Raw genomic sequence first — 115,343 nt, 5'->3', positions numbered from 1 at the left:
GCCAACAAGTCGTTCAAGCAGCCGTGGGATCGCGGCGCGCCGATCCCCGGCCCGCAGCCCGGCAGCGCCGAGGCGCGACAGATCTTCATGGCCGCCTCGGCGATGCTGCGCAAGAAGACCGCCGGCGTGTTCCCGGCGCCCGAGCTGGCGATCTCGGCGGTGCAAGAGGGCCTGCCGCTGAGCTTCGATCGCGCGATCGAGATCGAGAGCCGCTACTTCACCAAGCTGGCGATCTCGGACCAGGCCAAGGACATGATCCGCACGCTGTGGTTCCACCGCACCGCGGCGGAGAAGCACGACGGCCTGCCCAAGGTCGAGGACGCCCACATCCGCAAGCTCGGCATCCTCGGCGCCGGCATGATGGGCGCGGGCCTGGCGTTCGTGTCGGCGCAGGCAAAGCTGGCGGTCGTGCTCAAGGACGTCAAGCAAGAGCAGCTCGAGCGCGCCAAGGCCCACTGCGAGCAGCAGGCCGCCGAGCTCAAGCACCTCGATGCCGCCGCCCGGCAGGCGATCCTCGATCGCATCACCTACACGCTGGCGGTCGACGACCTCGACGGCTGCGATCTCATCATCGAGGCGGTGTTCGAGAACCTCGAGCTCAAGCACACGGTGACCCGCGAGGCCGAGCCCAAGCTGGCCAAGGGCGGCGTGTGGGCCAGCAACACCAGCGCGATCCCGATCGGTGATCTGGCCAAGGTCTCGAGCGCGCCGCAGAACTTCATCGGGCTGCACTTCTTCTCGCCGGTCGAGAAGATGCAGCTGGTCGAGATCATCACCACCGCGCAGACCTCCGACGAGACGCTCGCGCGCAGCCTCGCGTACACCCGCATGATCAAGAAGCTGCCGATCGTGGTCGGCGACGGCTACGGCTTCTACACCACCCGCGTGTTCTCGGCGTACATCCTCGAGGGCGCGCAGCTGGTCGCCGAGGGCCACGACCCGGTGGTGATCGAGTGGGCCGCCCGCAAGGCCGGCATGGTGGTGCCGCCGCTGCAGGTGTTCGACGAGGTCACGCTCAGCCTCGGCGTGAAGGGCTTCAAGCAGGGTCGCGCGTACGGCAAGACGCTCGACCTGCCGGCGGTCGCGATGATCGAGCGCATGGTCGAGGACGGCCGCGCGGGCAAGGCCGCGGGCAAGGGCTTCTACGACTACGGCGGCGAGGGCCGCTCGCTGTGGCCGGGGCTCTCGCAGCTCGCGGTCGGCAAGCCCGCCGCCGACAAGACCGGCGTCGAGTACATCGCACGGCGATTGCTGACGCTGCAGGCACTCGAGGCGGCGCGCTGCGTCGCCGAGGGCATCGTGAAGAACCCGCGCGACGCGGAGGTCGGCGCCATCTTCGGGGTCGGCTTTGCGCCCAACACCGGCGGCCCGCTGGGCTACATCGACCGCCGTGGCGTCGCGCAGTTCGTCGCCGACTGCGATGGCTTCGCCGGCGAGTGTGGCAAGCGCTACGAGGTGCCGCAGCTGCTGCGTGACATGGCGAAGGACGGCAAGACGTTCTTCGAGCGCGTCTAGCGGCCCCTGGTGGCGGACGAAGACGCGATCGGCCGGGGATGGTATCTACCTCCCCGGCCGATGCCATTCCACGCCGCGCCCCCCCTGCCCCAACGACTCGCCGAGCTCATGCCCCTGCCGCGCGGCGACTTCGAGCTCGAGCGCGGCCGTCATGCCGGGCGCGAGATCCACTACGTCGACGCCGGCCCCCGCGACGCCGATGCGATCGTGATGATCCACGGCAACCCCACGTGGTCGTTCCTGTGGCGCAAGGTGATCGCCGCGCTGCCGCAGCGGCGCTGCGTCGCGCCCGACCTGCTCGGCTTCGGGCTGTCGTCGCGGCTGCCCCACCTCGCCGATCACACCGTCGACGGCCACGCCGACGCGATCGCGCAGGTGCTCGAGGCGCTCCAGCTGCGCAGCTTCGTGCTGGTCGGGCAGGACTGGGGCGGACCGATCGCGGCCTGTGTCGGCGCGCGCCTGCCCGATCGCGTGCGCGGCCTCGTGTTCGCGAACACCTCGGTGGTGGTACCCGAGCGGCCCAAGGGCACGTGGTTCCATCGCTTCGCGCGCATGCGCGGCATCTCGGAGGTCGCGTTCATCGGCCTCGGCATGCCGCAGCGGGTGCTGTGGAGCGTGCAGGGTGATCGCAGCAGCATGCGCGGCGCGACCGGCTCGGCGTACACGTGGCCGCTGCGACGGTTCCGCGATCGCGTGGGACCACTGGCGCTGGCGCGCATGGTGCCGGACTCGATCGCGCACCCCAGCGTCGACGCGCTGCGCCGCGGCCAGGCCTTCGTGGCCGGCTTCGGCGGACCGGCCGCGCTGGTGTGGGGCACGAAGGATCCGATCCTCGGCCGCGCGCTCGAACGCCACCGGCGCCTGCTGCCCCAGGCCGAGGTCACCGTCACGCAGGCGGGCCACTTCCTGCAGGAAGAGGTGCCCGAGGCCCTGGTCACCGCGATCGAAGGGGTGTGGCGCCGTGCCGACGCGGCACGATCGGCGACCGGGAACTGACATGTTGTCACGCGCACGACGGCCGCCGTCCGCCGGGCCCACGGCTATGCAGCGCGCGTGCGCGTGGCATCATGGTTGCACCGTCCGCGAGGCCCCATCGGCCACCTGCGAGCGGTCACCGTCGACGGTGCACGCCCCGCGAGCCCCCGCACGAGCCCCCATGGACCCGCTCCGCTCCCCGCGTTCCCTCCTCGTCCGCATGGCCGGCCCGTCGACGATCGCGTTGGCGCTCGCCACCGGCCTCGCCCGCGAGGCCGCGGCCGCCGAGCCGCCCACCGGGTCGAGCTTCGACATCTGGTACTACGCCACCGACGCCAACGGCGACCGCGCACGCCTGTTCTCGGACACCGACCTCGCCGGCTTCGTGAACCGGGCCCGCTGCGAGTGCGGTCAGGACATCTCGACCAAGGTCCTCCTGCAGCGCGCGATGACCTCGTACGACAACAACGTGCGGGTGCAGACGTTCATCGGCAGCCGCTGCGACGTCGCGGTCGGCTCGCCGCAGGTGCAGGCGAAGCCGTGCGTGCGTGTGATCAGCACCTCGCCCAACGCGTACACCAAGGCACTCAACTTCTCGTTCGACCCGGTGTGGCTCGCCGGCGGCGTCGAGCTGAGCAGCTCGGTCGACATCGCCGACGCCGTGCCCTCGGGCAGCTGCACCGCCGGCCAGGGCGATGCGGGCATCTGGGTCTGCATCGAGAACGGCATGCAGCCCGAGTGTCAGGCCGACGAGTTCGAGGTCCAGGGCACGCAGAACAAGAACGCCAGCGCGTCGTCGATGGCGCAGGGCATCCACTACGACTTCGAGCCGCCGCAGACGCTGCCGCAGTCGTTCAGCATCTCCGCCGGTGACGGCGCAATCGAAGTCACGTGGGAGCAGATCGCGACCGGTGACGTGTCGGGCTTCCGCGTGCTGTGTGCCGACGAGAACGGCGACCCGCTGCCGGGCAAGGGCATCAAGGCGCCGTCGCTCACGGGCATCAACCGCGGCACGATCTACTTCACGAAGGAGAACCTCTGCCCGGGCGGCGTGTTCGCGGCTCCGGGGAGCGAAGACACCACCGGCGGCAGCGACGGTGGCAGCGATGGCGGCTCGACGACGGGCGCGGGCGAGCTCTGGGAGGGCATGGAGCTGGTGGTGGATCCGGATCCGTTCGCGGCGACGGGGAGCAGCTCGGGCACCTCGGGCACCTCGGGCTCGTCGGGCACCTCGGGCTCGTCGGGCGGCTCGGGCTCGTCGGGCACCGGCACGGACACCGGCAGCACCACGCTGCCGAGCTCCGGCATCGAGTCGCTCGACTGGGCCTACGTGTGCACCGGCCACATCAGCGGCACCTCCCGCGAGGCCCGCATCAGTGGGCTCGAGAACGAGAAGCCGTTCCAGTTCCTGGTCGTCGCCTACGATCTCGCGGGCAACCCCATCGCGGCCTCCGACGTGCTCATCGGCACCCCCCGCGAGACCCTCGATCTGTGGGAGGAGTGCGAGGCCGCGGGCGACATCTGCGGCAACGGTGGTTTCTGCAAGTGCACCACCGACGGCGACCGCGACGACGACCGTGCCGCGTGGTCGCTGGGCCTACTCGCGCTCGGCGCGTGGGTGCGTCGGCGGAGGCGCGCGTGAGCGCGGGCGTGCAGCTGCTGGCGTGGGCCCTCGGGGTGACCGCGCCGCCCGAGGCCGTGGCCGACGACGCGCCGACGCCGGTCGTCGAGTCGCAGATTCCCGACGATGAAGGTGTCGATGCACCGGCGCCCAGCGACGACGGTGTCGACGCGCCGACGCCGACCGAGGTGCCCGCGCCGACCGCCAGCCAGGCCGCCGCACCGACGCCGGGGCCCGAGGGCGCCGACCGCTGGAAGAACCCACCGCGGCAGGGCAAGCGACCGCCGCCATCGGACGCCGCCATCGCCCGGCAGAGCACGGTGCCGCCCAAGAGCGACGGGCCGCGCCGTTTCGCCAAGGCGCGCCCCGGCAGCAAGCAGCGCTTCGAGGCCGAGCTCAAGCTCGGGCCGTACCTGCCCGAGGTCGACTCGCGCTACAGCGGGCCCGGCTTCGGACCGTACGCGACGATCTTCGGGCAGGTCGACTCGACCGGCAAGACCGTGAAGAAGCCCAAGCAGGGCGTGATGCCGCTGGTCGGCTTCGAGTGGCAGTTCGCCTACCTCGGCGGCCCGCTGGGCTTGGGCACGCAGATCGGCTTCTTCCTCGATCGCGCCGACGCGTTGCTGGCCAACCCCAAGGCCGGTGAGAACCTGCGCAGCAAGGCCGACCGCATCAAGTTCGGCATGGTGCCGATCTCGGCGCTCTTGGTGTACCGCTTCGAGCTGGCGGCGGATTTCTTCCGCGTGCCGCTCGTGCCCTACGCCAAGGCCGGACTCACCTACGCGTTCTGGTGGGTGAAGGACGGCAGCGGCCACATCGCGCGCAACAGCAGGGGCGAAAAGGGCTCGGGTGGCGTGGTCGGCTGGCAGATCAACCCCGGCGTCATGCTGCGCATGGACTTCCTCGAGCGCAGCGCCGCCAAGAAGCTCGATCAGTCGACCGGCATCAACCACACGTACTTGTTCGGCGAGTTCCAGCTGACGCGCCTGCGCAACTTCGGTGCCGGGAACTTCATCGACCTCGGCGACAAGACCTTCTTCGCCGGCCTCGCGATCGAGTTCTAGTACCTCGCCACAGGGATTGTGATGCAGTACTAGTCGCCGTCGCAGGCCACGCGGAAGCGATCGTCGAGCTCGAGCGGCATCAACAGCGTGGTGGTGCCCGCCGCCTGCGCCCGCGCGCACAGCTCGTCCTCGCGCGCGAGCGCCTTGGCCTCGCTGCCGGGATACTCGACGTTCAAGATCGGTTTGTCGGCGTCGAGGAACGGCTGCAGCTGCCCGCACTCGTCGTAGTGGTGACACTCTTCGTTGAGGCTGAAGTCGTAGTAGTCGACCAGCTCGCGCGCCTGATCGCCCTCGTTCTTGAGCGCGATCGCCAGCCCGCGCTCGTGGGCCTCGTTGGCGAGCCTGCGGTTGTAGCCGAGCTGGTTGTCGGCGCTCAGCCGAAAACCCGTGCGATTGAGGAAGCCGTCCATGTTGTCGGGCTCGACGCCGTCGCAACGCTTGTCGACCGCGAGGTCGAGCCGATCGAGCATGATGGCAAGCACATTGGGCGAGCGCACGTCGAGCCAGCGCTCACCGGCCCAGCCATCGAGCTTCCAGCCCTTGTCGCGCCCGGTGAAGCGATCGTAGTCGGGCCGATAGGTCTCCGACGAGCCGGCCGAGAAGTAGCAGATGACCGTGCGGCCCTGCTCGTGCAGGGCGTCGATGGTGGCCTGCGGCGTCTCGAAGAGATCGACGTCGTAGAGCTGGACGTCGTAGGCGGTGTCGATGGTGCCGTCGAGCTGCCACTGCCAGGTGGTGCTGCGATCGGGCCGCACCCACTCGCCCTCGGTCACCGGCTCGACGTTCGGATCGAGGCCGGGCCCGCCGCAGGCGAGCAGCAGCGACGCCAGTGCGACGGCGACGCGCGTCACGGTGGCGCCCCATCCTCGTCGGCCCGCGCGACGCCGTCGGGGGCGGCCGCCTGCGCCCCATCGCTCGCGGCCTGGGCGGCCTCGACCGCCTCGCGCAGGCGATAGGGCTCGAAGCGCAGGCTGCGACCGACGTTGAACCGCTCGAGCTCGGCGGCCGTGAACGCCTCGGCGCGGCCGCGCGGCAGCTCGCGGCGCACGAACGCCTCGATGACCCGCCGCGCCTTCGCACAGCCCTGCGCGCGGGCGCGCTCGTCGTCGCTGGCGTCGGCGTCGAGCTCGAGGCAATCGGCCCAGCGCGCCAAGATGGCGGCGCGTCGCTGCGCCGCGGAGCGGCTCCGATCGGCCCAGATCGCCCGCAGCACCTCGCCGAGGTCGGCGATGGCCTCGCGCTCGAGACCGCGGCGATGCTCGGCCGCGAGCTGTTCCCGCAGCGCGCGCGTGCGCTCGAGGAAGTCGCGCTTGGCCTTGGCGCCCTTGGAGTGCAGCAGCAGATCCGCGAGCCCACCGAAGCGACCACCGACGGTCGCGAGGATCGGTGGCGCACCGTAGGGTCCCCAGTTGACGATGGGATCGTGCTTGCTGTCCGCGCTCGAGCCCCGGTGCACGAGCGTGTTCGAGACCGCGTTGAAGCGCTCGTCGGGGTTGGGCGCCTTGCCGCCGCCGATCTCGTAGCCGAGGATCGTTGGGCGTCGGAACTCGAAGGGCACCAGCGGTCGGAACGTCACGCGGCCGTCGGGGTGGACCGTGGCCGCGAAGCCGGCATCGCGATCGCGATGCTCGTAGCTGCCGTCGACGCGGCGATGCAGGTCGCTCGGCTGGGCGCCGCCGAGCTCACCACGGGAGCCCGGCGACAGCCGCGGCGCCGGCGGAGCCGCGAGCACGAACGCGAAGGTGAGCAGCGTCGCCGACATCTCGAGCCAACCCAGCGTCGATCGTAGGCCCACGGCCGTGGCGATCGCAACACTACTGCCGCGCGATGTATCCCAGCAGCTCGATCGCGGGCTGCCGGGGCGAGTTCGCGGGATCGCGTCGGACATACCCGCCGCGCGCCAGCGTGCGCAGCGCCTGTCGCCGCGCCGCGACCCGCTCCGGGCGATCGATGTGCGAGCTGACCACGAACACGCGCGCGGGCGCGAGTCGGGCCAGCTCGTCGAGCAACGTCGGCGACGCGCCATCGAGCACGACGGTCGGCAGCGGATAGACCTCGAAGGGGAACCGCACCAGCGCGTGCGGCACCACCACGGTGACGTCGCCGGGCTGGGCCTCGGCGGCGATCGTCGCGGCCACGCCACGCCACGGCTCGTAGCCGGCGGTCGCATACTGCTTGCGCAGCGCCGGGATCGCCAGCCGCTCGATCGCCACCGCGGAGGGTGCGATCGCGATCGCGGCAACCAACGCGGCGGACCAACGCGGCAACCGTGGCAGCCATCGCGTGCGCGCGCGCTCGGCCAGCTCGAACGCCGCCGCGACGCCGGCACCGAGCAGCACCGCGATCGGCACCAGCGACATCATGAAGTAGCGCAGCGTCACGAAGTGCTCGGGGTTGCGCACGAGCACCACCGTCATGGGCAGCACCGCCAGCGCGGCCAGGCCGAGCGCGAGCCCGCGGCGAGACCACGGGCCCGGCAGGCACGCCAGCGCCGCCAGCAGCACGACGTGCGGCGTGTCGAGGCCGAAGCTCCACAGATCGATGAGCAGCTCGCGGGCGTTCTCCACCGGACCCGCGCGCGAGCTCAGCTGCCCGCCCCCGTCGGTCAGCCACACGCGCACGAGGCCCGGCAGCAGCGGCGCGCTGGCCAGCGCCGCCACGCCGAGGCACAGCAACCACGCGCGCGGTGATGGGGCGCGGCCGTGTCGACGCTGCACGAGGTGCCACGACGCGCACCACAGCGCGAGCGCACCGAGGAACGGCAGCGCGAAGAGATGCAGCCACAGCGCCCCCGCAGCCACCAACCCCAGCGCCACGAAGGTGCGGCGGCGAGGCGGCTGCGCGGGCGCGTGCCGCCCCAGCTGCAACGCCTGCGCCGCGAGCAGCAGCGCGAGCGCGGCCATCAGCGCCAGCAGCCCGTACTGGCGCGCCTGCTGGGCGTACTTGATCGCATACGGCATCGCTGCCCACGACAGTCCCGCCGCTGCGCCCGCGACCGTGCCGAAGCCGCGTGCGCCGAGCAGCACCAAGACCGCGGCGAGCACGGCGTTGCCGACGATCGACGGCGCACGCACGCACGGCTCCGCGACGCCGCACACCGCGATCGTGGCCTTGAGCAGCACGAAGTACCCGGGCGGATGGTGGGCGCCGCCGAAGGCCTCACCGCGCATCGCGAAGATGTCCGCGAGCGAGCGGCGGGCGTCGAACACCGAGAAGGTCTCGTCGAGCCACAGGCTCGCCTCGGCCACGCCGATGCTGCCGAGCACCAGCGCCAGCACGAACGCGACCAGCGCCAGCGCCAGCGCCGGCTCCCGCCGCACTCGCGCCCACGCTGTCGGAAGCCCCGCCACGCGTCCTTCGCCCGCTTCGGCCGTCTAGGTGGCGAGCTTGCGGATGAGCGCGAACTCCAGCTGCCGCCGCGCGATGCTGGCGTCGACCAGCTCGACGATTACGCGGTCGCCGATCGCGATGCTCATGCCGCTGCGGTCGCCGACCATGCGCGCGACCAATTCGTCGACCTCGAAGCTCTCGCGGGTCTCCCGCTCGAGCGCGGTGCGGCGGATCATGCCGTCGACCGGCGGCTCGTCGAGGTTGACGAAGGCGCCCGCGTTCGACATGCCGGTCACGCTGCCCTCGAAGCGATCGCCGATGCGGTCGCGCATGAACGCGGCGCACAGCAACGCCTTCGCGTCGCGCTCGGCCTGCGCGACCGCCCGCTCGCGCTCGCTGGCCCGGTGCGCGATCGCGTTGGCGACGTGGCGCTCGGGCATGCGCGGCACCGGCTCGGCGCCCGCGTGGCCGCCGACCCGCGCGAGGTGGGCCTTGAGCACGCGATGATCGACGAGATCGGCGTAGCGGCGGATCGGCGAGGTGAAGTGCAGGTACGCGCCCGACGCCAGCGCGAAGTGGCCGACGTTGGCGGTCGCGTACTCGGCCTGCGCCAGCGCGCGCAGCAACAGGCCGTGGATGGCCTGGCGACGCGGGTGCTTGGCGAGCTTGCGCAGGAAGGTCTGCATCGCCTTGGGCGAGCGCAGCGCCTCGGGATCGACCTCGACGCCCAGCAGCCCTGCGATCGCGCAGAAGCGCTCGACGCGTTCCTCGTCGGGGTTGGCGTGCACGCGGTACAGCACCGGCAAGCGCACGCGCGCGGCCACCCGCGCGACCGACTCGTTGGCCGCGAGCATGAGTTCTTCGATGAGGTTGTAGGCCCGCGCGATCTCGGGGCGCGCGCGCGAGTGCTCGACCGATCGCACGCGCTCGGGGTCGTCCTGGTCGAGCTTGACCTTGACCTCGGGCAGGTTGAGCTCGATGGCGCCGCGGCGCATGCGAGCCTTGCGGAGGCGGTCGGCGACCTCGCGCAGCTCGATCACGCGGGCACGGACCTCGGGCGCGCCGACCTCGTGCTCGAGCATCTCGGCGGCCTGCTCGTAACTGAGCCGCGCGCGACTGCGGATGACGGACGCTGCGATCGCGGCATCCTCGACGTGCCCGCGCTCGTCGACATCCATCGACACCACCATCGCGAGGCGGTCCTGGTCGGGCACCAACGAACAGATGTGGCTCGACAGCGACGGCGGCAACATGGGTACCGCGCGGTCGGGCAGGTAGCAGCTGAAACAGCGCAGCGCCGCCTCGGTGTCGAACACGTCGCCCTCGCGCACGTAGTACGAGACGTCGGCGACCGCGACGTGCAGCCGCACGCCGTCCTTGCCGATGCGCTCGATGCAGACCGCATCGTCGAAGTCGCGCGCGTCGGGCGGGTCGATGGTCATGAACGGCAGCGCGCGCAGATCGGCGCGGCCGACATGGTCGGCGGCGGTGACCTCGGTCGGCACCTGCTCGGCCGCGGCCAGCAGCGCCGGCGAGAACTCGGGATCGACACCATGCTCGAGCAGGATCTTGATGGTCTCGGTGGCCAAACGACCGGGCACGCCGAGCACCCGATCGATCGTCACGAGGATGCGCTCGCCGTGCGTGCTCGGATACTCGACGATGTCGGCCAACACCGTCATGTCGAGCGCGTCGGGGGGCAGCTCGCCGACCACCTCGACCGCATCGACCACGCGCGGGTCGTCGGGTTGCAGGGTCAGCCGGCCGCGTTGGCGCCGGAGCAGGCCGCTCAGGCGCGTGCGCTGGCGCGAGACCACCGAGCGCACCACGCCCTCGTCGCCGCGCTCGGCCGGCCAGTGCGACACCAGCACGGTGTCGCCATCCATCGCGCCGCGACGGTTGGCGGCGGGGATGAAGATCGTGCCGCTGCGATCCTCGCGCTCGGCGAAGCCGAACGCCTGCGGGTGCAGCGACAGACGACAACGGACCGTCTGCGGCGGCACATCGGCGCCATCGCTGCGAGCGGCGTCGACCACCACGTGCGCACGGCGGGGCTCGTCGCCGCGGCCACGACCGCGGCCGGCGTCCGCGGGCCCGCGCCCGGTCCCACCGCGTCCGCGCCCGGTCTCACCGCGCCCGCGCCCGGTCTCACCGCGCCCGCGCCCGGCCTCAGCGCGCCCGGCCTCGCTGGGCGCGGCCCCGTCGCGACCGCTGCGACGGCCCTGCCCTGCGGCCGCATCGCGGGTGCGGGCCGCGTCGCCGCGCCGCCCCGGGGTCACCGCCGGCGTGGTCGCGACGGCGTCGCGGGTGCCACCTGCGCGGCTGGTCGCGGCGCCTTCGCGGGTCGCAGGCGCTCCCTCGCTGCGGCCGGGCTGCGTCGCGCCGCCCTTGTGCCGGCGGTTGCGTGCGCCCTTGCTCGCCGCGGCCGCGATCGCGGCCGTGCTGGTCTTGGCCGCGCGCGTCTTGCTGCGCTTGGCCTTCTCTCGTCGTTGCTGTTTTCGTCGCGCCAATGTGCTCGTCGGTTTCCGAGGCGCACGCTACCGCATTTTCGCGGCCGCGATCGTCATGGCTCGGACAGGGCGCGCACGTAGCCGTCGTCGCCCACGACGATCAACCAGCCGGCGGGCGTGACCACCACCGGGGCGTCGAGGTCACCGGGGAATTCGAGCGACCACATCGGCTTGCCGGCCGGCGTCAGCGCGTAGAGGCGATCGTCGCGGCTGCCGACGTAGACGTGCCCTGCGCGATCGAGCGTGGGCGTGGCCGCGAGCGCACCGCCGGTCGTGAACGACCACGCCAGCGCGCCACCGGGCGTGAGTGCGTAGAGCGTGCCGTCGGTCGACGGCACCAGCACATGACCATCGGGTGCGATCGCGACGGCCGCGATGATCGGAGCCTTGGTCGCGAAGCTCCACCGCGCGGCGCCCTCGGGTGACACCGCCCATAGCTTGCCGTCGTCGGCACCGGCGTAGATGTCACCGGTCACGCCCGCGATCGGATCACCGTCGACGTCGGCGCCGATCGGCAACACCCACGCCGGCGTGCCGTCCTCGGCGAGCGCGGTCAGGTTGCCGTCGTAGCCGCCGAACACCACGCGACCGCCGGTCACCAGCGGCGCAGTGCCGACGTGGCGCGCGACGCCGTCGGCGGGCGAGTGCCAGCGCACCGCGCCCGCACGCGACAGCCGATAGACCCCGTCGGCCCCCACCAACAGATCGCCATCGGGCATCACGGTGGGCCCGCCGTCGACGTCGCAGCGCACGCCCTCGGGCCCGCGCGCGCGCGGGGGATCGCAGCTGCCCAGGCGCACGCGCTGGAGCACCGCGCCCGTGCGATCGAGGGCGTAGAGCACATCGTCGTCGGCCCCCACCCAGATGCGATCGTCGGGATCGAGCGCGGGCGACGACCACACGATGCCGTCGAGCCACGCCTCGAAGACGGTCGCGCCATCGTCGGTCGCGAGCGCCAGCACCCGCCCGGCGTGGCTGGCGACGACCACCTGCACGGGCGCGCCGGCGGCGGCCAGCAGCAGCGGGCGCGCGGTCACGACCGCGCCCACGTCGACCTGCCAGCGCAGTCGAGGCGTGGCCGTTGGGCCGGCCGCGGCTTCACTCACGCCGGCAGGGGATGCTCGACGTGACGCAGGCTCCACGTTCGCAACGCTGGCCGTCACCACAGTCGCGATCGCTGCGGCAGCCCGAATCGGTGTTTCCGGGGCCGCTCGGGCGGCACGCCAGCAATGCCGCGGCGACGGCCCCGACACGGAGCCGGCGGGTGCGCCGCCTCGGGGTGGATCGAGCTGCAACCAAAGGTGGGATATCCTGCACGCTGGGCGGTCCATTCTGAAGAAAACGGCCTTTGACTTCCAATTCTGTAGGTGGTAGTCGTACGGAACGGTCGAGGGCTCAATCAGGCATAAACCTATGTAGTTCCGAGGGTTTATGTGAGTCCGCCACGGTGGTCAGCCGCCGCGACCGCGCCGACCCGACTCTTCGCGAGCCGGGCGTTCCGAGCGGGGTTCGAAGCCGCGCTCCGAGGTACGAACATGGTTGCTGATCAGGCCGCAAGCGCACACGCCACGGAAGAACCCGTCGAAGAGATCTACTACCGCAAGGGGGACATCGACTTCTGCTTCCTGCTGAACCGGCGGCATCACAACCTGCGCGTGTTCGACTACCGCGTGGGCAACTACCAGCAGAAGCGCGACTTCTTCGATCGCATCGCGCGGACCGAGGGCCTGCGCAAGGTCTTCACGGTGGTCGAGAAGCAGGACAGCAAGAGCTGGCGCTCGGTCGGCTTCTCCCGCGAAGGCGCGATCCCAGGTTACTTCCGCACCGCCGACGCGTACATCATGAGCCGCGTCTACACCGACGACGGCGAGCCGATCCAGGGCGGCGCGCCGAAGCTGGTGGCCCCGAGCGCACACTCGAAGGAGAAGGTGCCGGCCAAGCCGCGCGGGATGACCTCGGAGGTCATCTCGGATGGTCGTCGACTGCAGTCGGTCGCTGGCTCGCTGGCGGAGTCGGCCATGTACGCGCCGTTTCGCCGCGGCACCTTCCACCCCGACATCGGGCTGGTCGCGAAGATGGGCAAGAAAGAGTACTGGGTCGGTGCGGAGACCGACAGCTCGTTCGGCCACGCGAAGGTCGACATGCTGACGCCGCCCGACAAGGACGTCGACGTGCCGGTGCTCGCGTTCTGCGTGCGCGCGCTGCTCGACGAGCTGCTCAAGGTCGAGACCGCCTCGGTGTTCTCGCTGTGCGCCGTCGACTCGCCGCTGTCCAACCAGGTCTACGCCGAGCTGGGCTTCAAGGTCACCGCGCGCCTCACCGACCACGTCACGCGCGACGAGGAGTTCATCGGCGCGCAGCTGTGGCACCGCCGACTGGCCAACACGCCGACCCCGCGGCTACCCTCGTTCATCTGAGCCCACCCGCCGTCGCACGCGACGGCCGAAGCGCCCTGACGCCCCCGCGAGCATGTCCGACGAACACCTCGCCACCGTGACCCGCTCGTCGTCGTCGGAGACCCGACGTGACGCGGGTACGGCGGCGCGCCTGAGCGTGGTTCACCCGCGCGGGGTCGAGTGGTCGTGCACGCTCGACGATGGTCCGCGGGTCATCGGACGCACGTCGACCGCGGCTCCGGGTCCGCTCGATCACCCGACGGTGTCGCGCAACCACTTCGAGATCCGCTACGACCCCTCGATCGGGCAGTTCGTCGGTCGCGACCTGGGCAGCCACAACGGCAGCCGTGTCGACGGCCACCCCCTGGGCGGCAGCGCCGTCGCACTCGGCGAAGAGTCGATCCTGCAGCTCGGCGACGTCACGCTGGTGCTCGAGCGCGGCCTGCCGGTGCCGGACGACGACGTCGAGCTCGCCGAGGTCCCGGGCAGCTCGCTTGCGATCGCGGCCCTGCGCGCCCAGCTGCGGCGCGCCGCCGACGACCCCTCGCCGGTGCTGCTGTTCGGCGAGACCGGCACGGGCAAGGAATTCGCGGCGCGGGCACTGCACGAGCAACGCGGACGCGGCCCGCTGCTCAGCATCAACTGCGCCGCACTGTCACCGCAGATCATCGACAGCCAGCTGTTCGGACACGTGCGCGGTGCCTTCACCGGGGCCAACGCCGACGCGCCGGGGTTGTTCCGCGCCGCCGACGGCGGCTCGCTGTTCCTCGACGAGATCGGCGAGCTCCCGCTCGAGCTGCAGCCCAAGCTGCTGCGTGCGCTGCAGGAGGGCGAGGTGCAACCGGTCGGTGGCACGCGCGTGGTCAAGGTCGACGTCCGCGTCATCGCGGCGACCAACCGCGACCTCGCCGGGGCCGTCGACGCGGGCCAATTCCGCCGCGACCTCTACGCGCGCCTGTCGCTGTGGGAACTGCACCTGCCGCCCCTGCGTCGACGGCGACGCGATCTGCTGACGTGGATCGATCGCCTCACGGGCGCGTGGTTCTCGCGGCGCGAGCAACACGACGCCGGCCTCCCGCGCTTCGACCCCGAGGCGGCCGAGGTGCTGCTGCTGCATCGCTGGCCCAACAACCTGCGCGAGGTCGACCGCCTCGTGCACGCGCTGGCGTCCTCGCACCCGCCCGGCGAGCGCATCGGGCGCTCCGACCTGCCGGGGTGGCTGGCGGCCGCGCCGAGCCCCGAGCCAGCCCGGGCTGCGGCCGAGGCCAAGCCCGCAATTCCAACCCGCGACGATTTCGTGGCGGCGTTCGAGCGCCTCTCCGGCAGCGTGCGGGGGCTGGCGAAGCACTTCGGCCGCGATCGTCGGCAGATCTACCGCTGGATCGAGAGCTACGGCCTACGCCGCGACGACAGCGACGACTGACCTGCAGGTTCGCCGCGTGAGCGCGCGTACAAGCGTTGCATCCCCGGTTGTCGCCGCGAAAAACTCCGCTTGGCGAAGCCCTGGGATTCGCGGTAGGAGAGAGGCCGGTTCGGGTCGAAATCTACGCGGCCCATTTCTGGAGAACACGACGATGAAGATCGCAACCAGCATGTTGTTCCTCGCGGCCCTGGCTGTCGCGGGCTGCGAGAAGAAGGACACCACCACCCCGGACGACGCGACCAACGCGGACACCCCGGCGGCGACCGAGACCCCGGCGGCCGATGCCGCCGCGGAGACCCCGGCGGCCGAGGAAGCTCCCGCCGAGGGCGAGGGCGACGCGGCGGCTGCCGAGGGCTGAACCCCAACCGTTGGCATGACGTCGCGCGGCTCGCCGTCGCGACCCGTGCCACCGCTCGAGCTGACGAGGGCTCCTTCCGCGCTGCGGGAGGGGCCCTTCGTCGTCGTGGCGCCCGCGTTCGCTGCGCAGCGCCGGGCGAGCGACGACCGCACGACGACGCGGGAACATCGGAGCGACACCGGTCAACTTGCCCATCGAGGCCGCGACGGCGTCGCCCCTCGACGACGGCGCTGGGCAACTCGCCCGCGCGCCCGTCGGCCCTTTGGCTTCGATCGCGACGACCGACCCGACGCGCCGCATGCTGGCTGCCGACCCATGCGTTCCCCCGATCGCCACCGCGCCCCCACCCTGCTGCTGCTACTCGTCGTCGCGTGCGTGCAGGCGACCGCGAGCGACGACCCCGACCCGCAGGCGAGCGGTGGCACGGCGCACGGCGACGAGGCCAGCGGGAGCGAAGCTGCGACGCCCGACGCAGGTGACCCGCTCGGTCCCGACGACGGCGCGGTGACGTTCTACCGCGACGTGTTGCCGGTGATGCAGGCGCGCTGCACCGCGTGCCACCACGACGGCAACATCGCGCCGTTCTCCCTCGAGCGCTACGAGGACGCGTGGCCGTGGCGTGAGGCGATCGCAGCCGCGGTCACGGCCGGCACGATGCCGCCGTGGCTGCCGGACTCGAGCTGCGCCGAGTACAGCCACGATCCCACGCTGCCACCCACCGAGATCGACACCCTGGTCGCGTGGGCCGCCGAGCAGGGCCCGCGCGGCAACCCGGACGATGCCCCGGCCGCGGTCGACCACGGCGACGACGGCCTGCCGCGGGTCGACGTCGAGCTGTCGTCGCCGCTCGCGTACACCCCCGTCGGCGCCGACGACTATCGCTGCTTCCTCCTCGATTGGCCGCTCGACACCCCGTCGTTCGTGACCGGCTTCCACGTGCGCCCCGGCAATCCCTCGCTGGTCCACCACGTGATCGCGTACCGCATCGCGCCCGATCGCGTGCCCGAGTACGAGGCCCTCGACGCTGCGGATCCCAGCGCGGGCTATCCCTGCTTCGGTGGGCCGGGCGGCGCGGTGACGGATCCCGGCGCGGGGCTGTGGCTCGGTGCGTGGGCGCCCGGCGGGCATGCGACGCCCTATCCCGAGGGCACCGGCCTGGCGATCGAACCCGACGCCAAGGTCGTGCTGCAGATCCACTACAACACCGCCGCCAGCGACGGCGACAGCGATCGCACGAGCATCGAGCTCATGACCGCCGACACCGTCGAGCGCGAGGCCTTCATGTTGCTGTGGGCCGACCTCGACTGGCTCGCCGGCAACATGCCGATCCCCGCGGGCGACGCCGACGTCGTGCACAGCTGGGCCCTCGATCCCACCGTGGTGATGGACTTCCTGACCGACGTGATTCCCCCGAACGCGCCGTTCCTCATCCACTCGAGCGCGCACCACATGCACCTGCTCGGTCGCTCGGCCCGGCACCGCATCCTCCACCCGGACGGCGGCGAGACCTGCCTGCTCGACATCCCGCGGTGGGACTTCGCCTGGCAGTCGGCCTACGGTTTCGCGACGCCACAGCGCTTCGAGCCCGGCGACACGCTCGAGCTGACCTGCCACTGGGACAACGGCGCCGGCGACGAGGAGGTCAACTGGGGCGAGGGCACCCGCGACGAGATGTGTCTCGGCATCTACTACGTCACCGGCGTGTGACGCCGCGCGGCCTCGGTCGCGACCGCGTCATGCACACGTGACGAGCCGAGGTTGCCGCGAAGTCACGCAAACGGATCCGCGCTGCGCGGGCTTCGTGACCGCGGGCGGCCAGACTGCCGCCACAGGTGAAGCCCATGCCCACGAACCATCGTGCATCCGTGATGGACCATGAACTGCTCCCGCTCGCGCTCGCGATCCCGCGTGCGCTGCTCTGGGAAGGCCCGGTGCGCATCGCCCACGACGACGGCGAGCGCCTCGCCGAGATCTACGTGAACCGTGGTTGCGTCATCCATGCCAGCGTCAATGGGCTCGACGGCCTGCCCGCCGTGGCCGCGATCCTGGGTGGCGACACACTGCGCTTCCGTCTCGAGCCCGGCCGCTGGCCGCGGCGGTGCTCGATGCTCGCGCCGTGGGAGTCGCTGCTGCGGGAGGTCGAGCGCATGCGTGCGAGCCGTCGCTTGCCGCCGCCCCGCAACGACGACGACGCGACCACGCCGCTGGTGTGACGAGCGCCAGTTCCGCGCCACGCTGCGACGCGTTGGTCCGCTTGCCGCGTTGGGCGAGCGGCTCGTGCGGCGGCGGTGGTGTCGGCGGCGAGGCCCCGCGCTTGTCACCTCGGCGTGACACGGTGCTGCCTATCCTCGGCCCGCCTTGCCGCCCACCGCGAGCTTCGGCGACGTCAACCAAGGCCCCTGACGACGGGCCGTCGCCGTCGCGCGTTGCGGCTACGGCAGCGCCTCGCCCGGCGAGGGCGCGAGGAACGGCTCGAGGGCCTCGGTCGCGTGCGCGTCGACCAGCCGCGAGCCGGGGCCGATGCGGAAGTCGTGCCCCCGCCAGTGGACGCCGCGGATCACCCATGCGGCCAGCCACAGCGCCAGCATCGCGAGGTCCTTGAGCGGGGTCGCGAGCAGGCGTCGCCACGACGGCCGCGCGTGGTGCAGCGCCCGCGCCTGCACGCCCTCGATGGCGCACGCGATCGCGAGCCCCAGCACCGCGAGCGCGCCGAGGCCCATCGGCGACACCGCGGCCTGCCCGGCCCATGCCGCGGGTGCGAACGCCAGCACCAGCAGCGCGAGCGCCCACGCCGACGGCATCAACAGCGGCTCGAACGCGTAGGCCGTCGGTGCGATCCATCGCCGCATCTGGCACCACCGCAGATGTCGCGCACCGAAACGTCGCAGCGACCACGCACCCCCCTCGGCGTGCACGACGTGCGACGAGATCTCGACCCCGAGGCCGGCACGCGCGAACGCCTGCCCCATCACGTAGTCCTCGCCGAGCACGTCACCGAAGGCCCGCAGGCCGCCGAGCGCCGACAGGTCGTCGCGGCGCAGCAGCATCGACTTGCCGATCACACAGGGGTGGCCGATGAGGTCGCCGGCGGCGACCCCCGCCGCGATGATGCCGCCCAGCTGCAGCTGCTCGAACACACTGCCCAGCCCGCGACCATCACCGGCGACCACGAGGTTCGCGACCAGCCCGACGTCGCGCAGCTGCAGGGTCGCGACCATGTCGCGCAGGTAGCCCGGCGCGACGCGGACGTTCGAGTCACTCACCAGCCACAGGCCGTGGCGGGCGTGGGGTGCCATGCCGAGCAGGTTCGCGACCTTCGGGTTCTTGGCCGCGTCGGGATCGCCGACGACGACCGCGATGTCGGCAGCCGGGAACGACGACGCCAGCCGCCGCGCGACCGCCAGCGCCGGGTCCGTCGGCGAGGTCACGCCGAAGATGACCTGCACCCCGCCGTCGCGCATGCCGGGGTAGTCCTGCAGCAACAGCGCACGCAGGTTGTCCTCGAGCCCGGGATCGAGGCCGCACAGCGGCTTGAACACGCTCAGGCCGGGGGCGCACACCAGCTCGGGCCGCCGACGCGCCGCGTGTCGGCAGGTGATCCACGCCAGCCCCGTCCGCACCACGAGCCCGAGCGTCGCGCCCGAGGCCACCACGATCACCAGGGTCCGCCACAGCCATGCTTCGTCGTTCATGGTTCGTCGCCGCTCCTCGATGTGCAGGAGATCAGGGCTGCGCGCCGATCCGAGGGCGCTGCGGTGACGCGAACGTGAACTGCGATCGCGTCTTCGGATCGTCACGGCGGCGACGCCCGATCGTGATCGACAGCCGTCAAGGTGGGCCGCGGAAGCGAGGTCCGATGCCGAGCAGCCTGGTCCATCTCTCCGATCTCCACTTCGGTGCCGGCCGCCGGCTCGAGCGCCGCACGAGCGCACTCGTGCAGCGATTGGTCGACGACGACGTCGATCACGTCGTCGTCACCGGCGACGTCACCGAGAACGGCACCTTCGCGCAGTTCGAGCGCTTCGCCCGGGTGTTCGAGCCGCTCGCGGCCCGCGGCCGCCTGACGGTCGTGCCCGGCAACCACGATCGACTGGGCGACGACATCGCCGAGCTGACCATGGCCGGCGAGCGCGTACGCGTGCGCAGGGCTCCGGGCCTGCACCTGGTGCTGTGCGACAGCACGCGCCGACGCCCGGGCCTCGCCATCGTCGCCCACGGCGAGCTGCCTGCGCCCGAGCTCGACGCGATCGAGGCCGCGCTCGCATCGGCCGAGCCCGGCGCGTTGGTGTGCGTGCTGCTTCACCACCACGTCACGCACATGCCCCATGAGTCGCTGTTCGAGGCGCTCGGCAGCGCGCTGGGGCTGCCCTTCGCCGATCCGCTGGCCAGCGGCCCCGAGCTGCTGCGACGCCTACGAGGCCGCTGCGACCTCGTGCTCCACGGCCATCGTCACCGGCCCTCCGAGCGCTGGCTGGGCGGCCCGCGACCGCTCGGCATCTTCAATGCGGGCTGCTCACCGGCGCTGCAGACGGCGCGCCGGTTCGTGCACGCGGCCGGTCGGCTGCTCGGCGCGCCGCAGTGGCTCGCGAGTCAGCAACCCTCGGCCTCGCACGCACAGCTGCTGACCTTGGCCGCGACGACCTGCTCGCCGCTCTGAGTCTCGCCGCAGATCAAGTGGCCGTCGTTGCTGCCGCAGTGCAGCGTGACGCCGTGGCAGACGTTGCCCGCGGGCGCGAGGCAATCGACACGACAGGTACCGTCGCCGCAGTGCACGTTGGTGTCGTGGCAGGCGTTGGTGTCGTCGCAGCTGACGTGGCAGTCGAGCCCGCCGGACGGACAGTGGATGTCGGAGCCGTGGCAGGCGTTGTCGCCGTCGCAGTCGACCTCGCAGTCGAACCCCGCCGGACAGTCGACCGCGATGCCCTCGCAGCCGTGGGCGCCGCAGCCGATCGTGCACGTGTTGCCCTGACAGCCGCCGCTGCACGCAGCCGGACACGCGCCGCCCGGCGCGGCCTCGTTCTCGCCGCAGGCCAGCACGCCGCCGCCGCTGCTGCCCCCGTCGCCGCTGCTTCCAGCACCGCTGCTGCCACCGGCGTCGCTGGTGCCGGCGCCGGTGGATCCCGAGGCGTCGCCCGCCGATGCGCCGCCGCTGCCGGTCGAGCCGCCGCCGGTCGAGCCACCGCCATCGGTGCCCGCGCTGGTGTCGAGCGTCAACCCCTGCGAGGCGCCGCCAGAGCCGTCGGCCGAGCCCGTGCCCTGGGTCGCCGTCGCGCTGCTCCCCTGCGAGGTCTCGCCGAGCGAGCCCCCACCCTCGCCGCCGTCGGCCTCCTTCGGGTTCCCGGTGCAGCCACCCACCACGACGGCGGCCGCGACAACGAACCAGTGCAATCCCATGCTCGCATCGTATCGCAACACGCCCGCCCGTGGGGCGCGCCAGTCGTCGCTCTCACGTGCCCAGGGCGTCGAGCATCGCCTGGGTCACCAGCGTCACACCGGCATCGGTGCGCTCGAACACACGGGCATCACGGGCGGCGTCTTCGCCCACCACCACGCCCTCGGGCACGCGCACGCCCGGCGCCACGATGCACTTGCGCAGCACCGCGCGACGACCGACCTCGACCCCCGGCAGCAGCAACGAGTCGCTCACGTCACAGTACGAGTTCACGCGGACGTCGGTGAACAGCAGCGAGCGTCGCACGGCGCCACCGGAGACGATGCAGCCCGCCGACACCAGCGAGTCGACCGCGAAGCCACGACGATCGGGATCGTCGAACACGAACTTCGCCGCCGGACGCTGGAACTGGTAGGTCCAGATGGGCCAGTTCTCCTCGTACAGATCGAGCGAGGGTGTCACGCGCAGCAGGTCGGTGTTGGCCTCCCAGTAGCTGTCCAGGGTGCCGACGTCGCGCCAGTAGGGCTCGGTCGCGCCCTCGGGCATCACGCAGCTGTCGCCGAACGCGTGCGCGGCCACGCAGCCGCGCCCGACCAGGCGCGGCAGCACGTCGTGGCCGAAGTCGTGGCTGGAGTCCGGGTCGCGATCGTCCTCGGCCAGCGCCTCCATCAGCAGCGCCGCGTCGAACACGTAGATGCCCATGCTCGCGTAGCTGATGCCGGGGCGGCCGGGGATCTCGGGTGGCTGTCGCGGCTTCTCCCAGAAGCGCTCGATGCGACCGCCGCCGTCGACCTGCACGATGCCGAACGCCGACCCGCGGGCGGTCGGCACCTCCACGCACGACACCGTCACCGACGCGCCCGAGGCGATGTGCGCCGCGAGCAGCCGCGAGTAGTCCTGGCGATACACGTGATCGCCGGCGAGGATGATCACCCACTTGGGCGCGTGCCCGCGGATGACTCCGAGGTTCTGGTAGACCGCGTCGGCGGTGCCGAGGTACCAGCTGGCCTGCTCGGTCTGCTGCTGCGCCGGCCACAGCTCGACGAACTCGCCCAGCTCGCCGCGCAGGAAGCTCCAGCCGCGCTGGATGTGCGAGATCAACGTGTGCGCGCGGTACTGCGTCACCACGGCGACGCGTCGTACGCCCGAGTTGAGGCAGTTCGACATCGGGAAGTCGACCACGCGGAACTTGCCGCCGAACGGCAGCGCGGGCTTGGCCTGATCGTCGGTGAGCGCACGCAGCCGCGTACCACGGCCGCCGGCCAGCACGATCGCGAGGGTGCTGCGCAGCGCAGCGTTGAGATCGACGCGTTGCGGTACCACGGCGGTGCGGTTGTGCCACGCCTTGCGGCCTCGTCCAAGTGCACCCGGTGCAGTTTCGTGGGCGCAGTGTGCGAACGTCATTCGCACTCGCGGTTGCGGCCGCCGACGCGTCGGCCGTACCCTTGGCCCCGCGCATGAAGATTCTGCAGGTCGCCTCCGAGGCGGTGCCGCTGTGCAAGACCGGCGGGCTCGCCGACGTCGTGACCGCGCTGTCGCAGACGCTCGCGTCGCAGGGCGACGACGTTCGCGTATTGATCCCCGCGTATGCCGGCGTGCTGGCGCGGGTCGCGGTGGAACGGCACATCGAGCTCGGTGATCCCCTGGGCGTGGGCCACCGCGCGCGTGTCTGCATCGCTCGCGTGCCCGACAGCCCGCTCGAGTGGTGGTTGCTGCAGTGTGACCCGTTGTTCGATCGGCCGGGCGGCCCCTACGGCGACCCCAGCGGCGTCGACTGGCCCGACAATCACCTGCGCTTCGGACTGCTGGCGCGCGCGGCTGCGATGCTCGCGATCGGTGGCGCGGCGCTCGGCCATCCGGTCGACGTCGTGCACACCCACGACTGGCAGGCCGCGCTGGCGGCCGGCTACCTGGCGTGGTGGGGCCGCGGGCGCCCGGCCTCCGTGCTGACGGTGCACAACCTGCAGTTCGCCGGTCGCTTTGCGCTGCAGCTCGCAGGCGCGCTCGCGCTGCCGCCGGCTGCGGTGACCCCCGCCGGGCTCGAGTTCTACGGCGAGCTGTCGCTGCTGAAGGCCGGCTTGGTGTGGGCCGACCGCGTGACCACCGTCAGCCCGACCTACGCCGACGAGATCCGCACGCCCGAGGGCGGCATCGGGTTCGACGGGCTGCTGCGTCACCGCGGCGACGCGGTGGTCGGCATCCTGAACGGCATCGACGAGGCGACCTGGGATCCGCGCACCGACGCGGCCCTGCCCGCGCGCTTCGACGCGAACCACCTCGAAGACAAGCAGCGCTGCCGCGCCGCGCTGCAGCGCGAGCTCGGCCTGGCGCCGCAGACCCACGCGCCCGTGCTCGGCCTGGTCGGTCGACTCACGTGGCAGAAGGGCATCGACCTCGTGCTCGAGGCCGTCGAGGTCTCGCTGGCCCAGGGCGCACAGCTGGTGGTGCTCGGCTCGGGCGAGCCCGCGCTCGAGCAGGCGCTCGACCAGCTCGTGGCCCTGCACCCGCTGGCGGTCGCACACCGGCGCGGCTACGACGAGGCGTTGTCGCACCGCATCTTCGCGGGCGCCGATCTCTTCTTGGTGCCGTCGCGCTTCGAGCCGTGTGGGCTCACGCAGATGTACGCCATGCGCTACGGGACTCCGCCGGTCGTGCGCCGCACCGGCGGGCTCGCCGACACCGTGATCGACGAGGACGAGCGACCGGGCGCGGGCTCGGGCTTCGTGTTCGATGCCCCGACCGCGCCGGCGCTGGCGGCCGCGCTGCAGCGGGCGACCAGCACCTGGCGTGACCGCGCCCACCACGAGGACGTGCAGCGCCGCGGCATGGCGCGCGCGTTCGGCTGGCGAGAGGGCGCGGGGGCGTACCGCAGGGTGTACCGCGAGGCGATCGCACACCGCGACGCGGAGCAACCGTGAGCGAGCGCGCGCTGCAGACCCGCGCGCGAGCGCAGCTGCTGCTCGCCGCGCTGTTGTTCTCGACCGGCGGCGCCGCAATCAAGGCCGCGTCGCTCACGGCACCGCAGATCGCCGGCTTCCGCTCGGGCGTCGCCGCGGTCGCGGTGTTGCTGCTGGCCCGCGCCGCGCGCTCGCGGCCGCGCCCCGCCGCCATGGCCGTGGGCCTGTTCTACGCCGCGACGGTGGTGTTGTTCGTGCTGGCCAACCGCCTCACGACCGCGGCCAACACCATCTTCTTGCAGTCGACGGCGCCGATCTACGTGCTGCTGGCGTCGCCGTGGCTGCTGGGCGAGCGCATCGGACGACGGCAGCTGGTGGTGGTCGCGGTCGCGGCCGCAGGCCTGTCGTTGTTCATGCTCGGCACCGAGCCGGCGCGCTCGACCGCGCCGGACCCCGCGCGCGGCAACCTGCTGGCGATCGTCTCGGGTGTGACATGGGCCGGCACCGTGGTCGGCCTGCGCCGCATGGCCCGCGGCGGCGCCGGGTCCGGCGGCGGTGCGCCCGTGCACGCGGTCGTGATCGGCAACCTGTTGGCGTTCGCGATCTGTGCACCGTGGGCGTTCCCGTTCACGCCGTCGCCGACCGACCTCGCGGTGTTGGCATACCTCGGGGTGTTCCAGATCGCGCTGCCCTACCTCGCGGTCGGGGCCGCGATGCGCCACGTCAGCGCGCTCGAGGCCTCGCTCATCCTGATGATCGAGCCGGTGCTCAACCCGCTGTGGGCGTTCTTGTTGCACGACGAGCGGCCCGGCCCCTTTGCGATCGTCGGCGGCGCGATCCTCATCGGTGCGACGTTGCTGCAGGCCTGGCTCGATCGTCGCGCCTCGCCGTGACCACCGCGGGGGCGCGCATGCACGAATGTGCGTCGGGCCCTGCAAGCTCGCCGCCGCAGCGGGCTCGACCCCGCGTGGTACCGTCGCGCCCGCCATGGCCAACGTGCTGACCGAGCTGCTCGACTTGCTGCGCCTCGAACGCATCGAACACAACCTCTTCCGCGGCCAGAGCCAGGATCTCGGCTGGGGGAACGTCTTCGGCGGACAGGTCTTGGGGCAGGCGCTGTCGGCGGCCGAGCAGACCGTCGAGCCCGATCGCTTCGCGCACTCGATGCACGGCTACTTCCTGCGCACCGGCAACGCCAAACGGCCGATCGTGTACGAGGTCGATCGCATCCGCGACGGCAAGAGCTTCACCACGCGTCGGGTGGTCGCGGTGCAGGACGGCCACGCCATATTCACCATGGCGGCGTCGTTCCAGCTGCACGAGCCCGGCTTCGAGCACCAGGCCACCAGCCCGGGCGCCAGCGCCCCCGAGACCCTGGCGTCGGAGCTCGAGCTGGCCCGCAAGTTCGCCCACCGCATCCCTGAGCCGCTGCGCGAGCAGGCCACCTGCGAGCGGCCGCTCGAGATCCGACCGATCGATCCCTACGATCCGATGCGCCCCGACGTGCGGCCGCCACAGCGCAGCGTCTGGTACCGCGCGATCGACAAGCTGCCCGATCGCAGCAGCGTGCACCAATACCTGCTGGCGTACGCCAGCGACTTCAACTTGCTGGGCGTCTCGATGCAGCCCCACGGCGTGTCGTGGATGACGCCGGGAATGCACGTCGCCAGCCTCGACCACGCGATCTGGTTCCATCGTCCGTTCCGCATGGACGAGTGGCTGCTGTACGTGATCGACTCGCCGTCGGCGAGCGGTGCGCGGGGCCTCGCGCGCGGACAGTTCTTCACGCAGGACGGCGTGCTGGTGGCCTCGACCGCGCAAGAAGGTCTCGTGCGGCTGCGCAAGCCCTGACGGGAGGGACCGCGCGAGCGGTCGCGCTCACCTGCGACGGGTCCGCGCGCCGCCACGGCGTGGCTCGGGCGACGACGCAGGTGAAGCCGCGCGGGTACGGCCATTGCACAGCAGGCCGGACACCCGCTCCGCGGGAGAAACGGAAAGCCTGTGCCATGAACGCTCGAAGCTACGCGCTCTCGCTCGCCATGTTCCTGCCCGTGACCCTCGTGGCCGGTGCGTGCGCCACCACGCGGCCGGTGACCGAGCAGACCGGCGACGCCGTGATCACCGGTCGCGTCGGCAACCGCCTGGTCGCAGACCCCGACGTCAAGCGGTTCGACATCGATGTCGACACCATCGCAGGCGTCGTCTACCTGCGCGGCAAGGTCGACTCCGAGACCGTGAAGACCTCCGCCGAGCGCATCGCGCTCGCCACCGACGGCGTGCAGCGGGTCGTCAACGAGCTGCAGATCGACGCCACCCTCGAGGGCGACGCCACCGACGGCGACCTCGGCATCAAGGCGCGCGTGGGCCGGGCACTCTCGGGCGACGATGACGTCCGCCGCGTGAACATCGATGTCGATGTGATCGACGGCGTCGTGACGCTGTCGGGTGTCGTGCACAACGAAGCGGAGCGCGAGCAGGCCGCCAGCATCGCCGCCGCCACCGAGGGCGTGGTGTCGGTCAACAACGAACTCAAGGTCGAGCAGTCGAACGCGGCCGACCCCGAGAAGCTCGGCAAGGTCGACGACGACGGCGACCGCAAGTAGCCCAGGCATGACGCCATCTGCGGCGGATGGACCCCGTCGGCCACCGCGTCCAGCGACGCGGGCCCCTCCGCCATTCCCAACTCGGCGGCTCGACCGACGCGTCGTCGACGCGTCGGTCGAGCCGCGAACGCGCGGACGCAAACAGGATCGAGACATGAACGCACCCGTGACGAATCCCCCCGAGACCCCGATCGACCACGCCCCCGGCGACGACGCCGAGACCCAGCGCGCGACCTTCCTCGCGCTGCTCGAACGCTTCGACGACGCCATGCTCGTCACCCACCAGGAGGACGGCAGCATCCACGCGCGGCCGATGCGGATCGCCCGCATCGGTGCTGGCGGCGACCTGTGGTTCGTCACCGCCTCCGACACACAGAAGGTGGAGGAGATCGAGAACACCATGCGCTGCGCGGTGACGATGCAGCGCGACCGCGCCTTCCTCGGCATGTCGGGCCTGGCGGAGATCGTCACCGACGCCGCGCTGGTGCGCGAGCTGTGGCAGCCGGCGTGGCGGGTGTGGTTCCCCGAGGGACCCACCAGCGCCAACCTCTGCCTGGTGCACGTCGTGCCCGATCGCGCCGAGTACTGGGACAACAGCGGCTGGAAGGGCCTGAAGTTCCTGCTCGCCTCGGCCATCGCGGCGCTGCGCGGGCGTGCACCGGACGATGCAGGCCCCGCGCTCCACGGCCGCGTCGAGCTCTGAACATTGGGCCCGCGTCGACGGCTCGTACCGTCGGCGATCGACGAATGTCAGGGTCCGCGACGCCACCATTGACGTCGCGGACCCATGACCCGGTTCGGTTCGAGGAAGACGCGTCGAGTTCGAGGGATCGAACGCTCAAGCGGAAGGGGCGCCCGCGGTCGTCGGCGACCAAGCTGGCGGATCGCTGGCGGGGAAAGAGGCATCTCCGGCGCGGTCGACATCGTCACCGCCGTCGTCTTCGACGTGGTGGAGCGACGCGGGGGTACGGGCGGGGCGCACGCGCATCGATCGCGCGGCGCTGGCCAGCAGCAGCCCGCCGGTCGCGGCAATGCCGAGCGACAACCAACCATCGAAGCGGCGGGCCAGACCCAGCGCTGCGAGCCCACCGACGCCGAGCGCGGCACGCTGCAGTCGGCTGCGACGGACCACGCACATCATCCGTGGGTTCTTGCGAGCCTTCTTGGATTCGTTCATCTCGACCTGCAGTCTTCTCCTCGGGCCGGGTTCGTCAAACTTCGGCGGCAGGCGACGTGGCCCGAGGAAGACGTCGCCCGCCGGCTCACGAGGCCTCACTGCACGAGGCCTCACTGGAAGATGCCGAAGTGACCGAGCACCCACCAAAGCAGCACGAAGATCAGCACCGTGCCGATCACACCGCCGCCGAGCTTCCACGCACCATATCCCGCTGCCACACCACGCAAGAGCTTGCTCATTGTCTGGAACTCCTCGGACTCGAGGATGAGCACCATCCGTGCCAGTGCGTTCGCGGGCAGCCGACGCGTGGAGCTGCGCGCAGACGGCCCTGGTCGCCATCGCGCATCCACCGGTGCCACCACAGCACTGCGGGCGCCTGCGCACGGGCGTCCGCGCCCGCATGGGGGCGCCGACGACGACACCACGACGCCCGGGCACGACCCGACGACGACCATGTTGGTGGTACGCCAAGTGCACTGCCGTGGCAGCGATGACACGCAGGTTCGGTTCACGCGGAGTGCTGGGCGCCTTGGCGCTGGTCTTGGGCGCAGGCATCGTCGCGACACCGGCCGAGGCCGGCGCCCGTCCGCTCTCCGAGAAGATGACCGAGCGGGTCGTGACCACCGCGGTGGACGAGTCGCTCGCGTCGCTGGAGCGCCCCGAGAACCAACGTCGCCTGGGCGCGATCATCGGCTCCCCGGAGCTGCGCGACGGCCTGCAGAAGCTCAGTGCGTCGATCGTCGAGGGCGTGGTCGACGGCATGGTCGCGTCGAGCAAGCGCAACGGCCTCGGCGTCGATGGCAAGCAGACCCGCAGCTTCATCGAGAAGCAGATCGCCCCCGCGACCGCCACGGTGGTGCACCGGGTGGTGGACGCGGCGCTCGACGCCGCGCTGTCGGAGGAGAATGCCCAGAAGGCCGCGCGCTTCGGTGAGGTCGCCACCCGCGGCGTCATCCGCGGGCTCGCGACCGGACTCGAAGAGGACCTCGGACCGGCGCTGACGCGCACGATGGGCCGCGATCTCGGCCCCGCGATCGGCAACATGCTCGGCGTGCACGTGCTGCCCGCGGTCGGCCGCGGCCTCGGCAGCGCGCCGATGCAGAGCGCGATCGGCCGCACGACCGGCGCGATCGCGTCCAACATCGTGCACGGCGCCGACGATGCCATCGCCGAGGTGCAGGCCGAGGACGGCCAGGCCGACAGCAAGGGCACGCTCAGCGTATTCGGCGACAACATCGCGCTCGGCTACGCGGTCGCGGTGTTCTTCGCGTTCGCGTTCGCGGCCCTGCTCATCGTCATGACGGTGTTCCTGGTGCGCAACAACCGGCGCCAGCGCGAGCTCGAGCGGCAGGGTCGTACCCGTGAGCAGGTGATGCTGGATCTGCTCGATCAGCTGGGCCGCGATCACCCCACCATGAAGACCGACCTCGAGGCGCTGATCCGCGATCAGCTGCGTCCCGAGGCCGAGCCGAAGTGACGCCTCACCAGGCCCACAACCACGCCAGCAACGACGCGAGCACCAGCACGCCGAGCCGCGTGGCCGCCGGCTGTTGCAGGCGACCCTTGGCATCCACGCCGCGGCGCAGGAACGCGACGGCGGCCAGCATCCACACCACGAAGGCGAGTGCAGCCGCACTCGCGCGCAGCGGCGAGGCCTCGCTCGCGACCCGCAGCCGGGCCAGCTGCTCGGCCTCGTCGGCGCGGGTGGGCACCGTCGCCGCCATCAGGGCCGCGATGCGGGCATCGACGGCGGCGAGCACGTCCGCGTGGGGCACCGACCAGTCGCGGCTGCCCAGCAGCCCTGAGCGGAGCTCGCGGCAGGCGACCAGCGCGGTGGTCGGATCGCCGTCGGCCTCGGCCGCGTCGGCGACCTCGAGCAGGCCCGCGATCGCGCGCTCGTCGGCGTCGCCCAGCGGCAGACGCCAGCGCAGCGCGCGACCGAGGTGGATGATTCGCGCGTCGGTGTCACCGGCGGCCGCGGCCTCGTCGGCGGCGCGCAGCTCGACGCGCCCTTCCCACGCGACCCGCAGCAGCGGCGGGCCCACGAACGCGAGCGCCCAGGCCCCGCGCACCAGCCACCGACGGGCGCGCAGGTTCACGTGAAGTCTCGCCGGGCGAACAGCAGTGCCGCCAGCGCCAGGCACACGCCACCGTAGCTGGCGCCGTACAGCGCGGCCTCGGCGACGTAGCCCCAGCCGATGAACCCGCCGTGGATCGACACCGGCGTGTCGTCGCCGAGCATCCCGCCCGACACGTAGAACACGTGGAAGTCCGGCAGCACCGCGGCGACCGTCTCGAGCAAGCTCGCCAGCGGAGTGCCGGCCAGCTTGCCGCCCGCGAACGCCCGCAGCTCGCCGCTGTTGCGCCCCACCACCCACAGCGACGCAGTGAACATCGCCGACAGGTACGGCGACGAGAACGACGAGAACAGCAGCGCGACCGCGACCACCAGCAGCAGCTCGCAGGCGACCAGCGTCTCGGCGCGGAGCAGCGCGATGTCGGCGCTGGCGCCCTCGATCGCCAACACCACCGCCAGCGTCGCCGACATCACCGCGACCAGCAGCAGCAGCGTCACCGCCAGCCCGAGGTACTTGCCCAGCAAGAACTCGTGGCGGTGCAGCGGCTTGGGGATCACGAAGAACACGGTCTTGCGATCGAGCTCCTTCGACAGCAGGTTCACGCCCAGGAACAACGCGATCACCAGGCCCACCAGGCTGATGCCCGCGAGTCCGATGTCGGCGATCACACGCTCCTCCTCGTGCAGCGAGAGCTCGCCGAGCACGATGGAGAACGCCATCAGCAGCGCGGCGAACAGCACCAGCACGTAGAGCACGCGGTTGCGCATGGCCTCGCGGAAGGTGTTGAGCGCGATGGCCCAGATCCGCTGCCACGCCTGCCCCACGCCCGCCCCGGTGGGCGCGCGCTCGTCGGTCGCAGCGCTCATGTGCGGTCCTCCGTCGGTGCCACCGCCCGCGCCTCTTGCAGGAACAGCTCTTCGAGGCTCTGGCGGTGTGGCGCGAGCGAGAGCACGCGACCGCCGCCCTCGAGCACGAGCCGCGCCGCACGGTTGGCCTGCTCGAGATCGGCGAGCTTCGCCAGGCGGCCTTCGCTGGTGCGGGTGTGCTCGCCGTCGATCGCGGCGACTCGCACCGCGAGGGCATCGTCGCCGTCGTAGAGCAGCTCGACCGCGTCGACGCGGGGATTGAGCAGCTCGCCGAGCGGGCCGGTGTCGCGCAGCGTACCGCCGGCGAGGATCGCCACGCGGTCGCACAGCAGCGTCGCGTCCGACAGGATGTGGGTCGAGAAGAACACGGTCTTGCCGGCGGCGCGCAGGCCGATGATGATGTCGCGCACCTCCTTGCGACCGATCGGATCGAGCCCGCTCATCGGCTCGTCGAGCACCACCACCTCGGGGTCGCCCATCAGCGCCTGCGCCAGCCCGGCGCGCTGCAGCATCCCCTTGGAGAAGCTGCGCAGGGGTCGACGTGCGGCGTGGGCCAGTCCGACCTGCTCGACCAGCGTCGCCGCACGGCGGCGTCGCGCGGGGGCCGTCATGCCGTGCAGTCGACCGACCATGTCGAGCAGCTCGTGGGCGGTGAGGTAGTCGTAGAAGTACGGGTTCTCGGGCAAGAAGCCGACCCGCTGCTTGGCGCGCCGATCACCGGCGGCGGCCCCGAGCACGCGCGCGTGGCCGCCGCTGGGGTGGATGAGTCCCATCAAGATCTTGATGGTGGTGGTCTTGCCGGCGCCGTTGGGCCCGAGGAAGCCGAAGATCTCGCCCTGCTCGACCGCGAACGAGACCCCGCGCAGGGCCTCGGTGCGCCGGCGCAGCAGCCCGCGGACGAAGGTCTTGCGCAGCGATTCGACCTCGAGGACGGGCACGACGGCGGCCCAGAGTGTAACGGCATGCGTGGCGCCGACCCAAGCCCATGGGCTACGCTCGGTCGACCGAGATGGAATCCGACCGACGACCGCGGGGTCGCGCGATGCCGCGACGGCAGTGGCTGCGCGCCGGCGCCAGCACACTCGCCGCGCTGCCGGCCCTGGGCCGCGCCGCGCCGCCGCCAGCCGCCAGCTGGCCGGAGGCCGAGGTCGACGACCCCATCACGGTCGATCTTCCCCAGCTGCGGTACGACGGCCACTGGCAGCCGCGGGGCTCCGCGATGCGGGTGCTCGCGCGCGAGCTGCGACTGCGCACGCGCCTCGAGCCGGTGACCGAGCCCAGCACCATCGAGGCCGAACGCACCGCGATGTTCGAGACCCCGTTCCTCTACATCGCCGGTGACGAGGCGCTGCCGAGCTTCTCGCGCGGCGCCGAGGCCAACCTGCGGCAGTTCCTCGACCTCGGCGGGCTCGCGCTGTTCGACGCCGCCGACGGCGGCACCGACAACGCGTTCGTGCGATCGGTCGAGGCCCTGTTGGGCCGCATCGCACCGGGCTCGTCGCTGTCCCCGGTGGCGCGCGACCACGTGTTGTTCCGCAGCTTCTACCTGGTCGACGCGCCGGTCGGCCGCACCGCCGCGTTCGACCACGTGCTCGCGATCCAGGAGGAGGGCCGCCTCAAGGCGGTGGTCATGCGCAACGATCTCGGCGGCGCGCTCGAGGAGCTGCCCGACGGGCGCTCCGCGCACCCTTGCTCGCCCGGCGGCGCCGAGCAGCGACAGTGGGCGATCCGCTTCGGCGTGAACGTCCTGCTGTACGCGACCTGCACCGACTACAAGGCCGACCGCGCCCACGTCGAGACGCTGCTGCGCGCGCGCAGGTGGCGATGAGCGAGACCTGGAGCTTCGCGCCTGGCCACGTGCCGTCGTGGCCGGCGTTGCTGCTGCTGGGGCTGTGCGCCGCGATCGCGCTGGTCGAGGCGACGCTGTCGTTCACGCGGCGTGGCCGCGCGATGCCGCGGCGCACCGCGATCGCGGTGCTGCTGCTGCGGTTGCTGGCGGTGCTGGCCCTGTTCGCGATCGCCTTCGAGCTGACGCTGCGCTTCGATCGCGTGGCGCCCACGAGTCGCCGTGTGGTCGTGCTGGTCGATCGCTCGGCCTCGATGGCAATCCCCGACGCGTCCGAGGGCGGCACCGCGACCGCCCGCATCGAGCGGCTGCGCGCGACCTGGGCGGCGGCCGCCGACGCGCGCGCGAGCTGGCGCGACGAGGGCCTGCGCCTCGACGTCCGCGCGTTCGCCCACGAGCTCGAGGTGCTTGGCGGCGAGGCGGCCGAGTCGCTGGCGGTGGCGCCCGACGGTGCCGCGTCCGATCTCGCGGCCGCGCTGGCCAGCCTCGGCGACGACCGAGCGCGGCCGGGCGAGCGCCTGGCGGCGGTGGTGGTGCTGAGCGACGGGCTGGTCGGCACCAACGACGACGCCGCCAGCGCGCAGCTGCAGGAGGTCGGCGCGCGCCTGGGCGTGCCCATCACCACGGTCAGCGTCGGCGCGCCGGCGCTGCGCGACGTCGCGGTCTCCGAGGTCCGCGCGGGCGAGTTCGCGTTCGTCGAGAACGTCGCCGCGTTCGAGGCCACCATCGTCGCGCACGGCCTGCGCGGTGAGCGGGCCACGGTGACGCTGCGTCGCAACGGCGAGACCGTCGGCGAGCGCCGCTTGGCGCTGTCCGGGGACGGCGTGCCGCAGCGGGTCGAATTCGAGGTCGCGCCCGATCGTGTGGGGCAGTTCGTCTACGAGATCCTCGTGACCGAGCTGCCCGGCGAGGCCACGGTCGCGAACAACCGCCGCGCGTTCGTGGTGAAGGTGCTGCGCGACAAGGTCCGTGTGCTGCACGTGGCCGGTCGCCCCGACTGGGACGTCCGCGCGCTGCGGACCCTGCTGCGCCGCGACCCCAACGTCGAGCTGCTGAGCTACTACATCTTGCGCGACTTCGACGACATCGCGCGCGAGGACAGCGAGGCGCTCTCGCTGATCCCCTTCCCCACCGAGGAGCTGTTCGAGCAGGAGCTGGGCTCGTTCGATCTGGTGGTGCTGCACAACTTCGACGCGGTCAAGCACTCGGTCGGGCAGTACGTCGACAACATGGCGCAGTTCGTCGAGGACGGCGGCGCGTTGGTGCTCATCGGTGGTGACCTGGGCTTCTCGGATCGCGGCTACGGCAGCCCCGAGATGGCGCAGCAGCTGCCGATCGATCTGCGCCGCCGCATCACCCACGAGCCCGATCGCGTGCGCCCCAAGCTCACCGACGCCGGGCGGCGCCATCCCATCACGGGGTGGTTGTTGGCCGGCGACGGCCTCGGCTGGAGCGAGCTGCCAGAGCTCGAGGGCTGGAATCCGGTCGAGCTGCGCGACGCCGACGACATCGGCGCGACCACGCTGCTGGCCCACCCGACCCAGCTCGATGGGCGCGGACAGCCCCGACCGATCCTCGCGGTGTCGGAGCCCGGCAAGGGCCGCGTGGTGGTGCTCGCGACCGGCTCGACCTGGCGCCTGGGCTTTGCGCCGGAGCTCGCGCTCGTCGACGGCGCGCGGCCCTACGATCTGCTGTGGCTGGGCGTGGTGCGGTGGTTGCTGCGCGACGACAGCTCGGGCCGCTTGCAGCTCGACACCGACGCCCCGCGCTACCGCGTCGATCAACCGGTCGAGCTGCGCGCGCGCACGCTCACCGCCGCCTATGCCCCCGAGGCCAAGGTGCCCCTGCGCTGGCAGGTCGAGGCCCTGCGCGACGTCGGCGAGGGCGCCTCGGACGAGGCCGCAGAGGCGATCGCCAGCGGCAGCTGGACCACCGACGATCTGGGCCGCGCGCAGGAGCAGGTCACAGGACTGCCGATCGGCGCCTACAAGGCGATCGCGCGGCGCGAGGGCGACGGCGAGGCGGGCCCGGACACCGCGACCGCGGTCGAGCGCGTGTTCATCGTCGAGGCCCCCGGCCGCGAGCTCGGTCGCATCGACGCCGACGCCGGCATCGCACGACTCGAAGGCCTCGCGACCGCGACCGGCGGGACCTTCGTCGACGCCGCCCAGGGCGCCGCGCTACCAGCGGAGCTGCCGACCGCGACCACCGACGACACCGGTGGCCGCGTGACCGCGCGGCGCGAACTCGCCCTGTGGGGCGGCCCCGGAGCACTGCTCCTGCTGCTCGTCGCGTTCGGCGGCGAGTGGTGGCTGCGACGACGCGCGGGCGCGAGCTGATCCGCCGAGCGCGAGGCATTCGAGCGCTGGCTCACCGTCGCGCCGGCGTCGCCTTGGCGCACCGCCGTAGTCGCCGACGCGACGGTGGTGCTACACACCGCGGCCATGTCCGAGCTGTTGCACCTCGACCCCGACGACTTCGCCCGCGAGCTCGCACGGCACGGCGGCCGCGCACTGCTCTACTGGGACCACGATCGCAACTGCATGGTCGCCGACGCGGCGTGGCTCGAGCCGTTGGCGGCGTGGTGCAACGCCGACACCCGCGACATGCTGCGCCACGAGGCGATCGCGTTCGGCGTCGGGCCCGAGACTGGCGCCCTGTTCGGCGCGTTCGTGCACCGCAGCGTGCGGGGCCAGGCCGCCGGCGGCCTGCGCTTCTGGCCCTACGCGACGCTCGAGTCGTTCGTGCGCGACGGCCTGCGACTGTCGCTCGGCATGTCGCGCAAGAATGCGCTGGCGGGGCTGTGGTGGGGCGGTGGCAAGGGCATCGTGCTGCGTCGTGACGGCGCGCCGTTTCGCGATCGCGACTACCGTCGCACGCTGTACCGCGAGTACGGTCGCTTCACGACCTCGCTGCGCGGCGTGTACATCACCGCCGAGGACGTCGGCACCGGCCCCGACGACATGGCCGCGGTGTTCGAGACCACGCGCTTCGTGACGTGCGTGCCGCCTTCGGTCGGTGGCAGCGGCAACCCCTCGCACGCCACCGCACGCGGGGTGGTGTGCGCGATGGAGGCCGCCCTCGATCACCTCGGCCGCGGTGACCTCGGCGGCAAGGTCGTGGCCATGCAGGGCGCGGGCAACGTCGCGAGCTTCATGATCGACGAGCTGCTCGCGCGCGGCATCGGGCGCGTGATCGCCTCGGACATCTCGCCGGCGCGCATCGAGGAGCTGCGACAGCACTACGCCGGCCGTGCGGTCGAGCTGCGGCTGGCCACGCCCGACGATCGCAGCATTTTCGCCGAGCCCTGCGACATCTTCGCGCCCAACGCCTTGGGCGGCGTGCTCGAGCCCGAGAGCATCGCGATGCTGCGCTGCGCGGTGGTCTGCGGCGCCGCCAACAACCAGCTGCTCGACGACCGCCGCGACGATCGCCTGCTGGCCGAGCGCGGCATCGTGTACGTGCCCGACTTCGTGGCCAACCGCATGGGCATCGTCAATTGCGCCAACGAGCAGTACGGCCAGCTCGATCACGACCCCGCGTTCGAGCGCCACCTCGGTCGCAGCTGGGACCAGTCGGTGTGGGCGGTGACCCATCGCATGCTGCAGCGCGCCGCGACCGAGGGCATCACCACCGCGCGCGCCGCCAACGCGCTGGCCGACGAGGCCTGTGGGCAGCCGCACCCGATCTGGGGGCACCGCGGCCGGGCGATCATCGACGCACTGCGGGCCCGCTGAACCCGCGAGCGCAGCCACGCGGGGCCCGAGCCGGACGAGGGTCCGTCGTCGTCACGCCGCTACAGCGCGCGGCGGACCGCGACCGGCAGCTCGGTCACGCTGCAACGCAGCTCGAGCCGCGAGTCGACCAGCTTCAGGCCCGGCGCGCACGGCAGCACCTCTTCGCCGGGCAGCGTGAACTGCATCGGGCGCAGGTAGTGCCGGGCCACCGCCTCGGGCACCTGCTTCGACGACAGGCTCAGGCTCACGCGACGACCATCGACGGTGAGCTTGGCGTCGATCTCGATCGAGTCGCCCATGCCGACCTGCGGCGGTAGCCCGCGCACCACCACCTTGGCGGTCTCGCCCTCGAGCTTCACGGTCTCGCCGATCACCTTCGAGATGGCCTCGCCGGTGACGCGCGCGACCACCTCGGCCCGTTCGATGCCGGTGACCTTCAGCTGCTGCGCATCGATGAGCTTGTCGCGATCGATGCGGATCTTGTCGACCACCAGCTCGACGTGCTCGACCTCCACGCCGTGATCGGCGACGCCATCGAGCTCGACGTGCAATCGATCGACGGTCGAAAACAACAGCACGTCGGCGAGGAACGGGAAGCCGTCGATCGTCACCACCGCGCGCTTGGTGTGGGGCAGCACCTCGAGCACGCGCGCGCTCGCGGTCTGCTCGGCGAGCCTGCGGGCGGTGCGATCGAGCCACCAACCCACCGCGAGCAGGATCGCCAGCAGCACGCCGACGACGATGAGCACGATGCCGAGCTTCTTCATGCGAGCGATGTGGACGCGCGCGCGCCCGCGTTCGATCAGTGCAGCTTCACGGGGCGCCCAGGCACCCACGCGAGCTCGAAGTGGCCGAGCATCACCGGCGAGTCCTCGGACAGCCGCACCACCGCGTGGCTGGGCCCCTCGGTCATGCCCGCCGGCCGCACGCCGTTGGTGCTCGCGAGGTCGTAGACCAGCAGCGAGCGCGGCGATTCCTCGGTCACCAGCGCGTGCACCCGCGAGAGGTTGCGACCGTGACCGGCGAGCGAGCAGCGGTCGCTGTAGCGGCCGATCAACAGCCCGCGCTGCAGCTGACGGCTGTCGAGCTCGAGCTCGCGAACCTCTTCGCCGCGGCCGGCCGGCTTGGTCGAGCGCAGCCGCAGGATGCCGCGCGGCTGCGGACGCGCGTCGACGTCGAGGCCGCGATAGCCCCCGAACTCGCGCAGCTCGTCGCCGCCCAGGTGCGCGACGCCGGGCTCACTGGTGGCGCTCACGGCCAGCCGCACACCGCTGCCTGCGGGATCGAGCCCGGTCAGGTTGCGGAACGACTCCTGGTCGCTGCCGTCGAGCAACGCCACGCCGGGCGTACCACCCGGCAGCACGAACACGATCGTGCGACCGAGGCTGACCAGCCCGTGGCCCATCAACGAGAAGCCCGGCACGCGCTTGCCATCGGCGAGCTGCACCCCTGCGCGCCCGCCGAGATCGTAGCCGCGGTAGCGAATCGGACCGTCACCGGCCCACGCCGTCAGAAGGACGTGACGCAGGCTCACGCGGTTGTCGTTCGGGATCGAGAGCGCGCAGCGGTTGTGGCGACCGATCACGACCGCACGCGGCAGGTCGCGAGGCCGACGGAGCACGCGCTGCGCAACCGGAAAGCCCTTGCGATCGGTCGCGACCACGAGTGCGTCACCGGCCTCGACGCCGGCCACCAGCGCCTTCAGCACCGGGCGCGCGCGACCGAAGCACTCGGCCAGCAACGCCGTGGGGTTGGGCTCGTCGAGCGCCTCGGGCGCCAGCTCGCCCCCCGCGACGACGCGATGCTCGTCTGCGCTGTCTTCGGGGTTGAGCGGCACCTTTGGTGGAGCGTAGACAAGCCCGCCGCCTTCCGCCAGTCGTGTTGCGCGAAGCATCGCGATGGGGATACTGGCACCGCTTCGCCGCTGAACGCTCGGCCAGGTATGCGGGGGCGGCCGATCCGGTTAAGGTCAGCGCCCGTCCCGGACTGCCCGCCACGCTCGGCCCGCCCGAGGATCGTGGGTGCCGAATCGGGCCGTGGAACCGCGGCGATCTCCACCGCGCCTGCGGTCGGAGATCACTCCCGCGGACCACCGCGAGAAGCCTCGAGGCCAGACGCCCATGAACACCCCCGACATCACCACGATCCTCGGCAAAGGCAGTGCATTCGACGGGAAGCTCACGTTCGAAGGTGCGGTGCGCATCGACGGCGAGTTCTCCGGTGAGATCCGCACGCAGGGCACGCTGATCGTGGGCGAGTCGGCCGACGTGCGCGCGCAGATCGTCGCGGCGCGGATCGTCATCGAGGGCACCGTGCGCGGGGACATCAGCGCCAGCGAGTCGATCGAGATCCATGCGCCGGCGCGCGTGTACGGCAACCTCTCGAGCCCGGCGCTCGAGATCCAGCGCGGCAGCGTGTTCGAGGGCAACTGCCAGATGGACGGCAGCGGCCAGCACGCGACCACCGGCAACGGTCAACGCAAGCGCGACAAGGCGCCGACGCCGACCGATACCGCCGCGGTCGGCTGAGCCAACGGCCGCAACCGAGCGGCCCCGCCGCACGCCCCCGCGAGCGGCGCGCGCACCGTCGACGATCGACGCGCTCGCCCGACGTGGGCACCGACACCAGCCGCGGTGGGGCCATCGCCACCAACACCACGCAATCGGGCCCATCGGCGCGCGATCGCCCGGCCGCAACGCGCCGACGGTGGCGTTGACGCCCGCGACGGCAGCGTGGTAGCTAGCGCGCGCGAGCGCGGGTCGTGGCGGACTCTGCGTCAGCGCTCGAGGTTGGACCGACGATGGATCACGCCGCACTTCTCTCGACCCTCACGGACGCGCTGCCCTCGTCGCTGGCCCTCGTCGGCGCACCGGTGGTCGACATCGACGGGACCCTGTTCGTGCAGGGGGGCATCTTCCTCGCCCTGGTGGTGATCCTCAATCCACTGTTGTTCAAGCCCTGGCTCGCGACCCAGGCCCGCCGCGCCGAGGCCATCGACGGCGCCGCTCGCAAGGCGGTCGCGCTCGAGCAAGAGGCCGACGCGCTGGTGAAGGACTACGACGCCAAGCTCGCGGCGGCCCGCGATCAGGCCGCGGATCTCCGCGGCGCCGCGCACCGCGAAGAGGAGCAGGCCCAGGCCGCGAAGCTCGCGACCGCCCGCGAGGCCGCCAGCGCCGAGGCCACCGCCGCGCGCGAACGCATCGCCCGCGAGTCGGAGGCCGCCCGCACCGAGCTCTCGGGCCGCGTCGACGAGCTCGCGCAGACCATCGCCAGCAAGCTGCTGGGAAGGGGAGCCGCCTGATGTCCCGCATCCCGCGTGTGATGTCCTTCGCGACCTGGCTGGCACTCGCCAACCTCGCGCTCGCCAACGTCGCCCTCGCTGCGCCTGCCCACGGCGAAGCGGCCCCGGCAGCCCACGCCGCGGCCCCGGCCGCCGGGCACGAGGCCGCCCACGGCGGCGGCATCGAGTGGATCTCGCCGATCTTCGGCAACACCGGCAAGACCGGCCTGCTGTGGATCCTCATCAACTTCGCCGTGCTCATGTGGCTGCTCGAGAAGCTGCTCTTCTCGAAGCTGCGCGCGAGCACGGCCCGCAAGAGCGACGAGATCAAGTCGCAGCTCGATCGCGCCAGCGCGGCGCGCGAGCAGGCCGAGGGCGTCATGAAGGACGTCCGCGCCCGCCTCGCCCGCATGGACGGCGAGGTCGAGGAGATCCTCACCGAGGCGCGCAGCCGTGCCGCCGCCGACCGCAGCCGCATCATCGCCGCCGCCGAGGCCGAGGCCGAGCGCATCCGCCAGTCGGCGATCGCCGCCGCCGAGCGCGAGGGCGAGCTGCGGCGCCGGCAGCTCGAGAAGGAAATCGTCGACCGCGCGGTCGCCCGCGCCGAGGTGCTCCTGCGCGAGCGCATCGGCGCCGCCGATCAGGTCCGCATGGTCGATGACTACATCCGTCAGACCGCCAGCGCCCCGCTCGGCGCCGCCGAGGGAGGACCGTCGTGATTCCCGGAAGCCTCGCCCGTCGCTACGCCCGCGCGCTGCTGCAGCTGGCGCCCTCGCCCGCTGCCCGCGACAAGTACGCCAAGGACCTCGGCGCGCTCGCCGAGCTCGGCCGCGCCGCCGACGAGAACGGCCTCACGCTGCTGGCCGCGCTGTCGAGCCGCCGCTTCTCGGTCGCCGATCGCAAGAAGCTGCTCGAGGCGCTCGGTCGCCGCGTCGGCGCCGACCCGATGGTCATCAAGTTCCTCGCCCACGCGATCGACAAGGATCGCATCGTCGGCCTGCCGGAGATCAGCCGCGCGTTCCTGCGGTTGTCCGACGAGGCCGCCAACCGCGTGCAGGCCGAGATCACCTCGGCCGCACCGATGAGCGCCGACGCGGTCTCGCGCCTGCAGCAGGCGCTCGCGACCGCGACCGGCAAGACCGTGGTCGTGACCACCGCGGTCGATCCCGCGCTGCTCGGCGGCGTGGTCACCAAGGTCGGTAGCTACGTCATCGACGGCAGCCTCCGCACCCAGCTCGCGCGCATGCGCGAGACCCTGCAGCACTGACGCTCCCTTCCCCTCTCGAAGCAACTGCGTTCCTTCACGGACCTTCCCATCGCGCCGCGACCGATGCGGCGCCACAAGCGAGCCAAATCATCATGGAGATCCGAGCCGACGAAATCAGCCGCATCATCCGCGAGCAAGTCGCGGGGTACGACAACAGCCTCTCGGTGCAGGAGACCGGCACCGTGCTGACGGTCGGTGACGGCATCGCGCGCGTGGACGGCCTCGGCAACGCCATGGCCGGCGAGCTGCTCGACTTCCCGCACGGCGTGCGCGGCATGGTGTTGAACCTCGAAGAGGGCAACGTCGGCATCGCGCTGCTGGGCAACGACCACCTCATCAAGGAGGGCGACACCGTCAAGCGCACCGGCACCATCATGAGCGTGCCGGTCGGCAAGGGCCTCATCGGTCGCGTCGTGAACGCGCTCGGCGAGCCCATCGACGGTCAGGGCCCGCTGGTCGACGTCGAGAGCCGCGTGGTCGAGATCAAGGCGCCCGGCATCGTGAAGCGCAAGAGCGTGCACGAGCCGATGCAGACCGGCATCAAGGCCATCGACGCCATGATCCCGATTGGCCGTGGTCAGCGCGAGCTCATCATCGGCGACCGCCAGACTGGCAAGACCGCCGTGGCCGTGGACACGATTCTGAACCAGAAGGGTCAGAACATGATCTGCGTCTACGTCGCGATCGGTCAGAAGCAGTCGACCGTCGCGACCGTGGTCGACCGCCTGCGCCGCGCCGGCGCGATGGAGTACACCATCGTGGTCGCCGCGACCTCGTCCGAGTCGGCCCCGCTGCAGTTCCTCGCGCCGTACTCCGGCGTGACGATGGGCGAGTTCTTCCGCGACAACGGCGGCCACGCGCTGCTGGTCTACGACGACCTCTCCAAGCAGGCGGTCGCCTACCGCCAGCTGTCGCTGCTGCTGCGCCGCCCGCCGGGTCGCGAGGCCTACCCGGGCGACGTGTTCTTCCTGCACAGCCGCCTGCTCGAGCGCGCTTGCAAGCTCTCCAACAAGGAGGGTGCGGGCTCGCTGACGGCGCTGCCGATCATCGAGACCCAGGCCGGTGACGTCTCGGCGTACATCCCGACCAACGTCATCTCCATCACCGACGGCCAGATCTTCCTCGAGGGTCAGCTGTTCAACCGCGGCATCCGCCCCGCGCTCAACGTCGGCATCAGTGTGTCGCGCGTGGGTGGCTCGGCGCAGATCCCCGCGATGAAGCGCTACGCCGGCACGCTGCGCCTGTACCTCGCGCAGTACCGCGAGCTCGAGGCGTTCTCGCAGTTCGCCTCCGACCTCGACAAGGCCACCCGCGCGACGCTCAACCGCGGCGCTCGCCTGGTCGAGCTGCTCAAGCAGCCGCAGTATCAGCCGCTCGACGTCGCGCTGCAGGTCGCGTCGATCCGCGCCGGCACCACCGGTGAGCTCGACGAGCTCGAGCTCGCCCACGTGGCGAAGTTCGAGAAGGAGCTGCACGACTGGCTCAAGGAGAAGCGGGGCCCCCTGCTCGATCAGGTCCGCGCCGCCAAGAAGAAGGACGAGCTGGTCCAGCTCGACAAGGACCTCGACGAGGCCATCGTGACCTTCAAGAAGACCTTCAAGGCCTAGTCAGCCCATCCGCGAGTCGACATGGCGAACCTCAAAGAGCTGCGCAACCGCATCGGGTCGGTCAAGAACACCCGCAAGATCACCGCGGCGATGAGCCAAATCGCGTCCGCGCGCCTCAAGAAGGCCCAGGACGCGGTCACGGCGGCCAAGCCCTACGGCGATCGCATGCGCGAGGTCATCGAGTCGCTCGTGAGCGGCATCGAGGCGTCCGAGCGCGGCGCGGCCCATCCGCTGCTCGAGCAGCGCAAGGTCGAGCGCGAGCTGTTGCTGGTGATGACCGCCGACCGCGGCCTGTGCGGTGGCTTCAACACCAACATCGCCCGCGCCACGATCGCCTGGATCCGCCAGCGTCGCGCCGAGGGCGTCGAGGTCGAGGTGGTCGCGATCGGCAAGAAGGCCGCCGCGGCGCTGCAGGCCGCGCGCATCGAGCTGCGCGCGACCCACGAGGCCCCGACCCTCGCGACCTTGGTCGAGGTGGCGAAGGCCGTCATCGCCGACGCGATCGCGGCCTTCACCGGCAAGTCCGGCAAGCGGGTCGACGCGGTGCGGCTGTTCTTCAACGAGTTCGTCAGCGTGCTGACCCAGAAGGTCCACAACGACGTCATCATCCCGCTGCAGCCCGGCGAGACCGTCGCCAGCGGCCGCGAGCCCACCTACGAGCCCAGCCGCGAGGCGGTGCTGCAGCACCTGGTCGCGCTGGCGATCGAGGCCCGCCTGCAGCAGGCGATGTTCAACTCCATCGCCGCCGAGATCGCGGCCCGCCGGGTCGCGATGGACGCCGCGACCGACAACGCATCCGAGATGATTGCGGATCTGACCTTGGTCTACAACCGCGAGCGGCAAGCGGCGATCACCAAGGAACTCATGGAAATCATCGGCGGCGCCGAGGCCCTCAAGGGCTAGGCCCGTCGACCCAGCAGGGTCGCGCACGACCTGCACTCGCCAGATTTCTCGCCAGGAACGAACGCCATGACCACCAGCTTCACTCCGCCCTCCGACAAGCCCCTCTTCGGTGACCTGCCGCCCGCCCCGACCGTCTCGGTCGGCAAGGTCGGCCGCGTCCTGCAGGTGATCGGTCCCGTCGTCGACGTCGAGTTCGAAGACCACCTGCCCGAGGTCAACGTCGCGCTCACGGTCACCAACGCGTCGATCGACGACCGCCCGGACAACCTCGTGCTCGAGGTCGCGATGCACCTCGGCGAGCGTACCGTTCGCACCATCTCGATGGACTCGACCGACGGTCTCGTGCGCGGCATGCCGGTCAAGGACACCGGCAAGCCCATCAGCGTGCCGGTCGGCAAGAAGACCCTCGGCCGCATCCTCAACGTCGTCGGCGACCCGGTCGACGAGCAGGGCGAGGTCGGTGCCGAGGAGCGCTGGCCGATCCATCGCAAGGCCCCCGCGTTCGTCGACCAGAGCACCAAGGTCGAGCCGTTCGTCACCGGCATCAAGGTCATCGACCTGCTCGCGCCCTACCGTCGCGGTGGCAAGATCGGCCTCTTCGGCGGCGCCGGCGTCGGCAAGACCGTGCTCCTGATGGAGCTCATCAACAACGTCGGCAAGAAGCACGGCGGCTTCTCGGTGTTCGCCGGCGTCGGCGAGCGCACCCGCGAGGGCAACGACCTCTACTTCGAGATGATCGAGTCGGGCGTCATCCAGGCCGAGTGGGACCACGAGAACCGCCAGGTCACCTCGGTCGATCCCGACAAGTCGAAGGTGGCGCTGGTCTACGGCCAGATGAACGAGCCCCCGGGTGCCCGCGCCCGCGTGGCGCTCTCGGGCCTGACCATCGCGGAGTACTTCCGCGACACCATGGGCCAGGACGTGATGCTCTTCGTCGACAACATCTTCCGCTTCACGCAGGCGGGCTCCGAGGTGTCGGCGTTGCTCGGTCGCATCCCCTCCGCGGTGGGTTACCAGCCGACGCTGGCCACCGAGATGGGCGTGCTGCAGGAGCGCATCACCACCACCAACAAGGGCTCGATCACCTCGGTGCAGGCCATCTACGTGCCCGCCGACGACCTCACCGACCCGGCGCCCGCGACCGCGTTCGCGCACTTGGACGCGACCACGGTGCTCAGCCGCGCCCTGACCGAGATCGGCATCTACCCGGCGGTCGATCCGCTCGACTCGACCAGCACCATCCTCGCGCCCGACGTCGTCGGTGCCGAGCACTACCGCGTCGCCCGCCGCGTCCAGCAGATCCTGCAGAAGTACAAGGAGCTGCAGGACATCATCAAGATCCTCGGCATGGACGAGCTGTCCGAAGAGGACCGCCTGCTGGTCGCCCGCGCCCGCAAGATCCAGAAGTTCCTGAGCCAGCCCTTCCACGTCGCCGAGCAGTTCACCGGCATGCAGGGTAAGTTCGTCGAGCTCGAGGACACCGTGAACAGCTTCCGCGAGATCGCCGAGGGCAAGCACGACGACCTGCCCGAGGACGCGTTCTACATGGTCGGTGGCATCGCCGACGCGGTCGAGAAGGCCAAGGAACTCGCGAAGAAGTCCTGACGCCGCGACCGCTGACACCACGACCGGCCCCCACACGTCCCGCCCCGAGAAGCCATGTCCGACACATCGATCAAGCTCGACATCCTCACGCCCATGGGCGCGATCCGTGACGGCATCGAGGTGCCGGGCGTCGAGGTGCCGGGCGTGCTCGGCGAGATCGGCGTGCTGCCCCGCCACGAGGCGCTGATCACCGCGCTGGTGCCGGGTGTGGTCCGCTTCCGCGAGGGCGCGACCCAGGTGCGCCTGGCCGTCGGTGCCGGCTTCCTCGAGGTGAAGGAGGCCGGGCGCGTGATCATCCTGTGCGACCGCGCGGCCGAGGCCGATCAGATCGATCGCGCCGCGGTGACCAAGCGGCTCGGCGAGGTCAAGGCCGCGCTCGAGCACGACAAGGGCCCCATCGAGGCCGGTGAGCACCGGGCACTCGACGACGAGCGCATGTGGCTCGAGGCCCAGCTGCGCGTCGCGGCGCACTGAGGCGAGGGGCAACCGTCGCCCCGGGCGGCACGGCGAGGGCCGCCGTCCCAGCGTCTTACTTCTTGCGGCCCTTCTTGCTGTCGAGGGTGCCGTCCACCTCGGCCAGCGCATCGCGGATCAGCGCGGCGATCTCGGCCTTCTGCGCCGACTCGTTCATGCGATCGCGGGAGGCGTCCGAAGTCGGGGGCTTCGCTGCAGCCGCGCGCGGGGGCGCGGCCGGCGTGGCGGTGGACGACGGCGTTCGCGATCGCGAGGGCGCCCCTTCGGTGCGGGCCGCGGGCGCGTGCGCCACGGTCTGGCTGCTGCGTCGCGGGCCCGCCGGCGGTGCGGGCTCACTGGTGCCGTACTCGGAGGTCGTATGGCGTGCCGTCTCGCCGGTCGACGGGCTACGGGCACCTGCCGGCGGGGAGAACTCCCCGGTCGCCTTGGGTGGGAAGTTCGCGTCGGGCATGCGCTCCGGGGGTGGCCCACCGGGGCCGAACTCCACCTCGCTGGTCCCGGACACCCGACGCATCTCGGCCACGAACGCGGCCTGTCGCGTCGCAGCGACGTAAGCATGCACGTCGCGCGCGACCCGATCCTCGATCACCACGAACTGCACGCCGAGCACCACGCCACCGCGACCCTGCGTCGCACGGACGACGACGCCATCGGCGTCGTACCACCGTGGCGTTCCTGCCTGCGGGGTGAGGCAGAAGTTCACGCGCACGAACTGGCCAGGCGATCGCAGCTGTGGGCTGAGGATCGCCAGGCCGGCCGCACTGATGTCGAGCGCGGCACAATCCACCCGCTCGTCGCCGACGAACGCGGTCACGTTGCCGTGGAGCTGCGCGCGGGGCTGTGTGCGTCGCTCGTGGGTGTTCGTCATGGCTCGGACCCCTGATACGCTAGCACTGCGGCAACCGATCGCGGCGATCGATCGATCGCTTGCACGCGCGCTCGCGCGCGGCCTCGCCGCAGCGCACTCACCCCGAAGTGACCGCCCATGACCACGACACCGACGCCGCCCTGGGCGATCGTCACGTTCCGTGTTTCCCCTGACCGCTCCACGCGTGAGGCGTGGTCTGCAACACTCGTGCAACTCGAGGAGGCCGCGGCGTGCATCGCCGCGATCGATGGCGTCAGCGGTGTCGAGACCCGAGATCCGCGGGATCCCGGCGGACCCGCGGCGCCCGAGATGGTGGTGTACACGACGCCGGAACAGCTGTTGACCGTACAAGCCCGGGCAGAACGCCTCGTCGACGCGTTCGGCCTCGCCGCGCACGCCACCGGTGAGGTCCGCACGGATGACGACTGGCGCGATGCTTGGAAGCAGTTCTACCGCAAGACCGTCCTCGGCGACGGACAGCTGCTGCTGCGCCCGAGCTGGCTACCACGCGAGGACGGTGATCCCGCGGTGGAGCTGGTGCTCGACCCCGGACGCGCCTTCGGCACCGGTCTGCACGAGACCACGCAGCTGTGCCTCGATCGCGTGGCAGCCATTGCGCGTGCGCCCGGACCGCCGCCACGGCGGGTGCTCGATCTCGGCTGCGGCTCCGGCATCCTCGCGCTGGTCGCCGCGCGCCTGCTCCCGCGGGCCGAGGTCCTCGCGGTCGACGACGATCCCGAGGCGACGGCGACGACCCACGAGAACGCGATCGCCAACAGCCTCGAGTCGCGGCTGCAGATCCGCACCGGCGACGTCGACGCGGTCGACGACGCGAGCTTCGACCTCGTGCTCGCGAACATCCGGGCGCACACGCTGATCCCTCGCGCGGCGGCGCTGGCCCGGTGCACGCGACCCGGTGGCGTGGTGGTGCTGTCGGGTGTGCTCGACGACGAGCGCGACGCAGTCGCGGCCGCCTATCGCGAGGCCGGGTTCGTCCATGATCCCGACATCTCACCTTGGCCGCGCCAGCGGGGCGAGTGGGTCGCGCTCGATCTGCGACGCGGACCATGAGCGTGCGGGTGTTCCACGCCGGCGAGCTCACGCCGGACGCGACCGTCGAGCTGGTCGGTGACGAGCTGCACTACCTCGTGCGCGTGCGCCGTGCAGCGAAGGGCGACGTGGTCGAGGTGCTCGACGGCGCCGGCCACGGTGCGCGCGCGGTGCTCGAGCGCGTCGATGCGCGCAGCGCAACCCTGCGCGTCGACGCAGCGATCGCGTACGCCGACACGCCGACGCTCGAGCTGTGGCTCGGCATGCCCGACGTCGACGCGACGCTGGCGTGCATCACCGCCGCGTGCGAGCTCGGCGTGACACGGCTGACCCTGGTGCGCACCGCGTTCGCGCAGGCGCAGCTGCCCGGGCGCGCGCGGATCGATCGCGTGCTGCAAGCAGCGATGCGGCAGTGCGGCCGGCCGCAGCCACCGGTGATCGCCGGGCCGCTCGCACTCGCGGACCTGCTCGCGCGGACCGAGCCGCGCGGTGGCTGGATCGCGTGGGAGCGCCTGCGCGACGCTGCGGCCCCGAGCCCCCCGCGGGTCGCACGTCTGTTCGTGGGTCCTGAAGGCGGACTCCGTGAGGACGAGGTGCGCGCGTGCGAGGACGCGGGGATGAGCGCGTGCTCGCTCGGCCCGTGGACCCTGCGCGCCCCCACGGCGGTCGTGGCGGGGCTCGGACGACTGCGCGCGCTCACCTGACGACCGCGCGTTCGGGATCGGGCTCGTGCGGCCTGCTCGACCCTCTAGGGGCGCCCGCAAGCCGCCGCCACCATGGTAAGCTGCTGCGCGAGATGGCCCCTCGGCGTCCGCGATCGCCCAAGCCGTCGTTCTGCCCGGTCTGCGATGCTCCCCTCGCGCCCGACGTCGCGGCCGGGACCGAGCCGAGCTGCCCGAGCTGCGCCACCGCGCTCGCGCCGTTCGTGGCGGCGGGCTTCTGGCGCCGCTTCGCCGCGGCGATGATCGACGGCGCGATCCTGCTGTTCACGGCCGGCCCGCTGGCGTGGATGGTCGCGGCCGCCAGCGACGAGCCCGCGCTGCTGTCGGGCAAGACTGCGCTCGAGTCACTGCTGCACCTGTTCGAGCTCAGCGCCGGCGCGATCGCCCGCAAGGGTGCACCGCTGGGCCTGATGGCGGTGCTGTACCTCGCGTTGTTCTGGCACCTGTCGGGGCGTACGCCGGGGCAGAAGCTGCTCGGGATCCGCGTGGTCGATCGTCGCGGCCATCGACCCAACGCCGCGCGCGCGATCGTGCGGGGACTCGTCGCCGTGCTGGGGGTGTTGCCGGGTGCGCTCGGGTGGCTCTGGATCGTCGTCGACATGGAGAAGCGCGCCTGGCACGACTGGCTCGCGGGCACCTGGGCGGTGAGGGATCCGTGAGCCACCTCCGGCGATACCTCGAACAGACCGGCGCCCTGCCAGCCGACCACCTCGACGCCGCGACGCGTCGGCAGCAAATCTACGGCGGCAGCCTCGACAGCGTGCTGCTCGAGCTCGAGCTGATCGACCCGCACACCCTGGGCGAGCTGTTGGTGCAGGCGTGCGGACTCCCGCTCGCGCCCTTCGAGCTGATCGACGACGAGCGCGATCGTCCGTGGCACGCGTTGCCCGACGACATCATCGAGATCGGTTGGGCGGTGCCGCTTTGCGATCGCTCGGGCACGGTGTGGATCGGCGTGCACCCCGACCTCCCCAACGAGCGCCTCGGCGCGCTCTACCGCATGATGCCGGGGGTCCAGGCCTTCGTGCTGCCGGAGTGCGCGCTCGAGAAGATCGCGGCCGAGCGCACGGTCTCGGTGGTGCCGCAGCGCTACGCGGTGTTGTGCGTGGCCTACCTCAGCGCGCTGCGCCGACGCCCGTCGGTGTCCGACGTCGGGTTCCCGATGCTGCACGACCCGGGCTCGATGGGCTCGTTCGACATGTTCTCGCCCGACTCCGGATTGCGTGGGGTCCCGCGGCCGGCCGCCGACGACGATCGCGATCGCACGCAGCCACCGATCGCCACCGGTGCGCCCGGCACCAGCCCCGAGCCCGAGGACGAGTTCGAACGTCGCGCGACGATCGTCTATCAACCGAATCCGATGCTGCCGCTCGACGACGACTCCTCGTCGTTCGCGCTCGCGCTGACCGACCCGCCGTCGCCGGCGCTCGAGCCCGGAGACACCAGCGCCGGCACGCCGCTGCACGACGACGACGGCGCCGCGACCTCGGAGGAACCCGGCGCCCCCGCGGCGCCGATGCGTGGTCGCACGCTCATCATGGGCCGCGGCAGCGTACCCGTGGTCCCGCCGCCACCCTCGGTCTCGAGCCCGCGCCCGCAACCGCAGCTCGACATCGCCGCACCGCCCGACCCCGACGATCGCACGCGCGTGGCGTCGATCGAGATGCGGATGGCCGCGGCCGCGTCGCTCGAGTCGGGCCCGCACACCCGCGCTCAGCCCGAGCCGCCCCCGCCTCCGCCTCCGCCTCCGCCCACCACCACGACCGAGCTCGGTGCACCGACCCGCGACGGCACGACCGACGATGCCGGCGCGATCGTGCTGTCGCCGGCGCGCACGGTCGTCGGCGGTCCGCCGCCGGTGCGGTTCACCGCCCGCGGCACGATGATCTCGACCGGCCGCGATCTCGAGCTGTCGCTGCGCAGTGCCGACATCGCCGGCCGCATTTCCAGTGTCAACGCCGAGCTCGACCGCGCGCGCACCCGCGATGGCGCGATGGAATCGCTGGCGACCGCGCTCGCGATCCTCTCGCCGCGATTCGCGATCCTGCGGGTACGGGGCCGCGAGCTGGTCGGCCTCGGCTCGCCCCAGACTGCGCTGCCCGACCCCGCCGGTCGCGTGGTCCCGATCGGTAGCGTCGGCTTCGCCGCCCGCGTGATGGCCGACTCGCGCAACGCCGGCGTGCTCGACGACGACGGCTTCGCGCGCGCGCTCTCGCTGTCGTCCGGCCACCCGTGCCTCGCCCGTCGGGTCGACGTCGCCGGCCGCCCGACCCTGCTGGTCTACGTCGATCGCGGCGGTGACGAGTTCCTCCCCGCCGAGGCCGCGCTGCTCGACGAGGTCTGCGCCCACACCAGCCGCGCGCTCGAGACCGTGGTCAAGCTGCGGCAGTCCGAGCGCACGCCCGGCGACGACACCGACACCCGGCCCTCACCGCTGCGGCCCCCGACGATCGATCCGCCGCCCAGCTTCGGCGTGACGCCGGGGGCGCGGCCGTGGACGCCGAGCACCGCCGCGCGGCGCCTGACGCCGCCGCCGGTCGACTTGATCCCGACCGACGGGCCGCGTGCGCGCAGCACCATCGTCGACGGCTCGCCGCCGGTGCGCCGCCCCACCGATGCACCACGACCGCGACCGACGACGCCCATCGACGGGCCCTACGACCGCCAGATCGACGGCTTCGAGCCGCTCGCACCCGCGGCCGCCCCCGCAGCCGAGCGCGCCACCGAGCCCTACACCGCCGACCGCGACGACGACGGCGCCCGGCGTGTGACCAGCGTCGGTGGGGCGCCGCAGCGGGCCGACGCCCCGGTCGGTGCCCCGTCGGCGCTGCCGCCCGATCACACGCCCCGCGGCGCGCACATGCTGACGATCCACGCGATGCCGCCGCCGCCACCGCTGCCGCCGCCACCACCGATGGCGGACGAGGCCAGCAGCCCGATCGACACCCTCATGGGCCTGCCGCCGCCGGTTTCGAGTCACGCCCGGGGCCCGCGCTTCGTGCCGCCGCCGCTCGACGATCGCGACAACGCCAACATCACGCCGCTGTCGTCACCCATCGATCAGCCGTCGATGCGCGGACGCATCGAGCTCGACGAGGAGGACTGGGCCCACCCGGGCAAGCAGCTCGCCAGCGAGTCGATGCAGCGTCGGGTCGACTCGCTGCTGCGGGCGATCGCCGGCGGCAGCGGCAACGTCGGCGATCTGCGGGCCATCGGTGAGCCCGCGCTGCTGCGGCTGGCGGCGCAGTTCCCCGGCCCGCTCGAGATCCTTCGCCGCGACCTCCGGGCCCTGCCACCGCCTTCGGCCCACGGTCCGCTGGTGCGCACGGCGATCCGCGTCGGCGCCGAGTTGGTGCCGCACCTCATCGATCTGTTCGATCACCCGAGCGCGGACGTGCGCTTCTACGCGGCGTTCGTCTTCCAAGAGCTCCGCGACGCCCGCGCGATGCGGCCGCTGTCGGAGCTGGCGTTCGACACCAGCGGCGACGTCCGCGTGATCTCGATGCGCGTGCTCGAGACCTACAGCCGCGTCGCTGGGTTCGACGATGCGAGTCGCGTCGTGCGGGCCCAGCTCGACAGCACCAACCGCACCCGTCAGCTCTACGCCGCACGCGCGGTCGGGACCCTGCGTGACATCGATGCCATCGGCAAGCTGATCGACCTCCTCAGCAGCCGCGATCGGTTCGTGCAGGAGGCCGCGCTCGAGTCGCTGTGCTCGATCACCGGCCAGCAACTCGGCCTCAAGCCCCACCGCTGGAAGAGCTGGTACGGCGACAACGCCGACCGCCACCGCGTCGAGTGGATCATCGACAGCCTCGAGCACCGCGACGTGCCGGTGCGACGCTGGGCCGCCGACGAGCTCACGCGCATCACCGGCCACCGCGTGCCGTTCTCGGCCATCGGTGACAAACGAGCGCGCGACCTGGCCATCGAAGCGTGGACGCAGTGGTGGACCGAGCGCGGCCGCGCGCAGCTCGAGCAGCGCTGAGGCGTCGTACCGCCGGCGACGCGGCTCGCCGCCGGCGTTGCGCGCTACTTCTTCCGCACGATCTCGATGGTCTTGATCGACACGGGCTCGTATGGCCGATGGTTGGCGCGCGCGTCGACCTTCACGTCGCTGATCGCCACCGCGACCTTGGGGTCGCACTTGCCGAAGATCGCGTGCTTGCCGTCGAGGTGGGGGGTCGGCACCGTCGTCACGAAGAACTGGCTGCTGCCGGTGTTGGCGCCCCGGTTGGCCATCGAGAGCAACCCGGGCGTGGAGTGCTTGAGCGACTTTTCGAGCTCGTCGACGATGATGTAGCCGGGGCCGCCGCCGCCCGAGCCGGTCGGGTCACCGGTCTGGATCATGAAGCCCTTGACGACGCGGTGGAACAGCACGCCGTCGTAGAACTTCTTCTTCACCCAGCTGTCGGACTTCTTGTCGTACGACTCGCGGGTGCCGCGGGCGAGGCCCACGAAGTTCGCGACGGTGTTCGGGACCTTGTCCTCGTACAGCTCGCACTCGAACGTGCCCATGGTGGTGTCGAAGATCGCGGTGAGCTTGCCGTTGGCGGGGTCCGACAGCTTCGCGTCGTCGCCCAGCGCGTCCTTCAGCGTGAACTCGCCCTTGCGCGGATCACCCTGGGCCTCGTCGTAGGCCTTGACCTGCTCGGGCGTGAGATCCTTGGGCGCGAGCTGGCCCTTGGTGAAGGTCTTGTCGCCGGCGGCCGCCGGGGCGGCGTTGCCGTCCGCACCGGCCGCGGGCTTGGCTGCCGGCTCGCGTGGCGCCTTGGCGTCGCTCGGCTTGGCGGCCTTGGCGTCGTCCGCCTTGGCGGCGGCCTTGGCGGGCTTGACCTCCTTGGCGGCGGCCTTGCTGCCGCCATCGCTGGACTGCTTCGCTTCGCCCATGCAGGCGGTGAGGGTGAACAGGCAGGTGGCGGCGACGTACGACTTGCGTGGCAGCATCGGGACCTCTCTCGTCGAAAGACGGCGGGCGGCCAGGGATGTACCGCAACGGCATCCGCGTCGCCACTGTCCGCGCTTGGCCGATCGCGCTGCGACGCTCGTCCGCGTCGGACCCCACGCGCGGGCAACGGCGGTGGACTTCGCCGCAGTGCGCGACTAGCCTAGTGCGCGCGTGATGGACATCGTTCGGGGTGTGGTGCTGCTCGCGACCATCGTCGGCGCAGCCGCCGGGTGCAAGTCGAAGGCGAGCCGCGGCGAGCTGACGCCGCCCAAGGACGCGGCCCCGTGGGAGGAACAGCGCTACGGGGTGTCGTTCGACGACGACTACACCGCCGCCGACCTCGAGCTGCAGGGGCGCGCGCCCCACGACGTCCTCGATCAGCGGCTGTTCGGCGCGCGGCTCGGACACGCCGACCTCATCTTGCAGGTCCACGTCGATCAGGTGTGGGGCCGCGGCCGCTATCAGGGCCGCAAGGCGCAGTACCTCGACGTCGAGCTCGGTGAGGTGTTGTTCGGCGAGCTACCCAAGGGCACGCGCGCGTCGCAGCTGGTGGTGGTCGACGGCGAGGACGAGCTACCGGGCGCGCTGCAGGGCGCCGATCTGGTGCTGTTCCTGCGCTGGGCGCCAGGCGACAAGCCGCCCTACCACCACCACCTGATGCCCGCCAGTGAGGCGATCGTCTCGTACATCCGCGCGCTGGTGAAGCACGCACGGGACGAGGGCGCGCTCGACGGTCGCAAGGGCAAGCGGCGCGGCCGACGGGGCAAGGCCGCCGTCGACACCGGCGACGGCGCGCCCGAGTGAGTCGCGAACCGAACGCCCGCGCCGCGAGCCCCCGAAATCCGCGAGCCCCCGAAATCCGCGAGCCCCCGAAATCCGCGAGCCGCCGAACCCCGAAGGCCTCCGAACCCCGACGGCCTCCGAACCCCGAAGGCCTCCGGACCCCGAAGGCCCCCGAACCCCGAAGGCACTCGAGGGGCATCGGGCCGTGGCACCGTCCGCCCCCGACGCGTGCGCCGAGCGGCCGCTGCCGTCGTCCTGGCCGCGTCCTGGCGCCGCGCGGGGTCCCCACCGTCGACACCGTCTTGACGCAGCCGCCGGCGCCTTGTACATACGCGGTCCCGTTCGCACCGCGATCGGGGCACACGCGGGCGTGTAGCTCAGTTGGTTAGAGCGCTGCCCTGATAAGGCAGAGGTCGGGTGTTCAAATCCCCCCACGCCCACGAACGCGGTCCTTCGTCGAACGACCTCGCCCACGCGAGGGCGGTGCGCTGACGGGGACCGCCGCTTCGGGGGATTAGCTCAGTTGGTAGAGCACCGGCCTTGCATGCCGGGGGTCAGGGGTTCGAGTCCCCTATCCTCCACCGCCCGCGGTGGATTCGCGATCGTCGTCCTGCGGCGACGCGCCGTCCTGTGACGCCAGCGGGTAGCGCGGCGGCGGCACGTCATCGCCGATGCGCACCGCCACCAGCGGCAGCTCGTCGCACGCGGCCCGCAGGAACGCGTCGAGCGTCGGTGGCGAGATCGCGAAGTAGCCGCGGCTGCTCTGGACCAGCGCCACGCGGCCGCTGTGCCCACAGACCTCGCACCACTCGAACGAACCCGCCTCGGGCTCGTCGTCGGGGATCATGCGGAAGCCGCGGGCAAGGCAGCGCAGACAATCGGTCTCGCCGACGTGCGTCCGCGAGGCTCGGTCGCGCTGCAGCGACGCCGCGGCGTCGAGCTCGGCACGGTGCTCGGCGCATGGGAAGCCGCAGCCGGGACACACGGCCGCGCGGTCGGAGATCGGGCGCTCGCACTCGGGACACGGCTGCAGCACGCGGGCACATCGTAGCGCATCGCCGTGCGCGCGAGCTCGATGCACGCGCGGCCGGCTGCGGGTCTGGTCGCGCGCGGGGCCCGTGGGAGGGCGTCTCGCGGGCGGGCTAGCGCCTGGGTGGGCGCCCACAGGCGACGTCGTAGCCGGCGCGTGCGCGTCGGTAGTCCGCGACGGCGTCGACATGGGACGCGGCCGCCTCCGCGGCCGCCTCCTCCCGCAGGTTCACCACCAAGATGGTGCTGTCACCGAGCGCGAAGCGGTCGCGCTCCGCCGCCGCGAGCTGCTCCGCCAGCTCGGCCTGCCGCTGTGCGAGCTCGACGCGGCGACGCGCCGTGACCATCTCCAGCCGCGCGACACGGATCTCGACCGCGATGCGTTCGCGCAGGAACTGCTGCTCACGGAGCAAGCGCAGTCGGTCGGCCCGCGCGGCCTTCAGCTCGCCGCGGGCGGTCCGCAGCGGCACCGGCAGCTCGAGCCCCAGGCCGACCGCGAGCTCGACTGGCGTGAGCGTCGGGTCGCCCTCGCCGAGGTCCTTCGCAACGAACGCGGTGGCGGTCAACGACGGCAGGCGTTGGTTCTTCGCCAGCCGGACCTCGAGCTCGGCGTTGCGCAGGCGTCGGTCGAGCGCGAGCGTTTCGGGCCGACGCGTGAGCGCATGCGCGATGTCCCGCTCGATCGCGGCGTCATCGACCAGCGGCGGCGGCAGCACCGTCGACAGCGGCGGCGGACCACCCGAGGGCATCCGCGGCGCACCGTGGTCGTCGCGCAGGAACAACGACAGCTGCAGCGCGGCGCGTCCCTGCTCCTGCTCGGCGTTGACCAGGCCGAGCGCACGCGTCGCGATCACGCGCTGGTTGTCGATGGCCTCGAACGCCGCAGCGTTGCCCTCCGAGATCTGCGCCGCGATGCCGGCGTCGCGAGCCTGCGCCAGCTCGAGCTGCCGCGCACGGATGCTCGCACGCGCACCCGCGGCCACCCACGACCAGTAGGCCGCGGCAGCATCGCGCAGCAACTCGAGCCGCCGCTGGGCCTGCTCGCTGGCTGCGATCTCGCGGCCGTTGTCGGCCTTCGCCCGGGCCGTCCGCGGGGCATCCACCGCGGCATCCCGCAGCAGCGGTAGCTCGATGCCGGCCCGCACCTCGCCGCCTTGCGCCGTGCGCAGCTTGCCGTCGTAGGCCGCGAAGCGGCCGGCGCCGATGCGCCAGCCCGCGAACGCGGTCATCCCGAGCGCCACGGTCCGCGCGCGCACCTCCGTGTCGAGCACCGCTTGGTCGTAGTAGCCGAGCGGCTGCCACACCGAGCGCACGCGCAGGCGGGGATCGAAGGCACCGCGGGCCGACCACGCGACCGCGTCGGCCCGCGTACGCGCAGCCGCGGCCGCACCCAGCAACGGGTGCTCGGCCTCCACCGACGACAGAACCTGCTCGAGGGTGACGGCCTCCGCCTGCGCGGGAGCAGGCGGCGCGTCGGCCACCGGCTGCGCGCACGCGAGCAGGGTTGCAAGCGCCCACGCGATCATCCGTCGTCCTCGCCGTCGCTCGAAGCCTTGCTCGCCGCGCCCGCCTTGCGCTTTGCCGGTGGTGCCTGGTCATCGTGCGTGACGCCGGAGGGCTCGCCCACGACCGGCGGGAAGCCATTCCACTGCCGCCACAGCTCGAAGCCCAGCGTCACGCGGTCGAGCAACACCCACGCGTTGGCGCGCACGCCCTGACGTAGGTACGCCGCGTCGGGCCATGGGGCGCCGTCCTCGTCGGGCACCACCACCACGCGAAAGCGACCGCGGCCGTCGTCGCTGGAGTCGACCAGGGTCACCACGCCGGGGAACGTGCCGACCGCGACCGACGGCCAGCCCACGAACTGCACCGCCGGCCAGCCCTCGAACTGCAGGCGGACCTCGCGGCCGGCCGTGATCATCGGTACGTCGTTGCCGTCGACCCACACCTCGACCGCGCGCGACTGCGTCGTCGGCACGAGCACCGCAATCGGATCGCCGGCACCGACGAACTCGCCGCCTTGCTTCGCGAGCAGCCGGAGGATCGTGCCCGCGCGCGGGGCCATCACGCGCATGGTGTGCTGGCGCGCGACCTCGACCTCTCGCTGCGCCACATCGCCCTCGTACTTCGCCGCATCGGCCTCGGCGGAGTGGAGCCCGGCGCGGGCCTTCTCGATGTCGGCGCCGGTGTCGGCCTCGACGCGGCGCCGCTCGGCTTTGCCGACCTCGACCTCGGAACGTGCGGCGCGCAGGCTCGCGTCGGCGCGCTCGAGATCGGCGGTGGCAGTCTGTGCTGCGAGCTCGGCGAGCTCCACGTTGCGGGTCGAGCTGAGGCCCTTGTCGGCCAACGCTTGCTGGCGCGTGAGGTTGAGATCGGCGGTGCGCTTGGCCGCCGCGGCGGCGTCGCGGGCCTGAACGGCCGCGGCGCGGCGCTCCTCGGCGACCTCGATGCGGCGGCGCGCCGCCGTGCCCGCGGCCGACTGCGCGGCCTCCAGCGCGTCGACCTGCGCACGGTAGACCTCGATGGCGCGGCGGGCCATCGCGAGCCGCTCGACGGCGGCGTCGCGACTGCGCTCGAGTCGAGAGGCGAGCTCGGGATCGTTGTCCGAGATCACCGCGACCAGCTGACCCGGCTCGACCGCATCGCCCTCGCCCACCGCCCACTCGACCACGCGACCGGCGATCGGCGCCTCGAGGGTCTGACGACGCTCGAGCGGCGCGTGGGCAATCACGCGACCGGTGCCGCGCACCGACTGCTGCCACGGTGCCAACACCAGCGCCAGCGCCACGACCACGACCGCGAGCGCCACCAGCTGTCCGATGCGCCGCAACGCCCTCGGCGTGGGGCACAGCTCCATCCCGACCTCGGGCCGCGTCCACCCGCCGCTCACGTGTGCACCTCCACCGCGACACCGCCGCGGAGCTCGAGCTGTCGCCGGGCCCGTCGCGCGACCCCGAGCGATGTGGTCGTGACCACCGCGGTCCAGGCGGCATCGGACGCGAACAGCACTTCGAGCAGCGCGTGCTCCCCCGGCCCGGAAAGTCCCAGCGCCTCGATCACCGCATCGAGCAGCAGCAACCGCGGCCGCGCCAGCATCGCGCGCGCGAGCGCGAGCCGGGCCACCTCGCTGCGCGACAGCGGCGCGGCGTCGGAGCCCAGCGGTGTCTCGAGCCCCTGCGGCAGATCACGCACCACGGGCGCGAGGCCGCAGACCTTCAACACCTCGGCGACGTCGGCGACGGTGGCTTCCGGGGCCAGCGCGCGCACGTGCTCGAGCAGACTGCCGTGGCAGGGCTCGTCGGCCCGCACCAGCACCACCTGCTCGCGCAGCTCGGCGAGCGAAAGCACTCGCGCGTCGATGCCGTCCAGCTCCACGGCACCCCGCTCCGGCGCCCGCAACCCCGCGAGCAGCTCGAGCAGCGTGCTCTTGCCGCTGCCGCCGACGCCGGTGATGGCGGCGTGCTCACCCGCGCGCAGCTCGAAGCCCGCACCGGCGAGCACCTCGCGGCGTCCGCTGTGGGCGAAGTGGAGGCCGCGGGCCCGCACCGCCATGGGGCCCGCGCCGGGCAGACCCTCGCCGCCGTGGCGCTCACGCGGCAGGTCGATGAGCATCCCGAGCTTCTGCGAGGCGGCGACCAGGTCGTAGAGCGCTTCGAACTGCTTGCCCAGCTTCGTGAAGGCAATCGCGAGCGCGTTCACCACGATCTCGGCGGCGACCAGCTGCCCGAGCGTCAGCTGTGCCCGCGTCACCAGCAGGCCGCCGACACCGAGCAACGCGGTGTTGCCGAGCACCGCGAGCACGACGCCGCCGACGTGCTGCCGCATCAGCGTCCGAAAGTGCGCACGCCGCCGTTGCAGCCAGGTGCGCGCCAGGGCATCGGTGCGAGACGCCGCCTCGACCCGCCCGCGTCGACTTCGGAACGCCGCCGGCGCTCGCACCACGCGTTCGAGCCACGCCACCGCCTGGTACTTGGCCCGCGACTCCGCCAGCGCACCGTCGACGGCTCCACGGCCGAGTCCGACCACCACCGCGAGGCCGAGCAGGAGCGCCAGCGCGAACGCCAGCAGCAACGGGTGGTACAGCGAGAGCAGCGCGAGCCCCACCGCGGTCTGCAGCACCACCCCGACGCCCTCGACCAGCAGTGCCGCGAGCGCCTTCTGGATCGTCGGCAGCTCGAACACGCGCGGCAACGCGGCGGCGACCCCGGCGGTCGCGACGCGATCGTCGGGCAGCAGCGAGAACCGACGCCCGAGGTCGGCGATCGCCCGCACGAACACGCGCTGCAGGATCGTCTCGATGCACCACAGCTGCAGCAGCCAGAGCACCGAGAAGCCGGTCAAGCCGGCCGCGAGCAGCAGCACCAGCACGAGGATCGGCTGGACCAGCTGCCCGAACGCGACCGTGTTCACGAGCGCCTGCGCCGCGACCGGCAGCGCGAGCGCCAGCGCGCCGCTCGCCGCCGCGTACACCACGACCACCGCCAGATCGCCGCGCTCGGGCGCCAGCAGCCGCCGCGCCCGGGTCCACGCGCCGATGCGGCCGCCCTGCGCCATCGCGCCATCCAGCGGAAGTGCGGTCGGCCCCCGTCCAGCAAGCGACATCACAGCGTTCTCGGGCTCCACGACCGGGGAAGCTGAGGCCGGTCCCGAGTTCGAGCAAAGAGATAATCTTCGCTCGACCCATCGGTTTTCTCAATCTATGCGAGACTCGCCCCAATGCAGTGGCTGAACTACCACCACCTGCTCTACTTCTGGCACGTCGCACGGTCCGGATCGGTCTCGACCGCCGCGAAGAACCTCCGGTTGTCGCAGCCCACGGTCAGCGCACAGCTCAAGCTGCTCGAGCAGCAGCTCGGCGTCGAGCTCTTCATCCGCCGCCATCGTCGGCTCGAGCTCACCGACGCCGGCCGCATCGCGCTGCGGCACGCCGACGAGATCTTCGGCCTCGGACGCGCGCTGCTCACCGCGCTGCGCGAGCCGGCGCGTGACCAGACGGTCGACCTGCGGGTCGGGCTCACGTTCGTGGTGCCCAAGCTCATCGCACACCGGCTGCTCGGCCCCGCCGTGACCCACTCGCCACCGGTGCGGCTGCACCTCCACGAGGACCGCCTGCCCTCGCTGCTGGCGCGGCTCGCCACCCACGAGCTCGATCTGGTGGTGTCCGACGCCCCGGTGGGCGTCGAGACCTCGGTGCGGGCCTACAACCACCCGCTGGGCGAGTCGGGCGTCACCTGGTTCGCCAGCGAGGCGCTCGCGCGCCAGCACCGTGCCGACTTCCCCCACGGGCTGGACGGTGCACCGATGCTGCTGCCGATGGCGGGCAGCCTGCTGCGACGCGATCTCGAGCTGTGGTTCGAGCGGCGCGCCGTCCGGCCCCGCGTCGTCGCCGAGTTCGACGACAGCGCCCTGCTGAAGGTGTTCGGTCAGTCGGGTCGGGGCATCTTCACCGGTCCGACCGTCATCGAGCGCGAGATCCGACGCCAGTATGGCGTGCAGATCCTGGGCCGCACACCCGAGCTCCGAGAGCGCTTCTACGCGATCACGCTCGAGCGTCGCGTGGTACACCCCGCGGTGCAGGCGGTCTGCAGCGCCGCGCGCGAGCGCCTCTTCGAGTAATGCGACATCGCGTCGCCGCTCACGACAGTGCCGCGGCCAGCATGCCGACGCTGGCCTTGACCGCGGCGCTGCGCATCTTCGCGGCGGTGCCGACCGCATGGATCGGCGGCCCGCTCGCGGCGTGCGCGGCGAGCACCTCGACCAGGCGGCCGTCGTGCAGGTGCGTGGTCAGCATGAAGTCCATGACCTGCGCGATACCGAGGCCGGCCAACGCGGCGTCGAGCAGGAGCTCGCCCTGATCGACCACCAGTCGCCCGTGCACCGCCTGCGACTGCACATGGCCGGATGCCGCGAAGCTCCACGGGGTCGGGCGGCCGTCGGGCGCACGAAAGCGCAGGCACTCGTGCTCGACGAGCGCCTGGCGATCGCGCGGGACCCCGCGCCGCGCGAGGTACTCGGGCGCGGCCACCGTGATCCACCGCGTGCTGCGGAGCCGTCGCGCGACCAGGCGCGAGTCCGGCAGCGCACCGATGCGCAGCGCGACGTCGGTCTGCGCCACCGGATCCAGCCGGTGATCGGTGACCTGCAGCTGCACCGACAGCCCGCCGTGACGCTCGAGCAGCCGCGGCAGCGCTGCGATCACCCGCCGCGAAGCGATGAACGGCATCGTCACCCGCACCTCGCCGCGCACCCCGGCCTGCGCGGGCGCGACCGACTCGGCCGCGTCATGCATCGCCGCCAGGGCCCGACGCGCGTGCTCGAGGTACAGCGCGCCCTCGCGCGTGAGCACCACGCGCCTCGCGTTGCGCTCGAGCAGCGTGACGTCGAGCTCGCGCTCGAGCTTGGCGACCGCCTTACTGACCGCGGCAGTCGAGATGCCCAGCTGCGACGCCGCGGCGCGGAAGCTGCCGCCGTCGACCACCGCCACCAGCGGCACCACCCCCGCAAACCCCTGCGAACCCCGACCGTGCGCCATCGTCAACCTGTGGTTGATCATCGACTGCCGCGGCGCGCCTGGTCAACCCGGCGCGGCCGCCCTAGCCTGGGCAACCGCGAGGGCACCGGTGGTGGGCGCCCCGCGAACGGAGCAACGACGATGCAGATCGGAATCCTGGGTACGGGCATGGTGGGCAACGCGATCGCGAGCAAGCTGGTCGCCTGCGGACACGAAGTGACGATGGGCTCGCGCAGCGCGACCAACGAGAAAGCGCTGGCGTGGGTGCAGCAGACGGGCGCGCGCGCCCACGCCGGCAGCTTCGCGCAGGCGGCCGGCTTCGGCGAACTGGTGTTCGTGTGCACCGCGGGCGCCGGCACGCTCGAGGCGCTGCAGGCGGCCGGCGCCGACGCCTTGGGCAGCAAGATCGTGATCGACGTCAGCAACCCGCTCGACTTCTCGCGCGGCATGCCGCCGCGACTGTCGGTGTGCAACGACGACTCGCTCGGCGAGCAGGTGCAGCGGGCGTTCCCCGCCGCTCGCGTGGTGAAGACGCTCAACACCATCAACTGCAACCTGATGATCGACGCCAGCCGCGTGCCCGGCGAGCACGCGGTGTTCGTCGCGGGCAACGACGCGGGCGCGAAAGCCAGCGTCGAGCTGCTGCTGCGCCGCGACTTCGGCTGGCGTCACGTGGTCGACCTCGGCGACATCACCGGCGCGCGCGCGACCGAGATGTACCTGCCGCTGTGGCTGCGTCTGTGGGGCGCGCTCGGAACCGCCGACTTCAACGTCGGCATCACCCGCGCAGGCTGACCCGCGAGGCGCTGGCTGCCGCGGCGGCGAACGAATGCCGCGGCAAGCCGCGGAGTGTCCCGGCGGGCGGCCGGCGCTACCCCTCGAGCATGCACAGACGCTACTTGCTGCTCCACGGCAGCTGGCACGGAGCCTGGTGTTGGTTCAAGGTGGCACCGCGACTGCGGCGCGGGGGCGAGGTGGTGGTGCCGGATCTCCCCGGGCGTGGGCGCATGCCCGCGTGGGCACCGTCGCTGACGCTGCCGCGGATGGTGCGAGCGATCGCGCCGCTCGTCGGCGGACCGGTACCCACGACGATCGTGGTCCACAGCCGCTACGGCGTGCTGGCGACCGCGCTCGCCGAGGCGATGCCGCACGCGATCCGCCGCGTGGTGTATCTCGCGGCGTACCTGCTGCCCAGCGGTGCTCGTGCGCGCGACGCCTTCGCGGCCGACGTCGACTCGTTGCTGCGCCCCCATGTCGCGGTCGATCACCTGCGCGTGCGCGACCGTCTCGACCCCGTCGCATACCGCGAGGGGCTGTACGCCGACTGCTGCGACGACGACGTCGAGCTCGCGCGCGCGCTTCTGTGCGCCGAGCCCTCGCTGCCGGCGCTCGCGCGGGTGCGGACCACCGACGACGGCTGGGGCCGAGTGCCCAAGGCGTACATCCGCCTCACCCAGGATCGCGCGGTGTCGATCGCGGCGCAGGATCGCATGCTCGCAGCTTGTCCAGTCGACCGCATCGAGAGCCTGCACGCCAGCCACTCCGCGTACTTCTCGCAGCCCGACGCCCTCGTGGCGTCGATCGAGCGCGTCGACGCCGACTAGCGTGGTCAGGACTTGATGCGCAGGTTGGCCGGGTCGTACAGCGGCTTGAGCGAGGCCTTCGCCGGCACGCGGCGACCAGCGATCTCGATCTCCCAGCTACCCGCGTCGATCCACGCCGCATCGAGCGGCGCGCCGTCGGTCGCGATCATCGCGAGTCCGACCGCGCCGCCGAGCGTGAAGCCATAGGACGCCGCCCGCACGTAGCCGACCTCGATGCCGTCGCGGCGCACGATCTCGGCGTGGAACATCAACGGCTCGGGGTCGAGCAGCTGCACCTGCAGCAGGCGGCGCGTGAGCGGCCCGGCGGCCTTCTTGGCCAGCACCGCGTCGCGACCGACGAAGCCGCCGGGCTTCTTCAGATCGACCGCGAAGCCGAGCCCGGCCTCCAACACGCTGTCGGTGTTGTCGATGTCGTGGCCGTAGTCGCGGTAGCCCTTCTCCATGCGCAGGCTCGCGAGCGCCTTGAGGCCCGCGTGACGCAGCCCATGCGCCGCGCCCGCCGCGGTCAGGCGCTCATGGACGTGCACCGCCTGCTCGGCCGGCACGTAGAGCTCGTAGCCGAGCTCGCCGAGGTATGTGATGCGCACGCACAGCACCTTCGCGAAGCCGATGTCGATGGTGCGAGCGCTGCGGAACGGGAACGACTCGTTGCCGAGATCGACCGCGGTGATCGACTGCAGCAGCGCGCGGCTGCGGGGACCTTGCACGTTGATCTGCGCCCAGCCCGAGGTCACGTCGGTCACGAACGCGTGGGCGTCGCCGATGTGACGCTGCAGCCACCACTGCACGTGGCGATGCGCAGTGTCCGACGCCACCACCCAGTAGCGCTCGTCGTCGAGCTTGGTGACGGTGAGGTCGGCCTGCAGCAGGCCCGCCTCGTCGAGCCACTGCGTGTACGTGATCATGCCGCTCTCGCCGTCGACTCGATTCGCACTGACGCGCTCGAGCACCGCCCCGGCGTCGCGGCCCTGGACCAGGAACTTGGCCATGAACGACATGTCCATGACGATCACGCCCGCTCGCGCGGCCTCGTGCTCGGCTCGCCAGTGCTCGAACCACTGCGGTCGGCCCCAGGTCAGCGGTCCGGGATCCGGCGTCACACCGGCGCCGGCGTACCAGTCGGCGCCCTCCCAGCCGCTCACGTCGCGGAAGTACGCGCCCTGGGCCGCGAGTCGATCGTGGAGCGCCGAGCGCTTCACGTCGCGTGCGGTCTGCAGGCTGCGCGTGGGGTAGTGGCACTGGTAGACCATGCCCAGCGACTCGACGGTGCGCGTGCGTCGGTACTCGGGGTTGGTCTGGTACGGGTGCACGCGCGCGATGTCGAAGCCGGTGATGTCGACGTCGGGGCGACCGTTCAAGATCCAGTGTGCCAGCACGCGTCCGAGCCCACCGCCGGTGAGGATGCCGATCGAGTTCATGCCCGCGGCCACGAAGTAGTTGGCCAGCTCGGGTGCCTCGCCGACGATCGGCTGCAGGTCGGGCGTGAAGCTCTCGGGCCCGCAGAAGAACTTCTTCACGCCAGTATCGAGCGACAGCGGCACGCGCTTCATCGCGGTCTCGACCCACCGACCCATGCGGTCCCAGTCGGGCGCGAGATCGCCGAACGAGAAGTCCTGCGGCACGCCCTCGACCTTCCACGGCGCGCACACCGGCTCGAACAGCCCGATCATCAGGCCGCCCACCTCCTCGCGGAAGTAGCCGTACGACGCGGGGTCCTCGATCACGGGACAGTCGGACGACAGCCCCGGCATCGCGTCGGTGATGAGGTAGTAGTGCTCGGCCGCCTGCAGCGGGATGCTCACGCCGTTGCGCTCACCCAGCTGCCGCGCCCACATGCCGGCACAGTTGACGACGAACTCGGCCTCGATCTCGCCGAACTCGGTGCGCACGCCCGTCACGCGGCCGCGGTGCGAGGTCACGCCGGTGACCGCGACGCCCTCGATGATGCGCGCGCCCTGCATGCGGGCGCCGCGGGCCAGCGACATCGTCACGTCGACCGGGTTGGCGCGGCCGTCCTGCGGCACGTAGAACCCGGCCAGCACGTCGTCGGTGCGCGCGAGCGGGAACAGGTCCTGCACCTCGCGCGCCGAGATCTCGTGCACGTCGACGCCGCAGTGCCGGTTGAACGCCGACACCCGACGGAACTCCTCGAGCCGATCGCGCGAGGTCGCCAGCCCGATGAAGCCGACCGGCTTGAAGCCGGTCGCGACCTCGGTCTCGGCCTCGAGCCGCGCATACAGATCGCGGGTGTACTGGCGCATCTGCGTCGAGGTCTCGGAGGTCGAGCCGAACGTCACGATCAGGCCGGCCGCGTGCCAGGTGGTGCCCGACGTCAGGCGATCACGCTCGAGTAGCACCACATCGCGACAGCCCATGTGCGCGAGGTGGTAGGCCACCGAGCAACCGATGATGCCGCCACCGATGATGACGACGCGCGCGCGCGCGGGCAGGACCGGATCCGTCATGGGCTGGGGAGGATACCCGGCGCGCGTTGGCGGGGTAACCCCGGCGCGCGCCATCGCGGCGCGCCGTCTGCTACGGTGGCCGTCGCCGCCGCGACCGCGGTCGCGGTGGCCCCGACGCCATGACGACGCACGACGAACCGCAATCGCAGCGCAGCGACGATCGGAACCTCGCAGCCCCCGGCCGGTGGCACGCCGGGGTCGGCCGCGCCGACATCACGGTGTGGCGCCCCGGGCTCGGCATGATGGGCTGGGGCATGCTCGAGAACTACGCGGAGTCGGTCGCGACGCCGCTGTCGGCCCGCGCGTTCGTGCTGCGCGCCGGTGACCACGGCCCGGCGTTCGCGATGGTCTGCTGCGAGCTCGCGTTCATCTCGCTCGCGCTGCACGACGCGGTCACCCGGCGAGTCGCCGCGACGCCGGAGCTCGCGGTGCTGGGGCTCGCACGCGATCGCCTGCTGCTGCTGGCCACGCACACCCACAGCGGTCCGGGCGGCTTCACCCACTACCCGTTCTACAACGTCACCATCCCCGGCTTCGCGCAGGAGATCCTCGACGGCCTCGCCGACGGCATCACCGCCGCGCTCGCGCAGGCCGCCGCGGCGGTCCAGCCCGCGACACTGCGCTTCGACGCCGACGAGTTCGCGCCCGAGCTGCCGGTCGCGTTCAACCGCGTGGTGCACTGCTACAACCGCAACCCCGACGTCACGCCCGTGACGGCGGCCGAGGCCCACCTCGCGATCGATCGCCGCCTGCGGCTGCTGCGGATCGAGGACGCCGAGGGCACGCCGATCGGCTCGATCAACTGGTTCGCGGTGCACTGCACCAGCGTGCACAGCGACAACCACGCGCTCCACTTCGACAACAAGGGCCACGCGGCCGCGCAGCTCGAGCACAGCCTGCGCACGCGCGGCATCGATCACCACGTCGGCGCGTTCGCCCAGGGGGCCGCCGGCGACGTCACCCCCAACCGCCGTCGTCACCCCGGCAAGCCGTTCGTGCGCGGTGAGCTGCCCGACGACGACGCCAGCGCGCGCCTGTGCGGCGGGCTGCAGGCCGAGCTCGCGCGCAAGGTGCTCGACAACGCCGCGCGCACGCCGTCGCTGTCGCCGCGGATCGCCTGCGCCCACGCGTTCGTCGACATGTCGCGCGTCGCGATCGATCCCCGCTTCGTCGGCGGACGCGAGGGCCTGCACACCAGCGCCGGCGAGATCGGCATGGCGATGTTCTTCGGCACCGAGGAGGGCCCCGGCCTGCCGCGCCGCGTGCGGGGCCTGCAGCGGTGGTTCGCGCGCGCGCGGGCCATGCTCCGCGCCCGCACGCGCAGCCCCGAGGTCGCGGCGGCACAGGCCGAGAAGCTCACGTGGGTCGAGAGCACGCAGCACCGCGTGCTCGGGCTGCGGCGCCTGGGGCGGCTGCCGGCGCTGCGCGGGCGCGGGCGGGTGGCGCGGGCGGTGCAGCTGTTCCGCGCGCTCGAGCAGGAGCGGCAGCCGTGGACGCCGCAGGTGCTGCCGGTGCAGCTGGTCGTGCTCGGCGAGCTCGCACTCGCGGCGGTGCCCCACGAGTTCACCACCGTCGCGGGCCGCCGGCTGTGCCGCTCGCTCGCGCAGTCGCTCGCGGCGATGGGCGTCCACGAGGTCGTGCTCGCCGGCTACGCCAATGCCTACGCCGGCTACGTGACGACACCCGAGGAGTACGAGGTGCAGGAGTACGAGGGCGCGAGCACCCACTTCGGCAAGTGGACGCTGCCGGCGTACCAGAGCGTGTTCGAGCGCCTCGCGGCGCGCCTGCTCGATCGCGGCGCGGCAGCGTCCACGCTGCCCGAGGCGGTGCCGCCGGCGTTCACCGCCCAGGAGCTGGCGGCACGCGCCTTCACGTAGTCGATCGCCCGCGAGGCGCAGTCCGAAAGCTCACGCCGGTGCGGGTTTCGGTCGCGTGCATGCTTGCGGCACGCTCATGTCCTCGTGGGGGACATGCAACCAATGCGACGCAAGATTATCGCGGCCATGGCGTGCGGCACGGCGCTGTCGTGCGGCGGTTCCGGCTCGAACGACCCCTTCGCGAGCGGCACCGGCGGGAGCGACAGCACGGGCAACCCCGGCAGCGCGAGCCTGTCGAGCAGCACCACCGGCGTGGCCGACAGCTCCGAGGGCGATCCGGGCCCGGGACCCAAGCTCGACATCCTGCAGCCCGACCTCATGCCGGTGTTCCCGCCGCCCAGCTGCGAGGTCGTCGACGGCATGGACGCGGTCGGCGAGTGCGGCACCCAGGCGCCGGCGAACGCCTTCACCCCCGATGTGCAGTGGAGCTGGAACGGCGGCGCGGTGATCGTGACGCCGCTGGTCGCCAACCTCACCGACGACAACGGCGACGGGGCGATCGATCTCTGCGACACGCCCGAGGTCATCGTCGCCGCCGCCTCAGGCCTGGGCGCGAAGATCACCCTGCTCGATGGCGCCACCGGCATCGAGCAGATGCAGTTCCCGACCACCGTGGGTTCGTCGGTGACGCCCGCGCTCGGCGATCTCGACGGCGACGGCGTGGCCGAGATCGTCAGCGCAATCGGTGGGCCCTTGCCGGGTCCGATGGCGGTGGTGGCGTTCGACCACGTCGGCAACGTGCTGTGGCAGACCGATGCCATCTGGCCGCAGGACCAAGGCGGCGCGGTCGGCATCGCCGACTTCGACGCGGATGGCTCGCCCGAGGTCTACGCCGACGGCTTCATCCTCGACGCGACTGGCACCCTGCTGTTCCAGGCGCCAGCGCAGACCGGTTGGTTCATCGCCCAGCGCAACACCGCCACCGTCGCTGCGGATCTCGACGACGACGGCGACCTCGAGCTCGTGCTCGGGCAGGCCGCGTACCACCACGACGGCACGGTGGTCTACGCCGACACCACCATCAAACCCGGCTACCCGCAGATCGCCAACCTCGACGACGACAGCGATCCCGAGATCCTCATCAACAACGACGACGGCATCACCGTGCTCGAGCACGACGGCACCGTGAAGTACAAGGACCAGAAGCCCACCGGCGACGCCGGCCTCGGCGCGTGGTTCCGTCCGTCGACGGTGCACGACTTCGACGGTGACGGCGTCTCGGACTTCGCAGTCAGCTCGGCGGCGAGCTACAGCGTGTACGACCGCGATCTGTCGATCCAGTGGAGCGCCGCCGTGCAGGACAGCTCGGGTTGGGCCGCCGGCACCGCGTTCGACTTCCTCGGCGCCGGCCATGCCGAGGCGATGTACGCCGACGAGGCCAGCCTGTTCGTGTTCGACCAGAACGGCGCGCCACTGCTGACGGTGCCCCGCAGCTCGCGGACGCTGGTCGAGTATCCGGTGGTCGCCGACGTCGACAACGACGGCTCGTCGGAGATCGTCGTGGTCTCGAGCGACGACTGGGACGGCAACCAGACCGCCCCCAGCGTGCAGGTCATCCGCGATGCCGACGACCGCTGGATCCAGTCGCGCCGCATCTGGAACCAGCACGCGTACCACGTGACCAACGTGCGCGAGGACGGCACCATCCCCGCGGTCGAGCCCAAGTCGTGGCAGCTGCTCAACACCTACCGCACCAACGCGCAGATCGAGAACGGCTCGGTTTGTCAGCCGCCCGCGGGCTGAAGCCGCGCGGCGGTCAGCGGGACACGCCGACCACGCGCCAGCTGCCGAACTTCTTCTCGAGCACGAGGATCACCAGCTCGTTGCCGAACTTGGTGAGCGCGTAGGTCCGCCCCTCGCCCTCCTGCACGCCCGCCGGCACGCTGCCGAAGAGCTTGCGCAGGTCGGCGGCGCTGTGGATCTGCGCGCCCTTGGGCTTGCCTGCGCCCTTGGATTCCTCGTGCATCGTCGCGAGGATCTCGCGTAGCTCGTCACGCGTCCGCGCGGCGACCGTGTCGCCCGCCGAGAACGGCAGGCTCGATCGCGCGACCGCGCGATCGATGTCGCCCTTGGCGAAGTACGCCAGCCATTCGTTGGCGAGCTTCTTCGCCGCCGCGTCGACGGCCGACGGATCTTCGGGATCGGGCGTGGCCGCCGGCGGTGGGGTGCCCGGCACGCCCGAGCCGCCGCCGGTCGACGGCACGGTCGAACCACCACCGCCGCCGCCTCCGGCACCACCGCCACCCGTACCACCGCCGCCACCCGTGCCACCGCCGCCGTGGGCGTGGCCGTGCCCGTCGTCCTCACCGTGCCCATGCGGCGCCGGGGCGGCGGGACCCTCCGGGCCTGCACCCGCCTTGGGCTTCGAGAGCCGGCGCCCCAGGGACTCCGACTCGGCGCGCCCCCCCCGGATCTCGCGATCGGGATCGGGCCGATCGCCGCTGCCGGTGTTGTCGAGGATGAATGGCTGTGCGCCGAACGTGCCGCACGCCCGCTCGTCGCGGTGGAAGGCCCAGTGGACGTAGATCTTGCCGTTGCCCGAGAGAATCTCCTTGGGCGGATCGGGGAACGGACCCGACGACCACACGATTTCCCGCGCCGCCGCATCGAACGCGAGGCTGCCCGAGTGGCGGACGGTGGTGACCTTCTCGATCTTGCCGGCGCGGTCCATCACGATCTCGACCCGCGACCACAGCCCGTAGTCGTTGAGCGGATGACTCGAGCCACGGGTATCGAGCTGCTCGAGGAAGCCCCACGCCCACGCGTCGTGGATCGTGCGGTGCATCTGCGCGATGAAGCGCGCGAACGGGTGCTTGCGCGAGCGCAGGGCGGTCTGATTGCCGACCTTGACCTCGGGCACCATGTTCTCGAGCGGCGACTGGTAGTGCGCCCGCACGTCCTCCCACACGCCCTTGGTCTTCGACGCGTGCGAGCCATCGGGGCGCTGGGGCGCCTGCTTGTCCTTGCCGAACAGCGCCAGCAGGTCCTTCTGTCGCGGCTTGAAGCGGTAGATCGGATCCTTCGCGTCGATCTTCGCCTGCGCGTCCTGCTTCGCGATGCTCGATTGTCGCTTCTGCTCGTGCTGCAGGGTGCCGTCGGCCGCCTCGTTGGCGAGCGCCTCGTGGGCATCCTGCGCCATCTGATGATCGCGGTGCTCGAGGTCTCGCATCGCGAGCAGACTCTTGGGCTGGGGGTCGTCTTGCTGCGGCCGCTGCTCGACCGGCGAAGGCGGCTCGGGCGGTGAGGTCTTGGCCTCCTGCGCTGGGCGCTCGACCTCCTGGGCGATCTTCGACTCGTTGGCGGTCCCCGGGGTCGGCTCGGGCGACGGCTCCGTCTGCGAGGCCTTGGGCTGGATCGCGTCCTTCTCGAGGTTGGTGATCGCCGAGCGGGTCTGCTCGGCGACGTCGCGATTGATGTTGGAGAGGTAGTCCGCGTTCTCGGGCGAGTCCTTCTCGTCGAGTTCGTCGGGCTGCTCGACCGACTTCAGCTGCTCGAGCTCGAACGCGATCGGCTCCGAGGGCTCCTCGGGCTCGGCCTCGGGCTCCTTCTCCGGCTCCTTCTCCGGCTCCTTCTCGGGCTCGGGCTCGGGCAGCTCGTCGAACTCGAGCTCCGGCTTGGGCTTGAGCTTGGGCTTGGGCTTGGGCTTGGGCGCGAGCGCAATCTCGGGCGGCTCGGGCGGCGGCTCCGGTGGCGGCGGATCGAGCTCGATGAATGTCACCTGCTCGGGCGTGCACGCGAGCTCGGCTGCGGTGGGCATCCGCCGCGTGACCAGGCCATTGCCGAGGTTGCGCAGCAGACACGGGTCGATGCTGGCCTCGGTGGTGGTGAGCTCGCCGAGGCCCATGACGGTCACGGCGTTGATCGCGAGCGACACGAGGCCGCACGCGACGAACAGCACGAGCCGTGCGGGACGCCGACGCACCTCGACAGGGTAGCGGATCACGTCGGCTCGGGTACCGCGCGCGCGGCGCAAAACCCCTGCGCCGGCCGCCTCGCCCGCGTGGGGCGGGGACGCACGCCGGTCGTGGCCCGAAGTGGGCGCACCGCCAGGCGGCTAGTGCAGCCGGCGGTACACACCGACGACCTTGCCGAGGATGTCGATGCTGCGAAAGTCGGAGCGGCGCACGTAGATCGGCGCCATCGCGTCGTTGGCCGGCTGCAGCCGCACGCGGTCACCCTCGGGGTAGTAGCGCTTGCAGGTCGCCTCACCCTCGATGACGACGACGACGATCTCGCCGGGCTCCGCGCTGCTCTGCTTGCGCACGAAGATGTAGTCGCCGTCGAAGATGCCGTCGTCGATCATGCTCTCGCCGCGCACCACGAGGCCGAACACGTCCTTGGCCTTCACAGCCCCGAGGAAGTGCCGGTCGACGACCACGCGGTCGATGACGTTCTCCTCGGCGAGGATGGGCTCGCCAGCGGCGACGCGACCGAGGATGTCGACCTCGATCTCCTCGCGGGGCTCCTTCAGATCGACGGGGCGCAGAGCACGGCTCTTGAGCTCCTCGCGGACCAGGTAGCCCTTGCGCTCGAGCGCCTTGAGGTGATCGTTGACGCCGTTGGTCGAGCGGATGCCCATGTGCTCGCCGATCTCGCGCAGCGTCGGCGGGTAGCCGCGCGCGGAGAGGCAGTCGGTGATGTACTCGAGGGCCTGTCGCTGCCGGTCGGTCAAGTCGGGTCGCACGTGGCGATCTCCTTCGCGAGAATGCGGGTCGGTGGGTCGATGGGCGGCCTCGACGCCTGCCCGTCGGGCGAGGGCGTCGGAAGTTCCGTACTGTACATGCGAGGGGCTGGGCGCCCGCTGCGCTCGCACTGAACGTGTGTACCGCAAGCCAGGTTCGTGGTCAAGCCGCGCGCGCCGATCGGGCTCGCGCGGTTTGGCGACACTGGTCGCGCGCACAGCCTGACAGGTTTGCAGCCATGGACCAAGAAATCGGCTGTGTCATCCTTGGGGCTGGCGGCCCGTCGCCGCGGGTGCCCGTGACGGGGCATCCCTGCCGCGGCGCCGTCCCCTGACGAAGAACCGGACGAAGACCACGCATGCCCACGCTGCTGCTGCGCGCCATCATCACCGGGTTCGGCTACAAGGTCGGCACCGAGCTCGCCCGCTGGGCCATCGACAAGTTCGGCAAGGGCGGCTCGAAGAAGGCCCAGGCCGCGGAGGCCGAGCGCGATCTGCAGGAGGGGTTGCCGGTCGAGCCCGACAAGGTGGACCCGCCGCCGGTCGACCCGCCGCCGGTCGAGACCGGACCTACTCCTCCGTCTCCTCGCGGGTCCGGATCTGCGTCTCCTGCTTCGTGATCCGTGGCTGGGCGACGCCATCGGAGGCCCGCGAGAAGCGGACCTGCATGTGCACGTCGACCACCAGCCCCGCGATCACCTGCTGCAACAGATCGACCGCGTCCATCTTGTCGAGGACGCTGCGCATCTCCGCCGAGACGATGCGCATGAGTTCCTCCTTGGTGGCCTGGGTGACACCACTGACGAGGTCCTGGCCCTTGCGCAGCGCGGACTCGGGGTCGAGCAGCCCGGTGAGCTGCTCGCCGAGCCGGCCGAGCCGGGTCTTGCGATCGTCCTCGGGGGGTCGCCGCCCGTCGCGTTCATCCGCCATGTGGCGCCAACCATAGCGGAAGCCTCGCTGCCACGCCTGCTAGCAGGCCGTGGTGAAACTCCGTGGCGCGAGAACGCCGTCATCGGACCCCGTGGCAAGACGCGAGGACGAAGGGATACCGGGCGTATCTCGAGCTCCGAGCAACGCCGCCAAGGGGTCCGAGGGCAGTGTTATCGTGTCGCGGAGTTTCACCACGGCCTGCTAGGCAGTGTGGGCCGAACGGCCACCTCGCCGAGCGAAAGGGCGATCGCCCCTCGCAGGGCCTTCGATCCGACCAGGTGGGTGGCCCTGCGACCCCCGCACGAGGCCCGATCGACAGGCGAATTCATCATTTGTTGCAAACACTTGAAGCCATCGCCGACGACGGGAGAAAGCGCTTTTCTTCGGTCACCGGAATGTGATACCCAGCCGCCCGCGTCCGCGACCGCAACCCTCGAGCCGCAGCGACGGGCCGCCGGCCACCCCCGGCAGCGCGTCCAGAATTTGGCGGGCGTCCGACCGTTACCGTAGGTTCTCTCACTATCCTACATCTGCCTACGTCGACCCCGACGTTCACCTCCGGCAGCCCGTCGGACCCTCCCCCGAACCATCGCAGGCCACCATGACCGCGTACTTCCTCGGACACCTCAGCGTCGCGCTCGTCATCATCGGATTGCTCGTCGCCACGCTGCGCGTCACCCGGCGAGCATAGTCCTCGCCTGGACGAAGGCCGTCCGGGCGCACGAACCCTCGAGCCCGCGGCCCGACCCTTGCGATGACGTCCACCCGTGTGCCCACCGCGAGCGCGTTCCTTCCCGGACGCGAGCTCGGACCCGAGCGAGCGACCGCGCTCGAGTGGAGCGCACAGGATCTGCACGAGATGCAGCTGTTGCTGACCGGCGACTCGGTCATCGACTGGCACCGTCTCGACCTCACCGGACCCGAGGACGTCCGTCGACTGCTGCGTCTCAACAGCATCGACGTCGACAACCCCGACGACCTGCGACGCCTCGACGACCTGCGCGCGCGCGCGGTCTACTACCTGACCGAGAATCTCGGCCTGCGCGTCGACGAGAGCATCGCGACCTCGACCCCCGCCATCGAGCTGCCCTTGGTGGCCTCGAGCCGCGGACGCCTGCAGCGGCAGGCCTGCGTGCTGCTCAAGGTCATGGACATCATGTACCACCTCGACGCCCGCGAGCTGCGGACGTTGCTGTCGATCCCCGACCACGCGCTCTACGAGCTGGTCGAGCAGTCGATCATGGTGCTGTTCGACGAGCTGCGCGCGTCGGGAGTACCGGTGGTCGAGTTCGCGTGGTCGCGCAAGACCCCGGACTCGCTGGTGACCAAGCTGCTGGTGAAGCGTGAGACCAGCGCCGCGCGGGTGTTCGACCGCCTGCGTTTCCGCGTGGTGGTGGAGCGCTTCGAGGACCTGTTGCCGACGCTGCACGTGATGCTCACGCGCTTCGTGCCGTTCAACTACGTCGTGCCCGGTCAGACCGTGAACAGCCTGCTCGACGTGGCGCTGCTCGATCGCCGCGCCGACGCGGCCGACTCCGGCCGGGTCGCCCCGCAGCCCCAGGACGTGCCCAACGAGTTCTCCGCGCGGGGCTACGAGGTCTTCAACTTCGTCGCCGACCTACCGGTCCGGGTCGACGCGCTGCTCGGCGGCGAAGAGCGCGGCAGCGGCAACGTGGTGTTCGTGCTCGCGGAGTTCCAGATCATGGATCGTGCGACCGCCATCGCCAACGAGCAGGGCGAGAGCTCGCACTCGGCGTACAAGCTCCGTCAGCACCAGCGCGTGCGCGAGCGGCTGCTGCGAGGGCCTCGCAAGCAGGCCGCCGACGCCAGCGATGCCAGTGACGACGGCGCGGGCGGCTGAGGCGCGAGCCGATCGGCACCGCACCCGTCAGCGCTGCTCGTCGTCGCTGGCGTCCTCGTCGTCGTCGACGCGCGTGATCTCCGGCACGACGCGACCGCTCGGATCGAGCTTGATGCGGAAGCGCGCGCTCTGCCCGGCGGCGGGCTCGCGGGGCTCGGGGTTGCGCTCGGGGGCGTCGGGTCGACCAAGCTTGGAAGCCAGCATGTCGACGGGGCTTAGCACAGCGCCGGAGACGGGCAAACAAACCCGGGCGCGCGCCCGCGATCACACGCCGCGCTCGAACACCAACGAGAGGTTGTTGGCCGGCATCGCGACCTCCTCGCGCAGTCGTAGCCCCTCGGCCTGCGCGGTGTCGGCGACCGCCTCGAGATCGCGGACCCCCCAGCTGGGGTCGCGCGCGCGTAGGCCCTGGTCGAACTGCGCGTTGCTGTCGGCGGTGTGGGCACCACCGCGGCGAAACGGGCCGTACAACACCAGCACGCCGCCGGGCACCAAGGTCCGCGCGACCCCAGCCATGAGCGCGGGCGTGGCCGACCACGGCGCGATGTGGATCATGTTGGCGCAGAAGACGGCGTCGACCGTCTCGATCGGCCAGCGCGTGGCATGGACGTCGAGCGCCAGCGGCAACAGCAGGTTCGCCGCGCCGCCGGGCTGGGCGCCTGCGTGCACGCGCCAGGCCGCGATGCTCGCCAATGCGTCGGGGTCGCCATCGGTCGGCTGCCACCGGAGCTGCGGCAGCGCGGCGGCGAAGTGCACGGCATGCTCGCCGCTGCCGCTGGCGATCTCGAGCACGGTGCCACGCGCCGGCAGCACCCGCCGCAGCACCGCGAGGATGGCGTCGCGATTGCGTGCGGTGGCGGGCGCGAAGCGTCGCGCGTCGGACGGAGCATCGGTCATGGGAGCTCTCCAGTACCTCGACACAGCGATAGTGACGGGCCATAACACCGCCCTGACCGCGCCTCGCTGCGTTGCCGCACCTTGAAATACGCCCGGCATTCCGGCGGCACGGCGCCTTGCGGAGTCGCGGCCATGACGGCGTTCTGACCCATCACTATCGCTGTGTCGACGTACTAGCCGCCCGAGCTGTCGCCGGTGCCGGCGTCGGGGTCGTAGCGGCCGACGGTGATGCGGTCCCACACCGGCACGCAAGGATCACTGCCATTGGCGCAGTACAGATCGTGGTTCGACTTCACCAGGTGGACCACGAAGTAGCCCTTGCCCACGCCCGAGTTCGAGATGTTCATGGTCCCGCTGGCGCTGGACGCCGGCCCGGTGGTCGGCACGACCGCGACGATGTAGCCCGCCAGGCACATCGGATCCGCCGCGCAGTCGGGGAACTCGACGTCCTCGATCACGTGGGCGAAGCCGACGTCGCCGGCCTGGGCCTCGGCGCTGGCGGGCACGAAGTCGAAGTTGATGGCGGCGACCTCGACGTCGACCTTCTGCGCGCGGATCGAGTAGGTGTCGCCCGGCACCGGCGTGACGAAGGCGACGTGGGGCTCGCCGTCGTCGAGCCAGAACAGGCTGCGGGCCGACGCACCTGGGTTGTCGTACTCGGTGCCGTCGGACAGCCGGGCCTCGATGCGCAGGCGATGGGCGCCGGCGACCGCGGCCGCCGACACCTCCACCGGCACGCCCGCCTCGGCGTCGCCGGAGCTGACCAGCGCGACCTCGACACCGTCGAGCAGCACGGCGATCTGTCCCTGGCCACGCTTGCTGTTGGGATCGGTCGTGGGGTCGACCAGCGTGAGTCCGGTGGCGCGCACGGTGACCGTGACGGGCACCGCCGCGTCGGCGCTCCACTGCAGCTTCGCCTCGGCCTCCGGCGTGACGATCTCGACCTCGGGGGCCGCGTCGGCGCACTGCTCGACCAGGCACACCATCTCGCCCGGACACGGCATCTCGTCGCTACACGGCACCACCGGATCACCGGTGGTGCTGGTGCCGGTCGAGCTGGCATCGGTGTCGTTGCTCGGCGCGGGTGAGCCGCAACCGGTGAGCACGGCGAGCGAGGACCACACCGCGAATGCGAGCGGCAGCGCAGAGACGGGCGAGCAGACGAAGCGCATGGACGGGCATGGTACTGGAAAACCCGCGCGGCGCGACCGGACGCGCAGGTCACTGCGGCGTGCGTGCACAGGCACAGCCGGGCGCGGCATGGCAGGTGCGATCGGCTGCGATGCACGCATCGCCGCAGGGCTTGCCCCGCGTACAGACGCGGCAGCATGACCCCGGCGCCGGCGCCGGCGCGTCGGCGCTCGCCGGCGATCGGCCGCCCACGTCGCGCACGCGCTCGGGCACGCCGCGGTCGCGACACACCGCGAGATCCGCCTGCGCGGCCCGTTGCTCGTCGGCATCGAGCACCAGCCCCCAGCGCTCGCTGATCCGCAGCCACGCCTCGACGTAGGCGCAGCGGGTGCCGGGCTCCTCGGGCAGCCACTGCGCGAAGCTACGACTGCCCTTGGCGCGGTTGGCCCGGGCCAGCACCGCCTGCAGGTGATCGGGATCCTCGAGCGCGTTGGCATACGCGGTGCGGCGCGCCCGATCCCAACCCGCGCCGCCGTGGGCGTGGACGTAGGCCAGCGGCACGAGATGATCGACATCGAGCTCGACCGGATCGGTGACCACGCGGTCGGTGTACGGGCAGCGCCAGCGGCCGCGCGCGACATGACAGCGCCGCGCGTCGCTGAACTCCACCGCAATCTCCGACTCGGCGATCAACACCTCGGTGCGGGTGTCCTGGCAGTCACCATCGGCGTCGATCCAGTGCGGCCACTGCCCGCGATCGTAGGGCGGGGACGCGGTGGGCGAACGCGACGGCGTGGTGATCGACGGCGGGTCGGCGATGGCGATGTCCGGCGGTGACGGTCGCGGGGACTCGGCGTCGGGGGCCCGGCCGCCATCGTCGGCGTGGTCCGCTCGCGACGGCGCAGCGGCGCGTGACGGCGCAGCGGCGACCGGCTCGGCGGGTGGTCGCGGTGGCCGAGACTCCACGGGCGCGCGACAGCTCGCGAGCACCAGCAACAGCCACAGCCACGCGCGGCGGGCCTGCGCGCGTGGGCCACTCGCGGCGACACGGCACGGCGACACCGCGGCAGCGTAGCAAGGCCAACGGCGGCCCGCGACAGTTGTGGCATGATGCGCGGGCCATGTCGTCGTCGCCGGTGTTCTGCCCCGAGTGCGGTGCGCCTGCACCGTTTCGAGGCACCGCCGTCACGTTGGTGTGCGAGTACTGCGGCTCGACCATCGTCCGCACCGGCGTCGATCTGCGGCTGGTCGGGCGCGTGTCGGCGATCGTCGACAACGGCTCACCGATCCTCCTCGGCAGCCGCGGGCGCTTTGCCGGCGGCGGCTTCGAGGTGCTCGGGCGGCTACAGGTCGGCTACGCGCGCGGAGCCTGGAACGAGTGGTACCTCGGCTTCGCCAACGGCGAGACCGGATGGCTGTCGGACGCGCTGGGCCAGCTCGCGATCACGCGCCCCAGCGCCGGCGGTGGCTCACTCGCGCTGCGCTTCGAACAGCTGCAGGTCGGCGCCGTGATCGGCTTCTCGCGCACGAGCTTCACCATCTGCGACCGCCACGCCGCACGCTACCTCGGCAGCGAAGGTCAGCTGCCGTTCGTGGCCGAGCCGGGCCTCACCTTCTACTCCGCCGATCTGCGCGGGGCCGGTGGCGAGTTCCTCACGCTCGACTGGGGCAGCGACCCCCGCCACGATCGACCCGCGCTCTACCTCGGCGTCTCGACCACGCTGGCGGCGACCGGCCTGCACCCGCTGCGGGCATTCCAGGGCTGGCCGCGGCCGTCCGCACCGGCGGCCGGGGCCGCGCCAGCCACGGGGGCGTCGCGATGACGGCGGGCGGGCCCACGCCGATCTTCCGCGAGGAGGCCAAGGCCGAGACGGTCAAGTGCCCCAGCTGCGGCGGGCCGATCCAGCGCACCGGCTTCGGTGCGATCACCACGATCGCGTGCTCGTACTGCGGCGCCGAGCTGACGCCCGAGTCGTCCGGCGCGCTGTCGGTGCTGCGACACGTGCGTCGCCAGCAGCGGGCCTCGGTGCTGCCGCTACACCTGCGCGGTCGCTTCGATGGCGAGACCTTCGAGGTGATCGGCATCGTGTGGCGCGAGGTCACCGCCGACGGCAAGGTCTACCCGTGGCAGGAGTTCCTGCTCTTCAACCCCTACGTCGGCTACCGCTACCTGCTGCACTTCATCTACGACGGGCACTGGGCGCTGGGGCGCCCGCTCGACGGCGCACCGGCGGTCACGCCGGGCGCGCGGCCGACCGCGGAGTTCCGCCGCCAACGCTACCGCCACTTCCAGCGCTCCAACGTGCGCACGACCTACGTCGAGGGCGAGTTCCCGTGGCAGATCGCGGTCGGCGATCAGGTCATCGCCGACGACTTCGTGGCGCCGCCGCTGGGCCTGTCGATCGAGCGCAGCAACGACCAGGACGGCGTCGACCTGCAGTTCACGCAGATGGAGCACCTCGACGGCGCAGCGATCTACCGCGCGTTCGGGCTCGCGGGCACACCGGCGCGCGCGCGGCAGATCGGCATGCTGCAGCCCAACCGTTGGCGGCAGGGCGCCGGCGCGCTGTGGCTGTCGTGCGCGGTGCTGTTCCTGGTCTGGCTCGCGGCCGCGATCGGCTACAGCGCCACGCGCGAGCGCACCAAGCTGTTCTCGGGCACCGCCGCGATCGGCGAGCCGATCACCGGCGAGTTCGCGCTCGGCGAGCCCGGACGCGCGTACACCCTCGAGGTCTCGATGAGCGCGGCACCGCTGAGCAACGCATGGGCGTACGCCGACGTGCTGCTGGTGCCGCAGGCCTCCGAGGACGCGGTCGCGGTTGGTGTCGAAGTCGACGACTGGCACGGGGTCGACGGCGGTGAGTCGTGGCACGAGGGCAGCGCGTCCAACTCGGTCGCCATCGGTGCGGTGCCGGGCGACACGTGGATCGTCCAGGTCACGCCGCAGTCGGGCAACGCCGCCGGGCCAGCGTCGCCCGACCCGAACCTGCGCTACACCGTCGAGATCCACGGCGACGTCGTGCTCGCGCGCTACCTGTTGCTGCCGCTCGCGGTGATCCTCGGCATCCCGCTGCTGTTCGCGGTGGCGATGTTCGTCTTCGAAGGCGCGCGTTGGCGCAACAGCGACTACGCGCCCCAGTCCTGACCCGCGTTCTCCCCTGTGATCACCATGAAGATCGGCAAGCGCCACATCCTGTACTGGATCCTGTCCCTGGGCAGCCTGGGCCTGTTGGCCGTCGACGGCCCGCAGGGGCGCCTGCTCACCAGCGAACCCGACCGCGGACCTGTCGAGAAGGGTTCGGGCACGATCCGTGGCCGACCGATCTTCGTCTGGTCCGGCGGCGGCTACCACGGAGGCAAGTGATGCAACTGTCCACCTTCCCGCTCGCGGTCATGACCGAGAACACCTTCGCCGCGGCGCTGGTGTTCTCGGCCATCGGCCTCGCCCTCTTCGGCCTTGCGTTCTTCGTGATCGTCAAGGTCGCGCCGTTCTCGATCCGCAAGGAGATCGAGGAGGACCAGAACATCTCGCTCGGCATCATCATCGGCGCGGTGATCATCGGCATCTCGATGATCATCAGCGCGGCGATCCAGGGCTGAGCGCGCGAGTCATCGGCGAATGAGCACCGAGCCCGCGGCACAGCCGAGCCCGCCGGCACCGGCGGACGCGCCCGCGCCCGATGACGGCGTGGCGAGCACGCCCGCAGGTCCTCGGCGCGATCGACTGCTGCTGCTGTCGGTGCTCGCGGTCGCGACCGCAGGGCTGGTCTACGAGCTGGTCAGCGCGACCATGGCGTCGTACCTGCTGGGCGACTCGGTCACGCAGTGGAGCTTGGTGATCGGCGTGTACCTGTCGGCGATGGGCCTGGGCTCGTACCTGTCGCGGGGCATCGAGCGCGACCTGCACGGCCGCTTCGTCGGCATCCAGCTCGGCATCGCGTGGGTGGGCGGGTTCTCGGCGGCGCTGCTGTTCCTCGGCTTCGCCCAGCTGGCGAGCGTGCGCCCGCTGCTGTTCGGTCTGCTGACGCTGGTCGGCACCCTGGTCGGGCTCGAGATCCCGCTGCTCCTGCGGATCCTCGAGCGCGGCGCGGCGCTCAAGGACGTGGTCGCGCGCGTGCTCGCGTTCGACTACGTGGGCTCGCTGGCGGCGAGCCTGATGTTCCCGCTGGTGCTGTTGCCCCACCTGGGGCTGGTGCGCACGGCGATGTTGCTCGGCATCGTCAACGCCGCGGTCGCGCTGTGGTTCCTGCACGCGTTCGCCGACGAGATCGGCGCGTGGTCGCGTCGCCGGGCGCTGGCCTGGTTGACGCTGGCGGTGCTGGTCGCGGGCTTCTGGGCCGCACCCGCGGTCGAGCGCTTCGGCGAGGACGAGCTCTACGACGCGCCCGTGGTGTTCTCGCAGCGCACGCCCTACCAGCGCCTGACGCTCACCCGCTGGCACGACGACCTGCGGCTGTTCATCGACGGCAACCTGCAGTTCTCGAGCCTCGACGAACACCGCTACCACGAGGCGCTGGTGCACCCGTTGCTGGCGGTCGCGCCAGCACGCGAGCGCCTGCGCGTGCTGGTGCTGGGCGGCGGCGACGGTCTCGCGGTGCGCGAGCTGCTGCACGACGACCGCGTGGCGAGCGTGCAGCTGGTCGACCTCGACCCCGCGATGACCGAGCTGTTCGGCAGCCACCCCGTGCTGGTCGCACTCAACGAGGGCGCGTTCGCGGACCCGCGCGTCAGCATCGCGAACGCCGACGCGATGGAGTGGCTGAGCGAGCGTCGACGCGGCGGCGCCGAACCGTTCGACCTGGCGATCGTCGACCTGCCCGACCCCAACGACTTCAGCCTCGGCAAGCTCTACACCCGCGCGTTCTATCGCCTGCTCGCGTCGCAGCTGACCGCCGACGGTGCGTTCGTGGTGCAGGCGACCTCGCCGTACCTGGCACCGCGGGCGTATTGGTGCATCGTGAACACGCTCGCGGCCAGCGGGCTCACCACGCTGCCATTCCACGCCCACGTGCCCAGCTTCGGCGACTGGGGCTACGTGCTGGCGTCGGCGCGACCGTCGTTCGTGGCGCCGACGCGGCTGCATCCGGGGGTCGGGCTGCGCTTCCTCGACGACGCGATGCTACCGAGCCTGTTCGTGTTCCCCGCCGATCAGCGCCCGGCCGAGGTCGGCATCAACCAGCTCAACGAGCAGCTGCTGGTGCACTACTACGAGGCTGATCTGCAATCGCCCGGGCGACGGGGATGACGCTGCGTCGACGCACGCTGCTGTCGAGTGCACTCGCCGGCGCGGGCGCGCTCGCTGGCTGCCCGCGCTCGCGCGCGGATGCGCCACGGTTCGCCTTCGTCGGGCCCGACCCCACGCGCGGGCACCGGGTGCGCGCCCACGCCGAGCGGCTCGGCGCGGCCCAGCTGCAGCGACGTGCGAGGGTCGTGATCGTCGGCGCTGGCGTGGCGGGCCTGTCGGCGGCGTGGCGGCTGCGGCAGCTCGGCATCGACGACGTGGTCGTGCTCGAGCTCGAGGACGACCTCGGTGGCACCGCGCGGGGTGGCAGCTTGCCCCGCTCGCGCTATCCCATGGGTGCCCACTACCTACCGGTGCCGCGCGCCGGCTTCGACGCGCTCGAGGGCCTGCTCGCCGATCTCGATCTGGTGGTCGGTCGCGACGCCGCCGGCCGGCCCGAGTACGATCCCACCGCGATCGTGCGTGCGCCGGTCGAGCGTCACCGCCTGCGCGGGCTGTGGCACCCCGGGCTCTACCCCGAGGCCGAGCAGAACGACGACGAGCGCGCGGAGCTCGAGCGCTTCGGCGCGCTGCTGCGCGCGCTCGATCGACCCGGCCGCGACGGGCGACGGCGCTTCGATCTGCCGCTGGCGCGCTGCAGCGACGACGAGCGTGGGCTCGATGCCATCACGATGGCGACGTGGCTCGACCGCCAGGGGCTGGATGGCTGGCGGGTGCGCTGGCTGTGCGACTACGGCAGCCGCGACGATTTCGGCTGCACCCTCGATCAGGTGTCGGCGTTCGCGGGCCTGCATCACTTCCTCGCCCGCGGGCTCGAGCAGGAGCACGACCGACTGCTGTTGAGCTGGCCGCAGGGCAACGCCGGCCTGCTCGAGCGCCTCGCAGCGCGCATCGACCTGGGCGAGCGCCTGCGGCTCCAGACCGCGGTGCTGCGCATCGAGCCCGACCAGGGCCGCGTGACCGCGGTCGAGCTCGCCGACGATCGCGTGGTCGCGTGGGAGGCCGACGCGATTCTCTGGGCGGCGCCGCGGTTCGTGTTGCCGCACGTGCTGCCCGCGGGCCGCGACCCGATGCCGGCGGGCGCCCGCACCTACGCGCCGTGGCTGGTCGCGAGCCTCGAGCTGACGGTGCGCCCCAAGGGCGTCGGCGCGCCCCTGTCGTGGGACAACGTCGCCATCGATGCGCCCCACCTCGGTTACGTCGTCGCCAATCACCTCGAGTCGCTCGGCGATCGCAAGCGTGCGGGGGCGGTCATCACCTTCTACGAGCCGCGCTGCGCCGACGACCCCGCCGGGCTCGCGCGCGAGCGCCAGTGGTTGCTCGACGCCAGCGCCGACGAGCTCGGCGCGCACGTGCTGGCCGCCATCGACGGCATGCATCCCGGACTCCACCCGTACGTGACCGCGATCGACCTCGTGCGCTGGGGCCATGGCATGGTGCGGCCGATCCCCGGCGCACTGTTCGGACCAGCCGCCGCCGCCGCCGCGGCGGTGATCGGCCGCGTGTACCCGTGCGCGGCCGACTGCGCCGGACTGCCGCTGTTCGAGCAGGCCTTCGCCAACGGTGTCGGCGCAGCCGAGCACGCCGCCGCCGACCTCGGTGTGCACGTCGCAGGCATCCTCGGCTAGGGCGCCGGCGAACCGCGACGGCGCGGCGGCATCTCCCGTGGGTGATGACGTTCCTCCGACTCGATCGTGCCCTCCTCCACTGCACCTTCACCGTCGCTGCGGCGTGTGCGGGTCTGGCGTGCGACACCGACGCGCCGACCGAGCCCGACGCGCGCAGCCTCGCGGCGCTCGACCTCTCGCGCTTCGGCGTCGATGCGGTCGTCGCCGAGGCCGACGGCTTCGCGCTCCTCGGACCCGGTGGCGACGCCGTCGGTCACGTCGCGGTGAGCGACGCCCGTGGCATCACCGAGCTCGAGGTCACGCTCGACGAGCGCGAGGCCAGCGTGTCGTGGAGCGACGCCCAGGCGGCGATGCGCTGCGACGGTGGCGAGCTGGTGATCGCTGCGGGGGGCACCGACGACTGGCAGCCCCAGGGCGGCGACGCCGAGGGTGCAGGCGCCTGCGACGACGCGCTCGCGGTCGGCCTCGAGGTCGCCACCGCCTTGGGTGCCGCTCCGCCGTGGGCCGCGGACTACGACGAGGGCGATCGCTTCCGCATGGCGCCCGGGCCCAACACGCAGTACGGCGTCTGTTCGACCGTGAGCACGTGGGTCGGCGGCAGCAGCTGCTGGAACTGCGCCCAGGCCGCCCACGACGCCTTCGGCCGCGGCCCGGGCTGGTACGAGACCTCGTCGACGTGCTCGTCGGGCACGTTGTGGACCAGCTGCTCCGCCACGTACTGCATCAACTGAGCGCTCGGGACGACGACTGCGGCGCGCTACACTGGCGCGCCGCCCATGACCGCCCCGCGCGTTGCCGCTGCGATCGCGAGTCCACGCGTCGACTTCCTCTGTTTCGTCGCGCCGGGGCTCGCGTCGCTCGTGCTCGGGCTCGTGATTGGCCTGACCAGCGATGGCCCCGCGGCGCTGTCGACCCTGCAGTGGCTGGTGTTGGTGCTGGCGATCGACGTCGCCCACGTGTGGTCGACGTCGTTTCGCACGTACCTCGATCCGGTCGCGCGACGCCACCACGCGCGGCGCCTGTGGCTGCTGCCGGCGGCGTCGCTGTGGTGCGGCTTCCTGCTGCACCTCGAGAGCCCGGCTTGGTTCTGGACCGCGCTGGCCTACCTGGCGATCTTCCACTTCATCATGCAGCACGTCGGCTTCGCGATGCTGTACGTGCGCAAGGGCGGCGAGTCGAGCTTCGACCGGCGGCTCGTGAAGCTCGCACTGTGGTGCGGCACCGCGGGGCCGGTCTTGTGGTGGCACGGCCACCTGCCGCGCACGTTCGCGTGGTTCGTCGAGGGTGATCTCTTCGCGGGCGTGCCTGCGGTGATCGGAACCGCAGCGCTATGGCTGCAGCTGCCGGTGTGGCTGGTGTTCGTGGTGCGGCGCGTGGCCCTGCGCAGCGCCGGCCACCGCAACCCCATGCTGGTGTGGCTCACGGTGCTGCCGGCGCTCAACTGGCACCTCGGGATCGTCGCGTTCGACGACGATCGCATCTTCACCCTCACCAACGTCGTGATGCACGGCGTGCCGTACATCGCGCTGACGTGGTTCGCAGGCGGACGCGAGCAGAGCGCTCGCATCTTCGGGGCGCGACTGCGGCGGCGCACGCCGGCGCTGCTCGGCGCGGCCTACCTGGGGTCCTTGCTGGTCGTCGCGCTGGTCGAGGAGTCGCTGTGGGATCGCTGGATCTGGCACGACCATGCGTCGCTGTTCGGCGCCGGTGGCGAGTGGGCGCTCACGCATCCTGTGGTGACCGCCGCCGTGGTCGCGCTGCTGACGGTGCCGCAGGCGACCCACTACCTGCTCGATCGTTGGATCTGGCGCGCGGGCCCCGACAACCCCGAGCTCGCGCGTCAGCTGGGGCTGTCGTGACCGCGCCGTGGACCCTGGAGCCGTTCGCGGTGCTCGATGGCGGGCTCGCCAGCGAGCTCGCCGTACGCGGCCACGACCTCGCCGATCCGCTGTGGAGCGCCAAGGTCCTGCTCGAGGATCCCGCGGCCGTGGCCGCGGTCCATCACGACTACCTCGAGGCCGGCGCCGACGTGATCACCACCGCCAGCTATCAAGCCTCACTACCGGGACTCGCGGCGCGCGGACTCTCGCAGGCCCGCGCGCTCGAGCTGCTGCGCGACGCCGTCGGTATTGCACGTCGGTGCTGTGTGGCGGTCGGCGGTACGCGGCCGCGCGTCGTGGTGGCCTCGGCCGGCAGCTACGGGGCAGCCCGGGCCGACGGCTCGGAGTACACCGGGCACTTCGACGACGTCGACGATGCTGCGCTGGTGGCGTTCCACCGCGAACGCCTGCCGGGCTTCGTCGACGCCGACGCGATCGCGTTCGAGACCATCGCCAGCGCCCGCGAGTGCGCCGCGATCGCGCGCGCACTCGCGGATCACCGCGGACCGCCGGCGTGGCTGTCGCTGGTGTGTCGCGACGGGGCGCACAGCGGCAGCGGCGACACGCTGCGGGCCTGCGCGCGCGCGACCGCGGACTGCCACGCCATCGCCGCGCTGGGCATCAACTGCACCGCACCCGCGGTGGCGACCGCCGCCCTCGCGCAGCTCGCCGCCGTCGATCCGCGACCGCTGGTGGTCTATCCCAATGCCGGACAGCCCTACGACGCCGCCCACCGCTGCTTCGTGGGCGCGCCCGCGACCCCGTCCGCGTTCGCACGTGATGCCGAGGTCTGGCTGCGCACCGGCGCACGGGTGGTCGGCGGCTGCTGCGAGACCACGCCCGCGCACGTGCGGGCACTGGCGGCGCTACGCGACGCGGCGACGCCACACCGGCTGTGACGTCGCGCGCTCCCGCGAGCCTTCGCCGCGCCCCTCGCGTATGCTTGCGGCCGCGCCCCTGCCGGCCACGGACCCGCCCGCGACGCGCCCCAGCCCCCGCTTGCCGCTGCTCAACTACCAGCTCGCGCTCGTCGGAGCCCTGCCCGCGTTGGCAGCGATGTGGCTGTTCGACCGCTTCGATGCCAAGCGGCCCGAGCCGCGGGGGACCTTGCGTCGGGTCGCGCTCGCCGGCGCACTCTCGGCGATCCCCGTGATCGCGCTGGGCCAGCTGTTGATGTACCTGTCGCCGGTCGAGCTGGTGCTGCAGGGCGGCGCGCCGGGCAGCTACGCCGCGGCCTTCTACATGGCGTTCGTGATCGCGGCGCTGCCCGAGGAGGGCGCGAAGATGGCGAGCATGTTGTTGTTCGCGTGGCGGCGGCCGGAGTTCGACGAGCGCATGGACGGCATCGTCTACGGCGCGCGCGCGGGCCTCGGCTTCGCGCTGGTCGAGAACGTCGCCTATCTCCTGCTGCAGACCGGATCGAGCGGTACCTACCTCTCGCTGTTCATCGGGCGCGCGGTGCTGGCGGTGCCGGCCCACGCGATCTGGGGCGGCCTCATGGGCTACTTCGCCGCGGTGCGCCGCTTCGACGGACGCGGGCCTGGCCTGGTCGGCGGCTACCTGCTGGCGGTGCTGCTGCACGGCCTCTACGACGCGTGGCTGTTCTCGGCCCCGGTGGCGATCGCGGCCGGCAACGACTGGCTCGGGCTCGGTATCGCGGGGGTTCCGGTGGTCGCGTACAGCGTGCCGGCGGTGATCGTCGCCGGCGGTGGACTGCTGCTGCGCGCGCTCATGCAGCGAGCGCTCCGCGACGACGATCACGCCGAGGCGATGGCGGCCGCTGCCGCCCACCGCCATGTCGGTCACGCGCGACGCTGGTACTGAGGCGCCGCGCAACGCCAGCGCGGTCAGCCGGCGACCGCTTCGACCACGACGATGCGATTGCTCGGCAGTGCATCGGAGCGGCCATAGTCGGGGATCACCACCTCGGGGCGACCGTCGTCGTCGAAGTCGCCGACGGCCATGCGGTTCCCGACCGAGACGTCGGGCACCGCGACATCGATCGGTGTCATCGCGTCGAGGGTGGCGGCGCCGAACAACACCTGCGGCGCGCCGCCTTGCATGGGCGCACCGGTGGTGCCGACCACCAGGTCGCTGCGACCGTCGCAATCGAGATCGGTCGCGAGCAGCTCACGCGGGCCGACCCCGACCGCAATCCCGCCGGGCACCAGCTCCTCGACGTCGGTGGCCACGACCCGGAAGAACCGCAGTCGCCCGGGGACGTCGGTCCCCTCGTTGGCCTCGGTCAGATTGCGCTCGACGACCGCCAACTCCTCCACGCCATCGCCGTCGAAGTCGCCGCCGGCGACCGCCCAGGGGTTGCGGAAGTTGGTCGCGAGTACCGACGGCGAGGCTGGCGTCAGCGTGATGGGCTCGTCCTGCGGCACCCGCAACACGTGGACCGGGTGCATGCCCAGGCCATCGAACGAGTCGTCGTGGGTCGACGGCACCAGCACGCGTGCGTCGCTGCCCTGCCCCCACACGAACACCTCCCACGGCTCCGTCAGGTCGCCCATGAAGCTCGCCGTGGGATTGCCGAACAGGCTGCCGTCGATGTTGGGCACCACCACGACCACGCCGTTGCCGGCCGCGAGCAACTCGGGACAGGCGTCGCCGTGGACGTCGGCGAGCGCCATGCTGAACAGGCCGGTGGTCGCGATGCCGGTGGTGAGCGGCGCGCCGAAGGCACCATCGGACCACTCCACCACGCCCATCTGCCCGGCATCGATCGAGACCAGCACCAGCTGCGGGTCGCCATCGCCGTCGAGATCGGCGATCGCCATGTCGTAGGGGTTGTCGACCCCAGTCATCGTGCGATCGACGTTGGCCAGGCGTGCCCACTGTCGACCGGCGTCGGCGCGCAGCAGCGTCACGTCCCAGCCGACGAAGTCCAGCACCGCCAGGTCGTCGACGCCGTCTCCGCTCCAGTCCCACACCACCGCGCTCGAGGCGTTGCCGAGCTCGGCGTGGGAGAACACGTAGCTATCGATCATCGGTGACGCGACCGGACCGCCTTGACACTGCGGCACGGTGACGGGCGCGCAGCCGTCGGCCGCAGTCGTGCTCGATGACCCACTGCCGGAGCCGTCGTCGACCCCCGTGCTCGACGACCCACCCCCGCTCGAGCCGGTGCTCGCGTTGCTGGTGGTGACGCTGGCGCTGCCTTCGGTCGTCGCCGTCGGCCCGCCGCAGAAACCCGTGAGGCACTGCTGCCCGATGCCGCACTGGTGCGGGCCGTCGCACGCCAGCCCGAGCGCGTCCTCGCCGGTGAAGCAGCCGCTCGCGCCCACGCCGAGAAACGCCACCCACGTCCACGCGACCCACCGCATCTCGCCGTCACGATAGCACCGCGGAGCCCGCCTCCGGGCGCCCGCAACGTCCGACCGGCACGTGCGCGCTCGCGGCCGCGGTCAGGGCTCGGCCGGCACCACGCGGTAGAGGTGGCGGCCGATCGCGACCACGGCACCGAATGGCAGCAGATCGCCGCTGCGCATGCGCAGCCAGGTGCCGTTGCTGCTGCCGAGGTCCTCCAAGCGCACACCGTCGCCCTCGGGCTGCAGGCGACAGTGCTCGGCCGACACGAACGGGTCGTGCAGCAGCACGATGTCGGTGCCCCCGCGGCCCAACACGCACGCCCGCGACAGCGGCACGGCAACGCCGAAGCGCGCCTGCGCGTCGAGCAGCTGCACGCGACCGCGCACACCCGCAGTGCCCGCCAGCGGCGGTTCGTCGAAGCACAGGAACTGCTCACCGATGCGGAACTGGTCGCCGTCGCGCAACCACCACGGGGTGTCGAGCCGCAGCCACAGGCCGCCCTGCGAGCCGGGATCGATCACGCGCAGCCCCTCGGGGTCCGAGGTCAGCCGTGCGTGCCACTCGTCGAGGTAAGGATCGCCGTGCCATGGGCCGTCGCAGGCGCGGCCCAGATCCAGCGTGCCGCCGCGGGGCACCAGCTGCGCGTCGACCGGCACGCCCTGGCCGGGAAAGCCGGTCGGCGCCAGGCGCAGGACCAACGCCGCGCGCGGAGCCGCGAGCGGCATCGTGATGTCGACGGTGCCGTGCGACGCCCCATCGACCTCGACCTCGACCTCGACCTCGCGCGCGCGCGGCAGGGCGTCCTCGCCGAGCGCACCGCAGGCCAGCGCTTCGCCGTACCCACACGTGCGATCCCACTGCGGCACGGTGTCCACCGGCGCAGGCTCGGCCGATGCCGCGGCGTAGCGCGGCCAGGTCACGCCGTCGACGCGCGTCGCCGCGTCGGCGTCGGCCCGCGACGCCGACCACACTGCGGTGTCGTCGTCGCCGTTCATCAGCTGCCACATGATCTCCGCGTCGGACTGCACGCGTCCGGGCGCGGTGCCCGTGGTCGCGCGCGGCTGCCCGGCCAGCGCCGCCAACATCTCGAGCCACGCGTGCTCGACCACGCCGTCGCGGCCGTACAACGCGGTGGCCTCGGTCGCGACGCCGCAGTCACCACAGTAGCGCGCGCCGGCCGGCACGGCCGCGCAGCAGCTGCCGCACGTGCGGCACCGCAGGGTGCCGTCGCGTCCGAGGGTCCGACGTGCGCGCGTCTCGACGGGGGAGGCCGACATCTGCATGCATCGGCGGTACGGGGGGCAGGCCGGCGCCGGATCGACGACCACCCCAGACCCGCCCCCAGACGCGTCGCAGACCCGATCCCGCCCCGTCGTGCACGGGCGCCCGTGGCCCCGCCGGCGATCGCGGGCCCGCTCACTCGATGGGCGTGAAGCCGACCAGCTCGGCCGCCTGCACCGGCACCGCGAACCCGCGCGCGACCGGCAGCCCCGGCTGCGCGGTGTTGTTGTCGCACGGCGGGGCGCGAGGCGGGTCGATGCGCGGGCCGCAGCTGCCGTCGGCGCACGTGCCCGAGCGAACCTGGGTCACCGACTCGAGCACGAGCCCGGGCTCGAACGAGGCATCGAACGTGGCGGGCCCGTCGGCTGCGCCCTGCGTGAAATCGAAGCCGGCGCCGGCGATGGCGGTGGTGCGCAGCGTGATCTCGAAGGTCGCGCCCTCGTCGACGTGCCACAGGCCGTTGTCGCGGTCGTAGAAGCGCGCGTCGCAGGCGTTGCTCGGCGGCTCGTAGAGCGTGTACGTCACGCGATAGACCTCGACACCTTCGATCACGCGCGGCTGCCCGTCGTCGGCGACCGCGGCGGTGTCGACCGCGCCCGAGACCTCGATGCGGGGCGCGCGAATCGGCCGCGTGCCGCGACCGAAGTGCCCGACGTCCTCGTAGGTCGGTGCGCCGTCGAACGGCGTGAACTCGCGGGTGCGCTCGATGTCCGTCACCGCCAGCCGTAGGTAGTGGGGATACGTCGCGGGTGCCGACGGGTCGACCTTGGGGCCGCCGCTGGGCACGTCGAAGCCATCGCTGGCGGCGTGGCTGTGATCGTCCACCAGCAGGTACAAGCTGCTGTGGAATCGGCTGGTCGCAGCGGGGGTCGAGTCGTCGCTCGGCGAGCCGCTGGCGAGCGCGACGAGGAACTGATCGACGCCCAGCGGCGGCTCACCGCTCGCGGCACCACCCGGTGGATCGATGCGTCCGCCCGCGGTGACGGCGGGACCGAAGAGAAACGGATCGCCATGGCTGGTGCCCACCGTGCAGGTGCTGCCGTCGCCCTCGCAGGCGTGCAGGCGCACGGCCTCGCGCGCGCTGCCACCCCACGCGCCACCGCTGTCGGCGGCATGGCCCCCGCCGAGGTCCCAGCGGAACAATCGGCCCGCGGGATCGGCCGCGTAGACCTCCTGGATCTCGCCCCAGTAGCGCGAGATGCAGTGGCTGGCGATCGCGACATCGCCGACCGCCGCGTAGCTCGAGTCGAAGCCGTCGGTCGCGGCGTCGATCACCGCCTGCTCGAGGATGGCACCGGTGACCGCGTCGGCGTAGACCAGCGTGCGCCCGGCGTTCGCGGCCGCGCCCGCGCGCCGGTAGCCGCTGCCGAACACCAGCCGCGCCTGGGGCTCGGCGCCGAGGACGTTGCCGGGCACGTCGTAGGCGAGCGCCGGCCGCGACCAGGTCTCACCGAGCACGGCGTCGTAGGCCGCACGCAGGGCAGCGTCGTCACTCGTCCACAACACCTCGATCGGACCATCGTCGGCCGACGGGCTCATGTGCGAGACGTCGAGCGCGATGAGCTCGGTGCCGCCGGCCCCGAGCCCGAACACCGCGAGGTGTCGCCATCGCGTGGCGGCCTCGTCGTAGACCCAGCCTTCGTTGACGGTCGACGCGATGCCGTAGATGTGCGAGGCGACGTTCGAGCTCTGGCCCATCGAAGCCGCACCGTTGCGCCACTGCGCGACCGCGGCAGGCAAGGAGAAGCGCGGCACGAAGCCGAACAGCTCGTTGCCGCTGTCGAGCTGGAACGCGTGCAGGACCCCGAGGTCGTCGCCGACGAGCACCGCCTCCTGGTAGGCATGGTGCGGTGACGGCGAGGCGAGCATGCCGGCGTTCGACCACGCCGCGGCGGCGAAGCTCTCGAGCGACTCGGGCAGGCCCGCGGCGTCGACCTCCGACAGCCGGCGTCCGCCGCAGTGCGGGTCGCGGATCGCCACCTGCGGCGAGTACTCGGGCCGCCGCTTGGGGATGCGGCGCACCACGACCGGCGCCGAGTTGGCCACGCCTGGCAGCTTGGCGCCGTCGGGGAAGTCGCGACCGAGCACGAACGCCGCGAAGTCGTCGGCATGGGCGGCCACGTCCGCCGCCGACATCGCACCGGTGTCGGCCAGCTCGGTGCGCAGCGCAGCGCTGGCGCGACCATCGTCATCGGCGAACGGCACCACCTCGTTGGCGGCGGTGTGCGTGTACAGCCGGCGCGCCTTCCACTCGGTCTGGGCCAGGCACGCTGCGGCATCCCACGACCGCGACTGCGCGCAGGGCCCGAAGGTCTCCTCGACCTCGTCGGCCTCGAAAGGTTGATCGACGCACCACGGCGCAGGGTCGCCGGGCACCGCGGGATCCTCGTCGGTGCACACCGAACGCTCGAGGTGGCCGCGCCACGAGGGCACGTCGGTGTGGGCCCGCAGGGTCGTCTGCACGATGCGACCCTGACCCGGTGTGCCGTGCTCGCCGACACCGAAGTCGGCAATGCGCGCGCCGGGACCGCTGTCGACCTCGACCGACAACGCGGCCTGCACGATCTCGGTGAGCACTCCCGCCAGCTCGGCGGACGAGCTGGCGAGGTAGGCACATCCATGGCTCGGATCGCTGGGGTCGGCGCAGGTGTCCCAGTCGTTGGCGGGCGTGTCGCTGCACGGCGAGCTGCAGCTCCCGGAGCACGCGCCCGCAGCGGCGCACGCCATCGCGTGCAGCTCGGGCTCGTCGAGGAAGAAGCCGACCACGTAGGTGCGCACGCCGAGCTCGTTGCGCAGCACCGCGAGGCGTTCGTGCAGCAGCGCGCCACCCTCGCTCTCGGGCGACGGCTGGCCGTCGGTGACGAGCACCGCGACCGTCGGAGCGCACGCGTCGGCGGCCTCGGAGTTGGCGACGTACTGCAGGTACGAGGTCACGCTCGAGTGGGCGTAGATCGCGTTCGATTCCGGCGGGCTCGCCAGCTTGGCCCCGATCGCGCTCGCCCACGGCGTGCCGGCGTCGGCATCCACACCGCCCTCGATCATCGGCGCGACCGCGGCCGCGACCGCGGCGTGGGCCGCCGTCACGCTGGTCGGGCCGCGCACGGCGTCGGCGGTGCTGGCCGGCAGGTCGAGGTAGAACGGCGCGTACAGGGCCGCCTGCGCGGTGGTCGAGCCCGCGGTCACGCCCATGTACGGCACACGGTTGCCGTCGTAGGGGTAACCGACGCTGGCGGAGTAGCCGGGGAAGCCGTCGACGTACGGCCAGTAGTAGAAGTCCTTGCCCCACACGTTCGCATCGGTGTCGGTGGTGGTCGTGCCGTAGTCACCGACGGTGGCGTGGGTGATCGAGCGATCGGGATCCGTGGTCGCGTTGAGGTTGGCGCGCACGCCCATGAAGCGAGGGAACCACTGCACCTTGCGATCGGCGTTGCTGCTCGCCTTCATGCTCGTCGCTGCGGTCGAGATGAGTGGCGAGGCTGGAATGGCGCCGGCCTGGTTGTTGGCGCTGATGACCGCGCCGACCCCGAGGTTGTCCCAGCGCAGGTAGGGGTACGGCCGGTTGACGTCGTCGCACAGGCGCCAGGTACCGTAGTAGCCGCTGTACTTGTCGACGTTGTCCCACACGAAGTAGCCGTGGAACGTGGTCCACTGGAAGCGATGCCCGTCGCTGCACTTGCGCGGCACGGAGGTCGGCGGGTGTCGCTGATCGAAGGTCATCAGCGCGAAGCGGGCGCTGTCGCCGGCGGCGGTCACCACATCGCGGATGGCCTTGCGCGCGACCGCGATGCGGCTCGACTGACTGCCCTCGCCGAGCTCGCACGAGCGCCACGAGCACTGCTCCTCCGCGGCCTGGGCACGCCACGACATCGAGCCCGAGGTGTCGAGCACGAACAGCACCCGCGGGCGGATCTCGTGCGCGCCGAGGCCCTGCACCACGTAGTACGGCTGCAGCCGCGCGCTCGAGCGGCTCGCCCACGCGACCACCACCACCGCCGCGAGCCACAGCGCGCGACGAAGTGCACGCAGCAGCGCGGATGCTCGGCTCGACGATCGCTGCGATACCACCGACGGATCCCTGCGAAGACGGTTTCGACCGGCCTGGGGGCCGCTTGACGCGGGCGCCCCGGTTGGGCCGGCCGACGCTGCGGCGCCGACGCTTCGGTCGGGTGCGCGTCCGCCTGCAGGCCGCCTTGGGCGCCGGCCGCCGACGCCGACCCCAAAGCCGCCGCGCCGCCGCGTAGACTCGCCGCCGGGGGCCACGCGCGCCGACGGCCCCGGTTGATTCGCCGTGGACTGCGACGCGATCGTGATCGGAGCGGGGGTCGTCGGGCTCGCATGTGCCCGGGCGCTCGCGCGCGCCGGGCACGAGGTCGTCGTCATCGAGTCCGAGACCGCGCTCGCGCAGCACGCCTCGTCGCGCAACAGCGAGGTCGTACACGCGGGCATCTACTACGAGCCCGGCAGCCTCAAGGCGCGCACGTGCGTCGAGGGCCGCGTCGCGCTGCTCGAGTACTGCGAATCCCACGGCATCCGCGTCGCGCGATGCGGCAAGCTGCTGGTCGCGACCGCGGCGGAGCAGCTCGAAGCACTCGAGCAACTGCGCCGGCGCGCGGCCGACAACGGTGTCGTGCTCGAGCCCCGCGACGCCGCGGCGATCACTGCGCTCGAGCCCGAGCTGCGCGCGCACGCGGGGCTGTGGTCGCCGGGCTCGGCGATCGTCGACAGCCATGGCCTGCTGCGGGCGCTCGCCGGCGAGCTGCGCGACCACGGCGGTGCGATCGCGCTGGGCTGTCGCTTCGAGCACGCCGCGGCGCTGCCGGGCGGCGGGCTGCAGGTGTACGCCGGCGGCGAGTCCCTTCGCACGCGGATCCTGTGCGTCGCCGCCGGGCTCGCGGGCCGCGGCGTGTTGGCGCGCATCGACGGCGTCGCGCGACTGCCGGCACGCCCGCTGCGGATCGCCAAGGGCAACTACTTCGCGGTCCACGGCGGCCCGCGGCTGCGCCACCTGGTGTACCCGCTGCCGGTCGCGGGCGGCCTCGGCATCCACGTGACCATCGATCTCGAGGGCGGGATGCGCCTCGGTCCCGACGTCGAGTGGATCGATCCCTGCGAGCCCGGCGACGACGGCAGCCCGCCGCCTTACGCGGTCGACCCGGCGCGGGCCCACGGGTTCGCACGCGACGTCGGCCGTTGGCTGCCGGCACTGCGCATGGAGATGCTCAGGCCCGCCTACGCCGGCCTGCGCGCGAAGCTGGTGGGCGAAGGCGAGCCGGCGGCGGACTTCGTGGTCGCGGGCGCGGCCGCGCACGGCGTGCCCGGGCTGGTCGCGCTGCTCGGCATCGAGTCGCCGGGCCTGACCGCGAGCCTCGCGCTGGCGGAGCTCGCCCACGCCGAGGTCTCGAGCTCGGGTTAAACCGCTGGTCGCTGCGGGGAACCAACCCGCACGATGCCATCGACGTCGCGCTCACCCTTGATCCCTGGCCTGCTCGCCGTGCTCGGCTGCGGCTTCGAGTCCAGCAACGCGGTCGACCCGACGATGCTCGCGGTCGACGTGCCCGTGCGGCTCGAGCGGGTGCGCGTGCGTGAGAGCCTGGTCGCCGGCCTGGGCACGCGCCCGGTGGCGTTGCACAGCGGGCAGCAACCCAACGCCCGCGGCGTCGCGTTCGAAGCGGTCGTGACCGGAGTCGTGCCCGAGCACGCCGGGGTCCTGGCGCGGCTGGTGTGCGCCGTCGACGGCCACGCGATCGCCAGCCAGATGGCCTTCGACGCCAGCGGTCGACTCGCGCGCGCCAGCGTCGGCGCGCGCGTCGAGGGCAGCGAGGTGCTCATGCCGGGTGCCTTCATTCGCGAGATCCCGGACACCTGCGAGGTCCGCTTCGCCTTCACGATCTCGCCGCCGCTCCACGCCGGGCCGGTACGGAATCCCGCGCCCGTCGTGACGCCGATCGCGACGGTGTGCTTCGCCGACGACGTGCTGCGCGACGGCCCATGTACGGCGCAAGAGCTCCCCCGCGCGCCCGCCAGCGGGCCCGCGCCGACCGTGGAGCTCGAGGGCGAGCTGGTGCCGCGCGACGACGGCGGCCTCGCGCTCGAGGTGCGCGCGCTCGCGACCGCAGGCGTCGACGGGCCCGAGCGCGCCAGCGTTCGCGTGCTCGCGAGCTGCACGGCCGATGGCGTGCCGCGGGCGCTGCCGCTCATGATGTGGCTGCCGATGGCGGGCCTGCAGGCGGGCGAGTCGGTCGCCGAGGTCGCACGCGCGAGCACCGACCGTGACGGCGGGCCTGCGCCACAGCAGTGCGCGATCGAAGCCCTGCTCGAGGACGGCGGCGGTGCACGCGAGTCGTTGGCGCGGTGGTGCGTGCGCCAGGACGGCAGCCGAGCCGGCGACTGCCCCTGACGGCAACCGCGTGCGCCCCGTCCGGGGCTGTGCGCGGGCGGGACCAGGGGCCGATCGAATCTGCTATGAAGCAGGCCCATGTTCGAGACCATCTCCAAGGGGTTCCGCGCCGCACGCGAGCGACTCACCGGCAAGGGTGAGCTCACCGAGGAGGTCATCGAGGCCGCGCTGAAGGACGTGCGCATGAGCCTGCTCGAGGCCGACGTGGAGTTCCGCGTCGTCAAGCAGTTCCTCGCCGCGGTGAAGGAGAAGGCCATCGGCACCGAGGTGCAGCTGGTCGCCAAGCAGGGCGAGCGCAAGCTGCGGGTCAAGAGCGAGGACCACTTCGTGCGCATCTGCCACGAAGAGCTGGTCGCACTGATGGGCCCCGTCGACAGCGAGCTGGCCACGGCCAGCCGCGGTCCCACCGGCATCATGATGGTCGGCCTGCAGGGCAGCGGTAAGACCACCTCGACCGGCAAGCTCGCGCGCAAGCTGACCAAGGACGGCAAGAAGGTGATGTTGGTCGCCTGCGACGTGTACCGCCCTGCCGCGGTGCGGCAGCTGCAGGTGCTCGGCGAGCAGCTCGAGGTGCCGGTGTTCGCGCGCGAGTCCGGCGACCCGGTCGAGATCGCCGCCGCCGCCAACCACGAGGCCGCGGTCGGTGCGTTCGACTACGTCATCTTCGACACCGCCGGTCGCCTCGCGATCGACGAGGCGTTGATGGTCGAGCTCGACCGCATCAAGGCCAAGGTCAACCCCGCCAACATCCTGCTCGTCATCGACGCGATGATCGGTCAGGACGCGGTCAACACCGCCAAGACCTTCGACGAGCGGCTCGACATCTCCGGCGTGGTGCTCACCAAGCTCGACGGCGACGCACGCGGCGGCGCGGCGCTGTCGATCCGCGCGGTGACCGGCAAGCCGGTCAAGTTCCTCGGCATGGGCGAGACCCTCGACCGCCTCGAGGATTTCCGGCCCGAGGGCCTCGCCGGTCGCATCCTCGGCATGGGCGACCTGGTCGGCCTCATGCAGGACTTCCAGCAGGTCGTCGACGAAGAGACCGCCGCCCGTGACGCCGAGAAGATGCTCGGCGGCGGCTTCACGATGGACGACTTCCTCAACCAGATCCGCTCGATCCAGAAGATGGGATCGATGAAGGACCTGATGGACAAGATGCCGCTCGGCTCGCTGTTCGGCGGTCAGGTGCCCCAAGAGGCGCTCGACCAAGCGATGAACGACGACGAGCTCACCAAGATCGAGGCGATGATCCAGTCGATGACCCGCGCCGAGCGGGCCAAGCCCGACGTGTTCCTGCTCGACGACGACGACAGCCCCACCGGCGTTGCCCGCTGGACCCGCAAGCCCCGTGCCCCCAAGCCCAAGGACCCCAGCAAGTACGCCGAGATGGGCGCCGAGCAGTTCGTCGGCACCCGCGTGGCTCGGGTCGCGCGCGGCAGCGGCCGCAGCGAGGACGACGTGCGCGGCCTGGTCGGCCGCTTCCTCGCCATGCGCGAGGTCTTCGGGATGCTCGGCGGCCTCATGGGCGGCGGCGGCATGCTCGGCAACCTCCCGGGCGTCAAGCAGCTCCGCCAGCTCGGCGCGATGCGCAAGCTCGCCAAGAACCCCGAGATGCTGCAGGGCCTGATGGGCGGCGGCATGCCCGGCCTGCCGGCCATGCCCGGCATGCCCGGCCTGCCACGCGCGCCGGCGCCGGCGCGCCCCGCCGATCGCGATCGCGCCAAGGCCGATCGCAAGAAGCAGAAGGACGCGCGCAAGAAGAACCGCAAGCGCTAGCAGGGCAGCGCAGTCGCACGCGTCGCTGCCCGACACGCGCAGCTTCGAGGGCGACGACGCTCGCGCCTCACGACGCGAGCACCAGCGGGGAGCGTCCTCGCAGGCGCTCGACCACGGCGCGGAGCTCGGCGACTGCGAACGGCTTCTCGAGCCATGGGACATCGCGCGGGAACGCGTGCGGGCGCTCGATCTGACGGACGTCGCCGCTGGTGCAGACGAAGCGTGCGGCGAGATCGGGCCGCTGCTCCGAGAGCATGCGGAACAACCGCTCGCCATCGACCTGGGGCATCGCGAGATCGCAGAGCACCGCCACTGGACGCGCGCTGGGGTCGAGCAGGTGCGCGAGCGCCTCGCGGGCGTCCAAGAACGCGTCGACGACGTAGTCCCGACGCAGGGTCCGTTGCAACGATTGCAGCACCGCGGGCTCGCCGTCGATCACGACGACGTGGGCGGCTGGCGTGGGCAGCTCGGCATCGCCCCGAGGTGGTGCCTGCCCCACCCGCAGCCGGACGGTGAAGGTCGAACCGCGCCCGACGATGCTCTCGCAGGTCAGGCTCCCGCCCATGGCACGCACCGCGCTGTGGGCGATCGTCAGGCCGAGCCCAGGCCCATCGGCCGGGGCCTTGGTCGTGAAGAACGGATCGAAGATGCGTGCCAGTGCATCGGGCGCGATGCCGCGGCCGTTGTCCTCGATGCACAACGAGACGTGCCCCGCGTCCACGATCGCGCGGACACGGACACGATTGCGTTCGCGATCGGCGGCGTCGAACGACTCCGCCGCGTTGAGCAGCAGGTTCGAGAGCACCTGCGCGATCCGAGCCTCGTCACCCACCACGGGCGGCAACGCGCCGAGATCGAGCTCGAGCGTGGCGACCTCGCGCAACGCGTGCTGCGCCAAGTTGGTCGCGAACTCGATTGCGCCGGTGAGGTCGGCCTGGCATCCGGCGCCGCGCTCCTGCGTGATGGTGCGCAGGCCCCGGACGATCGTACGGATCCGCTCGCTGCCGCGGCGCGCCTGGTCGAGGGCCTCGACGATCTCGATCACCCGCGATTCCGGCAGCGACAGTGCCAGCCGCCGCAGCTCCTCGGCCGCGAAGTCGAGGTTGGTGTTCACCGACTGCAGCGGGTTGTTGATCTGGTGCCCGACGCCCGCGGCCAGGTTCGCGACACTCACGAGCCGCTCCTGCCGCGCGATGTGATCGCGAAGGGCCTCGCGCTCGGTGACATCACGCGCCAACATCAGGCCCTGCCGGCCGTCGTGTTCCGGCAGCGGCACGAACGCGATGTCGATCTGACGCTCGTCGGCGCGGGTCATCACCCGCACGTGCTCCCCGGCCAGGCAACGCATGGCCGCGTCGCGCAGGATCGGGGCGTCGTGCTCGACCGCAACGCCATCCACCCGCGACGGCAACGGCACGGTGCGACTCGAGCCGAAGGTATGACTGAGCTGCAGCGCATCATCGAAGAGGCCAACGGTGGTACCCGGCAGGTTGTCGAGCAGCGTCGTCAGCCACCCGCGCTCGCGCGCGAGTGCGTTCGCCATGTTGCGCTGCGCGGTGACGTCGCGAAAGGTCGTCACCACGCTGACGGCCACGCCGTCCGACAGCAACGGCTCGGCATTGATGCTGAGCCAGCGCAGCTCGCCGTCGGGCTGCGCGACCCCCATGGCGACGTCGCGCAACGGCTCGCCGCTGCGCAGCGCCACCATCGAGGGACGCAGCTCGCTGGGGAACGGCGCCCCCTGCCCGTCGACCGTGTGCCAGCGGGGATCCGACGACGTGCGCCCCATCAGCTGCTCGCGGGTCAGACCGAGCACCTGACACGCGGCGTCGTTGCAGTCGACGATGACGCCAGCGGCGTCTTGGTGCAGCACACCTTCGGCCATCGCCTCGAACACCGCCCGCAGCCGCGCCTCGCTCACGCGAGCGCGACGCTCTGCGGCGCGCAGCAGCTCCTGCTGCTCGCGACGCGCGGTGCTGTCGCGCCCGACCGCGTAGTAGGTCTGGCCATCCGAAAGCACCGTCCCCGACAGCCACACGTAGTGCCCCTCGCGGTGACGGAAGCGGTGCTCGAACTCGATGCTCGGACGGAGCTGGTCGGCGATGCGGCGCGCCTCCGCGACCGTCGCCGCGAGATCGTCGGGGTGTACGAACTCCAGCAGCGCTCGACCCTCGAGCTCCGACGGCAACCACCCGGTGACGCGGGCCCAGGCGGGGTTGAGGTGCTGCAGTCGCAGCTCGCCGTCGGCGAGGCCGTGCAGGTCGAGGCTCAGCTCGACCAGGCTGGATTGCACCCGCAGGCTTTGTCGATCCTCCGCCAGCCGCCGCCGCTCGCGGCGGAGCTCGAGCAACGCCGTGACCTGCTTGGCGAGCAGCTCGAGGCCACGAAGTTGCGCCGGGGTGATCTCGCGGGGGCATCGATCGACGGCGCACAGCGTGCCCAGCACCTGGCCCGCCTCGTCCACGATCGGCATCCCGGCATAGAAGCGCACGTGGGGCTCACCGACGACGAGCGGATTGTCGTGGAAGCGCAGGTCCTGGGCCGCGTCATCGACGACCAGCGCCACGCCGTCCGCAACCACGTGCCCGCAGAACGAGATGTCGCGCGGGATCTCGCGCACTTCGATCCCGTATCGCGACTTGAACCACTGCCGATTGGCATCGACGAGCGAGATCAACGCCACGGGCGTGCCCACGAGCGCCGCGGCGAGCTCCGTCACCGCATCGAAGGCGGCCTCGGCGGGCGAGTCGAGCACGTCGTACTCGGCCAGCGCCTCGAGTCGAGCGGCCTCATTCGCCGGTGCCAGCGCTGCACGCATGCCCCGGGTTCATCGCCCGTGGCGCGGCGGCCCTTGAACCCGCGGCGCACCTGCTGCGTGGCTGCAACGTCACGCAGGACCGAACGCGGACACTTCGCGCGCGATCAGTTCGCGCTGTCGTCTGGCGCGAGGGCGCCCGCGGTCTCGTCGGACTCGGGATCCACCGGGGTCGCGATGCGATAGACCTCGTCGAGCCAGTTGCCCAGGTCGATGATCTTGCAGCGCCGCGAACAGAACGGCCGCCAACGGAACTCGCGCGGCACCTCGTCCTCGCGCCGACAGGTCGGGCAACGGATGCGCATGGTGGCGGGTTCGTCCCGGCGGTCCACGTCGGTTCTCTTCGCACGGTCGCAGCTGCCGCGCAAGCGCATCCGACCGGTGGCGACGCTAGCGTTCGACCGCCCGGAGCACCGCACGGACGTGCGCCACGACTCGCGCGGGATCGTCGAGCGCGACGAAGTGCCGCGCATGCTCGAGCCACTCGAGCGTTGCCCCCGGGATCGCGGCGTACTGCGCGACGTAGTGCGCCCGTGCCCGCGCGCGCGCGGCGGGATCGCGCCAGCTCTGCGCCGCGGCGAGGCACGACACCGGCGCGGTGATGGCCCTGCACGCAGGGCGCAGATCCGCCAGCAGGATCTCCGCCATCGCGTCGGCAACCGCGTCGGGGTCGGACGCGGAGGCCTCGTCGAGCAGCGCGTCGACCAAGGCCAGCGACGAGATGCCGGCGCCGAGCCGCGACCGACAGGCCCGCCGGTGCCCCGCCCCGTCGAGCCCCCGATGCTCCGCGCGCTGCCGCGCCGCGATCCGCTGCAGGTCCGCCGCTGCGCTCGCGGCATCGGGCACCGCGGCGTCGCCGAGCAAGGCCGCGACCGCGGGCAGCGCGTCGAGCACGATCGCGGCGCGCAACGCCGGCAGCCGCTGGGTCGCCAGCGCCAGCGCCAGCCAACCACCCAGGCTGTGACCGAGCACCGTCACCGGCCCACGCAAGTGCTGCTCCACCAAGCTGCGCAGCCCGGCACAGAAGCGCGGCAGCAGCGGCCCCTCGATCGGCGCCAGGCCGCCGAAGCCGGCCAGCGTCACCACCACCACCCGGGCCTCGCGCGCCAGCGCGGTCACGACCGGCGCCAGCGATCGCGGGCCGCACCCGAGCCCGGGGATCGCCAGCACGATCGGCCCCTGTCCGGCCGCGGCCGCGTGCAGCTCCGGCAGCACCCAGTGCTCGGTCGCAGCCGGCAGCACCAGTGGCGTGGTCGCCGACGGCACCGCCGGGCCGCAGGCGGGCCGCAGCGGCGCGGGCCACTGCGGGTCGGTCATCCGCGCTGCTCGAACGCATCGAGCAGCGCCACCAGCTTCGGCGCCACGTGCTCCTCGAACGCGAGCACGGCCTCGACCACTTGCGCGTAGTGATCCATCAAGATCGCCTGCCCGGCATCGCACAGCTGCTCGCGGCGGAAGCTCTCGTCGTGGAGGCTCTCGGTGATGGTGCCGTCGGCGAGGTGCGCACACGCGGCCATCACGTTCTCGGGCACCAGTCGGTGGTCGCCGGTGACGTGGCTGGGGTCGAAGATGATCGGCAAGATGGTCTGCCGGCGCGCGAAGCTCAGCGCGTTCAGGTCGGGCTGGTTGCGGCAGTAGCCGCCCTTGGTGAACAGCGTCTTGACCCCGCGCTCGCACAGCACGATGTCGAGGTCGCCCTGGTTGGCGATGTACTCGGCGGCGTGGAACCACTCGGTGACCTCGTTGCCGAAGCCGCGCTTGAGGATGACCGGCTTGCCGAAGCGCCCGACCGCCTCCAGCAGGTCGAAGTTCTGCGCGTTGCGGGTGCCGACCTGCAGCATGTCGGCGTGCTCGCCGATCTCGGGCACGAGGTTGAGGTCCATCACCTCGGTCACGTAGGGGATGCCGGTCTCCTCGCGGGCGCGGTCGAGCATCGCAATGCCCTTCATGCCCAGGCCGCGCCAGTCGGTCGGCCGCGTGCGGGGCTTGAACGCGCCGCCGCGCAGCATCATGCGGTCGAGCACGCCGTAGCGCTCGCCCACGGCCTGCACTGCCCGTGCGATCGCGAGGGTCTGCTCGAGCGTCTGCGGCGAGTCGGGTCCGACCACGAAGATGTGCCGACCGGCGCCGAACCGCCGAGGGCGCCCGTCCTGGCCCATGACCTCGACGACCCGACGCTCGCGGCGAAAGGCATTGCCGTCGGCACCGCTGACGACACGCGCGATGTTCTTGAAGTCCGATGTCACGCGCCAGGTCGCGCGCACGCCGGGGAGGTCGCGCAGGTAGCCCTCGCGGGTGGCGAACTCGCGGGTGTCACCGATCACGTGGATGGTGCTGTAGACCCCGGCACGCTGGGTGATCTCGATGGCGAGACCGAAGCGCGACGCGAGGTCACGGATCTGATCGACGGTCGCCTGTCGGCCGTTCTCGAACTCGATGATCATCGCGAATCCTCATCGGCGCGCGAGTGCGTCGCGCAGGCGGGCACAGCCGCCGACGATCACGTCGTCGGCGGTGGCGTAGCTGAGTCGGATGTGGCCGGGGCCGAAGAACGCGCCGCCCGGCACGCAGGCGACACCGTGCTCCTCGAGCAGCCACCGCGCGAGCGCGGCGTCGTCCTCGAAGCCACCGCGGGCGAGCACCTCGCCCACGTCGATCCACACGTAGAAGGCGCCGTCGGGGGGATGCATCCGCAGCCCCGGCACCTGCCCGAGCGCGGCCAGCATGGTCGCGCGTCGGCGCGTGAACGCGACATGCATCGCCGCGACCTCGTCGTCCACGCTGGCGTCGGTGAGCGCCGCCAGGGCCGCGTGCTGCGAGGGCGTCGCAGCCCCCGAGGTGGTCTGTCCCTGGATGCGGGTCGCGCCCAGCACGACCGGCTCGCTCGCGACCAGGTAGCCGATGCGGAAGCCGGTCATCGCGTAGGTCTTCGAGACCCCGTCGACGATGGCGATGCGCTCGTGCACGCGGTCGAGCGTGCGCACGACGCTGGCGTGCTCGAAGCCGTCGTAGCTGAGCCGGCGGTAGATGTCGTCGGCGAGGATCCACGCCCGCGGGGCCAGCCGCGCGACCACCTCGCCCAGTGCCCGCACGGCCGCCGCCGGGTAGCCGCAGCCGGTGGGATTGCCGGGGCTGTTGAGGATCACGACCCGCGTGCGGGGACCGATCGCGCTGGCGAGCGCGTCGGCGCCGAGCCGCCAGCCGTCGTCGGCCGTGGCCGCGACCATGCGCGTCACGCCACCGGCCAGCCGCACCATCTCCGGATAGCTGACCCACGCGGGCGTCGGCACCACGACCTCGTCGCCGGGCTCGAGCACCGCCTGCAAGAAGTTCGCGATGCTGTGCTTGGCCCCGCACGACACCAGCACGCGCTCGGGCCCGAACGCGACCCCGTGCACGCCCGAGAGCTCGCGCGCGATGGCCTCGCGCAGCGACGGCATGCCCGCAACCGGCGTGTAACCGACCGCGTGCTCGCGTACGAAGCGGGCACAGGCCTCGCGCACCGCGGTGGGGGGACGAAAGTCCGGCTCACCGGCGGAGAAGTCGAACACCTCGCGGCCGGCCGCCCGCAGCGCGGCCGCGCGGGCCGCCATCGCGAATGTCGCGGACGGTTGGATCGACGCGGCCCGCTGCGAAATCGAGTCTTCCACGGCTGCCGACGATGGTAGCAGCCGCACGTCCGGGTTTGGGGCACCGCGAGCGCGGATCGCCGTCAAGGCGCGCGCAGGTACTCGACCTGCACCTGCCCGTAGATCTTGACGGTCTCGGGCACGACCCCCTCGGGCAGCGCGAACGCGGGTGCGGCCCCACGCACGCGCTCACGCTCGCAGACCACCAGTGCCCGCTCGGCCAACCACCGCCACTGCACCAGCGACGCGAGCACGGGCGCGAACACGTGCGGTGACGCAAACGGCGGATCGACGAACACCAGATCGTAGGGCTCCCGCTGTGGCCCGCGCGCGAGCCAGCGCTCGGCGTCCACGCGGATCACCTCGCTGCGGTCGCCGAGCGCGAGCGCGTCGAGCTGCGCGCGCAGGTGTCGTCCCACGCGCTCGTCGAGCTCGCAGAGCGTCGCGAAGCGAGCACCTCGGCTGAGCGCCTCGATCGACAGCGCCCCCGACCCACCGTAGAGATCGAGCACGCGCGTGCCCTCGACCTCCGCGCCGATGCGATCGAAGATCGCCTCACGCACCCGCGAGGCGGTCGGACGCAGGCCCGGCACCCCGGTCGGCACCGTCATGAGCTTGCGCCCGCGCAGGGATCCAGCGACGACGCGTTGCATGGCGCACCGGCATCATGCCAGGCCGAAGGCCGCGCGATCGAGGGCGTCTTCCTGCTCGAGCCGGGCCCAGCCCGCGCGCACCAGCCGACGCCGGCGCACCCACGCGACCGCGACCAGCGGCAGCAGCAAGAAGAACGGCACGCCACCGCCGGCGACCATCGGGTACCACATGAAGCGGCCGGGCAAGCCGTCGCGCCACACGCCCACCAGCTCCCGCATCGGCACGCCGAACGAGCGCGTCACCGCGGCCTCGAAGCCGTGGCCCTGACGCAGCTGCGTGAAGAGCTGCCGCAGGGTCGCGCCGTCGGGGTCGCGCGCACGCATGAACTCGACCAGGTCGCGCGCGGCGGCATACGCCACGCTGGCGTCGGGGGCGTCGTTGCCGTGGAACTGCGCCTCGAGGCGCTCGAGATCCGGCACGCCAGGACCGAACACCGCCCCCGCCAAGGTCTGCGCGCGGGCGAGGCTGATGCCGCCGGTGAGGCTCTCGGCGACGCCCTCGTGGAACCACCGCGGCAGCTCGGCGCCCGCCGTCGCGCGGTGCAGCACGACGTGGGCCATCTCGTGCTTGAGCAGGCGCTCGAGGTCGGTGGGGCTGCCGTCGGGGCCGTGCCGCGCGATGACGATCTCGCCGCTCTCGGGGCGCGCCACGCCGGCGACCCAGTGGGGCATGCCGGTGGCCTCCGCGACGCGGCCGGCGTGATCGACGAACACGATCCGCACGGTGTCGTCGACGTCGCGCGCCAGCGGGACCTCCACCTCGGACCACCACGCGGGGATCGAGCGCGCGAGCGCGAGCGCGTCGTCCTCGAGCGCAGGCTCGTACTGCAGCACCGCGCGACCGATGACGATCTGCGACGACGCGCGCTCGACCGCGAAGCCCTCGGGGCGTCCGGTGCTCGCGAGCGCCGTCGAGGCGCCGGCGGCGATGAACAGCAGCAGCGCCGCGACCACGGCCACCAGCCACGACGACAACCACGACAGCGGCGAGCGCGACGACCACCCGCGGGCATCCGTGCCCTGGCCTCGTCGGGCTCGCGCATGCACACCCCGACGGGCCGACGACGCCGAACTCATGGCGAAACCTTGAGCACGACCTGGTCCTTGCGCAAGGCGTTGGCGACCAGCAGACCGATCGCGACCCCGACCACGACCAAGGTCACGCCGGCGGCGATCGCCACGCGGGCCTTGGGTGGCAGGCGACGCACGCGGCGCTCTTTCGCGCCCTGGCGCTGCGCCTGCGCATGCTCCTCCCACAACGCGGCCACGAGCCCGACTTCGTCGACCGCGGCCGCTGCACGCACGCCCAACGGCAGATCGAGGCGACAGTCGTGGGCCAGCACCACCGGCTCGGGTCGGTCCGGCACGTAACCGATGAGCACCACGAGGTCGTCCCTGTGATCACCACAGATGGTTCGACCATCGCCCGCCCCCGGACGCAGTCGTCGCACCTGCGTGCGCGGGTCGACGCTGACGCGGGTGCTGCGATCCAGCCGATCGAGCAGGTCGCGTTCCGCGGCCGATCCCGGCGCCTGCGGAGCGAGGCCGATGGCGACGGCGATGCGGCTGTCATCGCGCTCGACCGGCGTGGGTGGCGGCACCGACGGCGCGGCCGGGGACTCGGTCGCAACGTCCACGACCGGCGCGCCGTCGTCCGCCACCGGCGCTGGCGCTGGCGCCACGACCTCGGGGCTCGGCGCCTCGCCGCGCCACGGCGCCGACTCGCCGGCATCGTAGCGACGCGACTCGCCGGGCGCCGCCGCAGCGGGTGACAGCTGCAGCCACGCGGTCACGCAGGCGACCGCGCGCACGGTCGCGATCATCCCTGGCCGCCCTTGCGCACGCGCTCGAGCCACTGCCCCAGCGCCCAGGTCTCGCGCGCGCGAAAGCCCGTCACGAACTGCAGACCATACTCGCCCAGCGGCCCGATCCAACGCACCTCGGCATCGGCGACCAGCGGCGCGGCGTGGGTGGGCACCGTCAACGCGACGCGCACGCGCTGGCCGACGTGCGGCGGCGGTGTCAGCTGCACGCGCACGAGCGCACCGCCGAGGCTGAGGTTGATGGTGCTGCCGCGATGCTCGACGCCGTCGCGGGTCACGAGGATCGCGAGCGTGGTCGCGATCCTCTCCGTTCGGCGCTGTTCGACGGGCGTCATGACGTGGTGAGCGCGAGTGTGTCGGCAGCCCTCGCCGCCCGTCAACGCGAACGTGTTGCCCGCGGCGAAGGGCCGTGGGCGCGAGCGGACCGCCACGCCTTCAGGGCGGCAGCGCCGGGCCCGGATCGCCGCGCGCGGGTCGACGCCGCTCTGCGAACCACACCCGGTATGCCTTCATCTTGCGGGCCTGCTCCGCGGGCACGCGCCGCTTGCACGTGCGCGCCTCGGCGCTGCCGGCCGCCGCGCCCCAGCGCAGCTCTGGGCACTCGTTGGGGTTGTAGGCCATCTCGAACGCCGCGCGCCGCTCGATCAGCTGCGCGAGCGTCAATCGCTGGCGTGAGCCGTCGCTGCGCGTGTACTCGAACGCGAGCGATCCATCGGCCGCCTTGGCGTCGCGCTGGCGCTCGAGCGCGGCGACCAGCGCGTCCATGTCCTGACCGTCGCGGGCGAACGCGGCCGCGTTGCGGCGAACCTTGTCGCCGAAACCGAGCACGAGATCGATCGCGATGAGCAGCCGCAGGTCGCGGGCCGGAGTCGCGAAGTTCTCCCACGCGCCGGTGGTCTCGAAGATCGCGTGGCCCGCGGGCATGGCGATGACCCCGCCGCCGCCGGCGAAGTGCGCCTCGCCGTTGTCGACGGAGGTCACGCGCACCCGCGCGGCCTCGAGCAAGGCCAGCATGGCCTCGTCGAGCGCCCGCGCGGCGTCGCGGGGCCCCGGGGTCACCAACGCGTCCATGCGATCGTAGAATGCGTTCGCCTCGAGCGTGCGCTGCTCGTCGCTCACGTCGCCGTAGCCTGGTCGCGACGCCAGCTCGGCGTCGTCGATGGCGATGATCTCGCTCGCGCCGCCACGGGTGACCTGCGCGAGCGGGCGAAACGCCTTGAAGCCGCTGCCGCCCAGGCCGGGGTCGGCGTTCCACAGGAAGTTGCCCTCCCAGAAGCGCTTGCGCGTGATGCTGCCGTCGGGCTGCCCGTCGATCGCGTAGAGGATGCCGGGATCGTCGCCCGACGGATCGACCAGCTCCACCACCACGAACACGTGGCCGTAGGGATCGGCATAGATGACGCCGGGCCGCAGTCCGCGACGGGTCAGCGCCACGGGGTAGAAGTCGGTGTCGTCGTCGCCGAAGGCCGTGCGTCCGTTGCCGGTGTGTACGCCCCACGCGAGCGTGCGTCGGAAGTACTTCTGCACCACGCCGAGTTCGCCGGGCTTGCTGCCGTCGCTGGCGTTCTCGGGCGGACCGACGACCGTGCGCAGCTTGCCGCAGCGCGGGGCCTTGCCGGGGGCCCCGCGGGAGCAGCCGCGGAAGCCGAACGGCAGCCCGCGCTTCCACGCGTAGTAGGCCCGCAGGAAGTACGGCGTGTCGGCGCAGTCGGGCCGCAGGAACATGCCGACCTTGGTGTCGGCGGCGTCTTCGTTCCACCCGAGGTGATCGTGCAGCAGGTTGCGCCTGCCATCGGCGGTCAGCTCGTGCAGCGCGGTGCGGGCCAGCTCCTCGCCGCGCGGCGCGTGGAAGAGCGTGCGCACCCACGCCGAGAACAACGCCTCCTCGGCACCGTCCCACGCGCGCGTCACCGGCCAGACACCCGCCACGCTGGCCTCGCGCACGCGGACGCGCGCGCGCGCGCGCGGCTCGACGCGCGTGCACACCAGACCCGTGCCACCCCGCCCGACCACCACCTCCAGCACGCCGGCTGGCGCCGCCGCGACGCGGGCGATGGTGATCGCCGGCACGCCCGCGCTCACCTGCACGTCGGCGCCGGGATCGCCCGCGCCGTCGATGCGCAGCGCCAGCGCGGCCTCGCCGTCGAGGGTTGCCGCGACGATCGTGAGCGGTTCACCGACCACGGGATGCTCGGGCGAGACCATCAGGCCGACGTCGGCAGCGGCGCGTGTCGGACAGCTTCCGGCCTCGGCGGCCGTCGGTGGCGGCGCAGGCCCGCGCGGTGCGGCCGCAGCCGCCGCGGCGTCACGGGCCACCGGCGAGCTGGCCTCGACGCGGGCTTCGCCGTCGGGCGCGGGCGCGGCGGCGCCCTGCCCCGCGCCGTCCTGCTTCACATCGGCGCGATCGCAGGCCGCGAGCACCAGCACGATCGCGGCCGCGATCGCGCGCCGCACCAGGTTCACCGCGGGCATGCGCACCACCTGCATGCATACCAAAACCGTGGAACCGCTCGCCAGCACCGCGCGCGGGCCCGTGGTGGTGGCCGCGCCGGCGGCCGTGCTATCGATGCAACATGCGCGTGCTCATCGCGGACAAGCTCCCTGCGGCCGGTGTGCGAGCCATCGCGGCGCTCGGCATCGAGGTCATCGACAAGCCCGGCCTCGATGCCGCGGGACTGCCGGCGGCGTTGGTCGAGACGGAGGCCGAGGTCCTCGTGGTGCGCTCGACCAAGGTTGCCGCGGAGTGCTTCACCGCGGCGCCGCGCCTGGGCCTGGTGGTGCGCGCCGGCGCCGGTGTGAACACCATCGACGTCGCCGCCGCCAACCTCCACGGCGTGTTCGTCACCAACTGCCCCGGCAAGAACGCGATCGCGGTGGCCGAGCTGACGCTCGGCCTCGTACTCGCGCTCGATCGCAGCCTCGTCGACGCTGTGCTCGAGATGCGGCGCGGCTCGTGGAACAAGAAGCGGTTCGGCCAGGGCGGCGGCCTGCACGGTCGGCGCTTCGGCCTGGTCGGCTTCGGCCACATCGGTCGCGAGGTCGCGGCCCGGGCCCAGGCGTTCGGCATGCACGTCGAGGTCTTCGATCCCGGGCTCGACGACGGCACCGCGACCCTCCTCGAGGTCACGCGTGCCGCCGATCTCCACGCGCTGCTGCGCAGCTGCGACGTCATCAGCGTGCACGTCCCCTACGGCAAGCACACCCACCACCTCATCGGTGGCCGCGAGCTGGCGATGCTCAAGGACGGCGCCATCCTGATCCACACCGCGCGGGGCGGCGTGGTCGACGACACCGCGCTGGCCGAGGCCGTGCGTTCGGGTCGCATCCGCGCCGCGCTCGACGTGTTCGAGGACGAGCCCGCCGGCAGCGAGGCGACCTTCGCGTCGCCGGTGCGCGAGCTCGCGGGCCTCTACGCGACACCGCACATCGGCGCATCGACGGCGCAGGCCGAGCTCGCGACCGCCGAAGAGGTCGTGCGCATCATCGACGACTACCTGCGCACCGGCAACGTGCGCGCGGCGGTCAACCTCGAGCGTGATCGCGCCGCGCACTACACCGTCGTGGTGCGCCACCGCGATCGCGTCGGCGTGCTCGCGGGCATCCTCGGCGGCCTGCGCGAGGAGCAGCTCAACGTGCAGGAGATGAGCAACGTCGTGTTCCAGGGCAGCGAGACCGCGTGCGCCACGATTGCGCTCGAGAACCAACCCAGCGCAGCGTTGCTCGAGCGGCTGCGCGCACAACCCGACGTGCTGGCGGTCGACCTGCGCGCGATGCCGTGAGCGCTCGTCCCCGCATCGTCGCCGACGACGCGATCCCGTGGGCCCGCGAGGCGCTCGGGGCCCTCGGCGAGCTGACCTTGCGGCCCGGTCGGGCGATCGACCGCGCCAGCCTGCGCGAGGCCGATGCGCTGGTGGTCCGCACCATCACGCGCGTCGACGCAGCCCTGGTGGCGGGGACCCCGGTGCGCTTCGTCGGCACCGCGACCGCTGGCGTCGATCACCTCGATGTCGCGGGTCTCACGGCGGCCGGCATCACGGTCGCGAGCGCGGCCGGCTGCAACGCCACCGCGGTCGCGCAGTACGTGTCGTGTGCGCTGCACCTGCTGGCGCTCGAGCGCGACCGCGAGCTGTTGCGCGGCCCCATCGCCGTGATCGGGCTGGGCCAGGTCGGGCGTCGCGTCGTGCACCGCCTGCGCGCACTCGGGGTCGAGGTGCGCGTCAGCGATCCGCCGCTGGCGGTGGCCCGTGCCCGTGCACCGCTGGCCGGCGACGATCCACTGACCCGCCTGGCCCGCGAGGAGCCGCTGCTGAGCCTGGCCGAGGCCACCACCGGCGCGCGCGCGGTGACGCTGCACGTGCCGCTGGTCGCCGACGGCGATCACCCCACCGTCGGCTTGGTCGGCGACGAGGTGCTACGGCGGCTTCCCCAGGGCGCCTGCGTGCTCAACACCAGCCGCGGAGGCGTCGTCGACGAGCAGGCACTGCTGCGCTGGCTCGACGCCAGTCGCGGGCAGGCCGTGCTCGACGTGTGGTCGGGCGAGCCCGCCATCGATCTCGCGCTGGCCGATCACGACGCCGTCCGGCTCGCGACCCCGCATGTCGCCGGCTACACCGTCGAGGGCAAGGTCGCGGGCACATCGATGATCGCCGACGCGCTCGCGCAGCACCTCGGCACCCGCAGCCACTGGCGCGGCGACGAGGTGCTCGGCGCACCCCAGCCGATCGACGCGCCCGACGGCCCAACCGCACTCGCGCGTCGCACCGCGGTGCTGCGCGCGTGCAACCCCATCGAGCGCGCCGACGCTTCGCTGCGCGCGACCTTCGGCATGCCGCTGCGCCAACGCGTTGCGGCGTTCGAGGGGTTGCGTCGCGACTACGAGCTCCGCCGCGAGCTCGCCCACTTCGTGCCGCCCCGCGAAGCCGCGGAGCTGCTGTGCGTGCTGGGCCTCGCAACCCCACCGCCGCCCGCGATCGTGCTGGTCGCCCACGGCAGCCCCGACCCCGACTGGCGGCTGCCACTCGATCGCACCGTCGCGCAGCTGCGCGAGCGCGCCCCCGGCCTGCTCGTGCGGCTGGCGTTCCTCGACCACCTCACGCCGCGTGTGGCGGAGGCGATCGCGGGTCTGCACGCCGAAGGTCACCGACACGTGCGTGTGATCGCGGCGTTCCTCTCGCCCGGCGGCGGACACGTCAAGCGCGACGTGCCCAACCTGGTCGCGACCGCCCGCGCCGCGCACCCCGATGCCGTCATCGAGCTGGTGCCCGGTGCGATTGGTGCCGAGCCCGAGCTCGTCGATGCGTTGGTTCGCGCGACCGTGCGCCTCGCCCACGACGTCGACGCACCGCCGGGCGGCTAGTACCTCGACACAGCGATGGTGATGGGTCAGAACGCCGTCATGGCCGCGACTCCGCAAGGCGCCGTGCCGCCGGAATACCGGGCGTATTTCAAGGTGCGGCAACGCAGCGAGGCGCGGTCAGGGCGGTGTTATGGCCCGTCACTATCGCTGTGTCGAGGTACTAGTATGTATTAGGAGCCTTCCTGGGCGGGACCGGCGGGCTGCTGCGTGCGCAGCGTGAAGCCCACGTCGGTGTGATCCGAGTCGGCGCCGAAGATCGCCAGCCACTCACCACGACCGAGCCGTCGATCGATCGACTCGCCCGCGCGCAGCTCGAACGCCTGCGGATCGATGTCCTCGATCGGCATGGTCCAGTTGGTCACGAAGCCGTGGCCTGCGGCCGGCCGCATGAAACGCACCCAGCCACCCGCGTCGCCGCTGACCTCGATGTGCGAGACACCGTCGAGCTCCGCCTCGAAGGCGCGCACCGTGTAGAGGCCACCGTGCTCGCCCAGCGGGCCGCGGGTGCCGTCGTCGCCGCAGCGCAGCCGCACCTCGACCCCCGCCCACAGCGCCTCGGCGCGCTCGACCTCTGCCGCCGCGAAGCCGGGGTAGTACACCCGCGCGCGCTGGAAGTAGTCGCGCTGGATCTCGTCGACGCTCTGGTCGAACAGGCCCACCAACGTCGCCTCGAGCGCGCTGGTGGAGCCGCCCTCGGCGACGTCCTTGGCGAGCGCACGCATGCCGAACGCGCCCTTGCGATCGTGCACGTATCGCATGAAGTGGGCGGCCCCGGAGTAGTCGAGCTTGCCCGCGCGATAGGCCTCCTTGCTCAGGTGGAGGTTGTCGATCGGCCGCCCGTGCTCGGGATCGGGGCGGTGCCACACGTCGTCGCCGGAGTAGATCTCGGCGAGTCCCTCTTCGACGAAGTAGGTGTGCGAGGTCGAGTCGAGCACCGCATGCACGACCTCGTGGGTGATGCTGCGGCCGGTCGAGAACAGCACCCGCGTGCCGGGGAAGAAGCAGCCGGTGCGGTTCTCGCCGCAGTGCTCGGTGACGTCGTCGAGCCAGTAGACCACGATCGGATCATCGTTGCGTGGGCGCCCGAGTTCCTTCTCGACGGCGTCGACGTGTTCGTCGAAGGCTGCCAGCGTGCCCTCGCAGACGGGCTCGTCGAACGCCGTCGCGATCCGCATGCGCTCGGTCTCGTAGCGGATGTCGGGTAGCGCATTGCAGCCGAATGCAAGCGCGATGTGAAAGCCCGCCAGCAGCGCTCGCGTTGGACCGACGTGTGGACGACGTGCATGGTGCTCGCGCTGGCGGCCGCAGCTGCGCCCGTCGAGGCGACACGCCCACGCTCGACCCTCGGAGGGGTTCGCACCGGCGGCGTCGAGCCCAAGAACGCCGTGACCCTCTCGGGCATCGTCAACGCGCCGAACTTCGCCGCCGGCGTCGGCTACGAGCGCGCGGTCCATCGCCTGGTCACGGTCGGCGCGCGCTTCGAGTACGCCATCCCCCGCAACGGCTACGCACACCTGCAGGGGCTGACGGAGACGCTCGCCGTGGCGGTGTGGGTGCCGCGGACCTTCCGCGGATTTTTCGCCGAGGCATCGCTGGGCGTCGCGCAATCGGTGCTCGCGGCACAGCCGTTGTTCCGCCGGGTGGCGATCGTGCCGGGACTCTCGGCCGGCCTGCGCTGGCGCTTCGGGAAGACCTTCTTCGTGGGCGCACAGGTCGGCCTGCGCTGGGGCAGGCCGGTGCGCAACGACCCGGCAATCTGCACCTACGCGGCCGCCTGCCCGGCGACCCGCAGCGGCGCGTTCGTCCGCGCTGCCCTCGACCTCGGCTTCGCGTTCTGAGACCACCATCCAAGGGCCAACGCCGCCGGCGCCGGGGCCTTACAGGGATAGCTCACAAAGCGAACATCGTGCCCCAGGCCGCCGTACGGCCGCGGCGGGGCCACCTCGCCCCGCCCGCTAGAACGAGCCCGCGATCACCGCGCGGAAGCTGTCGGTGCCGAGCTCGCGATCGAAACCGTGGGCGTACTGCAGGCCCAGGGTCACGGTCTCGCCGTAGCCGAGTCGGAACGTGAACAGCATCGTGGCGCCGGCGGCAACCAGCAGGTCCTTGAGGCCGAGCGCACCCGACCAGGCCCCGCCCCAGTCGACGAACGGCAGCGCACCGACGCGCTGGAAGAACAGCGGCACCGTGCCGAGCCCGCGATCGGCATCGTAGATCGGCAAGCGATACGCCAGCGACGCAATCCCATAGTAGCGACCCGCGATGGTGTCGCGCTTCTGCGGGTTGTTCGGCCCCGCGTAGCCGCGCAGCAGCCGGCACGCGCCCGCGGTGGTGGGCAACCGCGAGAGCAGCGACATGATGATGTCGGTGCCGTAGTTGTAGTCACCGACGCAGAACGCTCCGCGACCCGGGATGCCGCCCGCCGATGCGCCGCCACGCAGGGTCAACACCAGCGACTGGTGGCCCCGCCACGGCATCGGAATCGACTCGCGGTAGGCGAACTCGCCCTGCAGGTCGGAGTAGTCACCGCCGATGCGTCGATCGAGCACGCTGACGTCGATGCTGGCGGAGCGCCCCCGCTCGGCCCCGAAGGCGAAGCGGTTGCGGCCATCGAACTCGTTCGAGTAGCTGACGCCCATCGACACCACCGCAAAGTCACCGACCTGCGGCAGCGAGGTCGCGGGCGCGTTGGGATCGATCGGCGTCTGTCCGGCGTCGAGGTTGCGCACGCGTGTGAACGCGTAGCCGACCGAGGCGTCGGCACTGTGTCGCGCCTGCCTCAGGATCGGCACGCCCATGCCGACCGCGAGTCGCGTGGCGCGCTCGCGGTATCCCGTGACCTGGTAGTTGCCCGCGCGGTCGGGCCCGTTGTCGTAGAGGTAGCGAGCGAAGCTCCGGCGCTGCGAGTACGAGCGACTGAACGAGGCCCGCAGGGTCGGGAACAACCGCGAGGTCTCGTAGCTCACCGCACCCGTCGCGACGCGGGCATCTGCGATGTAGTTGAAGTTGCCGGCCAGCGCGTGCAGGCCCGCGGCGTCCGCCACCGTGGTGCCGAAACCCAGCGCCGAGCCCTGGGAGCCGGTGATGACGTCGAGGGCCCCGAGCGCCAGCACGCGGGGGTACATGGTCTTGATGGGGCTGTAGCGCTTGCTGCTCGCCGACGGCGGTCGGCCGCCCGCGCCCGGCAACGGCGTCTTGGGATCGTCGGCGGGCGGGAGCCACGAGGTCGAAGGCGGCACCGGCAGCCACTTCGCGCGGTCGAACGGC

The 115,343-nt window shown here is 72.0% G+C and carries 99 protein-coding genes and 2 tRNA genes (2 of these 101 running past the window's edge); 57 read left to right on the top strand and 44 right to left on the bottom strand.

Annotated features, from left to right (window positions below):
- The 4 genes from IPH07_01250 to IPH07_01235 all read left to right on the top strand — a co-directional run.
- Window positions 1-1,515, top strand: the 3' portion of a protein-coding gene (locus tag IPH07_01250) for an enoyl-CoA hydratase/isomerase family protein (protein MBK6916002.1). The gene continues 621 nt to the left of window position 1, outside the view; 1,515 of the gene's 2,136 nt are visible here — the last part of the coding sequence; its start codon lies off the left edge, out of view; it ends in the stop codon at window positions 1,513-1,515.
- 60 nt (window positions 1,516-1,575) lie between these two features.
- Entirely contained in the window at window positions 1,576-2,511 is a 936-nt protein-coding gene (locus IPH07_01245; GenBank protein MBK6916001.1) for an alpha/beta fold hydrolase, read from the top strand.
- Between the two features lie 199 nt (window positions 2,512-2,710).
- A complete protein-coding gene (locus IPH07_01240; protein MBK6916000.1) occupies window positions 2,711-4,132 on the top strand; it encodes a hypothetical protein in 1,422 nt (473 codons plus the stop codon).
- Window positions 4,129-5,175 (top strand): hypothetical protein, encoded by a 1,047-nt coding sequence (locus IPH07_01235; GenBank protein ID MBK6915999.1) that lies wholly within the window; start codon window positions 4,129-4,131, stop codon window positions 5,173-5,175. The genes IPH07_01240 and IPH07_01235 overlap by 4 nt, the downstream gene beginning before the upstream one ends.
- Window positions 5,176-5,204: 29 nt before the next feature.
- Here the strand turns inward: IPH07_01235 and IPH07_01230 are convergent, their stop codons facing one another.
- Genes IPH07_01230 through IPH07_01210 form a run of 5 tightly spaced genes read right to left on the bottom strand, consistent with a single transcriptional unit; the run spans window position 5,205 to window position 12,121 of the window.
- A complete protein-coding gene (locus IPH07_01230; GenBank protein ID MBK6915998.1) occupies window positions 5,205-6,026 on the bottom strand; it encodes an endo alpha-1,4 polygalactosaminidase in 822 nt (273 codons plus the stop codon).
- A complete protein-coding gene (locus tag IPH07_01225; GenBank protein MBK6915997.1) occupies window positions 6,023-6,970 on the bottom strand; it encodes a hypothetical protein in 948 nt (315 codons plus the stop codon). Before IPH07_01225 ends, IPH07_01230 begins: the two co-directional genes overlap by 4 nt.
- Before the next feature lie 19 nt (window positions 6,971-6,989).
- On the bottom strand, window positions 6,990-8,495 hold the full coding sequence (locus IPH07_01220) for a glycosyltransferase family 39 protein (protein MBK6915996.1): 1,506 nt from the start codon (window positions 8,493-8,495) through the stop codon (window positions 6,990-6,992).
- Window positions 8,496-8,549: 54 nt separating this feature from the next.
- Entirely contained in the window at window positions 8,550-11,015 is a 2,466-nt protein-coding gene (locus IPH07_01215) for a VacB/RNase II family 3'-5' exoribonuclease (protein ID MBK6915995.1), read from the bottom strand.
- 53 nt (window positions 11,016-11,068) lie between these two features.
- Window positions 11,069-12,121, bottom strand: coding sequence for a PQQ-binding-like beta-propeller repeat protein (locus tag IPH07_01210; protein ID MBK6915994.1), 1,053 nt, complete (start codon window positions 12,119-12,121; stop codon window positions 11,069-11,071).
- Window positions 12,122-12,550: 429 nt separating this feature from the next.
- On the opposite strand from IPH07_01210, the gene IPH07_01205 reads away from it, so the two are divergent.
- The 5 genes from IPH07_01205 (at window position 12,551) to IPH07_01185 (ending at window position 17,405) form a co-directional block, all read left to right on the top strand.
- Window positions 12,551-13,432, top strand: a complete 882-nt coding sequence (locus IPH07_01205) for a hypothetical protein (protein ID MBK6915993.1) — start codon at window positions 12,551-12,553, stop codon at window positions 13,430-13,432.
- Between the two features lie 52 nt (window positions 13,433-13,484).
- On the top strand, window positions 13,485-14,834 hold the full coding sequence (locus IPH07_01200) for a sigma 54-interacting transcriptional regulator (GenBank protein ID MBK6915992.1): 1,350 nt from the start codon (window positions 13,485-13,487) through the stop codon (window positions 14,832-14,834).
- A gap of 151 nt (window positions 14,835-14,985) precedes the next feature.
- Window positions 14,986-15,192: a hypothetical protein gene (locus IPH07_01195; GenBank protein ID MBK6915991.1), complete on the top strand. Its 207-nt coding sequence runs from the start codon at window positions 14,986-14,988 to the stop codon at window positions 15,190-15,192.
- Between the two features lie 315 nt (window positions 15,193-15,507).
- Window positions 15,508-16,899 (top strand): monooxygenase, encoded by a 1,392-nt coding sequence (locus tag IPH07_01190; GenBank protein MBK6915990.1) that lies wholly within the window; start codon window positions 15,508-15,510, stop codon window positions 16,897-16,899.
- A gap of 161 nt (window positions 16,900-17,060) precedes the next feature.
- Window positions 17,061-17,405: a DUF4388 domain-containing protein gene (locus tag IPH07_01185; GenBank protein MBK6915989.1), complete on the top strand. Its 345-nt coding sequence runs from the start codon at window positions 17,061-17,063 to the stop codon at window positions 17,403-17,405.
- A 219-nt stretch (window positions 17,406-17,624) separates the two neighbouring features.
- Here the strand turns inward: IPH07_01185 and IPH07_01180 are convergent, their stop codons facing one another.
- Window positions 17,625-18,884: a glycosyltransferase gene (locus IPH07_01180; protein ID MBK6915988.1), complete on the bottom strand. Its 1,260-nt coding sequence runs from the start codon at window positions 18,882-18,884 to the stop codon at window positions 17,625-17,627.
- 164 nt (window positions 18,885-19,048) lie between these two features.
- Here IPH07_01180 and IPH07_01175 point away from each other — a divergent pair, with 164 nt between their 5' ends.
- Window positions 19,049-19,849, top strand: coding sequence for a metallophosphoesterase (locus IPH07_01175; GenBank protein MBK6915987.1), 801 nt, complete (start codon window positions 19,049-19,051; stop codon window positions 19,847-19,849).
- Here the strand turns inward: IPH07_01175 and IPH07_01170 are convergent.
- Both IPH07_01170 and glgC read right to left on the bottom strand, forming a co-directional pair.
- Complete coding sequence (locus IPH07_01170; GenBank protein MBK6915986.1) at window positions 19,783-20,586, bottom strand: hypothetical protein; 804 nt, start codon at window positions 20,584-20,586, stop codon at window positions 19,783-19,785. The two genes, IPH07_01175 and IPH07_01170, sit on opposite strands and share 67 nt — an antisense overlap.
- 52 nt (window positions 20,587-20,638) lie before the next feature.
- Entirely contained in the window at window positions 20,639-21,988 is a 1,350-nt protein-coding gene (gene glgC / locus IPH07_01165) for a glucose-1-phosphate adenylyltransferase (protein MBK6915985.1), read from the bottom strand.
- Window positions 21,989-22,041: 53 nt separating this feature from the next.
- On the opposite strand from glgC, the gene glgA reads away from it, so the two are divergent.
- The 5 genes from glgA to IPH07_01140 all read left to right on the top strand — a co-directional run bounded on the left by glgA (window position 22,042) and on the right by IPH07_01140 (window position 26,787).
- The gene (gene glgA / locus IPH07_01160; protein MBK6915984.1) at window positions 22,042-23,502 is read left to right on the top strand and encodes a glycogen synthase GlgA; all 1,461 of its coding nucleotides are present in this window, start codon (window positions 22,042-22,044) and stop codon (window positions 23,500-23,502) included.
- Between the two features lie 11 nt (window positions 23,503-23,513).
- Window positions 23,514-24,374: a DMT family transporter gene (locus IPH07_01155; protein MBK6915983.1), complete on the top strand. Its 861-nt coding sequence runs from the start codon at window positions 23,514-23,516 to the stop codon at window positions 24,372-24,374.
- A 94-nt stretch (window positions 24,375-24,468) separates the two neighbouring features.
- Entirely contained in the window at window positions 24,469-25,332 is an 864-nt protein-coding gene (gene tesB / locus IPH07_01150; GenBank protein MBK6915982.1) for an acyl-CoA thioesterase II, read from the top strand.
- Between the two features lie 155 nt (window positions 25,333-25,487).
- Window positions 25,488-26,084 (top strand): BON domain-containing protein, encoded by a 597-nt coding sequence (locus IPH07_01145; GenBank protein ID MBK6915981.1) that lies wholly within the window; start codon window positions 25,488-25,490, stop codon window positions 26,082-26,084.
- A gap of 166 nt (window positions 26,085-26,250) precedes the next feature.
- Complete coding sequence (locus tag IPH07_01140; protein MBK6915980.1) at window positions 26,251-26,787, top strand: pyridoxamine 5'-phosphate oxidase family protein; 537 nt, start codon at window positions 26,251-26,253, stop codon at window positions 26,785-26,787.
- A 135-nt stretch (window positions 26,788-26,922) separates the two neighbouring features.
- Here the strand turns inward: IPH07_01140 and IPH07_01135 are convergent, their stop codons facing one another.
- The gene (locus IPH07_01135; protein ID MBK6915979.1) at window positions 26,923-27,261 is read right to left on the bottom strand and encodes a hypothetical protein; all 339 of its coding nucleotides are present in this window, start codon (window positions 27,259-27,261) and stop codon (window positions 26,923-26,925) included.
- Window positions 27,262-27,790: 529 nt separating this feature from the next.
- Between IPH07_01135 and IPH07_01130 the strand changes: the two genes are divergently transcribed.
- Window positions 27,791-28,738: a hypothetical protein gene (locus IPH07_01130; protein ID MBK6915978.1), complete on the top strand. Its 948-nt coding sequence runs from the start codon at window positions 27,791-27,793 to the stop codon at window positions 28,736-28,738.
- A 4-nt stretch (window positions 28,739-28,742) separates the two neighbouring features.
- Here the strand turns inward: IPH07_01130 and IPH07_01125 are convergent, their stop codons facing one another.
- Genes IPH07_01125 through IPH07_01115 form a run of 3 tightly spaced genes read right to left on the bottom strand, consistent with a single transcriptional unit; the run spans window position 28,743 to window position 31,143 of the window.
- A complete protein-coding gene (locus IPH07_01125; protein MBK6915977.1) occupies window positions 28,743-29,360 on the bottom strand; it encodes a hypothetical protein in 618 nt (205 codons plus the stop codon).
- A complete protein-coding gene (locus IPH07_01120) occupies window positions 29,357-30,205 on the bottom strand; it encodes an ABC transporter permease (protein MBK6915976.1) in 849 nt (282 codons plus the stop codon). The genes IPH07_01125 and IPH07_01120 overlap by 4 nt, the downstream gene beginning before the upstream one ends.
- Complete coding sequence (locus IPH07_01115; protein ID MBK6915975.1) at window positions 30,202-31,143, bottom strand: ABC transporter ATP-binding protein; 942 nt, start codon at window positions 31,141-31,143, stop codon at window positions 30,202-30,204. The genes IPH07_01120 and IPH07_01115 overlap by 4 nt, the downstream gene beginning before the upstream one ends.
- A 71-nt stretch (window positions 31,144-31,214) precedes the next feature.
- Between IPH07_01115 and IPH07_01110 the strand changes: the two genes are divergently transcribed.
- The 3 genes from IPH07_01110 to IPH07_01100 all read left to right on the top strand — a co-directional run bounded on the left by IPH07_01110 (window position 31,215) and on the right by IPH07_01100 (window position 35,788).
- On the top strand, window positions 31,215-32,033 hold the full coding sequence (locus tag IPH07_01110; GenBank protein MBK6915974.1) for a DUF4159 domain-containing protein: 819 nt from the start codon (window positions 31,215-31,217) through the stop codon (window positions 32,031-32,033).
- On the top strand, window positions 32,030-34,390 hold the full coding sequence (locus IPH07_01105) for a hypothetical protein (GenBank protein MBK6915973.1): 2,361 nt from the start codon (window positions 32,030-32,032) through the stop codon (window positions 34,388-34,390). Before IPH07_01110 ends, IPH07_01105 begins: the two co-directional genes overlap by 4 nt.
- Before the next feature lie 105 nt (window positions 34,391-34,495).
- Complete coding sequence (locus IPH07_01100) at window positions 34,496-35,788, top strand: Glu/Leu/Phe/Val dehydrogenase (GenBank protein MBK6915972.1); 1,293 nt, start codon at window positions 34,496-34,498, stop codon at window positions 35,786-35,788.
- 59 nt (window positions 35,789-35,847) lie between these two features.
- On the opposite strand, the gene IPH07_01095 is transcribed toward IPH07_01100, so the two are convergent.
- Together IPH07_01095 and IPH07_01090 are read right to left on the bottom strand one after the other, a co-directional pair.
- Window positions 35,848-36,555, bottom strand: a complete 708-nt coding sequence (locus IPH07_01095) for an LmeA family phospholipid-binding protein (protein MBK6915971.1) — start codon at window positions 36,553-36,555, stop codon at window positions 35,848-35,850.
- Between the two features lie 35 nt (window positions 36,556-36,590).
- A complete protein-coding gene (locus IPH07_01090; GenBank protein ID MBK6915970.1) occupies window positions 36,591-37,625 on the bottom strand; it encodes a hypothetical protein in 1,035 nt (344 codons plus the stop codon).
- Window positions 37,626-37,908: 283 nt separating this feature from the next.
- On the opposite strand from IPH07_01090, the gene IPH07_01085 reads away from it, so the two are divergent.
- The 8 genes from IPH07_01085 to atpC all read left to right on the top strand — a co-directional run bounded on the left by IPH07_01085 (window position 37,909) and on the right by atpC (window position 44,924).
- The gene (locus tag IPH07_01085) at window positions 37,909-38,316 is read left to right on the top strand and encodes a polymer-forming cytoskeletal protein (protein ID MBK6915969.1); all 408 of its coding nucleotides are present in this window, start codon (window positions 37,909-37,911) and stop codon (window positions 38,314-38,316) included.
- A gap of 272 nt (window positions 38,317-38,588) precedes the next feature.
- Window positions 38,589-39,089 carry an ATP synthase F0 subunit B gene (locus IPH07_01080; GenBank protein MBK6915968.1) on the top strand — a complete coding sequence of 167 codons (501 nt, stop codon included), beginning with the start codon at window positions 38,589-38,591 and terminating at the stop codon, window positions 39,087-39,089.
- The gene (locus tag IPH07_01075) at window positions 39,089-39,787 is read left to right on the top strand and encodes an ATP synthase F0 subunit B (GenBank protein MBK6915967.1); all 699 of its coding nucleotides are present in this window, start codon (window positions 39,089-39,091) and stop codon (window positions 39,785-39,787) included. The genes IPH07_01080 and IPH07_01075 overlap by 1 nt, the downstream gene beginning before the upstream one ends.
- A complete protein-coding gene (gene atpH, locus IPH07_01070) occupies window positions 39,784-40,335 on the top strand; it encodes an ATP synthase F1 subunit delta (protein MBK6915966.1) in 552 nt (183 codons plus the stop codon). Before IPH07_01075 ends, atpH begins: the two co-directional genes overlap by 4 nt.
- Window positions 40,336-40,427: 92 nt before the next feature.
- Entirely contained in the window at window positions 40,428-41,942 is a 1,515-nt protein-coding gene (locus tag IPH07_01065) for a F0F1 ATP synthase subunit alpha (protein ID MBK6915965.1), read from the top strand.
- A gap of 21 nt (window positions 41,943-41,963) precedes the next feature.
- Entirely contained in the window at window positions 41,964-42,845 is an 882-nt protein-coding gene (gene atpG / locus IPH07_01060) for an ATP synthase F1 subunit gamma (protein ID MBK6915964.1), read from the top strand.
- Window positions 42,846-42,911: 66 nt separating this feature from the next.
- Window positions 42,912-44,450 (top strand): F0F1 ATP synthase subunit beta, encoded by a 1,539-nt coding sequence (gene atpD / locus IPH07_01055; GenBank protein ID MBK6915963.1) that lies wholly within the window; start codon window positions 42,912-42,914, stop codon window positions 44,448-44,450.
- Between the two features lie 54 nt (window positions 44,451-44,504).
- Window positions 44,505-44,924: an ATP synthase F1 subunit epsilon gene (gene atpC, locus IPH07_01050; GenBank protein MBK6915962.1), complete on the top strand. Its 420-nt coding sequence runs from the start codon at window positions 44,505-44,507 to the stop codon at window positions 44,922-44,924.
- Window positions 44,925-44,979: 55 nt separating this feature from the next.
- On the opposite strand, the gene IPH07_01045 is transcribed toward atpC, so the two are convergent.
- A complete protein-coding gene (locus IPH07_01045) occupies window positions 44,980-45,792 on the bottom strand; it encodes a PilZ domain-containing protein (GenBank protein MBK6915961.1) in 813 nt (270 codons plus the stop codon).
- Between the two features lie 117 nt (window positions 45,793-45,909).
- Here IPH07_01045 and IPH07_01040 point away from each other — a divergent pair, with 117 nt between their 5' ends.
- The 4 genes from IPH07_01040 to IPH07_01025 all read left to right on the top strand — a co-directional run bounded on the left by IPH07_01040 (window position 45,910) and on the right by IPH07_01025 (window position 51,552).
- A complete protein-coding gene (locus IPH07_01040) occupies window positions 45,910-46,863 on the top strand; it encodes a 50S ribosomal protein L11 methyltransferase (protein ID MBK6915960.1) in 954 nt (317 codons plus the stop codon).
- Complete coding sequence (locus tag IPH07_01035; protein MBK6915959.1) at window positions 46,860-47,546, top strand: 16S rRNA (uracil(1498)-N(3))-methyltransferase; 687 nt, start codon at window positions 46,860-46,862, stop codon at window positions 47,544-47,546. Before IPH07_01040 ends, IPH07_01035 begins: the two co-directional genes overlap by 4 nt.
- Before the next feature lie 92 nt (window positions 47,547-47,638).
- Window positions 47,639-48,223 carry an RDD family protein gene (locus tag IPH07_01030; protein ID MBK6915958.1) on the top strand — a complete coding sequence of 195 codons (585 nt, stop codon included), beginning with the start codon at window positions 47,639-47,641 and terminating at the stop codon, window positions 48,221-48,223.
- The gene (locus IPH07_01025; GenBank protein ID MBK6915957.1) at window positions 48,220-51,552 is read left to right on the top strand and encodes a hypothetical protein; all 3,333 of its coding nucleotides are present in this window, start codon (window positions 48,220-48,222) and stop codon (window positions 51,550-51,552) included. The genes IPH07_01030 and IPH07_01025 overlap by 4 nt, the downstream gene beginning before the upstream one ends.
- A gap of 44 nt (window positions 51,553-51,596) precedes the next feature.
- On the opposite strand, the gene IPH07_01020 is transcribed toward IPH07_01025, so the two are convergent.
- Window positions 51,597-52,082 (bottom strand): peptidylprolyl isomerase, encoded by a 486-nt coding sequence (locus IPH07_01020; GenBank protein MBK6915956.1) that lies wholly within the window; start codon window positions 52,080-52,082, stop codon window positions 51,597-51,599.
- Between the two features lie 604 nt (window positions 52,083-52,686).
- On the opposite strand from IPH07_01020, the gene IPH07_01015 reads away from it, so the two are divergent.
- The 3 genes from IPH07_01015 to IPH07_01005 all read left to right on the top strand — a co-directional run bounded on the left by IPH07_01015 (window position 52,687) and on the right by IPH07_01005 (window position 53,876).
- On the top strand, window positions 52,687-53,316 hold the full coding sequence (locus IPH07_01015) for a hypothetical protein (GenBank protein ID MBK6915955.1): 630 nt from the start codon (window positions 52,687-52,689) through the stop codon (window positions 53,314-53,316).
- A 345-nt stretch (window positions 53,317-53,661) separates the two neighbouring features.
- Window positions 53,662-53,735 (top strand) — tRNA-Ile (locus IPH07_01010).
- Between the two features lie 68 nt (window positions 53,736-53,803).
- Window positions 53,804-53,876, top strand: a tRNA-Ala gene (locus IPH07_01005).
- On the opposite strand, the gene IPH07_01000 is transcribed toward IPH07_01005, so the two are convergent.
- The 4 genes from IPH07_01000 to IPH07_00985 form a co-directional block, all read right to left on the bottom strand.
- Window positions 53,867-54,331: a hypothetical protein gene (locus tag IPH07_01000; protein ID MBK6915954.1), complete on the bottom strand. Its 465-nt coding sequence runs from the start codon at window positions 54,329-54,331 to the stop codon at window positions 53,867-53,869. The genes IPH07_01005 and IPH07_01000 overlap by 10 nt on opposite strands.
- 106 nt (window positions 54,332-54,437) lie before the next feature.
- Window positions 54,438-55,850, bottom strand: coding sequence for a TolC family protein (locus tag IPH07_00995; GenBank protein ID MBK6915953.1), 1,413 nt, complete (start codon window positions 55,848-55,850; stop codon window positions 54,438-54,440).
- Window positions 55,847-57,214, bottom strand: coding sequence for an HlyD family efflux transporter periplasmic adaptor subunit (locus IPH07_00990; protein ID MBK6915952.1), 1,368 nt, complete (start codon window positions 57,212-57,214; stop codon window positions 55,847-55,849). Before IPH07_00990 ends, IPH07_00995 begins: the two co-directional genes overlap by 4 nt.
- The gene (locus IPH07_00985; protein MBK6915951.1) at window positions 57,211-58,878 is read right to left on the bottom strand and encodes an ABC transporter ATP-binding protein; all 1,668 of its coding nucleotides are present in this window, start codon (window positions 58,876-58,878) and stop codon (window positions 57,211-57,213) included. The genes IPH07_00990 and IPH07_00985 overlap by 4 nt, the downstream gene beginning before the upstream one ends.
- A gap of 162 nt (window positions 58,879-59,040) precedes the next feature.
- Between IPH07_00985 and IPH07_00980 the strand changes: the two genes are divergently transcribed.
- The gene (locus tag IPH07_00980; protein ID MBK6915950.1) at window positions 59,041-59,940 is read left to right on the top strand and encodes a LysR family transcriptional regulator; all 900 of its coding nucleotides are present in this window, start codon (window positions 59,041-59,043) and stop codon (window positions 59,938-59,940) included.
- Between the two features lie 19 nt (window positions 59,941-59,959).
- On the opposite strand, the gene IPH07_00975 is transcribed toward IPH07_00980, so the two are convergent.
- Window positions 59,960-60,856: a LysR family transcriptional regulator gene (locus IPH07_00975; GenBank protein MBK6915949.1), complete on the bottom strand. Its 897-nt coding sequence runs from the start codon at window positions 60,854-60,856 to the stop codon at window positions 59,960-59,962.
- Window positions 60,857-60,976: 120 nt separating this feature from the next.
- On the opposite strand from IPH07_00975, the gene IPH07_00970 reads away from it, so the two are divergent.
- Together IPH07_00970 and IPH07_00965 are read left to right on the top strand one after the other, a co-directional pair.
- Window positions 60,977-61,630: an NAD(P)-binding domain-containing protein gene (locus IPH07_00970; GenBank protein ID MBK6915948.1), complete on the top strand. Its 654-nt coding sequence runs from the start codon at window positions 60,977-60,979 to the stop codon at window positions 61,628-61,630.
- Window positions 61,631-61,719: 89 nt separating this feature from the next.
- Window positions 61,720-62,439, top strand: a complete 720-nt coding sequence (locus tag IPH07_00965) for an alpha/beta fold hydrolase (protein MBK6915947.1) — start codon at window positions 61,720-61,722, stop codon at window positions 62,437-62,439.
- Window positions 62,440-62,444: 5 nt separating this feature from the next.
- Here IPH07_00965 and IPH07_00960 read toward each other — a convergent pair whose 3' ends face one another.
- The gene (locus IPH07_00960) at window positions 62,445-64,904 is read right to left on the bottom strand and encodes a GcvT family protein (GenBank protein MBK6915946.1); all 2,460 of its coding nucleotides are present in this window, start codon (window positions 64,902-64,904) and stop codon (window positions 62,445-62,447) included.
- 119 nt (window positions 64,905-65,023) lie between these two features.
- Between IPH07_00960 and IPH07_00955 the strand changes: the two genes are divergently transcribed.
- Entirely contained in the window at window positions 65,024-66,781 is a 1,758-nt protein-coding gene (locus tag IPH07_00955; GenBank protein ID MBK6915945.1) for a neutral/alkaline non-lysosomal ceramidase N-terminal domain-containing protein, read from the top strand.
- Window positions 66,782-66,883: 102 nt separating this feature from the next.
- The gene (locus tag IPH07_00950; GenBank protein MBK6915944.1) at window positions 66,884-68,524 is read left to right on the top strand and encodes a VCBS repeat-containing protein; all 1,641 of its coding nucleotides are present in this window, start codon (window positions 66,884-66,886) and stop codon (window positions 68,522-68,524) included.
- 13 nt (window positions 68,525-68,537) lie between these two features.
- Here the strand turns inward: IPH07_00950 and IPH07_00945 are convergent, their stop codons facing one another.
- Together IPH07_00945 and lexA are read right to left on the bottom strand one after the other, a co-directional pair.
- Entirely contained in the window at window positions 68,538-70,724 is a 2,187-nt protein-coding gene (locus IPH07_00945; protein ID MBK6915943.1) for a TonB C-terminal domain-containing protein, read from the bottom strand.
- 111 nt (window positions 70,725-70,835) lie between these two features.
- A complete protein-coding gene (gene lexA / locus IPH07_00940) occupies window positions 70,836-71,465 on the bottom strand; it encodes a transcriptional repressor LexA (protein MBK6915942.1) in 630 nt (209 codons plus the stop codon).
- Between the two features lie 356 nt (window positions 71,466-71,821).
- On the opposite strand from lexA, the gene IPH07_00935 reads away from it, so the two are divergent.
- On the top strand, window positions 71,822-72,082 hold the full coding sequence (locus IPH07_00935) for a hypothetical protein (protein MBK6915941.1): 261 nt from the start codon (window positions 71,822-71,824) through the stop codon (window positions 72,080-72,082).
- Here IPH07_00935 and IPH07_00930 read toward each other — a convergent pair.
- Window positions 72,033-72,392 carry a hypothetical protein gene (locus IPH07_00930; protein MBK6915940.1) on the bottom strand — a complete coding sequence of 120 codons (360 nt, stop codon included), beginning with the start codon at window positions 72,390-72,392 and terminating at the stop codon, window positions 72,033-72,035. The two genes, IPH07_00935 and IPH07_00930, sit on opposite strands and share 50 nt — an antisense overlap.
- Window positions 72,393-73,146: 754 nt before the next feature.
- Here IPH07_00930 and IPH07_00925 point away from each other — a divergent pair.
- Window positions 73,147-74,253: a TIGR04552 family protein gene (locus IPH07_00925; protein ID MBK6915939.1), complete on the top strand. Its 1,107-nt coding sequence runs from the start codon at window positions 73,147-73,149 to the stop codon at window positions 74,251-74,253.
- A 27-nt stretch (window positions 74,254-74,280) separates the two neighbouring features.
- Here the strand turns inward: IPH07_00925 and IPH07_00920 are convergent, their stop codons facing one another.
- From IPH07_00920 to IPH07_00905, 4 genes are all read right to left on the bottom strand, one after another.
- Window positions 74,281-74,457 carry a hypothetical protein gene (locus IPH07_00920; GenBank protein ID MBK6915938.1) on the bottom strand — a complete coding sequence of 59 codons (177 nt, stop codon included), beginning with the start codon at window positions 74,455-74,457 and terminating at the stop codon, window positions 74,281-74,283.
- Window positions 74,458-74,517: 60 nt separating this feature from the next.
- On the bottom strand, window positions 74,518-75,150 hold the full coding sequence (locus IPH07_00915; protein ID MBK6915937.1) for a DUF938 domain-containing protein: 633 nt from the start codon (window positions 75,148-75,150) through the stop codon (window positions 74,518-74,520).
- Between the two features lie 173 nt (window positions 75,151-75,323).
- The gene (locus tag IPH07_00910) at window positions 75,324-76,322 is read right to left on the bottom strand and encodes a hypothetical protein (protein MBK6915936.1); all 999 of its coding nucleotides are present in this window, start codon (window positions 76,320-76,322) and stop codon (window positions 75,324-75,326) included.
- A 49-nt stretch (window positions 76,323-76,371) separates the two neighbouring features.
- Entirely contained in the window at window positions 76,372-77,343 is a 972-nt protein-coding gene (locus tag IPH07_00905; protein MBK6915935.1) for a hypothetical protein, read from the bottom strand.
- A gap of 59 nt (window positions 77,344-77,402) precedes the next feature.
- Here IPH07_00905 and IPH07_00900 point away from each other — a divergent pair, with 59 nt between their 5' ends.
- From IPH07_00900 to IPH07_00855, 10 genes are all read left to right on the top strand, one after another.
- On the top strand, window positions 77,403-78,104 hold the full coding sequence (locus tag IPH07_00900; protein ID MBK6915934.1) for a DUF4178 domain-containing protein: 702 nt from the start codon (window positions 77,403-77,405) through the stop codon (window positions 78,102-78,104).
- A complete protein-coding gene (locus IPH07_00895; protein ID MBK6915933.1) occupies window positions 78,101-79,426 on the top strand; it encodes a DUF4178 domain-containing protein in 1,326 nt (441 codons plus the stop codon). Before IPH07_00900 ends, IPH07_00895 begins: the two co-directional genes overlap by 4 nt.
- A gap of 24 nt (window positions 79,427-79,450) precedes the next feature.
- Entirely contained in the window at window positions 79,451-79,645 is a 195-nt protein-coding gene (locus IPH07_00890; protein MBK6915932.1) for a hypothetical protein, read from the top strand.
- Between the two features lie 29 nt (window positions 79,646-79,674).
- Window positions 79,675-79,881: a DUF350 domain-containing protein gene (locus IPH07_00885; GenBank protein ID MBK6915931.1), complete on the top strand. Its 207-nt coding sequence runs from the start codon at window positions 79,675-79,677 to the stop codon at window positions 79,879-79,881.
- A gap of 19 nt (window positions 79,882-79,900) precedes the next feature.
- Complete coding sequence (locus tag IPH07_00880; GenBank protein MBK6915930.1) at window positions 79,901-81,526, top strand: polyamine aminopropyltransferase; 1,626 nt, start codon at window positions 79,901-79,903, stop codon at window positions 81,524-81,526.
- Complete coding sequence (locus IPH07_00875; protein ID MBK6915929.1) at window positions 81,523-83,151, top strand: FAD-dependent oxidoreductase; 1,629 nt, start codon at window positions 81,523-81,525, stop codon at window positions 83,149-83,151. The genes IPH07_00880 and IPH07_00875 overlap by 4 nt, the downstream gene beginning before the upstream one ends.
- 44 nt (window positions 83,152-83,195) lie before the next feature.
- Window positions 83,196-83,882, top strand: a complete 687-nt coding sequence (locus IPH07_00870) for a hypothetical protein (protein ID MBK6915928.1) — start codon at window positions 83,196-83,198, stop codon at window positions 83,880-83,882.
- Window positions 83,883-83,927: 45 nt separating this feature from the next.
- Window positions 83,928-85,010 (top strand): hypothetical protein, encoded by a 1,083-nt coding sequence (locus tag IPH07_00865; GenBank protein MBK6915927.1) that lies wholly within the window; start codon window positions 83,928-83,930, stop codon window positions 85,008-85,010.
- Entirely contained in the window at window positions 85,007-85,930 is a 924-nt protein-coding gene (mmuM, locus tag IPH07_00860) for a homocysteine S-methyltransferase (GenBank protein MBK6915926.1), read from the top strand. The genes IPH07_00865 and mmuM overlap by 4 nt, the downstream gene beginning before the upstream one ends.
- A gap of 100 nt (window positions 85,931-86,030) precedes the next feature.
- Entirely contained in the window at window positions 86,031-86,855 is an 825-nt protein-coding gene (locus tag IPH07_00855; protein ID MBK6915925.1) for a PrsW family intramembrane metalloprotease, read from the top strand.
- A 23-nt stretch (window positions 86,856-86,878) separates the two neighbouring features.
- Here the strand turns inward: IPH07_00855 and IPH07_00850 are convergent, their stop codons facing one another.
- The 3 genes from IPH07_00850 to IPH07_00840 form a co-directional block, all read right to left on the bottom strand.
- A complete protein-coding gene (locus IPH07_00850; GenBank protein ID MBK6915924.1) occupies window positions 86,879-88,360 on the bottom strand; it encodes a VCBS repeat-containing protein in 1,482 nt (493 codons plus the stop codon).
- Between the two features lie 81 nt (window positions 88,361-88,441).
- Window positions 88,442-89,623, bottom strand: a complete 1,182-nt coding sequence (locus IPH07_00845; GenBank protein MBK6915923.1) for an FHA domain-containing protein — start codon at window positions 89,621-89,623, stop codon at window positions 88,442-88,444.
- A 139-nt stretch (window positions 89,624-89,762) separates the two neighbouring features.
- Window positions 89,763-93,692: a type IV pilin biogenesis protein gene (locus IPH07_00840; protein MBK6915922.1), complete on the bottom strand. Its 3,930-nt coding sequence runs from the start codon at window positions 93,690-93,692 to the stop codon at window positions 89,763-89,765.
- 223 nt (window positions 93,693-93,915) lie between these two features.
- Here IPH07_00840 and IPH07_00835 point away from each other — a divergent pair, with 223 nt between their 5' ends.
- The 3 genes from IPH07_00835 (at window position 93,916) to ffh (ending at window position 97,800) form a co-directional block, all read left to right on the top strand.
- On the top strand, window positions 93,916-95,040 hold the full coding sequence (locus IPH07_00835) for an NAD(P)/FAD-dependent oxidoreductase (protein ID MBK6915921.1): 1,125 nt from the start codon (window positions 93,916-93,918) through the stop codon (window positions 95,038-95,040).
- A gap of 33 nt (window positions 95,041-95,073) precedes the next feature.
- Window positions 95,074-96,024 carry a hypothetical protein gene (locus IPH07_00830; protein MBK6915920.1) on the top strand — a complete coding sequence of 317 codons (951 nt, stop codon included), beginning with the start codon at window positions 95,074-95,076 and terminating at the stop codon, window positions 96,022-96,024.
- 78 nt (window positions 96,025-96,102) lie between these two features.
- A complete protein-coding gene (gene ffh, locus IPH07_00825; GenBank protein MBK6915919.1) occupies window positions 96,103-97,800 on the top strand; it encodes a signal recognition particle protein in 1,698 nt (565 codons plus the stop codon).
- 67 nt (window positions 97,801-97,867) lie between these two features.
- Here the strand turns inward: ffh and IPH07_00820 are convergent, their stop codons facing one another.
- From IPH07_00820 to IPH07_00775, 10 genes are all read right to left on the bottom strand, one after another.
- A complete protein-coding gene (locus IPH07_00820) occupies window positions 97,868-100,618 on the bottom strand; it encodes a PAS domain S-box protein (GenBank protein MBK6915918.1) in 2,751 nt (916 codons plus the stop codon).
- Between the two features lie 104 nt (window positions 100,619-100,722).
- Entirely contained in the window at window positions 100,723-100,920 is a 198-nt protein-coding gene (gene yacG, locus IPH07_00815; protein ID MBK6915917.1) for a DNA gyrase inhibitor YacG, read from the bottom strand.
- An 85-nt stretch (window positions 100,921-101,005) separates the two neighbouring features.
- A complete protein-coding gene (locus IPH07_00810; GenBank protein ID MBK6915916.1) occupies window positions 101,006-101,932 on the bottom strand; it encodes an alpha/beta hydrolase in 927 nt (308 codons plus the stop codon).
- Window positions 101,929-103,059, bottom strand: a complete 1,131-nt coding sequence (locus IPH07_00805; protein ID MBK6915915.1) for a 3-deoxy-D-arabino-heptulosonate 7-phosphate synthase — start codon at window positions 103,057-103,059, stop codon at window positions 101,929-101,931. The genes IPH07_00810 and IPH07_00805 overlap by 4 nt, the downstream gene beginning before the upstream one ends.
- 9 nt (window positions 103,060-103,068) lie before the next feature.
- Entirely contained in the window at window positions 103,069-104,265 is a 1,197-nt protein-coding gene (locus IPH07_00800) for a pyridoxal phosphate-dependent aminotransferase (GenBank protein ID MBK6915914.1), read from the bottom strand.
- Between the two features lie 62 nt (window positions 104,266-104,327).
- Window positions 104,328-104,897 (bottom strand): 16S rRNA (guanine(966)-N(2))-methyltransferase RsmD, encoded by a 570-nt coding sequence (gene rsmD, locus IPH07_00795; GenBank protein ID MBK6915913.1) that lies wholly within the window; start codon window positions 104,895-104,897, stop codon window positions 104,328-104,330.
- A 12-nt stretch (window positions 104,898-104,909) separates the two neighbouring features.
- On the bottom strand, window positions 104,910-105,974 hold the full coding sequence (locus IPH07_00790) for a hypothetical protein (GenBank protein MBK6915912.1): 1,065 nt from the start codon (window positions 105,972-105,974) through the stop codon (window positions 104,910-104,912).
- Window positions 105,971-106,720, bottom strand: coding sequence for a hypothetical protein (locus IPH07_00785; protein MBK6915911.1), 750 nt, complete (start codon window positions 106,718-106,720; stop codon window positions 105,971-105,973). Before IPH07_00785 ends, IPH07_00790 begins: the two co-directional genes overlap by 4 nt.
- Complete coding sequence (locus IPH07_00780; protein ID MBK6915910.1) at window positions 106,717-107,055, bottom strand: PilZ domain-containing protein; 339 nt, start codon at window positions 107,053-107,055, stop codon at window positions 106,717-106,719. The genes IPH07_00785 and IPH07_00780 overlap by 4 nt, the downstream gene beginning before the upstream one ends.
- Before the next feature lie 100 nt (window positions 107,056-107,155).
- Complete coding sequence (locus tag IPH07_00775; protein ID MBK6915909.1) at window positions 107,156-109,207, bottom strand: hypothetical protein; 2,052 nt, start codon at window positions 109,205-109,207, stop codon at window positions 107,156-107,158.
- Between the two features lie 86 nt (window positions 109,208-109,293).
- Here IPH07_00775 and IPH07_00770 point away from each other — a divergent pair, with 86 nt between their 5' ends.
- Together IPH07_00770 and IPH07_00765 are read left to right on the top strand one after the other, a co-directional pair.
- Window positions 109,294-110,499, top strand: a complete 1,206-nt coding sequence (locus tag IPH07_00770) for a hydroxyacid dehydrogenase (protein MBK6915908.1) — start codon at window positions 109,294-109,296, stop codon at window positions 110,497-110,499.
- Entirely contained in the window at window positions 110,496-112,076 is a 1,581-nt protein-coding gene (locus IPH07_00765) for a hypothetical protein (GenBank protein MBK6915907.1), read from the top strand. The genes IPH07_00770 and IPH07_00765 overlap by 4 nt, the downstream gene beginning before the upstream one ends.
- Before the next feature lie 170 nt (window positions 112,077-112,246).
- On the opposite strand, the gene IPH07_00760 is transcribed toward IPH07_00765, so the two are convergent.
- The gene (locus IPH07_00760; GenBank protein MBK6915906.1) at window positions 112,247-113,251 is read right to left on the bottom strand and encodes a hypothetical protein; all 1,005 of its coding nucleotides are present in this window, start codon (window positions 113,249-113,251) and stop codon (window positions 112,247-112,249) included.
- 93 nt (window positions 113,252-113,344) lie between these two features.
- On the opposite strand from IPH07_00760, the gene IPH07_00755 reads away from it, so the two are divergent.
- Window positions 113,345-113,914: a hypothetical protein gene (locus IPH07_00755; protein ID MBK6915905.1), complete on the top strand. Its 570-nt coding sequence runs from the start codon at window positions 113,345-113,347 to the stop codon at window positions 113,912-113,914.
- 117 nt (window positions 113,915-114,031) lie between these two features.
- Here IPH07_00755 and IPH07_00750 read toward each other — a convergent pair whose 3' ends face one another.
- Window positions 114,032-115,343 carry the 3' end of a PD40 domain-containing protein gene (locus IPH07_00750; protein ID MBK6915904.1) on the bottom strand. Its footprint extends 1,760 nt past the window's final position, so the window shows 1,312 of its 3,072 coding nt (coding positions 1,761-3,072); its start codon lies off the right edge, out of view; it ends in the stop codon at window positions 114,032-114,034.

It is taken from the genome of Deltaproteobacteria bacterium, assembly GCA_016709225.1.
Classification (GTDB): domain Bacteria; phylum Myxococcota_A; class Polyangia; order Nannocystales; family Nannocystaceae; genus Xiheibacterium; species Xiheibacterium phototrophicum.
This window is presented reverse-complemented; position numbering and strand designations above follow the sequence as displayed.

Coding starts and splice junctions, on each gene's coding strand:
- IPH07_01020 (MBK6915956.1), bottom strand. CDS start 52,082: ATGGGCACGTTCGAGTGCGAGCTGTACGAGGACAAGGTCCCGAACACC.
- IPH07_00925 (MBK6915939.1), top strand. CDS start 73,147: ATGACGTCCACCCGTGTGCCCACCGCGAGCGCGTTCCTTCCCGGACGC.
- IPH07_01175 (MBK6915987.1), top strand. CDS start 19,049: ATGCCGAGCAGCCTGGTCCATCTCTCCGATCTCCACTTCGGTGCCGGC.
- rsmD (MBK6915913.1), bottom strand. CDS start 104,897: ATGCAACGCGTCGTCGCTGGATCCCTGCGCGGGCGCAAGCTCATGACG.
- glgA (MBK6915984.1), top strand. CDS start 22,042: ATGAAGATTCTGCAGGTCGCCTCCGAGGCGGTGCCGCTGTGCAAGACC.
- IPH07_00895 (MBK6915933.1), top strand. CDS start 78,101: ATGACGGCGGGCGGGCCCACGCCGATCTTCCGCGAGGAGGCCAAGGCC.
- IPH07_00870 (MBK6915928.1), top strand. CDS start 83,196: ATGACGTTCCTCCGACTCGATCGTGCCCTCCTCCACTGCACCTTCACC.
- IPH07_00910 (MBK6915936.1), bottom strand. CDS start 76,322: ATGCGCTTCGTCTGCTCGCCCGTCTCTGCGCTGCCGCTCGCATTCGCG.
- IPH07_01085 (MBK6915969.1), top strand. CDS start 37,909: ATGAACACCCCCGACATCACCACGATCCTCGGCAAAGGCAGTGCATTC.
- IPH07_00890 (MBK6915932.1), top strand. CDS start 79,451: ATGAAGATCGGCAAGCGCCACATCCTGTACTGGATCCTGTCCCTGGGC.
- IPH07_00785 (MBK6915911.1), bottom strand. CDS start 106,720: ATGATCGCGACCGTGCGCGCGGTCGCCTGCGTGACCGCGTGGCTGCAG.
- IPH07_00900 (MBK6915934.1), top strand. CDS start 77,403: ATGTCGTCGTCGCCGGTGTTCTGCCCCGAGTGCGGTGCGCCTGCACCG.
- IPH07_01110 (MBK6915974.1), top strand. CDS start 31,215: ATGGAATCCGACCGACGACCGCGGGGTCGCGCGATGCCGCGACGGCAG.
- IPH07_01200 (MBK6915992.1), top strand. CDS start 13,485: ATGTCCGACGAACACCTCGCCACCGTGACCCGCTCGTCGTCGTCGGAG.
- IPH07_00780 (MBK6915910.1), bottom strand. CDS start 107,055: ATGACGCCCGTCGAACAGCGCCGAACGGAGAGGATCGCGACCACGCTC.
- IPH07_01120 (MBK6915976.1), bottom strand. CDS start 30,205: ATGAGCGCTGCGACCGACGAGCGCGCGCCCACCGGGGCGGGCGTGGGG.
- ffh (MBK6915919.1), top strand. CDS start 96,103: ATGTTCGAGACCATCTCCAAGGGGTTCCGCGCCGCACGCGAGCGACTC.
- IPH07_00960 (MBK6915946.1), bottom strand. CDS start 64,904: ATGACGGATCCGGTCCTGCCCGCGCGCGCGCGCGTCGTCATCATCGGT.
- IPH07_00790 (MBK6915912.1), bottom strand. CDS start 105,974: ATGAGTTCGGCGTCGTCGGCCCGTCGGGGTGTGCATGCGCGAGCCCGA.
- yacG (MBK6915917.1), bottom strand. CDS start 100,920: ATGCGCATCCGTTGCCCGACCTGTCGGCGCGAGGACGAGGTGCCGCGC.
- IPH07_00965 (MBK6915947.1), top strand. CDS start 61,720: ATGCACAGACGCTACTTGCTGCTCCACGGCAGCTGGCACGGAGCCTGG.
- IPH07_00760 (MBK6915906.1), bottom strand. CDS start 113,251: ATGCGGATCGCGACGGCGTTCGACGAGCCCGTCTGCGAGGGCACGCTG.
- IPH07_01030 (MBK6915958.1), top strand. CDS start 47,639: ATGGCCCCTCGGCGTCCGCGATCGCCCAAGCCGTCGTTCTGCCCGGTC.
- IPH07_00830 (MBK6915920.1), top strand. CDS start 95,074: ATGCCATCGACGTCGCGCTCACCCTTGATCCCTGGCCTGCTCGCCGTG.
- IPH07_00770 (MBK6915908.1), top strand. CDS start 109,294: ATGCGCGTGCTCATCGCGGACAAGCTCCCTGCGGCCGGTGTGCGAGCC.
- IPH07_01045 (MBK6915961.1), bottom strand. CDS start 45,792: ATGACGAACACCCACGAGCGACGCACACAGCCCCGCGCGCAGCTCCAC.
- IPH07_01205 (MBK6915993.1), top strand. CDS start 12,551: ATGGTTGCTGATCAGGCCGCAAGCGCACACGCCACGGAAGAACCCGTC.
- IPH07_00970 (MBK6915948.1), top strand. CDS start 60,977: ATGCAGATCGGAATCCTGGGTACGGGCATGGTGGGCAACGCGATCGCG.
- IPH07_00935 (MBK6915941.1), top strand. CDS start 71,822: ATGCCCACGCTGCTGCTGCGCGCCATCATCACCGGGTTCGGCTACAAG.
- IPH07_01180 (MBK6915988.1), bottom strand. CDS start 18,884: ATGAACGACGAAGCATGGCTGTGGCGGACCCTGGTGATCGTGGTGGCC.
- IPH07_00995 (MBK6915953.1), bottom strand. CDS start 55,850: ATGATCGCGTGGGCGCTTGCAACCCTGCTCGCGTGCGCGCAGCCGGTG.
- IPH07_01075 (MBK6915967.1), top strand. CDS start 39,089: ATGTCCCGCATCCCGCGTGTGATGTCCTTCGCGACCTGGCTGGCACTC.
- IPH07_01035 (MBK6915959.1), top strand. CDS start 46,860: ATGAGCGTGCGGGTGTTCCACGCCGGCGAGCTCACGCCGGACGCGACC.
- IPH07_00985 (MBK6915951.1), bottom strand. CDS start 58,878: ATGGCGCAGGGCGGCCGCATCGGCGCGTGGACCCGGGCGCGGCGGCTG.
- IPH07_00950 (MBK6915944.1), top strand. CDS start 66,884: ATGCGACGCAAGATTATCGCGGCCATGGCGTGCGGCACGGCGCTGTCG.
- IPH07_00850 (MBK6915924.1), bottom strand. CDS start 88,360: ATGCGGTGGGTCGCGTGGACGTGGGTGGCGTTTCTCGGCGTGGGCGCG.
- IPH07_00875 (MBK6915929.1), top strand. CDS start 81,523: ATGACGCTGCGTCGACGCACGCTGCTGTCGAGTGCACTCGCCGGCGCG.
- IPH07_00975 (MBK6915949.1), bottom strand. CDS start 60,856: ATGGCGCACGGTCGGGGTTCGCAGGGGTTTGCGGGGGTGGTGCCGCTG.
- IPH07_00880 (MBK6915930.1), top strand. CDS start 79,901: ATGAGCACCGAGCCCGCGGCACAGCCGAGCCCGCCGGCACCGGCGGAC.
- IPH07_00915 (MBK6915937.1), bottom strand. CDS start 75,150: ATGACCGATGCTCCGTCCGACGCGCGACGCTTCGCGCCCGCCACCGCA.
- IPH07_01095 (MBK6915971.1), bottom strand. CDS start 36,555: ATGAAGAAGCTCGGCATCGTGCTCATCGTCGTCGGCGTGCTGCTGGCG.
- IPH07_00820 (MBK6915918.1), bottom strand. CDS start 100,618: ATGCGTGCAGCGCTGGCACCGGCGAATGAGGCCGCTCGACTCGAGGCG.
- IPH07_01065 (MBK6915965.1), top strand. CDS start 40,428: ATGGAGATCCGAGCCGACGAAATCAGCCGCATCATCCGCGAGCAAGTC.
- IPH07_01135 (MBK6915979.1), bottom strand. CDS start 27,261: ATGAACGAATCCAAGAAGGCTCGCAAGAACCCACGGATGATGTGCGTG.
- IPH07_01240 (MBK6916000.1), top strand. CDS start 2,711: ATGGCCGGCCCGTCGACGATCGCGTTGGCGCTCGCCACCGGCCTCGCC.
- IPH07_01040 (MBK6915960.1), top strand. CDS start 45,910: ATGACCACGACACCGACGCCGCCCTGGGCGATCGTCACGTTCCGTGTT.
- IPH07_01170 (MBK6915986.1), bottom strand. CDS start 20,586: ATGGGATTGCACTGGTTCGTTGTCGCGGCCGCCGTCGTGGTGGGTGGC.
- IPH07_00955 (MBK6915945.1), top strand. CDS start 65,024: ATGACGACGCACGACGAACCGCAATCGCAGCGCAGCGACGATCGGAAC.
- IPH07_00775 (MBK6915909.1), bottom strand. CDS start 109,207: ATGCAGGTGGTGCGCATGCCCGCGGTGAACCTGGTGCGGCGCGCGATC.
- IPH07_00980 (MBK6915950.1), top strand. CDS start 59,041: ATGCAGTGGCTGAACTACCACCACCTGCTCTACTTCTGGCACGTCGCA.
- IPH07_01190 (MBK6915990.1), top strand. CDS start 15,508: ATGCGTTCCCCCGATCGCCACCGCGCCCCCACCCTGCTGCTGCTACTC.
- IPH07_00845 (MBK6915923.1), bottom strand. CDS start 89,623: ATGTCGGCCTCCCCCGTCGAGACGCGCGCACGTCGGACCCTCGGACGC.
- tesB (MBK6915982.1), top strand. CDS start 24,469: ATGGCCAACGTGCTGACCGAGCTGCTCGACTTGCTGCGCCTCGAACGC.
- atpG (MBK6915964.1), top strand. CDS start 41,964: ATGGCGAACCTCAAAGAGCTGCGCAACCGCATCGGGTCGGTCAAGAAC.
- atpC (MBK6915962.1), top strand. CDS start 44,505: ATGTCCGACACATCGATCAAGCTCGACATCCTCACGCCCATGGGCGCG.
- IPH07_00885 (MBK6915931.1), top strand. CDS start 79,675: ATGACCGAGAACACCTTCGCCGCGGCGCTGGTGTTCTCGGCCATCGGC.
- atpD (MBK6915963.1), top strand. CDS start 42,912: ATGACCACCAGCTTCACTCCGCCCTCCGACAAGCCCCTCTTCGGTGAC.
- IPH07_00810 (MBK6915916.1), bottom strand. CDS start 101,932: ATGACCGACCCGCAGTGGCCCGCGCCGCTGCGGCCCGCCTGCGGCCCG.
- glgC (MBK6915985.1), bottom strand. CDS start 21,988: ATGACGTTCGCACACTGCGCCCACGAAACTGCACCGGGTGCACTTGGA.
- IPH07_01015 (MBK6915955.1), top strand. CDS start 52,687: ATGGACATCGTTCGGGGTGTGGTGCTGCTCGCGACCATCGTCGGCGCA.
- IPH07_01245 (MBK6916001.1), top strand. CDS start 1,576: ATGCCATTCCACGCCGCGCCCCCCCTGCCCCAACGACTCGCCGAGCTC.
- IPH07_00920 (MBK6915938.1), bottom strand. CDS start 74,457: ATGCTGGCTTCCAAGCTTGGTCGACCCGACGCCCCCGAGCGCAACCCC.
- IPH07_01100 (MBK6915972.1), top strand. CDS start 34,496: ATGTCCGAGCTGTTGCACCTCGACCCCGACGACTTCGCCCGCGAGCTC.
- IPH07_00930 (MBK6915940.1), bottom strand. CDS start 72,392: ATGGCGGATGAACGCGACGGGCGGCGACCCCCCGAGGACGATCGCAAG.
- IPH07_01145 (MBK6915981.1), top strand. CDS start 25,488: ATGAACGCTCGAAGCTACGCGCTCTCGCTCGCCATGTTCCTGCCCGTG.
- IPH07_00805 (MBK6915915.1), bottom strand. CDS start 103,059: ATGATCATCGAGTTCGAGAACGGCCGACAGGCGACCGTCGATCAGATC.
- IPH07_01105 (MBK6915973.1), top strand. CDS start 32,030: ATGAGCGAGACCTGGAGCTTCGCGCCTGGCCACGTGCCGTCGTGGCCG.
- IPH07_00865 (MBK6915927.1), top strand. CDS start 83,928: ATGACCGCCCCGCGCGTTGCCGCTGCGATCGCGAGTCCACGCGTCGAC.
- IPH07_01185 (MBK6915989.1), top strand. CDS start 17,061: ATGGACCATGAACTGCTCCCGCTCGCGCTCGCGATCCCGCGTGCGCTG.
- IPH07_01195 (MBK6915991.1), top strand. CDS start 14,986: ATGAAGATCGCAACCAGCATGTTGTTCCTCGCGGCCCTGGCTGTCGCG.
- IPH07_01080 (MBK6915968.1), top strand. CDS start 38,589: ATGGATCACGCCGCACTTCTCTCGACCCTCACGGACGCGCTGCCCTCG.